The organism is Micromonospora vulcania, assembly GCF_042658605.1.
Taxonomy (GTDB): domain Bacteria; phylum Actinomycetota; class Actinomycetes; order Mycobacteriales; family Micromonosporaceae; genus Micromonospora; species Micromonospora vulcania.
In genome coordinates this window covers 113,689-228,289 of sequence record NZ_JBHSQS010000005.1, presented here as the reverse complement: position 1 = coordinate 228,289, position 114,601 = coordinate 113,689, and the positions used below count along the sequence as shown (strand labels likewise).

Sequence of the window (114,601 nt, the reverse complement as noted above, 5' to 3'; positions counted from 1 at the left end):
CCGGTGGCCGCGCCGGGCCCCGTCCCACGCGCGTCGGTGCAAAATCAGGCACGGGTACGAAATGCGGCGACTGGGCCAGTGTGGACGGTGGTCGCCCGGGGTGTCATCGATGTGGCAGCACGGCGGCGGTGCGTACCAGCCCGTCGGTGATCGCGAACCGGCCCTCGATGGTGGTCGGCGCGTCGTCGACCGTCGCCGCGTCCACCCGGGCCGACGCGATCCGGGCGGTGAACGTGCCGGCCTCCGGGTCCAGCTCCAGGTGCGCGTCGTGGAAGTCCAGCCAGCTCCCGACGATCGGGTACCAGACCTTGTAGACGGTCTCCTTGGCGCTGAAGAGCACCACCGGCCAGGAGGTGCCGACCGGCAGCCTTGCGCAGCTCTCCTCCTCCTCGGGCAGCAGCACGAGTCTGCGTACTCCCGCATTCAGCTCGCGGTGCTGCTCGGCGTCGATCCCGACGGACCGGACCTCGTCGCTGCGCGCGGCGGCCGCGGCGCAGTAGCCGGTGGTGTGGGTGATGGCGCCGACGACCCCGGCCGGCCAGACCGGCGCGCGGTCGGCGGCGGCCGGTACGGCGGACGCCGGGAGACCGAGGTCGGCCATCGCCCGGCGGGCGCAGACCCGGCCGGCGGTGAAGTCTCGCCGCCGGCTCTCCACGGCCCGTTCGCCGAGGCACGCCTGCTCGGCGGCGAGCAGCTCACCGGCCCAGTCGTCCGGGCCCGCGACGGCCACCGCGACCGTCGCCGGCAGTAGGTCACGCATGGCCGCCTCCCGGGCAATACCACCGATTCTGGTGCGCCGACACTCGGTCGAGCGTCGCATTTCCGACTGCCACGATGGGACAACGTACCGCAAGGATGTAACTCCGGAGGGCCACGATTAGCTCTCCTGATGGCTCCGGGGGGACCACCATCATTCGCTGGCCGGGCAGTCTAGCCGGCCAGTCCCGCAGACATCTGGAGAGGACGTGCGATGACCGATGGCGCGGAACGGCCGGCGCGGCGGGCCGACGACCATGCCCCGAGGACCCCTGGCTGGAGCTGCGGTTCCTGCGGGGACGAGTGGCCGTGCCCGACGAAGCGCAGCCGGCTGCTGGCGGAGTACGGGGGTGATCGGGCGATGCTCAGCGTCTACCTGGGCTCCTGTCTCGCCGCTGCCACCGAGGACCTGCGCGCCGCGCCGGTGATGTCGCTCCAGGACCGGTTCATCGGCTGGCTGCCGCGTGGGTCGCGCCGCCGCTGAGCCCGCTGGTGGCCGCCGCCGGGCGGCGGCCACCGAGGGTCGGGCGGTTCAGGGGCGCCGGGGCCGCCGGGTCAGGGCGAAGCCGAACACGCCGGCCACCGCGGCGAGCACGCCGCCGACGCCGGTCCAGATCCAGCGCGAGCCGAGGTCCGGCAGCCAGTCCGTGGGCGAGTCGCCCTCGTCGTCGGCCTCCGGGTCCACCGTCGGTACGGCGTTGAGCACCGTGCCCGCCTTGGTGTTCGGCACCAGCGGCGCGGCCAACTCACCGTCGTCGGCCGAGGCGCCCCGGTCGGAGACGGTGCCGACCAGCAGGTCCACGTCGATCGGCGCGCCCAGGTCCGGCTCCGGCAGGTCCACCACGGAGAGCCGGATGGTGTACGTGCCGGGCAGCGGGTCGCCGGACCACGGCTCCGCCCACGGTCGTACCTCGCGCAGCGTGCAGCCCAGCGCCACGGTCGACGTCTGCGCGTCCACCGTCGGGGTCTGCGCCCCGGCCGTGCACGCCTGCCGTCGGCGCAGCCCGTCGAAGACGTCGACGGTCCAGGTGGAGGCACCACTGCGCGCCTTCGGGAAGGTGACGGTGGCGTTGATCTCGTGCACCTGGCCGGCCGTCGCCGGGAAGGACCAGTACAGGTGGTCGCCGATCGAGGCGTCCACCCGCACCGGTTGCCCGGCGGTGATCGGGGTGGCGCTCAGGAACGACGTACCGGCCCGGTTGACGGGCGTGGCACCCGGCGAAGGGGTGGGCGCGGCGAGTGCCGCCGCGGGCAGTAGGGCCGACCCGCCGGCGGCGAGCAGCGCCGCGAGCGACCGGAACAGTGCGGTACGCATCGTCAGTTCTCCCTCCAGGTGGCGACCCACCAGCGGGTGAGCAGGCCGGCGAGCAGACCGGTGAGCAGACCGGCCACGGTGAGCAGGGCGAGCAGCACCCAGCCCCGCCCGAGGTCCGGCCCGTCCGGCGCGGGAGCGGCGTCGACCACGTCGATGGTCAACTCCACCGGCATGCCGGGATTTGCCGCGGTGCCCGGGCGCGGGGCGAACGAATTGCTCACCACCAGGCAGATGGTGGTGGGCTCGACGGTCGTCGCCTCCGTCTCCGCCGCCTCCTCCGCCTCCTTCACGGCGTCCTCGTCGTCGGCGCTGGCCGACCAACGCAGCCCGGCGGAGAGCACGTCGGCCCGTCCGCTGCCGGCGTCGGCGCCACGGACCAGTTCCCGGCCGTCGGCCGCGGTGGCCCGCAGCAGCACCCCGTAGTCCCGGTTCACCGGTCGGTCCAGCGCCATGCTCACCGACGCGCGTAGCTCCTGCCCAGGGCGGACCGGCACCCGGTAGTACCGGTGCTCGGAGAACGCCTCGCGGTCGGCGTACACGCCGGGGGCCAGCAGCGGGGCCTTGTCGCAGGCGTTCGTACCGCCGACCACGGTCGGGGCCCGGGTGTGGGTGTCGCCGGCCCGTTCGACGAGCTGCTTGATACGGCCGGTCAGCTCCTCGGCGCTCTGCGCCGCGGTGTAGGTGCCACCGGTCGCGCTGGCGATGCAGAGCAGCTGCCGGCGGACCTTCTCGTCCGGTGCGAGTCCGAGCGTGTCGACCACCAGGCTGGTGCCCTGGGCGGCCAACTCCCGAGCCACCTCGCACGGGTCCGGCGGGGCGCAGGTGTCCTCCCCGTCGGTGATCAGCACGATCCGTCGCGTGGTGGCTCCGGTGCCCAGATCCTGTGCGGCGGAGCGCAGCGCGAGCCCGACCGGCGTGAACCCGGTCGGCCGCAGCGTGGCCACCGCGGCCTTGGCCCGGCCCCGGTCCACCGGCCCGACCGCGACAATCTGCTGGGTGTCCTGGCAGCCGACCTTCTTGTCCTTGCCCCGGTAGCTCGCACCGAGCACCCGGATGCCGAGCTGGGTCTCCGCCGGCAGTGCGTCCACGACCTCGTTGAACGCCTGCTGGGCGACCGAGATCCGGCTACGTCCGTCGATGTCGGCGGCACGCATCGAGCCGCTGACGTCGAGCACCAGCTCGACCCGGGGCGGCTCGCCCACCGGCTCCTCGTCGGCCGCCGCCGGGACCGGCCCGGTCAGCGCGGTGGTCGCCAGCAGTCCGAGGAGGACGGCCGCCGATCGTTTGAAGTTGATCACGGCCCGCAGTGTATAGAGATCCACTTTGGATGATCACTGGGGTGGCGGGTGAGTGACCGCCGCGTCCGGTCGTCGGGTGGCCGTACGCGGGTCAGGCCGGTGCGTCGGGAGCGGCGTCGAGCGACGCGACCAGCCGCTTCGGCGCGATCTCCCGATAGGCGTCGCGGCACAACTCGTCGATCTCGGACCAGTCGACCGTGCCGTCGAGGCGTACGCCCAGCCAGCCCCGGCCGCCGACGTAGGGCGGGCGGAAGAAGCGACCCGGGTCGGCCGCGATGAGCTCTCCCTGGGCCCCCGGCGGGGCGGCGCACCAGAGGTGGGCGAAGTCGTTGTCGTGGTGCCCGTCGGCGTGCAGGGTCACGAAGACGCTCTTGCCCCGGACGAACCACGTGGGAGACCCGTGACTGGGCCGCTCGGTCACCTCGGGCAGGGCGAGACAGATCGCCCGGAGTCGATCCAGCAACCGCATGGCACCCCCGTCCCGCCCGGACACCCGATCACGGTGAGCCTAGTGCCCCGGGCGGGGTCGACGGCAGCCCCGGACCAGCCGTTTCGGGGCGCTGGGTCCACGTCAGGTCACCCACGGTCAACGGTCGGAGGGGAGGTGTCGACCCGGCCCACATCCGTCGGAAATCTGACCCAAGTCGACCCGTTGTGCCGGTGGTGCGCGGTGGCTAAGCTCTTCTTGCGCGCCCCAATCGCCCGCTTCCCCCGTGGCAGGCGATCGGGGCGCGCTTCTATGTCGAACGGGCCCGCACGCTTCACGCGTGCGGGCCCGTCTCCGTCGCGCTGAGCGGCGCGTCGCTGGCCGATGCTTATATCCAGCGACCGTCCAGCCACATTCGGGACAGCCAGTCCGAGTACGGGATCGACCGGCCGACGAAGATCGGATAGAAGTACGCGAAGCAGAGCGCTACCAGCAGCACGTACGCGCCGGCCGCCACGCTGCCGACCAGCCGGCGTTCGTAGCCCGGGTCGCCGGGGACCAGCCGCGCCACCGCTCCGACGTCCGCTCCGGCCGGGGCGATCAGCGCACCCAGCACGTACACCACGGCCAGCACGAGGAAGGGCAGCGCCGGCGCCGCGTAGAACGAGAACATCGTCCGGCCGTCGAGTGCGAACCAGAACCAGGGCAATATCCCGGCCGCCACGGTGAGCAGGATCGCGCCGGCCCGCCAGTCCCGGCGGGCCGCACCCAGCCAGGCCAGCGCCACCAGGGCGGGCAGGAACGACCACCACAGCAGCGGCGTGCCGAGCAGCAGGATCTCGCCCGCGCAGCTCGACGCGCCGCAGCCGGCGTCGGAGGACCAGTAGAACGCCACCGGACGGCCGAGCAGCAACCACTGCCAGGGCCACGACTGGTATTTGTGCCCCTCGTCCAGGGTCCGGTGGAAATGGAGCGCCGCCTGGTGGTACTCGAACAGGTTGATCAGGGGGCCGATCACCGGGGCGTCGCTGAGCGGGGCGTTCGGGTAGGTCGACGCGAGCCGGTAGTAGCCGTCGTCGCTGAGGAACCAGCCGGACCAGGTGGCCAGGTAGGTGACCGCCAACAGCACACCGGCCAGCACCAGCCAGGGCAGCTCGTCGAGCAGCGTGTCCCGCCAGGGCCGGCGGACCCCGGCCGAGCGGCGGACGCCGACCTCCCAGAGGAGCACGAGCAGCGCGAAGACCGGCACGAAGTACAGCGCGCTCCACTTCACCGCGAACGCGCAGCCGAGCAGCACCCCGGCCGCCAGTCGCCACCAGGGCCAGGTGCGCCAGCCGGTCGGCGGTCGGCCGGCGCGGCCCGGCCGGCTCGGGTCGAGCCCGTCGTCCAGCGCCCGGGCCCAGCGCCGACGGCGGGCGTCCCGGTCCAGAACGAGCGCGCCGAACGCGGCCAGCACGAAGAAGAGCAGGAAGATGTCGAGCAGTGCGGCGCGGGACAGCACCAGGTGGAAACCGTCCAGAGCGAGCAGCAGGCCCGCCGCGCAACCCAGCACCGTGGAGCGGAACAGCCGCCGGCCGATGCGGACCAGCAGCAGCACCGAGAGAGTGCCGACCACGGCCGACGCGAACCGCCAGCCGAACTCCGGCGCGGTGGTGATCAGGTGCCCGGGTACCGAGACCCGCGACTCGGTGTCCTGGTAGCCGAAGGCCCACTCGCCGAGCCCGATCAGCCACTTGCCCAGCGGCGGATGCACCACGTACGACGGGGCGTTGTCCTTGTAGTTCCACTCGACGCCGCGGCTGATCAGCCCGTAGGCGTCCTTGGCGTAGTAGGTCTCGTCGAAGATCTTGCTCTTCGGGCTGGACAGGCCGACGAAACGCACGATCGCCGCGATGGCCACCACCACCGCGGTGGCCAACCACGAGGACCGGTCCAACCGGGCATCGACGGTGGCGAACCGGCGACGTACGACGCCGGCCACCCCGCCCCCGCCGGTGCTGGGTGCCGCCGATTGCTGGTCGGGGCCGCGGTCGCTCGCGCCGTCGACCGTTTCCGACTGGTCGGCGCTCGGGCTCTGTGCTGTCGACGCACTCGTCACCCGGCGATCGTAGGCTGCCAAGGTGTCTGGTGGCGTACGTCGTCCCCGATACCGGTATCCGCCGCCAGTGAAGGAGACGATCTCGTGGGTGAAATGTCCGAAGCTGGGCGCCTGATCCTGCTCGGCGCTCCGCTCGGCAACCCCGCCGACGCCTCGGCCCGGTTCCGGGAGGTGCTGGCCAGCGCCGACGTGGTGGCCGCCGAGGACACTCGCCGGCTCACCCGGCTGGCGCGCGACCTCGACATCACCGTCGGCGGTCGGATCGTCTCCTACTTCGAGGGCAACGAGGAGCGACGGACCCCCGAGTTGGCCGAGGCGATCCTCGCCGGATACGTGGTGGCACTGGTCACCGACGGCGGGATGCCGAGCGTGTCCGATCCCGGCTACCGCCTGGTCCGCGCCGCGCTGGACGTCGGGGCACCGGTCACCGTCGCCCCCGGGCCGAGCGCCGTGACCACCGCGCTGGCGGTCTCCGGTCTGCCCTGTGACCGGTTCTGCTTCGAGGGCTTCCTGCCCCGGACCCCCGGGGCCCGCCGGTCCCGGCTGCGCGCGCTCGCCGCCGAGGAACGGACCCTGGTCTTCTTCGAGGCGCCGCACCGGATCGGCGCGGCGCTCACCGACCTGGCCGAGACGTTCGGCGCGGACCGGCCGGCCGCGCTCTGCCGGGAACTCACCAAGACCTACGAGGAGGTCATCCGTCGCCCGCTCGGCGAGCTGGCCCGCTGGGCCGCCGACGGCGATCCGCGTGGGGAGATCACGCTGGTGGTGGCCGGTGCGCCGGTGACGGCCGCGGAACGCCCCGACGACGACACCCTGCGCGCGGCGGTCGCCGAGCGGGAGGCCGCCGGCCGGTCCCGCCGCGACGCCATCACCGAGGTCGCCACCGAGTACGCCCTGCGCCGCCGGGAGGTCTACACCATCGTGCACAGCTGACCCGTCGTCACCAGGCGGCGGCCAGGAAGCCGAGGGTGATCAGCGCCGGGCCGGCGAGTGCGACGAACACCGCCCAGCGACGGTTCCGCCGCCCGGCCAGTCGGGTCGACCCGGTCCACCGGACGATGCCGGCCGCGCAACCGAGCACCACCAGCAGGCTGGGCAACCAGCGCAGGTGTCGGCTGGCACCGGTGTCGGCGTACGCGGTGCCGCCGTTCGGGCCGGTCATCCGCGCCGGCAACACCGTCCCGGGGGCGTCCTGCCCGGCCGGCACCCCGCTGACGCGCACCCCGTACGCCAGGAACCGCCCGTCGTTCGCGCTGAAGATCCCCCGGCAGCGCTGGGTGAGCCCGCCCCCGGTGCAGTCGTCGATCACCACGGTGCCGCCCCGGGAGTGTCCGACGGCGAGCCAGAACGGACCGGCGCTGACCCAGGCGAAGAAGGCCGCGACCAGGCTCAGCAGCACCAGCGCGGCGAGCCCGGGCAGCGGGTCCGGTGGTGGGGCCCGGCGGGTCGACGAGCGGCGTCCCGCCGGGCCGGAGCCGCGGGTCCGCGGCGGTGCGACGTCCTTGCGGACCGGGGTGCCGTCCCAGTGCACCTGCTCGATCGGTGCCCAGAAGAAGTCGTCGTCATCCGGGGGCGCACCACCGTCCGGCGGTCGGGCGCCCCGGTGCCAGCGGTTCTGCTGTCGGACCGGCACCCGGCGCGGCACCGCGTCCACCGGCGCCCCGGTGGTCGGCTCCACCTCGACGACCGCCCCGTCGTGCTCCCCACCCTTTGGCGCGGGCGTGACCGTCGGGCGCGGCCGGGCCGGCGTGGGTGCGGGCAGCGGCGAGGTGGGCCGGGCGGAGTTGGGTGCCGGTACGACCGGAGTGGGCTGGGTCGGAGCGACGGCACGGCCGGCCGTGCCGTCCCGCCTCGGCACGGCCGCCCGCCCGGTCGGCGTGGGCCGCTGAGCTCCCGGCCGGTCCGCTCCGGAGCCGCTGGCCGGTCTCGGGGCGCTGGCCGGCCGTGGGACGGGATCGTTCGGGGCAGAGGTCGGGTCGTCGCCGGCCGCCGGCCCGGTGGGACGGTCGTCGCGGTCCCAGGGCGCTCGTCTGCCAGTCACGAGGTTCATTGCACACCGGCTCGGGAGGCGGATCGGGCAGCTCGGGGGCGTGTCGGCGACAAATCGGACCATCGGTCGGGCCGGTTGGGCCGGTCCGTCGGCCCGGCACCCCCTATTGGTTCGCGGGCCCCCCAGCTCGGTCACTAGGCTTGCTGCTCATGAGTCACGTTCTCGCGGCAGTGGCCTGGCCGTACGCCAACGGCCCACGCCACATCGGCCACGTCTCCGGTTTCGGCGTACCCTCCGACGTCTTCGCCCGGTACATGCGGATGGCCGGCCACGACGTGCTCATGGTCTCCGGCACCGATGAGCACGGCACCCCGATCCAGGTGCAGGCCGACGCCGACGGAGTCACCCCGCGCGAGCTGGCCGACCGGTACAACAGGGTGATCGTCGAGGACCTGCACGGCCTGGGGCTCACCTACGACCTGTTCACCCGCACCACCACCCGCAACCACTACGCGGTGGTGCAGGAGCTGTTCGAGGGGATGTACCGCAACGGCTACATCGTGCCCAAGACCACGATGGGCGCGATCTCCCCGTCCACCGGGCGCACGCTGCCCGACCGCTACATCGAGGGCACCTGCCCGATCTGCGGGTACGACAGCGCCCGTGGCGACCAGTGCGACAACTGCGGCAACCAGCTCGATCCGATCGACCTGATCGACCCGAAGTCGCGGATCAACGGGGAGACCCCGAAGTTCGTCGAGACCGAGCACTTCTTCCTGGACCTGCCGGCCCTGGCCGAGGTGCTGCGGCAGTGGCTGGACACCCGGGAGGGGTGGCGGCCCAACGTGCTGCGGTTCTCCCGCAACCTGCTGGACGACCTCCAGCCCCGGGCGATCACCCGCGACCTGGAGTGGGGCGTACCGATCCCGCTCGACGGCTGGCGGGACCGGCCGGACAAGCGGATCTACGTCTGGTTCGACGCGGTGATCGGCTACCTGTCCGCCTCGATCGAGTGGGCCCGCCGTTCCGGCGACCCCGAGGCGTGGCGCAAGTGGTGGTCCACCGACGGCGAGGGCAAGGACGCCCGGTCCTACTACTTCATGGGCAAGGACAACATCGTCTTCCACTCGGTGATCTGGCCGGCGCTGCTCTCCGGATATTCCGGTGAGGGCTCCCGCGACGGCGAGCCGGGCGACCTGGGCCGGCTCAACCTGCCCACCGAGGTGGTCTCGAGTGAATACCTGACGATGGAGGGGCGCAAGTTCTCCTCGTCCCGCCGGGTGGTCATCTACGTCCGCGACTTCCTGGAGCGCTACGACGCCGACGCGCTGCGCTACTTCATCGCCGCGGCCGGTCCGGAGAGCAACGACACCGACTTCACCTGGGCCGAGTTCCTGCGCCGCAACAACGACGAGCTGGTCGCCGGGTGGGGCAACCTGGTCAACCGGTCCATCTCGTTGACGGCGAAGAACTTCGGCGCGATCCCGCCGGTCGACCCGGCCGGGCTCACCGAGGCCGACGAGGCGCTGCTCGCGGTGGCCCGGGCCGGCTTCACGACGGTGGGTGACCTGATCGGCCGGCACCGGCAGAAGCAGGCGATCGGCGAGGCCATGAAGGTGGTCGCCGAGGCCAACAAATACCTGTCCGAGCAGGCGCCGTGGAAGCTCAAGGACGAGGCGGACAAGCCCCGGATGGGCACCATCCTGCACGTCGCCCTCCAGGTGGTCAGCGACGCCAACACGCTGCTCACCCCGTTCCTGCCGCACTCCGCCCAGCAGGTGCACGAGCTGCTCGGCGGCACCGGCGTACACGCGCCGATGCCGGTCATCGAGCAGGTCGAGGACCTGGACGGCGGGCCGGCGTACCCGGTGTTGACCGGGGACTACACGGTCGGGGCGCGCTGGGAGTCGGTGCCGGTGCAGTCGGGTCGGCCGTTGGCCGCGCCGAAGCCGGTGTTCCGCAAGCTCGACCCGTCGATCGTCGACGAGGAGCTGGCCCGGCTGGCCGGCTGAGCACGGCACCGTCCTACGACTGAGCGCGGCCCCGGGGGACCACCCCGGGGCCGCGCCTCACATCGCGTATCGGGTGTCCATCACCTGGTCGTCGGTCACCTCGGCGCCCGGCGCCCACGCCTCGTAGACGCCGCGATCATGGCACTGGGCTCCGGTGGTGGTCACCGAGTCCGGGTTCGGGAAACGCAGCCGCAGCCGCAGCCAGCCGGCCTCCTCGCGCAGTACGAGGCAGGGCACGCCCCGCCACAGCGCGAACCGGAGTCGGCGGGCCACCGCATCCACCGGGTAACGGGCCGCCCTGGTCATCGCCAGCACCCGGAACCCGCCGGGCAGGTCGGCCACCGCCTCGTACTCGGTGTCGCCGTGCATGCCGACCAGCTGCGTGGAGCGCGGCGCGTCGCCGGTCGGCACGTACTCCTGGTCCGGGGAGAGACCCGGCACGGCGGCCAACAGATGCCGCCACTGCGGGCCCACCATCCGCAGCCACCCGCGTTGCTCGGCCTGGAAGGTGTAGAGCACCACCTCCACCCCCTCCGCCGGATAGGCGAGCAGGGTGGCGTTCGCCGGCATCGGCAGGTCGGCGAAGTCCCGGGTGATGAACTCCGGAATGAGCTGGCCGTTGCTCGGCACGAAACCGGTGCCCAGCACCGCCGGACCCAGACTCTCGCGCGGGGACAGCGCGGACAGGCCACGGTGCGCCTCACCCACCGGTACGTCGTAGTCGCCCGGATCGGCGGCGCGCCAACGCAGCGCGTACGCCACGTCCGAGCCGTCCCGGCCGACGTCCCCGTCGGTGCGCAGCACCATCGTCGCGGCCGGCGTACGCAGGTGTGCCACGTCGTGCTCGCGGTAGCAGAAGCCGTGCGGCAGCCACCCCCGGACGTACCCGGCGAGCTGCCGGGCCGACAGCACCTTCACCATCCGGGTGCCCCGCCGGAGCACGGCTGACGCGCGTACCGCGGTCAGCATCGGATCACCGGCGGCGGAGGGTTGCTGGCTGAGGTGGTGCAGCCGCGCCCAACCCTGCTCGCGGTGCGCCGGCATCATCAGCGGCGCCTCCGGCTCCTCGGCCGGTTCCACCGCCCCGTGCACGGCCAGCACCTCGGTGACGTGCACGAAGCGGCGCCACGGCAGGGCGCTGCCCGGTCGGGGCGCCCACTCGAAGCCGGGCACCTCGTCGGCGCTGAACAACTCGTACGCGGCGCCCCGGGCGATCTCCTCGGCGGGGTACACACCGCCGCCGAACGCCACGCGCAGACCGGTACGTTCGCTGGCGGCGCCGCTGGCCTGGGGGGTGATGCTCACGCCGTCATCTCCCTTTCACTGCGCGGTATGCGGCCGTGACGCTGACGCGTCGGCTCGGTGGCGCACTGCGCTCGCTCACGCGGCGACGGTAGAGTCACGCGGCGGAGTTGAGGTGAACGTCGGGTGGCGGGCGGATGGACAGCCTCGGTGTGTGATGCTGTCGCTGATGACCGAGCCCACTGAAACCCGCCGCGAGCGTGCCGCCCGGCGGGCCGGAGAGTTCCCGCCCGCCCCCGAGCCGCTGCCCCGGCCGGTGTTGGACAGCCACACCCACCTGGACATCACGGTCAGCGAGGCCGGTGTGCCCGGCGGTGGACCGGCCGACGACCCGGTCGCCGCGGCGATCGCACTGGCCACCGGTGTCGGCGTGGACCGGCTGGTGCAGGTGGGCGTCGACGTCGCCTCCTCACGTTGGGGCGCGGACACCGCCGACCAATATCCCGCCGTGCTGGCCACGGTGGCGTTGCACCCGAACGAGGCGCCGCGGCTGGCCGACCTCGACGAGGCACTGCGGGAGATCGAGACGCTCGCGGCCCGCGACCGGGTACGGGGGATCGGCGAGACCGGGATGGACTTCTTCCGTACCGGCGACGAGGGACGTGCCGCGCAGGAGGCGAGCTTCCGAGCGCACATCGCGATCGCCAAGCGGTACGGCCGGGCGCTGGTCATCCACGACCGGGACGCACACGCCGACGTGCTGCGCATCCTCGACGACGAGGGCGCCCCGGACACCGTGGTGCTGCACTGCTTCTCCGGCGACGCCGACTTCGCCCGCGAGTGCGTCCGCCGTGGCTACCTGCTCAGCTTCGCCGGCACCGTCACCTTCGCCAGCGCCACCGCGCTGCGTGCGGCAGCCGCGCTCACCCCGGTGGACCAGATCCTGGTGGAGACCGACGCCCCCTACCTCACGCCAACGCCGCACCGGGGACGGCCGAACGCCTCGTACCTGATCCCGCTCACCGTCCGCTCGCTCGCCGCGACCACCGGCACTGACCTGGACGAGCTGTGCGCGGCCATCTCGGCCAACGGCGACCGGGTCTTCGGCCCATGGTGAGCCCGTCCCGCCGGCCGGTCCACACCCCGCCGATACGCTCCCACGCATGAGTGGTCTCCTCGGCCCGGCGGAGATCCGGGAACTGGCCGCCCGGCTGGGCGTCGCGCCCACCAAGAAGCTGGGCCAGAACTTCGTGCACGATCCGAACACCGTGCGCCGGATCGTCACCGCCGCCGGCCTGACCCCGGACGACGTGGCCCTGGAGGTCGGCCCCGGGCTGGGCTCACTCACCCTGGGACTGCTGCCGGTCGCCGGGCATGTGCACGCCGTCGAGATCGACCCGGTGCTCGCCGGCGCGCTGCCGGAGACCGCCGCCCGGCACGCCGGGGCAGACGCCGGCCGGCTCACCGTGCACCGCGCCGACGCGCTGCGCATCGACGCCGCCGAGCTGGCCGACCCGCCGCCGACCGCGCTGGTGGCGAACCTGCCCTACAACGTGGCCGTGCCGGTGGTGCTGCACCTGCTCGCCGAGCTGCCCAGCCTGCGACACGGCCTCGTCATGGTGCAGAAGGAGGTCGCCGACCGGCTGGTCGCCGGTCCCGGCTCCAAGGTGTACGGCATCCCGTCGGTCAAACTCGCCTGGTACGCCCAGGCCCGGGGCGCCGGACGGGTGCCGCCCAACGTGTTCTGGCCGGTGCCCAACGTCGACTCCGGCCTGGTCGCCTTCACCTGCCGGGAACCACCCCGTGCCGACGTACCCCGGGAACGGGTCTTCGCCGTGGTGGACGCGGCGTTCGCGCAGCGTCGCAAGACCCTGCGCGCCGCGTTGGCCGGCTGGGCCGGCGGCGCGGACCGGGCCGCCGCCGCGCTCACCGCGGCCGGCGTCGACCCCGGCGCCCGGGGGGAGTCGCTCACCGTCGAGCAGTTCGCCGCCATCGCCGCGTCGGCTCCGGTCGGTACGTCGGCCGCGAAGTAGGCTGACGCCGTGCCCGCCGAGGAGGTCGGCATACCGCCGCACCGGCGGATCGAGCAGAATCCGTTGCACGTGTACGCGTACGACCTGGTCGACGGCCGGTACGAGCTGGCCGCCGACTCCGCCGAGGAGCTGATCGTGGCAAAGCCGTTCGACATCCGCCTGCGCGTGCGGGACATCACCCCGTGACCGAGGCCTGGCGTCCGGACGACGAGGACGAGCGGCGCGGTGCGATCGGGCCGGTGAAGGTCCGGGTGCCCGCGAAGGTCAACCTGCACCTCGGGGTGGGCCCGCTGCGCCGCGACGGCTATCACGAGCTGAACACCGTCTACCACGCCATCTCCATCTACGACGAGCTGACCGCCCGTCGGGGTGACACCCTCGCCCTGACCATGGAGGGCGAGGGCACCGGCGAGCTGGCGCTGGACGACACCAACCTGGTGATCCGGGCTGCGCACGCCCTCGCCGGGTACGCCGGGGTGTTGCCGCACGCCCGGCTGCACCTGCGCAAGCAGATCCCGCTCGCCGGCGGGCTGGCCGGTGGCAGCGCCGACGCGGCCGCCGCCCTGGTGGCCTGCGACGCGCTCTGGGGCACCGGGCTGTCCCGCGACGAGCTGGCCGGGATCGCCGCCGACCTCGGTTCGGACGTGCCGTTCCTGATCTACGGAGGCACCGCGCTGGGCACCGGCCGGGGTGAGGCCGTCAGCCCGGTACTGGCCCGCCCCACGTCCTGGCACTGGGTCGTGGCCGTCGCCGACGGTGGTCTGTCCACCCCGGCCGCCTATCGCGAACTGGACCGGCTCCGCGACGCCGGCACCGCCGGCACACCGCTGGGCAGCACCGACGCGCTGCTGGGCGCGCTGCGCCAGCGCGACCCCCGGGTGCTCGCCGACACGCTCGGCAACGACCTCCAGGACGCCGCGCTGGCCATGCGCCCGGCCTTGGCCGACACCCTCAAGGCCGGCGAGGCGGCCGGCGCGCTCGCCGGCATCGTCTCCGGCTCCGGTCCGACCTGCGTCTTCCTCGCCGCCGATGCCGCCGATGCCGAGCGGATCGCCGGCGAGCTGACCGTGGCGGGCGTGTGCCGGGAGGCGCGGGTCGCGCACGGGCCGGTGGCCGGCGCCCGCGTGGGCTGACTCCGCACACCCCGCGCCGCTCGCCGGGCGCGCGGCGCGGGCGGCCGGGGCGTCCGCGTACCCTTGGGTCAGGCGTCCCCAGGTGCCCGCCGGCACCGGGACGCCTTGATCATGAAGGGTGGAACGTGGCCAACATCGTCAATCTGGACCGGGTGTCCAAGGGGTACGGCGCAGCCGGGCCGCTGCTCACGGACGTCTCGCTCGGGCTGGACGACGCCGACCGGATCGGCGTGGTCGGCCTCAACGGCGCCGGCAAGTCCACCCTGCTGCGACTGCTCACCAAGCAGGAGGAGCCCGACGACGGCCGGGTCACCCACCGCCGTGACCTGCGGGTGCTCTGGCTGCCGCAGCAGCTCACGCTCGCACCCGACGCCACCGTCCGGGACGTGGTGCTCGGCACCGCGTGGCTCGGCCAGAGCATGGGCGCCGAGCACGAGTGGGCCGGCGACGCCGGGGTGCGCGCCATCCTCGACGGCCTCGGTATGCCGCACCTCGGCCTCGACCAGCCGGTCGGCCCGATGTCCGGTGGTGAACGACGTCGGGTGGCGCTCGCCGCGCTGCTCGTCCGCGACTCCGACCTGCTCATCCTCGACGAGCCCACCAACCACCTCGACGTCGGCGGCGTCGACTGGCTGGCCCGGCACCTGGTCGGTCGCAAGGGCGCACTGGTCGTGGTCACCCACGATCGGTGGTTCCTGGACGCGGTCTGCACCACCACCTGGGAGGTCGCCGACCAGACCGTCCGCGCCTACGAGGGCGGCTTCGCCGCCTGGACCCTGGCCCGCGTCGAGCGCGAGCGGGTCGCCGCCGCGACCGAGGCCCGCCGGCAGAACCTGCTCCGCAAGGAGATCGCCTGGCTGCGTCGCGGCCCGCCGGCCCGCACCTCCAAGCCCCGCTTCCGCATCGACGCCGCGAACGCGCTGATCGCCGACGTGCCGCCGGCCCGCGACACCATGTCGCTGCAGCGGATGGCCACCGCCCGGCTCGGCAAGCAGGTGTACGACCTGGAGAACGTCGAGCTGCACGCCGGCCCCAAGGAGATCCTGCGCGACGTCACCTGGCTGGTCGGCCCCGGCGACCGGATCGCCATCCTGGGTGCCAACGGCGCCGGCAAGACCACGCTGCTGCGGATGCTCGCCGGCATCACCCGCCCCGACGGTGGTCGCTTCGGCACCGGCTCCACCGTGCGGCCGGCGTTCCTCTCCCAGGAGCTGGCCGAACTTCCCGGGCACCTGCGGGTGCTCGAAGCGGTCGAGGAGGTCGCCCGCCGGGTTCAGCTCGGCGACCGGGAGGTCTCCGCCGCCCAGCTCGCCGAGGTCTTCGGCTTCGACGACCGCCGGCTCTGGACCCCGGTCAGCGACCTCTCCGGCGGGGAACGCCGGCGGCTGCAGATGCTGCGCCTGCTCGCCGGCGAGCCCAACGTGCTGCTCTTCGACGAGCCCACCAACGACCTGGACACCGATACCCTGGCCGCGCTGGAGGACCTGCTCGACTCCTGGCCCGGCACGATCATCGTGGCCAGCCACGACCGCTACCTGATCGAACGGGTCACCGACTCGGCGTACGGGATGTTCGGCGACGGTCGCCTGGTGCACCTGCCCGGGGGCGTCGACGAGTACCTCGCCCGGACCGCCGAGCGGGCCGGCGTCACCCGCGCCGGGGCCAGCCCGGCCGCCGCGCCCACCGGCTCCGCCGGGAGCGGCATGTCCGCCGCCGAGGTCCGTCAGGCCCGCAAGGAGCTGGCCCGACTGGAACGCCAGCTCGGCAAGCTCGACCAGCGCGAGGTTGCGCTGCTCGACCAGCTCGCGGCAGACGCCACCGACTACGCCCGGGTCGCCGAGTTGGACACCCAGCTCAAGGATCTGCGCGCCGAGCGGGAGCGGACCGAGGAGACCTGGATGACCCTCGCCGAGGACCTGCCCGAGAACTGACCGGCCGGGGCCGTGTGCGGCGTCACACGGCCGCATGCGGGACAATCGTCCGCGACACCTCACCCCACGGCGTTGGAGACCCAGACATGTCCCACACCCCCGTCAACCACCCCGCGCGGCCGATCTACCGGGCTATCGGCGGGCTGACCGGTCTGTACCTGGTGGTCTTCGGTGTGCTCGGCATCATCGCGAGCACCGGCAACGAGATCCTCGCCCAGGACGACACCAAGATCCTCGGCCAGGGCACCAATCTCGGCTTCTCGCTGCTCAGCGTGCTGGTCGGCGCCATCGTGCTGGTCGGCACCGCGCTCGGTCGCAACATCGACGTCGTGATCAACCAGTGGCTGGCGTACGCCCTGATGGTGGTCAGCCTGGCCGGTCTGGCGTTCATCCGGACCGACGCCAACATCTTCAACTTCAGCATCATCACCGTGATGGTGGTGATGACGGCCGCCCTGGTGCTGCTGATGGCCGGCATGTACGGCAAGGTCGGCACGGACGAGGAGTCGGAGGCGTGGCAGAAGGCGCGCCTGGTGCTCTGATCCATCCTCGGGCTGGTGGGTTTTCGCCGGAGCCTGAGCTGCTCCGGGGCGTTCACGCTTGATCCCCGCGCAGCTCGGGCTCCGGCGAAAACCTGACTCGGTCCCGCCTTTGGCGGACCCTTTCGGCATTGGTGGTTCTCCGGACAGTCGGCTCTGCCCTGGGTGACAATCCTCCTGGAAGGGTCTTGCTCAGGTGGAGGGGGTCAGGGGTATGCCGCACTTTCCGGTGAACCATCCGGCACGGCCGCTCTACCGGGTCCTGTCCGGCCTGATCGGCGTCTACATCCTGGTCTTCGGAGTCTGGGGCGTCGCCGAGACGATCGGCGACCCGCTCTTCGACCGTGGCAGCCACTGGGCTCTCGGGCTGCGTACCAACCTGGCCTTCTCGCTCGCCTCGGTGGTCTTCGGCGTCGTGCTGATCATCGGGGCGTCCCGGCGCAGCAACCTCGGCCACTACATGAACCTCACCGCCGGTGTGGTCTTCATGGTGACCAGCATCCTGATGATGTCCGTGCTGCAGACCGAGGCGAACTTCCTCAACTTCTCGATGTCGACCGTGATCGTGTCGATGCTGTTCGGTCTGATCCTGTTGGGCACCGGCCTGTACGACAAGGTCGGCCCCCAGGAACACGCCGAGGCCGAGCTGCGCAACCGCAAACACCCGGTGGCCGACGTACACATGCGCTGACCGGGTCAGCGGCGCCGGGCCGTGATCAGGGTCGGCTTCGCCTCCAGGTGGGACAGCCCGTTCCAGGCCAGGTTGACCAGGTGCGCCGCCACCACCTCCTTGCGCGGCTTACGCACCTCCAGCCACCAGCGGCCGGTCAGCGCCACCATTCCCACCAGCGCCTGCGAATACAGCTCGGCCAGCTTCGGGTCGTACCCCCGGCTCTTGAACTCGGCGCCCAGGATGTGCTCGACCTGGTGCGCCACGTCGTTCATCACGCTGCTGAAGTTGCCGGTCGCGGACATCAGCGGCGACTCGCGGACCAGCACGCGGAACCCGCTGGTCTCCTCCTCGATGTAGCCCAGCAGTGCCATCGCCGCCTGCTCCAGCAGCTCCCGTGGATGCCCGGCGGTCAACGCCGTGGTGATCCGGTCCAGCAGTGCGCGGACCTCCCGGTCCACCACCACCGCGTAGAGCCCTTCCTTGCCGCCGAAGTGCTCGTAGACCACCGGCTTGGAAACCTTGGCGCGGGCCGCCACCTCCTCGATGGAGGTGGCGTCGAAACCGCGCTCGGCGAAGATCTGCCGGCCGATGGCGATCAACTGCTCCCGCCGCTGGGCGGCCGACATGCGTACCCGGGAGGCCGGCTTGGGCTTGGGTGCCGGCACGGGAGTTGCGCGCCGACTGGCGGCACCGTCGTTGACCTCGGCCATGTCGCCGCCTCGCTGGCGCTCGGTGACGCCCTGCCGTGGGATGGTGCCTCCGCTGTGCCCGTTCACGTCGTCGCCTCACTGGCGGGCGGTCCGATCGCCCAGCCGCGCCGTCCGACCGTACCCGGATCGGGCCCGGCTCCCCGTCTGCCGAGCCGTCCGCTGGTCGTCCCGCTTCGCTCGGTCACCCGGCCATCCTGCCAGGCAGCCCCGCGCCGCACCGCCCGGTTTACCGGGGTGCGACCGGCTTCACCAGCTTGGCCGCGAGGCGCTCCGGCTTCGGCCAGCGCACCTGCGACGCCGCGCCGAACTTCTCGAAAAGCCAGATCACCCGGGCGGAGATGTCCACCTGGCCGCGCAGCACGCCGTGACGGGCGCTGGTCGGATCGGCGTGGTGCAGGTTGTGCCAGCTCTCGCCGAACGACAGGATCGCCAGCGGCCAGAAGTTCGACGCCCGGTCGCCCTGGCGCATCGCGAAGGGACGCTCACCGTAGACGTGGCAGACCGAGTTGATCGCCCAGGTGACGTGGTGCAGCAGGCCGATCCGGACCAGCCCGGCCCAGAAGAACGCGGTCAGCGCGCCCTGCCAGGACCAGGTCAGCAGGCCACCCATCAGTGCCGGGCCGAGCAGCGAGATGGCGACCAGCACCGGGAACAAGCGGTCCACCCGGTTGATGTCGCGGTCGGCGAGCAGATCCGGGGCGAAACGCTCCCGGTTGGACAGCTCCCGACGGAACAGCCAGCCCACGTGGGCGTGGAACAGGCCTCGGGTCAGCGCCCAGAGGCTGGTGCCGAAGCGCCACGGCGAGTGCGGGTCGCCCTCCAGGTCGGAGAAGGCGTGGTGCCGCCGGTGGTCGGCCACCCACTGGATGATCTCGCCCTGTACCGCCAGAGATCCGGCGACCGCCAGCGTCACCCGCAGCCACCGCTTGGCCTTGAACGAGCCGTGCGTGAAGTAGCGGTGGAAGCCGACCGTGATGCCCAGCCCGGAGACCACGTACCAGACCGCGCCGATGGCGACGTCGGTCCAGCCCAGCCAGCCGCCCCAGGCCACCGGCACGGCGACCAGCAGGGCCACGAAGGGGATCACCACGAAAGCCCACAGGGCGACCAGGATCCCGGGGGACTGGCTGCCGTCGGTGAGCGGTTTCGGGCCGGGGCCGGCGGTGTTGGGTTCCAGCACAGCGGTCGACATGGCACCTCGCAGAGGGGACGGGAACGATCACAAAGCTACGCCTACGTCACCGTAACTTACGGCACCGTAGATCGCACGAGGAAGTTTCCGGAATCCCTCGTACGCCCGTGCTTAAACGCAGGTCAGGGCGCTGATTCGAGGTGCGGGACCGATGGCCCGGTCGGAGGTCAGGGCAGGCTCGGGGCTGCGCCGCGGATCGCACCGGGCAGCCGGGCGGCATCGAGGCTGGGCGGTGCCCCGAACTGACGGCGGTACTCCCGGCTGAACTGTGACGGGCTGTCGTAGCCGACCCGTTGGCCGACGCCGGTGACGTCGGTGGGATGGGTGGCGAGCAGCAGCCGCGCCTCCTGCAGCCGGATCTGCTTCTGGAACTGGATCGGGCTCATCGCGGTGACGGCCTGGAAGTGGCGGTAGAAGGCCGACACGCTCATGCCGGACAGCTGGGCCACGTCCTCCACCCGGAACGACTGCCGGTAGTTGCCGCGGATCCAGCGGACCGCGCGGGCGATGTGGGCGAGGTTGCTGTCGGCGAGGCCGAGTTGGCGGACGATCGCGCCCTGTTCACCGGTGATCAGTCGCCAGAGGATCTCCCGGATGGTGAGGGGGGCGAGCACCGCGAGGTCGCGTGGCCGCTCCAGCAGGCGCAGCAGGCGGACCACGGCGTCGATCAGCTCGTCGGGAGCGTCGCTGACCGCGATGCCGGGCAGCGCGCCGCCGCTGCGCGGGAGGTCGGCGGCCTGTAGCAGCAGTTCGGCGATGGCGGCCGGTTGCAGCGTGAGTCCGAAGCCGAGCGCCGGCAGGTCGGGGCTGGCCTCGGTGAAGTGGCCGGTGACCGGGAGGTCGACCGATGCGACCAGGTACTGCCCGGCGCGGTACTCGTACACCCGGTCGCCCAACGCGAGCCGCTTCGCGCCCTGGGCGATGAGTGCCAGCACGGTGCCGGACATCGACGCGGACGGCACGTTCGACCGCTCGACCTTCGAGATCAGTACGCCGTCGACGGCGGTGCTGCCGTCCGGGCGCGCGTGGCGGGCCAGCAGGGCGCGCAGTTCGTCGAGCTGCATGACCTCGATTGAAGCACCGGACGGAAGTCGCCGCAAAGAGAGGATCAGGCAAGAGGTCGAGAGCATCTTTCTATCGATCCTCCTGTCGAAACTGGTTCTCTGGGGTTAGTCCAAATCCCACGGAGCAGGCAGATGCTCCACGAATGAACAGGTGGGCCAGCCATGCGGGTCGCAATCGTCACCGGAGCCAGCTCGGGTATCGGGCAGAGCGCAGCCATCCAACTCGCCAAGCGGGGGTCCGGGGTGATCCTGACCTACAGCAACAACCAGTCCGGAGCAATGGAGACCGTGGCGAGTATCGAGAAGGAGGGCGGCGCTGCCGTCGCGCTGCCGCTGGACGTCGGCCGGAGTGAGACCTTCCCGGCCTTCCGCGACTCGGTCGTCGCCGCGCTCCGCGAGACCTGGCACCAGGACACGTTCGACTCCCTGGTCAACAACGCGGGCTTCGCGCAGATGGCGATGTTCGAGGACACCTCCGAGGAACTGTTCGACACCTTCATGCGGGTGCTGCTCAAGGGACCGTTCTTCCTGACCCAGGCCCTGCTGCCGCTACTGGCCGACGGCGGTGCCATCGTCAACACGACCAGCAACTCCGCGCTGCCGTCCGGGCTGGAGCCCGGCTACTCCGGGTACGCCTCGATGAAGGGCGGCCTCATGGTGCTGACCCGGTACATGGCCAAGGAGTTCAGCAACCGCGGCATCCGGGTCAACTCCGTCGCCCCGGGTTCCACCCGGACCCGGCTCGCCGACAACGCCTTCGAGCGGTTCCCCGAGGTGATCCCGCTCCTCGCCGCGAAGACCGCGCTCGGCCGGGTGGGCGAGCCCGACGACATCGGCATGGTGATCGCCACGCTGCTCAGCGACGAAGGTCGCTGGATCACCGCGCAGAACATCGAGGTCGCTGGCGGGTACGGCCTCTAGTCGGCCGGTGACTGACGTCCGGGCGGCGGTCCGCGGGTTCGCCGCCCGCCGCCCGGGTGGGCCGCCGACGATCCGGCGTGTCGGAACGAGCGGTGGCGTCGGGCGGCCGGGGCGCTAAGGTGTAGCGGCGGGATGCCCCATCCCTGATGTGACGCGTACGCGTCACTGATCGGCCGTGGTGTAATTGGCAACACCCGGGTCTTTGGTACCCGTATTTCAGGTTCGAACCCTGGCGGCCGAGCTGCCCACCTAAGTCCGATTTAGGATCGAGTGGGGGTAAGAGGGGACCGTGCCGGGCCTCGCGGTTAGCATGACCGCGGAAGTGTCCGCCGTCCCGACGGGAGCCACGTCGTGCCCCAGCCCCACCTTCGTACCGTCGTCGTGCTCGCCGCCGGTGAGGGCAAGCGGATGAAATCGGCGTTGCCCAAGGTGCTGCACCCCCTGCTCGGCCGGACCCTGCTCGGCCACGTACTGGGCGCGGCGGCGCCGCTGGGCGCGGACCGCACCGTCGTGGTGGTGGGGCACGGTGCCGACCAGGTTCGGGACCACCTGACCGAGATCGCGCCGGACGCCACGCCGGTCCTCCAGGCCGAGCAGCTCGGCACCGGCCACGCCGTCCGGATCGCGTTGGAGGCCGTCCCGGAGACCGCCGGCACCGTCGTGGTGATCAACGGGGACGTGCCGCTGCTGCGGCCGGAGACGGTCGGTGCGCTGGTGACGGCGCACGAGGAGGCCAACGCGGCGGCCACCGTGCTGGCCGCCGAGGTGCCCGACCCGACCGGTCTCGGCCGGATCGTCCGGGACGCCGACGGCCGGCTGAAGCAGATCGTCGAGGAGCGCGACGCCGACGCGACGCAGCGCGCGATCCGGGAGATCAACGCGGGCATCTACGCGTTCGACGCGGTACGGCTGCGCGACGCGCTGGGCAAGCTCTCCACGGACAACGACCAGGGCGAGGAGTACCTGACCGACGTCTTCGCCCTGCTGCGCTCGGCCGGTGAGCCGGTGGCGGTGCACGTGGCCGTCGACCACGTCGAGACGCTGGGCTGCAACGACCGGGTGGAGCTGGCGGCGCTGCGCCGGCTGCTGCGCGACCGGGTCAACGAGGTGTGGATGCGCACCGGCGTCAGCCTGCTGGACCCGGAGACCACCTGGATCGACGTGACGGTGACCCTCGACCGGGACGCGGTGGTCGACCAGAACACCCAACTGCGCGGCGGCACGGTGGTCGGCGCGGGTGCGCTGATCGGCCCGGACGTCACGCTCGTCGACACGATCGTCGGCCCCGGCGCGTCGGTGGTACGCAGCCACGCGGTGGGCGCGGAGGTGGGCGCGGGCGCCAGCGTCGGGCCGTACGCGTACCTGCGGCCGGCCGCGCGACTCGCCGAAAAGGCCAAGATCGGCACGTTCGTCGAGGTGAAGAACTCGCAGATCGGCGCCGGTGCCAAGGTGCCGCACCTCACGTACGTCGGTGACGCGACGATCGGCGAGCAGACCAACATCGGTGCGGCGTCGGTCTTCGTGAACTACGACGGGGTCAACAAGCACCGCACGGTCATCGGCAGCCACGCCAGGACCGGGGCGGACAACATGTTCGTCGCGCCCGTCGAGGTGGGCGACGGCGCGTACACGGCGGCCGGCTCGGTGATCGTGGACAACGTGCCGCCGGGCGCGATGGGGGTGGCCCGGGCGCGCCAGCGCAACATCGAGGGCTGGGTGCAGAAGCGCCGGGCCGGCACGGCGGCGGCGGAGGCGGCTCAGCGGGCCGCCGAGGGTGCGTCGGGCACGGCCGGTGCCGCAAGCCACAGTGAGGCAATGCACGGGCAGGCCGAGACGGTGGGCGGCGCTGCCGGCCCGGGAGATACTGCAACCGAATAGTCCTCGGTCCGCCACCACCGGGCCGGGTACCACCGACAAACGGGAGCAGACGGGCCCATGGGCAGCATCGTCGCTGAAAACCGCAAGAGCCTGATGCTCTTTTCCGGGCGTGCCTTTCCGGAGTTGGCCAAGGAGATCGGCGAGGTGCTCGGCGTCGCGCCGACGCCCGCCGACGCGTACGAGTTCGCCAACGGCGAGATCTTCGTACGCTTCAAGGACTCGGTGCGTGGTTCGGACGCCTTCGTGGTCCAGTCCATGACGCACGGGATCAACACCTGGGTCATGGAGACCCTGATCATGGTGGACGCGCTGAAGCGGGGTTCGGCCAAGCGGATCACCGTGGTGCTGCCGTTCTACCCGTACGCGCGGCAGGACAAGAAGCACCGTGGTCGGGAGCCGATCTCGGCCCGGCTGGTGGCGGACCTGTTGAAGACGGCCGGCGCCAACCGGATCCTCACCGTCGACCTGCACACCGCGCAGATCCAGGGCTTCTTCGACGGCCCGGTGGACCACCTCTTCGCGATGGACATCCTGGCCGAGTACGTGGAGCACAAGTACGCCGGCCGGCCGATGACCGTGGTGGCACCGGATTCGGGCCGGGTACGGGTGGCCGAGCGGTGGACCGACCGGCTGGGCGGCTGCCCGCTGGCGTTCATCCACAAGACCCGCGACCCGATGAAGCCGAACCAGGTGGTCGCGAACCGGGTGGTCGGCGAGGTTGAGGGTCGGGTCTGCCTGATCGTCGACGACATGATCGACACCGGTGGCACGATCACCAAGGCCGCCGACATCCTCAAGGAGTCCGGGGCGGCCGAGATCGTCGTCGCGTCCACCCACGCCCTGCTGTCCGATCCGGCGACCGAGCGGCTGAAGAACAGCCCGATCAGCGAGGTCGTGGTGACCAACACGCTGCCGTTGCCGGCGGAGAAGCAGCTCGACAAGCTGACCGTGCTGTCGATCGCGCCGCTGCTGGCGCGGGCGATCCGCGAGGTCTTCGACGACGGCTCGGTGACCACCCTGTTCGGCGGCCTGAGCTGAGCCTCGCGCCGCGGTGAGCCGCGTTCCCGCCGGTGGGAACGCGCTCGCCGCGCCCGGCCCGGAATCCTGACCCGGGGACTGCCGGAAACCGTGGAATCACCTCGGGTAGACTGGTGCGGTTGCCACGGCGAGGGTGCCCGGCGGGTCGCTGAAGAGCGCCGCACGGAGGCGCCGTCATCGACGCGGTGCTCCGGGCAGTCGTTCCTGACGCATGAGCCCCAGCGAGCCCCTCGCCCCAGCACCGCCAGTCGACAAGCCGCCGCAGCGAAATTATCAGGAGTTTTCCCGTGTCCGAGGTAAAGATCAGCGCCGAGCCCCGCACCGAGTTCGGCAAGGGTGGTGCCCGTCGTACCCGCCGGGCCGGCAAGGTGCCTGCCGTGCTGTACGGCCACGGCGAGAAGCCCAAGCACATCGCGCTGCCGTCCCGGGAGTTCGCCGCGGCGATCCGTAAGGGTGGCGCCAACCAGCTCTTCGCGATCGACATCACCGACGGCACGCAGGTGCTGGCGCTGCCGAAGGCGATCCAGCGTGACCCGATCCGGGACACCTTCGAGCACGTGGACCTCATCCTGGTCCGCCGGGGCGAGAAGGTCACCGTCGAGGTCCCGGTCCAGCTGACCGGCGAGGCCGCCCGGGACACCCTGATCGTGCACGACCACGACACCCTCTCGGTGACCGCCGACGCCACCAAGGTGCCGGACCACCTGGAGGCGTCGATCGAGGGCCTGGAGGCGGGCTCCCAGGTGACCGCCGGTGACGTGCAGCTGCCGTCCGGCGTCGAGCTGGTGGCCGACTCGGAGCTGACGGTCGCCTCGGTGACCGCCGCCCCGACCGCCGAGCAGCTCGAGGCGACGCTGCCCGAGATCGAGGTCGCCACCGACGAGGCCGAGGCCGAGACCGGCGAGGTCACCGAGGGCTCCGAGGGCGCGGACGCCGCTCCGGCCGAGGGCGACGAGAACACCGAGGCGCGCACCGAGGCCTGATCGGTTCGTATCGTGCGACAGGCGTCCCCGAGCGTTCGGGGGCGCCTGTCGGCGTATCGGGAGTTGGCGGAACGGACGACGGCGTAAGGGGCGGGTCGTGACGGACGAGACGGGGCCGTGGCTGGTGGTCGGCCTGGGTAACCCGGGTCGGGAGTACGCCGGAAACCGGCACAACGTCGGGTTCATGGTGGCCGACCTGCTGGCCGGGCGGGTGGGCGCACGGTTCGGTCGGCACAAGCGGGCGGTGGCCGAGGTGGCCGAGGGGCGGCTGGGGTTCGGCGGCCCGAAGCTGGTGCTGGCGAAGCCGTTGACGTACATGAACCTCTCCGGCGCGCCGGTGGCGGCGCTGGCGCAGTTCTACAAGGTGCCGCCGGGGCAGGTGATCGCCGTCCACGACGAGCTGGACATCGGGTACGGCCAGCTCCGGGTCAAGTGTGGTGGCGGCGAGGGTGGCCACAACGGCCTGCGCTCGATGACGAAGTCGTTGGGCACCAAGGAGTACGTCCGGGTGCGGTTCGGCATCGGCCGGCCGCCGGGGCGGCAGGACCCGGCGGACTACGTGCTGTCGGATTTCGGCGCGGTGGAACGCAAGGAGCTGGATTTCCTGGTGGACCGGGCGGCCGACGTGGTGGAGTCGGTGGTCGTCAAGGGCGTCGAGCCGACCCAGAACGTCTACCACGCGGGCTGACCGGGCGAGGCGTACCGGATTGCTGCTGGTGGGCCGGTAGTCTGCGCCTTTCGGCGTGCCGCGACCGACGACGCGGGTCGTGGTGGGGTGGCCGCCCGGGCACGGGTCGCGGGCGAGGCGACGGGAGCGGGCAGATGAGCAGTCCTCCGATGATCGACGGCGCGTTCGCCCGGTGGCTGGCGGCCCGGGCTGGTCAGGCGCTGCTCGGCCTGCGCGCGGAGATGGGTTTCGCGGACACCGGCGCGCTCAAGTCGGCCGGGGACAAGGTGTCGCACGACCTGATCCGCACCGAGTTGGCGAAGTGGCGCCCCGGGGACGCGGTGCTCTCCGAGGAGGACGAGGGGTCTCGGCTGGCGTGGGCGGCCGAGGTGAACACCGGGGCGGTGGCCCGTCTGGCCGCGGACCGGGTGTGGATCATCGACCCGCTGGACGGCACCCGGGAGTTCAGCGAGGAGGGCCGCTCGGACTGGGCGGTGCACGTGGCGCTCTGGGCGCGTACCGCGCCGAGCCCGCACGGCCTGGTCGCCGGGGCGGTCGGGCTGCCGGCGCAGCACCGGGTGCTCGGCACGGACTATCCGCCGGCGTACCCGCCGATGACGGTGGAGGCCGCGACGGCCGGCAAGCGGGTGATCCGGTTGGCGGCGAGCCGGAGCCGGCCGCCGGTGTTCCTCACCGACCTGGCCGAGGACGTGGACGCGCACCTGGTGCCGATGGGCTCGGCCGGCGCGAAGATCGCCGCGGTGATCACCGGTGAGGTGGACGCCTACATTCACGCCGGTGGGCAGTACGAGTGGGATTCGGCCGCTCCGGTGGCTGTGGCGACGGCCACCGGACTACACGCTTCCCGGATCGACGGTTCTGCGCTGAAATACAACGAGGCGGATCCGCGCCTGCCTGACCTGCTGGTCTGCCGCAAGGATCTCGCCACTCGGTTGCTTGCAGCGCTGCAGAGGCATTCCGGGTAGCCTGAGCGCACTTCTTGACATGTCCGACCGGAAAGGTCTGGAAATCGGATGAGCGAGCGAACCGAGCCGGTGTCATGACCGCGCCCGCGGCCTATCGGGTCTCCCACCTGGACGCCCTGGAGGCGGAGAGCATCTTCGTGATGCGCGAGGTGGTCGCCGAGATGGAGCGCCCGGTGCTGCTCTTCTCCGGCGGCAAGGATTCGATCGTCATGCTGCGGCTGGCGCAGAAGGCCTTCGCCCCGGCCAACATCCCCTTCCCGGTCATGCACGTCGACACCGGGCACAACTTTCCCGAGGTGCTCGAATACCGCGATCAGCGGGTCGCCGAGCTGGGTCTGCAGCTGGTGGTGGCGAGCGTGCCGGAGGCCCTCATCAGTGGGCTGGTCCGGGAGTCCGGCGATGGGATGCGCAACCGGATCCAGACGCCGGTGCTGCTGGACGCGGTCGAGAAGCACCGCTTCGACGCGCTGTTCGGGGGTGCCCGCCGGGACGAGGAGAAGGCGCGGGCCAAGGAGCGGATGTTCAGCTTCCGCGACGAGTTCGGCCAGTGGGACCCGAAGAACCAGCGGCCGGAGCTCTGGTCGCTGTACAACGGCCGGCACCACCAGGGTGAGTCGATCCGGGTCTTCCCGCTGTCCAACTGGACCGAGCTGGACGTCTGGCACTACGTCGCCCGGGAACGGATCCCGCTGCCGTCGATCTACTACGCGCACGAGCGTGAGGTGATCGAGCGGGACGGGATGCTCTACGCGGTCAACGAGTTCTTCCGCCCCCGAGCGGGTGAGGAGCGGTTCAAGGCGCAGGTGCGCTACCGCACCGTGGGCGACGCCTCCTGCACCGCGGCGGTCCGCTCGGACGCCGACACCGTGGAGAAGGTCATCGAGGAGGTGGCGGCCACCCGGATCACCGAGCGTGGCGCGACCCGTGGTGACGACCGGGTCAGCGAGGCCGCCATGGAGGACCGCAAGCGGGAGGGCTACTTCTGATGACCACCGAGATCGTGGCCCCGGTTGCCGAAGCGCGCCCGATGGACCTGCTGCGGTTCGCCACCGCCGGCAGCGTCGACGACGGTAAGTCGACCCTGATCGGCCGGCTGCTCTACGACACCAAGTCGCTCTTCACCGACCAGTTGGCCGCGGTCGAGGCGGTCAGTGCCGCCCGCGGCGACGAGTACACCAACCTGGCGCTGCTCACCGACGGCCTGCGCGCCGAGCGGGAGCAGGGCATCACCATCGACGTGGCGTACCGGTACTTCGCCACGCCTCGGCGCAAGTTCATCATCGCCGACACCCCGGGGCACATCCAGTACACCCGGAACATGGTCACCGGGGCATCCACCGCGGACCTGGCGCTGATCCTCGTGGACGCGCGCAAGGGCCTGGTCGAGCAGTCCCGTCGGCACGCGTTCCTCTGCTCCCTGCTGCGGGTGCCGCACCTGGTCCTCTGCGTCAACAAGATGGACCTGGTGGACTGGTCGCAGGAGGTCTACGAGCGGATCGCCGACGAGTTCACCGCGTTCGCCGCGAAGCTCGACGTGCCGGACCTGACCGTGGTGCCGATCTCCGCGCTGCGCGGCGACAACATCGTCACCCGGTCCGAGAACATGCCGTGGTACGAGGGCCCGTCGCTGCTGCACCACCTGGAGCGGGTGCACATCGCCAGCGACCGCAACCTGGTCGACGTCCGGTTCCCGGTGCAGTACGTGATCCGCCCGCAGTCCACCACGGTCACCGACTACCGCGGTTACGCCGGTCAGGTTGCCTCCGGCGTGCTCAAGCCGGGTGACGAGGTGATGGTGCTGCCCTCCGGCTTCACCAGCCGGATCGCCGCGGTGGAGACCGCCGACGGGCCGGTCGCGGAGGCGTTCCCACCGATGTCGGTGACGGTACGGCTGACCGACGAGATCGACATCTCCCGGGGCGACCTGATCTGCCGGCCGAACAACGCGCCGGCGGTCGCCCAGGACATCGAGGCGATGGTCTGCTGGATGGACGAGACCCGCCCGTTGCAGGTCGGCGGCCGGTACGCGATCAAGCACACCACCCGGTCGGCCCGCGCGATCGTGCGCGGCCTGCACTACCGGCTGGACGTCAACTCGCTGCACCGCGACGAGTCGGCCGACGAGCTGCGGCTCAACGAGATCGGCCGGGTGCGGCTGCGTACCACCGTGCCGCTGCTGGCCGACGAATATCGGCGCAACCGGACCACCGGCGGCTTCGTCATCATCGACGAGGCCACCAACCGCACGGTAGGTGCCGGCATGATCGTCGAAGCGTCCTAACCCGCACCCTCCCACTCCCCACTCCCCACCCCCCGCCCTCAGCGTTGATCAAGAGCTTTGCGTCAGTTTCCGGGCTGGGAATGACGCAAAGCTCTCGATCAACGCGTCGAGGTGGGGTGGGGTGGGGGTGGGTTAGTTCAGGCGGGTTGCGCCGGGGGCGGGGAGGACTGTCACGGTGCCGGGGGCGGTGAAGTTGCGGTTGGCGTAGGCGGCGGTGACGGCGGCGGCCACCGCATCGGCCTGATCGGCCTCGACCAGGGCGAGCACGCAACCACCGAAGCCGCCGCCGGTCATCCGGGCACCCAGCGCGCCGGCCGCGAGTGCCGCCTCGACGGCGGTGTCGACCTCCGGCACGGTGATCTCGAAGTCGTCGCGCATCGAGACGTGCGAGGCGGTGAGCAGCGGGCCGATGTCCCGGACCCGGCCTGCTCGCAGCAGCGCCACCGTGTCCAGCACCCGCTGGTCCTCGGTGACCACGTGCCGGACCCGCCGACGGGTCTCCGCGTCGTCGAGCTTGGCCAACGCGGCGTCGAGCTGGTCGACGGTCACGTCCCGCAGCGCGGTGACGCCGAGTGCCGCAGCCCCCGCCTCGCAGGAGCGGCGGCGGGCCGCGTACTCGCCGTCGGCGTGCCGGTGCGGCGCCCGGCTGTCGATGACCAGCACGGCCAGGCCGGCGGCGTCCAGGTCGAACGGGATCTGCTCGACCGACTCGTCGCGACAGTCGAGGAAGAGGGCGTGCCCGGCACGGCAGCGGATCACCGCGGACTGGTCCATGATCCCGGTCGGCGCACCGACGTAGACGTTCTCCGCCCGCTGCGCCAGCCGGGGCTGCCGCTCGGCGGGCAGCTCCAACCCACCGAGGTCGAGCAGGGCGGCGAGCACGGCCGACTCCAGCGCCGCCGAGGAGGAGAGCCCGGAGCCCAGCGGGACGTCGGAGGCGATCGCCAACCGGGCGCCGGGTACCGGGTGCCCGGCCTCGCGCAACGCCCACACCACCCCGGCCACGTACGCGCCCCAGCCGGTGACCCGGCCCGGCTCGGCGACGTCGTCCGCGTCGAAGGTGATCGTCTCGCCGGAGAGCTCGGACCAGACCGTCCAGCGTTCGCCGTCCTGCCGGTCGGCGGCGACGACGGTACGCAGCGGCAGCGCGAAGGGCAGCACGAACCCGTCGTTGTAGTCGGTGTGCTCGCCGATCAGGTTGACCCGACCGGGAGCCGCCCAGCGGCCGGCGGCGGCCGAACCGCCGTACTGATCGGTGAAGCCGGCGGCGGCCCGCTCGGCGACGTCACCGGTGGGGTGGGTCACGACTGCTCCAGGATGTGGGTGCGGTAGAAGGCCCAGGCGTCGCCGACCATGTCGTGCAGGGTCGGCTTCCGGGGTACCCAGCCCAGCTCGGTGCGGGCCAGCGCGGACGACGCGACCAGCTCGGCCGGGTCACCCTCGCGGCGGGGCGCAACCTCGACCGGCAGCGGCTGCCCGGTGACCTCGCGGACCACGTCGACGACCTGCCGGTTGGTGAAGCCGTTGCCGTTGCCCAGGTTGTAGATCCGGTGCTGGCCGGCGGTCGCCGCGTCGAGCGCCAGCAGGTGGGCCCGGGCCAGGTCGGCGACGTGGATGTAGTCGCGGACGCAGGTGCCGTCCACGGTGGGGTAGTCGTCGCCGAAGAGCTGGAGCTTCTCCCGCCGACCGGCGGCGACCTCCAACGCGATCGGGATCAGGTGCGTCTCGGGGTCGTGCCGCTCGCCGAGCGCGACGTCGCCGTCCAGGTGTGCGCCGGCCACGTTGAAGTAGCGCAGCGACACCGCGGCCAGCCCGTGCGCGATCGCCTCGGAGGTGAGCGCCATGTCGACGGCGAGCTTGGTCGCGCCGTACGTGTTGGTGGGCGCCTTCACCGCGGTCTCTTCGATGGGCAACTGGGTGGGGTTGCCGTAGACCGCGGCGGTGGAGGAGAAGACCATCCGGGGTACGCCGGCGGCTCGGACCGCATCGATCAGGGCGAGCGTGCCGACGGTGTTGGTCTGCCAGTACAGCTCGGGCTTGATCATCGACTCGCCGGCGGCGATCAGGGCGGCGAAGTGCAGCACCCCGTCGAAGCCGGCGTCGGGGGTGACGATACGGGCGGCGTCGTGGATGGAGGCCTCGATGTGGGTCGCGTCCGGAGCGAGCGCCTCGCGGTGGCCGGTGCGCAGGTCGTCCAGGACGACCACCTGGTGGCCCGCGTCGAGCAGCATCCGGGTCACCACGCTGCCGATGAAGCCGGCGCCCCCGGTGACGAGCAGTTTCACGTTGTTGCCTCCTGCCTGGGCCCGCCCGGGACGTGGCCTTTCGGTGATCACCCTACGGCGGCGGGCGGTACCCCGGCCGAACGCGCCGCGAACCCCATTCCATCATAATCTCTCACGATTAAACAGAGCCGAACATGACGGTCCCTGCGCGTGATCCCCGGTGCGGCGGGCTCGCGGTGTCTACCATCTCTGTCATGCGGGAAGCGGCCCGTAACGGGCTCCGGCGACGCGCGCGGGAGCAGCCGCGCCGTGACCCTGGCCCGCTCGCTCGGGCCGTCGCCCGGGTGGTGGTCCGCGCCGCCGACGGTGCCACCCGCCTCGTCACCGCCCTGCTGGGGGCCGACCCGGCGGCCGGCCGGGAACGGATCTCCGAGGCCGAGCTGCGGGACCTGGTCGCGGTGAACACGGTGCTCGACCCGGACGAGCGGCGGATCATCGACGAGGTTCTGGTGGCCGGCGCCAGCCTCATCCGCGAGGTGATGATGCCCCGCACCGAGGTGGTCTTCCTACCCGCCCGGCTGACCATCGCCGAGGCCGCTCGGCTGGTGCGCACCGCGACGCACACCCGCTACCCGGTCACCGACGGCACCCACGACGACGTGGTCGGCTTCGTGCACCTGCGCGACGTGCTGCTGCGCCCCGACACCGACCAGTGCGCCACCATCGGCGAGCTGGCCAGGGAGGTCAAGCGGCTGCCCGGCAGCAAGCGGGTGCTGTCCGCGCTGACCGAGATGCGCCGGGAGGGTCAGCACCTGGCCGTCGTGGTGGACGAGTACGGCGGCACCGCCGGGATAGTCACCCTGGAAGACCTGATCGAGGAGCTGATCGGCGAGATCCACGACGAGTACGACGCCGAGCCCGACCCGGTGTACGCGGGCCTGCCCGCCGTGGTGGACGGTCGGCTCAACCTGGCCGACTTCGCCGAGCGGACCGGGGTGGTGCTGCCCGACGGGCCGTACGAGACGGTCGGCGGGTTCGTGATGGCCGCGCTGGGCCGGCTGCCGGTGATCGGCGACGAGGTGCCGGTGCCCGGTGAACAGGTCGACACCGGGCTGCCCGGTCCGGCCGATCCGGCGGCCGGCTGGCTGCTGCGGGTGCTGACGCTGGACGGACGTCGAGTGGCCCGGCTCGCCGTCTCCGTCGTACGGGTGCCGGAGCAGCGCGGGGGTGGAGTCGGGTCGGTCCGCTGGGTCGGGGCGGGTGAGCCGCGCGAGGTCAGCGCCCCCGCACCGGCGGGCCGCGGCCGACCCGCCGGCCCGTCATGACGGACCCCGACGCTTGCTGACAGAATTATCGCCATGTCCGACGTTCCCGCCCGCCCCCGCGTCTTCTCCGGCATCCAGCCGACGGCCGACTCGTTCCACCTCGGCAACTACCTCGGCGCGGTGCGGCACTGGGTGGCTCTGCAGGAGACCCACGACGCGTTCTACTGCGTGGTGGACCTGCACGCCATCACGGCGGGGCACGACCCGGCGTTGCTGCGCCAGCGGACCCGGGTGGCCGCCGCCCAGCTCTTCGCGGTCGGTCTGGACCCGGAGCGCAGCACCCTGTTCGTGCAGTCCCAGGTGCCCGAGCACCCGCAGCTCGCCTGGGTGCTGGGCTGCATCACCGGCTTCGGCGAGGCCAGCCGGATGACGCAGTTCAAGGACAAGTCGCAGAAGCAGGGCAACGAGCGGGCCAGCGTCGGCCTGTTCACCTACCCGATCCTGCAGGCCGCCGACATCCTGCTCTACCAGGCCAACGCGGTGCCGGTCGGTGAGGACCAGCGCCAGCACCTGGAGCTCTCCCGGGACCTTGCCCAGCGGTTCAACTCGCTGTTCGGCCAGACGTTCACGGTGCCCGCGCCGCACATCGTCAAGGACACTGCCAAGATCACCGACCTTCAGGACCCGACCGCGAAGATGTCCAAGTCGTCGTCCTCGCCGGCCGGCATCATCGACCTGCTGGAGGACCCGGCTCGTTCGGCCAAGAAGATCCGCTCGGCGGTGACCGACACCGGCCGGGAGATCGTGTTCGACGCCGAGACCAAGCCGGGCGTGTCCAATCTGTTGACCATCCACTCGGCGCTCAGCGGGCGCGGCATCGACGAGCTGGTGGCGGCGTACGCGGGCCGCGGCTACGGCGACCTGAAGAAGGACCTGGCCGAGGTGGTGGCCGAGTTCGTCCGCCCGATCCAGGAGCGCACCCGCACCTACCTCGACGACCCCGCACAGTTGGACAAGCTCCTCGCCACCGGCGCGGAGAAGGCCCGCGCGGTGGCCGGGGCGACGTTGCGGTCCGCGTACGAGCGGGTCGGCTTCTTCCCGCCGGTGCGCGGCGAGTAGCGCTGCGGGACGGGTGGTCGGGTCGGTGGCCGAAGGGGCGGCGCGAAGCGTGGATCGCAGTGGCGGGGTGCTGCCGGCCGGTGACACCATCCAGGTCGGCATCGCGGTGGACATCCCGGAGCCGTGGGGCACCCAGCTCACCCGGCGGCGGGTCGAAGCCGGCGACCCGCTGGCGGTGCCCGCGCACGTGACGTTGCTCGGGCCGACCGAGATCCCGACGGCGGCCCTGCCGGCGGTCGAGGGGCACCTGGCCGCCGTCGCCGCCGCGCACCTGCCGTTCACGCTGCACCTGCGGGGCACCGGCACGTTCCGCCCGGTGACCCAGGTGGTGTTCGTCGCGGTGGCCGCCGGGATCAGTGAGTGCGAGTTGCTGGCCGCCGCCATCACCGCGGCGCCGGCGCTGCACCGGAAGGCCCGCTTCCCGTACCATCCGCACGTCACCGTGGCGCAGGACGTGGCACCGGAGGCGTTGGACAAGGCGTACGAGGATCTTGCCGACTTCTCCGCGATGTTCGAGGTCGACGCGTTCACCCTGTTCTCGCACTCCGGGCAGGCGCGGTGGCAGCCGCGTCGGGACTTCCGCCTCGGCAGCTGACCGGCCGCGACGCGCCGGTCGGCGAGCACCGGGAGCTGGTTGCCCCTACGGTGGCCGGAGATCGGCGAAGATGACCGCGTGAACGTGATCGGCCGGATCGAGGCGGGCATCGACCGCTGGGTGACCGCGGCGCGCCATCGGTCGGGGCTCTTCGACCATGTGTGGCGGGCCGGCGCGCTCTACGCCGACGTGCTGGCCGGTCGGCTGGCGGCGGCGATCGCGTACTACGGCTTCTTCGCGGTCTTCGCCCTCGCCCTGGTCGCGTACGCCATCTTCGGCGCGATCCTGGAGGACAACGACGAGGTCAGCGCGGCGGCAGCCGACTTCCTCGGGGACAACCTGCCGTTCCTGGACCCGGAGCAGATCGCCAACTCCAGTGGCACGGTCGGCGTCGTCGGCCTGATCATCCTGGTCTTCACCGGGATCGGCTGGGTGGAGGCGATCCGTTCCTCGCAGCGGTTGATGTACGGGCTCAACCAGCAGCCCGGCAACCTGGTGATCCGGCGGCTGGTCGACCTGGGCGTGATGATCGGCGTCTTCGTGCTGCTCGGCGTCTCGGTGGCGGCGGTCGACGCGCTGGAGTCGCTGCTGCGTTTCCTGCTGCGCAGCACCGGCTCGTTCGGCCTGACCACGGTCAGCGCGGTGCTCAGCGTGCTGATCAACACGGTGCTCGCCACCGCGCTGCTGGTCGCGGTGCCCCGGCTGCGGATGAGTCGGTCCCGGCTGCGCCCGGTGGCGGTGGCGGTGGCGGTCGGCATCACGCTGCTGAACACGGTCGGCCGGTACTACGTGGTGCGTACCGAGCGGAACCCGGCGTACACCGTGGTGGCCGGCGCGGTCGGGCTGCTGCTCTATCTCTACCTGCTCAACCAGCTGGTGCTGTTCGGGGCGGCCCTGCTCGCGACCAGCTCGAACGGGCGGGTGGTGGACCTGGCCGAGGGTGCCCCGCCGGCGGACCTCGACGAGAGCACCGAGCCCGGCACACCGGGCGGTGCCGGCTGATGACGGAAGGCGCACAGGTGCTGATCTCGGTTGACCTGGACTCCCCGGTGCCCCCGTACGAGCAGGTGCGCGGGCAGCTCGCCGAGCTGATCGGCGACGGCCGGCTGCCGGTCGGAAGCCGCCTGCCCACCGTGCGGCAGCTCGCCGCTGACCTGCGGCTGGCCGCGAACACGGTGGCCCGGGCCTATCGCGAGCTGGAGACGGCGGGGTTGCTGGAGACCCGGGGGCGCAACGGCACCTTCGTCGCCCCCGGCCGGGACGACGCCGTCGACCGGTTGCACCGGGCCGCCGTCGAGTACGCCGCCGAGGCGCGGCGGCTCGGCGTCTCCCCGGACCGCGCGGTCGCCCTCGTCCGCGCCGCCGTCGACGCCACCCGGCACGACTGAGCCGGTTGCACGGGGCGTTCCGGCGGTCCGCGGGTGGTGAGCTGCCGAGCGCCGGACGGGCGGTAACTGAGCGAACGGGGTTGAACGTTCGCGTTCGGGGACCATGATGAGCCGGTGGGCGCACTCATGACACTGGACCTGCCGGACGACTCGCCGATGCTCGGCCTGCCGTGGATCATCACCTTCGGTCCGCTCGGTGACCTCGACGACTGGGAACCGGTGGTCTGCGGGCCGTACGAGCGGCCGCACGCGTTGGCGCTGGCCGAGGCGGTGGTGGCCGAGGAGCAGCTGATGGCCGTGGTGGAACCGCTGCTGCCGGCGTTGTCGGCCGACGAGATCCGCAGCGAGATCGCCGCCGCCCAGGTGGCCGCCGAGGACGACACCAGCCGGGTCGAGGGCGCCGACCTGTACGGCGACTTCGAGGACGTGATCGACGAGGAGTTGGACGCCGCGGCCGACGCGGCGGGCCACGGCGAGCCCTCCGACCCGCCGGACGAGGTCGAGGTACGCGCCGGCTTCGCCCGGATCGCGGCGCTGCTCACCGCGAAGTAGGCGGTTCCGGTCGGGGACGTCGCACGCAGACGAACACCGGCGCCGCGCGGAGCGAGCTCCGCGAAGCGCCGGTGCCACCTCACCCCCCACCACAAGGGGCCGGTAGCCCAGTCGCCCGTCGGCGCGGGGCACGACGGACGACCAGGTCGATGAGGGCTTACCCGTTCAGCGCCGTTCCAACCAGGCGGAGGCGTCGATCGGCAGCAGCCGGGTGGAGCCCGACCCGGTGAGCGCCGCGCTGGCGACGACGGGCTCGCCGTACCCGTCGATCGCGACCGGTGCGCCACTGAGGTTGACCACGCAGGTCAGTACGGTCGTGCCGGCGGTGCGGCTGAAGGCCAGCACGCCCGGCTCGCTCTCCAGCCAGGTCACCCCGTCGGCGTCGACGGCCAGCGCCGGGTGCTCGTGCCGGATCCGCAGCGCGGCCCGGTACAGCTCCAGCGTCGAGCCCGGCACGTCGGTCTGCGCGCCGACCGACAGGGCCTGCCAGGTCGCCGGGGTGGGCAGCCAGCTCAGCTCGCTGCCGGCCGGCCCGAAGCCGTACGGGGCCAGCTCGCCACTCCACGGGATGGGCACCCGGCAGCCGTCCCGGCTCTCCCCGGTACGCAGGAACGCCGGGTCCTGGCGCAGCTCGTCGGGGAGGTCGAGCACCTCGGGCAGGCCCAGTTCCTCGCCCTGGTAGAGGTAGGCACAGCCGGGCAGGGCGAGCATCAACAGGCTGGCCGCGCGGGCCCGGCGCAGCCCCTGGTCACCGTCGCCGTAGCGGGTGACGTGCCGCTGCTTGTCGTGGTTGGACAGCACCCAGGTGGTCGGCGCACCGACCACGGTGGACTCGGCCAGCGCGGTGTCGATCACCTTGCGGAACGAGTCGGCCGACCAGGTGGCGTCGAGGAAGTCGAAGCTGAACGCCTGGTGCAGCTCGTCCGGGCCGATGTAGCGGGCCAGCCGCTGCGGGGTCTCGGCCCACGCCTCGGCGACCGCCATCCGGCCGCCCGGGTAGCTGTCCAGGATGGGTCGCCAGGCGCGGTAGATCTCGTGCACCTCGTCCTGGTCGAAGTAGGGCAGCCGGCCCTTGCCGAGCAGCTCCACCTGACGCTGGCCGGTGGTCATCGTGCTGAAGCCGACGTCCGGCAGCCCTTCGGCCTTGATCATGCCGTGCGCCACGTCGACCCGGAAGCCGTCCACGCCCCGGTCCAGCCAGAACCGCAGCACGTCCTCGAATTCGGTGCGGACCTCCCGGTGGCGCCAGTTCAGGTCCGGCTGGGCCGGGTCGAACAGGTGCAGGTACCACTCGCCGTCCGCGACCCGGGTCCAGGCCGGACCGCCGAAGATGCTCTCCCAGTCGTTCGGCGGCAGCTCGCCGTGCGCGCCCCGCCCCTCGGCGAAGAGGTAGCGGGCCCGCTCCGGCGAGCCGGGACCGGCGGCGAGGGCGGCGGTGAACCAGCGGTGTGCGCTGGAGGTGTGGTTGGGCACCAGGTCGACGATGATGCGCAGGCCGAGGGCGTGCGCATCGGTGATCATCTCGTCGAAATCGGCGAGGGTGCCGAACATCGGGTCGACGTCCCGGTAGTCGGCGACGTCGTATCCGCCGTCGATCATGGGGGAGGTGTAGAAGGGGGTCAGCCAGAGCGCGTCCACCCCGAGGTCACGCAGGTACGGCAGACGTTGCCGGATGCCCTGGAGGTCACCGATACCGTCGCCGTCGCTGTCGGCGAAGCTGCGCACGTACACCTGGTAGACGACCGCGGAGCGCCACCAGTCGTCGTCGGTGGTGATGGGCGGAGCGGTGGTGCTGGCGGTCATCGGTGGGGTTCCCGTCTGTCTCGGGCAACGGTACGGCGGCGGCGCCCGGCGCGATGCGGCCGATGCCGACGCGGGCGTCCCAGCAATATGCCGGCCAGGCGCTGCAAGAGTCAAGCAGTCCTTGCGCAAGGCTTGCTGCCCGGCGAGCGGGCTCCGCCGCTCAGGCGGGGATGGCCAGCGCGGACGAGCCGGGCCGGTGCCGGTTCGACCCGCGGGCGCCGGCCGGGGCGACCGCGGTGGAGCCGCGTACCACCAGCTCCGGGCGGAACAGGTATTCCGAGTGCGGAGCGCCGTGCCCGTTGATCTCGTCGACCAGTGCTCGGACGGCGGCCACCGCCATCGCGATGACCGGCTGCCGCATGGTGGTCAGCGGCGGGTCGGTGAAGGCCATCAGCGGCGAGTCGTCGTAGCCGACCACGGAGAGTTCGCCCGGAACGCTCAGGCCACGCTGCCGGGCCGCGCGGACGGCGCCGAGCGCCATCAGGTCGGAGCCGCACACCACGCCGGTCACGCCACGGTCCAGCAGTCGACCGGCGGCGGCCTCGCCACCCTCCACACCGAACAGCGACAACTCGGCCAGCGCGTCCAGGTCGGTCTCGGCGACGCCGGCCAGCCGGGTCATCGCGGACCGCCAGCCGGCCACCTTGCGCTGCACCGGAACGAACCGGTCCGGGCCGGTGATCAGCCCGATCCGCCGGTGCCCGAGCGCGACCAGGTGGGCCACCGCCAGCTCGGCGGCCTCCCGGTCGTCGCAGGAGACGAAGGGCGCGCCGATGCCGGGGACGTACCCGTTGATCATCACGACCGGCAGCGGCCGGGCGATCAGCGCGCGGTAGCGGTCGTGGTTGGCGGCGGTGTCGGCGTGCAGGCCGGAGACGAAGACGATCCCGGAGACCTGCCGGTCCAGCAGCATCTCCACGTACTCGTCCTCGGTGACGCCGCCGGCGGTCTGCGTGCAGAGCACCGGCGTGAACCCGCTCTGCGCGAGGGTCGACTCGATGACCTGGGCGAAGGCGGGGAAGATCGGATTGTCCAGCTCCGGCACCACCAGGCCGACCAGCCCGGCGCTGCGCTTGCGCAGCCGGGCCGGGCGTTCGTAGCCGAGCACGTCGAGGGCGGTGAGGACGGCCTGGCGGGTCTCCGGTGCCACGCCGGGGCGGTCGTTGAGCACCCGCGACACCGTGGCCTCGCTGACTTCGGCCTGCTGGGCGATGTCGGACAGTCGAGCGCGCATGGCGGCACTTTAGCCCACCGGCAAGTTCTTGCGGGCGCCTCTGCAAGCCCTTCCATTGTCTGCAACGTCTTGCTAACGTCCCCGCAACATGCGAGAGCAGCGGCGCACCATCGATGCGCCGGATGGCAAGAACTTCCAGAGGTTCCCACTGGCGGGCCGCCCTTCCCCCGGCGGACCCGCCATGACGACAGGAGTACCGATGCGCATCCGTACCGCGGGTGTGGTCGCCCTCTTCGCCCTGGCGCTCGCCGCCTCCGGCTGTGGCGACAGCGACGAGCCGGCCGCGAAGGAGTCCCCCAAGGCCGCCGGCGGCAAACTGATGATCTGGGCCGACGACAAGCGGACCGCCGCACTCAAGCCGTTCGCCGAGAAGTTCGGCAAGGAGAACGGCGTCACCGTCGAGGTCCAGGCCGTGAGCAAGGACCTGCAGACCAACTTCGTCACCGCGTCCCAGCAGGGCAGCGGCCCGGACGTGGTGGTCGGCGCGCACGACTGGATCGGCAATCTGGTGCAGAACGGCGCCATCGACCCGGTGCAGCTGGCCGCTGACCAGAAGAGCGCGTTCAACCCGACCGCGGTCAAGGCGGTCACCTTCAACGGCCAGGTCTACGGCGTGCCGTACGCGCAGGAGAACCTGGCGCTGATCCGCAACACCGAGCTGGCCCCCGAGGCGCCGAAGACCATTGAGGACCTGGTCGCCACCGGCAAGCAGCTCAAGGCGGCGAAGAAGGCCACCGAGACGCTCTGCCTCCAGGTCGGTCAGAACGGCGACGCGTACCACATCTACCCGCTCTACACCTCGGCCGGCGGCTACCTCTTCGGCACCGGCGCCAACGGCGACTACGACCCGAAGGACCTGGGCGTGGGCAAGCCCGCGTCGATCGACGCGTTCAAGAAGATCGGCGCACTGGGCGAGAAGGGCGAGGGCGTCCTCAAGCGCTCCATCTCGGACACCAACTCGATCGCCACCTTCACCAGCAAGAAGTGCGCGTACCTGGTGTCCGGCCCGTGGGCGGTGGCCGACGTCAAGAAGGCCAACATCAAGTACGACATCTCCGCCGTCCCCGGCTTCGCGGGCGGCAAGGAGGCCCAGCCGTTCGTGGGCGTGCAGGCGTTCTACGTCGCCTCGAAGGGCAAGAACAAGGCGCTGGCCCAGGAGTTCGTGGCCAACTACACCACCACGCCGGAGCTGGCCGTCGCGCTGTACAACGCCGAGCCCCGGCCGCCGGCGCTGACCGCCGCCCTCGACCAGGTCAAGGGCACCGACCCGGACCTGGCCAAGTTCCAGGAGGCCGGCAAGAACGGCCAGGTGCTTCCGGCGATCCCCGCGATGGCCGCGATCTGGGACCCGTTCGGCAAGGCCGAGGCTGCCGTGATCGGTGGGGCCGACCCGACCAGCACCATCACCGCGGCCGGCAAGACCATCTCCGGCTCGATCAAGTAATGAGTACGCCGCTGTCCGGCCCGGGGTCTGTCACGCAGACCCCGGGCCGGGGGCCGGTCGGCTCCCGACCCCCGCGCTCCCGTCCCACGCGTGACCACACGCCGATCACCCTGACCGGTGTCGCCGGCAAGGTGCTCCTGCTCGGTCTGACCGCCGGTATCGCCCTCTGGGCGGCCTTCCCGCTCATCGACGGCGAGGAGTGGGCCGGCCTGGCCCTGCTGGCGGCGACCACCGCCGGACTCTTCTACCTGTACCTCACCCGCCGGCACATCCCGGCCAAGTACCTGGTCCCGGGCACCCTGTTCCTGATCGCCTTCCAGGTCTTCCCGGTGCTCTACACGGCCAGCACCGCGTTCACCAACTTCGGTGACGGACACCGGGGCAGCAAGGACGAGGCGATCGTCGCGATCCAGTCCTCCTCGGTCACCCAGGTGCCCGGCTCGGCCGAGTACGCCCTGTCGATCGCCACCACGGGCGACCCGGCCACCGGGCCACTGGTCTTCCTGGTCACCGATCCGGCGACCGGCACGGTGTCCGCCGGCGACGCCGGTGGGCTGCGCCAACTCGCCGCCTCCGACGTCACGGTCACCCCGGGCGGCAGGGTCACCGCCGCCGACGGCTACACCGTGTTGAACGTCGGCCAGGCCAGCGCCCGCAGCAAGGAGATCACCGACCTGGTGGTCCCCACCCCCGGCGGCGCGGTGCGCTCCAGCGGTCTGTCCCGCGCGTACGAGGGCAAGGCGGTGCGGGCGTACGAGGCTGGATGCGACTGCATCCGGGACAACGAGACCGGGCAGACCTGGACCGCCGACGACGAGGTCGGCGCATTCGTGGCCGCCGACGGCGAGCGGCTGGCCCAGGGCTGGAAGATCAACGTCGGGCTGCGCAACTTCACCCGGGTGCTCACCGACGAGACCATCTCCGGCCCGTTCCTCGGCACCCTGATCTGGAACTTCGCCTTCGCGGTCGCCTCCACCGGTGGGACGTTCCTGCTCGGCATGATGATCGCGCTCGGGCTGCACTCGCCCCGGATGCGTGGCACCAACATCTACCGGGTGCTGCTCGTCCTGCCGTACGCCATGCCGTCGTTCGCGATGTTGCTGGCCTGGCGCGACATGTTCAACGCCGACTTCGGCCTGATCAACAATTTGTTCGGGCTGAACGTGGACTGGTTCGGCCAGCCGTGGACGGCTCGCTTCGCGGTGATCCTGGTGCAGCTCTGGCTCGGCTACCCGTACATGTTCCTGGTGGCCACCGGCGCGTTGCAGGCCATCCCCGCAGAGCTGACCGAGGCGACCGCGGTGGACGGGGCCTCGCCCTGGCAGTCCTTCCGTGCCGTCACGCTGCCGTTGCTGCTGGTCGCGCTCTCGCCGTTGCTGATCTCGTCGTTCGCGTTCAACTTCAACAACTTCAACGCGATCTACCTGACCACCGAGGGCGCGCCCTTCCCGGCCGACAATCCCACCAACGGCGCGACCGACCTGCTGATCACGTACACCTACCGGCTCGCCTTCGGCGGGCAGGGCGCGCAGTTCGGCTTCGCCGCCGCGATCTCGCTGTTCATCTTCGCCATCGTCGCGGTGGTCTCGGCGGTCAGCTTCCGGCGGACCCGTAAGCAGGAGGAGGTGTACTCGTGACCACGCGTACCGTCACCGCCCGACGACGCAACCGGTGGTTGGCGCAGGTCGGCTGGCGACACCTGGTCGCCGTGCTCGGCGTGCTGTTCAGCCTCTTCCCGATCGTGTTCGTGCTCTCCGCCGCGCTCAACCCGCTCGGCACGCTCTCGTCGACCCAGTTGGTGCCGACCGACGGGATGTCACTGGGCAACTTCGGCGCGCTGTTCGAACGGACCGCCTTCGAGCGGTGGTTCCTCAACTCGCTGCTGATCGCCGGGGTGGCCGCGTTCGCCTCGGTGTTCGTCTCCGCGCTCGCCGCGTACGCCTTCTCCCGGATGCGGTTCCGCGGTCGCCGGGTGGGGCTGCTCGCGCTGCTGTTGATCCAGATGTTCCCGCAGTTCCTGGCGATCGTGGCGATCTATCTGATCTTCGGCACGATCACCGACCTGTGGCCGTCGATCGGCTTCAACACCCCCTGGGGTCTGTTGCTGCTCTACATGGGCGGTGCGCTCGGGGTGAACACCTGGCTGATGAAGGGCTTCTTCGACACCCTGCCCCGGGAGTTGGACGAGTCGGCCACCATGGACGGCGCGTCGCACGCCCAGGTCTACTTCAAGATCATGCTGCCGCTGGTGGCGCCGATCCTGGCGGTGACCGGGCTGCTGGCCTTCATCGGCACCATCAACGAGTTCCTGATGGCGAACGTGTTCCTGACCAGCACCGAGTCCAAGACGCTGGCCGTCGGCATGTACGGCATGTTGCAGGGCAACGAGCGCAACAACAACTTCGGCATCTTCGCGGCCGGCACCCTGCTCACCGCGATCCCCACCGTGCTGGTCTTCCAACTCCTACAGCGCTACATCGTCTCCGGACTGACCGCCGGCGCGGTCAAGGGATGAGTCGACCGCAGCCGCACCACGACGGATCCACGCTGTACGTCCCCGAGCAGGAGCCGACCCTGGGGGAGACGGTCGACGTCTTCCTCCGGGTTCCGGCCGGTGCCGACGTCGGTCAGGTGCACGTACGCACCACCGGCGACGGCGAGCCCCGCTTCCGCGCGGCCGTCGTGGACCGCGCCGACGGCGGCGAGGTCTGGTGGCGGGCCGAGGTCGAGGTACGCAACCCGGTGAGCAACTACCGCTTCCTGCTCGCCGGCCGAAGTGGCCCCCGATGGCTGACCGCCGCCGGGGTGGTCGACCACGACGTGCCCGACCACGGCGACTTCAAGCTGGTCAGCCATGCCCCGCCGCCAGCGTGGGCGCGGGACGCGGTGATCTACCAGATCTTCCCGGACCGGTTCGCCCGCTCCACCACCGCCGCCGGTCGGCCGCTGCCGGACTGGGCGATCCCCTGCGACTGGGAAACCCCGGTGATTGGGCGTGGCCCGGAGACCCCGCACCAGTTCTACGGCGGCGACCTGGACGGGATCGCCGAGCGGCTGGACCACCTGGACCGTCTCGGGGTGAACACGGTCTACCTGACCCCGATCTTCCCGGCCCGGTCCAACCACCGCTACGACGCGGCCAGCTTCGACCGGGTCGACCCGCTGCTCGGCGGGGACGCCGCGCTGGCCCGGCTCGCCCACGCGGTACGGGCGCGGGGCTGGCGGCTGCTCGGCGACGTCACCAGCAACCACACCGGCGACGCGCACGACTGGTTCACCGCCGCCTCCGCCGACGTGCACGCGTCCGAGCGCGGGCTGTACTACTTCGACGGGACCACCGGGGACTACGAGTCCTGGAACGGGGTGAAGTCGCTGCCGAAGCTGAACTGGGGCAGCGCCGAGCTGCGCCGCCGGTTCGCCACCGCCGACGACTCGGTGCTGCGCCGCTGGCTGCGCCCGCCGTACGCGCTGGACGGGTGGCGGGTGGACGTGGCGAACATGACCGGTCGGCGGGGCGCCGACGCGTACACCCACGAGGTGGCGGCGCTGCTGCGCTCGGTGGTCGCGCGGGACCGGCCGGACGGCCTGCTGATGGCCGAGCACGGCCACGACCACACCGGCGACCTGGACCGCGACGGCTGGCACGGCACCATGAACTACGTCGGCTTCACCGATCCGGTCTGGTCCTGGCTGCGGCACGGAGACCAGCCGGTGCCGAACTTCCTCGGCACGCCGGGCGGGGTGCCACGGCGGGACGCCGGCCGGATGCTGGCGACCATGGATGCCTACCGGTCGCTGGTCTCCTGGCGCTCGTACGTCCACTCCTGGCAACTGCTCGGCTCGCACGACTCAGCCCGGGTCCGGAGCGTGGTCGGCGACGCCGCTCGGCAGGAGGTGGCCGCCGGCCTGCTCGCCACCATGCCCGGCATTCCGATGATCTTCGCGGGCGACGAGCTCGGCCTGACCGGCACCAACGGCGAATCCTCGCGTACCCCGATGCCGTGGCACCGGCCGGAGAGCTGGGACGCCCGAACGTTCGCCGCGTACCGGGCGTTGATCGCGCTGCGCCGCGGTGAGCCGGCGCTGCGCCACGGCGGCCTGCGCCGGCTGCACCACGACCCGGACGCGCTCGCCTTCCTGCGCGAGGCGCCGACCGGGGCGGTGCTGGTGCTGGCCCGCCGGGCGGCCGGAGCGCCGATCCGGCTGGCCGGGCTGCCGGCCGCCGAGAACGTGTACGGCGGCGCGCCGGCACTACGGCCCGACGCGGACGGCACGCTGACCCTGCCCGCCGACGGGCCCACCTTCCAGGTCTGGCGGCTGTGCTGAGCGCCGCCCGGGTGGGCCCGACGCGCCGACCGCCGGACCCCCTACTACAAACTGTCGTTGATGGGAGAGGATGTGCGGCGTGGAAGCACTGCGGCTGATTCTCCTCTATGTCCATCTGATCGGCTTCGCCCTGCTGCTCGGCGGCTCGATCGCCCAACTCGTCAGCGGCCGGCTCCGGATCAACCCGGCCATGCTCTGGGGGGCCGTGATCCAGTTGCTGACCGGCCTCGGCCTCTCCGCGCCGCTGCGCGGCGACGGCGACGAGCCGGCACCGGCGAAACTTGTGACGAAGCTGGTGATCGCACTGCTGATCTTCGTCATGGTCTTCTTCTCCCGGAAGCGGGACGTGGTCAACCGTGGCCACTTCCTCGCAATCGTCGGTCTGACCCTGGTCAACGCGGCGGTGGCGGTCTTTTGGCGGTAACGTCCGGGGAGGGGGCCGCCCCTGGAAACCGGACGTTCGCCACGCCTCGGCGCTCGGTTAGCAGCACAAAGAGTGACTTGCCCCACCCAAGGGTTACACCCGGGTAACAGGCGCTCAACAGTCGTGCACGATTGTCGGCCGGTGGGTGGGCGCGGGCGTACGCTCCCGTCCGTAACGTGGGACAGCCGGCGGCACACCGCAAGTCGGCTGATGGGCTGCCACCGCACTAGGCGCGGTGTGCAATGGGAAGGAGACGTCTTGCGCTCGGTGCGTGGGATGCGGATCGCCTCGATCTTCGCGGTGGGTGGGCTCGCGCTCACCGCCGCCGCTTGTGGCGAGGCGCCCAAGGATGACAACAACGCTGGCAGCGGTGCCAAGAAGTACAGCGCCTGCATGGTGACCGACGTCGGCGGCATCGACGACAAGTCGTTCAACGCCTCGGCCTGGAAGGGCCTGGAGGAGGCCAAGGCCGCCAACGGCAACATCGACATCAAGTTCGTCGCGTCGAAGGCCGAGGCCGACTACGAGCCGAACCTGACGCAGTTCGTCAACCAGAAGTGCGACTTCATCCTGGCGGTCGGCGGCCTGATGGCCAACGCCACCTCGAAGATCGCCAAGGCGAACCCGAACCAGACGTTCGGCATCGTCGACGCCAACCCGGGTGACGCCAACGTCTACCCGATGCAGTTCGACACCGCGCAGGCCGCGTTCCAGGCCGGCTACCTGGCCGCCGGGCTGACCAAGACCGGCAAGGTGGGCACGTACGGCGCTGTGCCGATCCCGCCGGTGACCATCTTCATGGACGGCTTCGTCGACGGTGTGAAGTACTTCAACACCACCAAGGGCAAGAACGTCCAGGCGCTGGGCTGGAACAAGGACACCCAGAAGGGTTCCTTCACCAACGACTTCGCCAAGCAGGACGAGGGCAAGAAGGTCTCCGACGCGCTGGTCGCCCAGGGTGCGGACATCATCATGCCGGTCGCCGGCGGCTCTGGCCTCGGCACCACGGCCGCGGCCAAGGCCTCGGGCGGCAAGTACAACACCATCTGGGTGGACGTTGACGGCTGCGAGAGCACCCCGGACTGCTCCGCGATCGTGACCACCGTGGTCAAGAACATCCCGGAGGCCGTCAAGGAGGCCGTGATCAAGGCCGCCGGTGGCGAGAAGCTGCAGGCCAAGCCGGGCTTCGTCGGCACGCTGGCCAACACCGGCGTCTCGATCGCCCCGTACCACGACTTCGACGGCAAGGTTCCGGCCGAGCTGAAGACCGAGGTCGAGAAGATCAAGGCGGACATCGCCGCCGGCACGATCACCGTCACCTCGAAGGCCCAGCCGACCAAGTGACGACCGGTCGGCCCTTCCGGTGAGATCATCGGGGGGTCGGCGGGGGACAGGTACGACCGATCCGGCCGCTCCGGCACCGCGGGTGAGCACCCGTGGTGCCGGAGCGGCCGATCGCGCGCCACGGTGACCGGCCCGTTCCGGGCGGGTCGACCGGCAGCTACGCTGCACCATCGCTCGCACTCCAGGAGGTTGCGCTGAGACTCGAACTGCGCGGCATCACCAAGCGGTTCGGTGATCTGGTCGCCAACGACCACATCGACCTGACGGTGGAGCCTGGAGAGATTCACGCCCTGCTCGGCGAGAACGGCGCGGGCAAGTCGACCCTGATGAACGTGCTCTACGGGCTCTACCAGCCCGACGAGGGCGAGATCCTCATCGACGGTCAGCCGCTGAAGCTGAAGGGCCCGTCCGACGCGATCGGGGCCGGGATCGGCATGGTGCACCAGCACTTCATGCTGGTGCCGGTCTTCACCGTGGCCGAGAACATCATGCTCGGCGCCGAGCAGACCCGGGGCGGCATCGCCGGCTTCCTGGACCGGCGGCGAGCCCGGCGCGAGGTCACCGAGGTGTCCGAGCGGTACAACCTGCGGGTCGACCCGGACGCGGTGATCGAGGACCTGCCGGTCGGCGTCCAGCAGCGGGTCGAGATCGTCAAGGCGCTCACCCGGGACGTCGACCTGCTCATCCTGGACGAGCCCACCGCGGTGCTCACCCCGCAGGAGACCGAGGAACTGTTGACGGTCATGCGGTCGCTCAAGGCCGCCGGCAAGTCGATCGTCTTCATCACCCACAAGCTCGGCGAGGTCAAGGCGATCGCCGACCGGATCACCGTGATCCGGCGCGGCAAGACCGTCGGCACCGCTTCGCCGGGGGCCAGCCGGGACGAGTTGGCCGCGCTGATGGTGGGGCGCAGCGTCCGGCTCACCGTGGAAAAGGCCCCGGCGACGCCGGGCGAGCCGGTGCTGGAGGTGGCCGGGCTGGTCGTCGACGACGACCGGCAGGTGCGGGCCGTCGACGGTATCGACCTGACCGTACGCGCGGGCGAGGTGCTCGGCGTGGCGGGCGTACAGGGCAACGGTCAGACCGAGCTGATCGAGGCGATCATGGGCCTGCGCCCGGTGCTCGCCGGTACGGTCAGCCTGGTCGGCGACCGGATCGACGGCTGGACGACCAAGAAGGTGCTCCGTGCGGGCGTCGGCTACGTGCCCGAGGACCGCAGCGTGGACGGCGTGGTCAAGGAGTTCAGCGTCGCGGAGAACCTGGTGCTGGACATCTACGACCGGCCGCCGTTCGGCGCCGGGCTCGCGCTCAAGCCGGACGCGATCGCGACCTCGGCGAGGGAGCGGATCGAGCAGTTCGACGTGCGTACCCCGTCGGCGGACGCGCCGGTGGGCACCCTCTCCGGCGGCAACCAGCAGAAGGTGATCGTGGCCCGGGAGCTGTCCCGGCCGCTGAAGCTCTTCATCGCCGCCCAGCCGACCCGCGGCGTCGACGTCGGGTCCATCGAGTTCATCCACAGCCGGGTCATCCACGAGCGGGACATCGGCACCGCCGTCCTGGTGGTCTCCAGCGAACTCGACGAGGTGATCGGGCTCGCCGACCGGATCGCGGTCATGTACCGCGGGCGGATCATCGGCATCGTCGGCCCAGACACCCCGCGCGAGGAGATCGGCCTGCTGATGGCCGGTATCAGCCCGGACACGGCCCCCGAGACCGTCGCGGCACCCGCCGACGTCGAGCCCGACGAGGGCGCGGCGAGCGACGCAGGCTCCGCGAGCGAGGACGAGGAATGACCAACCCCAACCCGCAGTCGGGCTCGCCAGACAAGGAGCCGGCGAGCGAGGCGCAGGCCGCGCAGACCGCCCTCGGCAATACCGAACGGGCCGAGACAGCCACCACGCCGGCCACCGGGCCGGGCGGCTCGACGCCGGAGCCCGGCCTGGGGCGGCTGTTCCTGAACAACCTCTGGGCGGCCAACACCTTCACGGTGACCCTGCTGTCGCTGGTGCTGGCGATCGTGGTCGGCGCGGTGCTGATGATCATTTCTGATCCCGACGTGCTCTCCACCTATTCGTACATCACCTCCCGCCCGTCCGACGCGCTCAATTCCAGTTGGACGCTGGTGAGTGAGGCGTACGCGAACCTGTTCAAGGGCTCGATCTTCGACCCGGAGGCGTTCTCCGGCTGGCTGCACGGCAGCAACGGCTGGGAGGCCGTGCTCGCGCCGATCTCCGAGACGCTCACCTACACCGCGCCGCTGGTCTTCACCGGCCTGTCGGTGGCGCTGGCCTTCCGTGGCGGTCTGTTCAACATCGGTGCCCAGGGCCAGGCCACCATCGGTGTGATCCTGGCCGCGCTGGCCGGCTTCCTGCTGCCGCTGCCGCCCGGCCTGCACCTGCTGGTGGCGGTGCTGGCCGGCGCTCTGGGCGGGGCGCTCTGGGGCTTCATTCCGGGCATCCTCAAGGCCCGTGCCGGTGCCCACGAGGTGATCAACACGATCATGCTCAATTACGTCGGCACCTACTTCCTGACCTGGCTGATCGTGCAGAACGGTGTGCAGGACCCGAATCGCACCGACGCGATCAGCAGGCCGGTGGACACCTCCGCGCAGCTGCCCCGACTGCTCGGCGACAACCTGCGGGTGCACGCCGGCATCCTGCTCGCCGTGCTGGTCACCTGGGCGGTCGCCTGGCTGCTGAACCGCTCCACGCTCGGCTTCGAGCTGCGCGCGGTCGGCGCCAACCCGGACGCGGCCCGAACCGCCGGCATCAGCGTCACCCGGACGTACATTCTGATCATGGTTTTCGCCGGGATCCTGGCTGGCCTGGGCGGCTCGAACATGGTGCTCGGTTCCACCGCGAGCGCGCTGACGCCGCTGGTGGTGGCGCAGATCGGCTTCGACGGCATCCTGGTGGCGCTGCTCGGCCGGGTGAAGCCCTGGGGGGTCCTGCTGGCCGCGCTGCTGTTCGGCGCGCTGCAGGCCGGCGGCAACCGGATGCAGTCGTACTCGGGGATCTCGCTGGAGCTGGTCACCGTGCTCCAGGCGCTGATCGTCATCTTCATCGCCGCGCCGGCCCTGGTGAAGGCGATCTTCCAGCTCCGGGCCGCGCGGGCCGCCCGGTTGCAGACGAGCCTGGCGAAGGGCTGGTAACTCATGTCCACCATGGCTGTCCCGGATGTGGCGGTCGCCCCGGTCGACGAGGGCTTCTGGACCCGTAACCGCAAGGTCGGTCTGATGTTGCTGGCGCTCGGCCTGCTGGCGGCGGCCTTCTTCGGCGCGCTCGCCACCGATCAGCAGGCCCGGTTCACGCTCAGCGACGACGCGGCCGGTGCCGCGTTGGAGATCAACGGCACGATCGGTGCGATCCTGTTCGGGATCATCGCGATCGCCGCCGGCGCGGCGCTGCTCGCCGGTGTGCCGAAGCGGTGGTTCGTTCCCGTGCTCGGCGTCGGGCTGATCGCCTTCGTGCTCTCCTTCCTCTGCTGGCAGGTCTCCGCCGCGCCGACCGGGCAGAACTTCATGCCCCTGGTCAACATCATCCGGGGCACGTTCATCCTGGCGCTGCCACTGATCTTCGGTGCGCTGGCCGGGGTGCTCTGTGAGCGCTCCGGCGTGGTCAACGTGGCCATCGAGGGCCAGTTGTTGATGGGCGCGTTCAGCGGCGCGCTGTTCGGCAGCATCTCCGGCAACGTCTGGGTGGGCCTGGTCGCCGCCGCCATCGGTGGTGCGTTGATCTCGCTGCTGCTGGCCGTCTTCGCCATCCGCTACCTGGTCGACCAGGTCGTCATCGGCATCGTGCTGAACCTGCTCGCGGTCGGTGTCACCGGCTTCCTCTACGAGCGGCTGATGCAGACCGACGCGGCGAAATACAACAGCGCACCCCGCTTCGGCAACTGGGAGATTCCGCTGCTCCGGGACATCCCGGTGCTCGGGCCGGCGCTGTTCCGCGGCAACATCTTCCTCTACCTCGGCCTGCTCCTGGTGCTGGTGATCCACGTCGCGCTGTTCCGCACCCGGTGGGGACTGCGTACGCGGTCGGTCGGCGAGCACCCGACCGCCGCCGACACGCTCGGCGTGAAGGTGCTGCGGGTGCGCTACCGCAACGTGCTGCTGGCCGGTGTGGTCGCCGGCATCGGCGGCGCGTCGTACACCCTGGCGCTCTACTCGTTCACCAAGAACATGATCGGCGGCAAGGGCTTCATCGCGCTGGCCGCACTGATCTTCGGCCGGTGGAACCCGACCGGAGCGCTGCTCGCCGCGCTCTTCTTCGGCTTCGCCGACCAGCTCGCCACCTACCTGGGCGCGATCAACAGTGTGATCCCCAGCCAGTTCCTGGCCATGCTGCCCTACCTGGCGACGATCCTCGCGGTCGCCGGGCTGGTCGGTCGGGTCCGCGCACCGGCCGCCGACGGCAAGCCGTACATCAAGGGCTGACCGGAGATGGCTGGACACTCGCAGCCGACCGCCGCCCGGCCGACCGGCCGGGCGGCGTGTCAACCAACACCGCCGATGTTCGTGGTCGCGATTCCTAACGGCCGTCGTTGAGCAACAGGTAGACCGCGCGAATGTGGGAGATCGCCTCATCGAGGTGGCGTTGTAGCTCCGAGTCCTGCCTCGTCGCGACGGTGACGCTTCCTCGCATGCCCGCGAACGCCGACAGGTCGCTGTCGGTTCGTGCGTGCGCAGAAGGCGTACCGGCTGCCGGCTCGGTTCCTTGCAGCGCCAGCTGGATCCGCCGCTCCACGGCATGGGCGCTGGGCCCCGGTTGGCTGCCGAGATCGTCCGCCAGGCGTCTGGCGAAAGCACGGTAGCTGGCCAGTGCCTCTGGGGGGCGGCGGCCGAGCAGGAGTGCGTCGACCAGCAGAAGCATGTACCGCTCGTCGGTGGGGTGCAGTCCGGTCAGCCGCCGGAGATCGGCCACGGCGTCGTCGAGACGCCCAAGTCTGATCTTCGTTTGGATCAGCCGTTCGGTCGCCGTCGCCCGTAGCTCGTCGAGCCGGAGGGCGTGGGCTCGGAGTTCGACCGCGTCCAAGCCGTCGAGTGCCGGGCCCGTCCAGAGGGCGAGAGCACCGTGCAGAACTGCTGCCGCCGCCTCTGGCCTGTTCTCATCGAGATGTTCGGCGGCCGAGTGTAGATCCCGCTCGAAGCAGTGCGCGTCGATCTCGTACGGGTCGGCGTCGAGTTGGTAGCCCCGCCCACTCCGGTTGATGGTGGCGTCGTTCGCGCCGTTGTCGAGTGACCGGCGGAGCATCGAAACGCAGTTCTGCACCTGCTCCCGAGCGGTAGCGGGAGGATCGGCCTCCCAGACGGCGTCGACTAGTCGGTCGACGGAGACACCCCTGTTGACGTTGGCCACCAGCATCGCCGCCACCACTGTGGCGCGGCGTCCAGTGGCCTTGGGCGCGTCCCCAATACAGGGCGGGCCCAAGATCCTGAAACGCATGGTCGTTCCCCCGTTCGATGTACCAACCCGGCTGCAGCTGGGTTGGTGACATCCTGCGGATGGGCCTACAGGCTGTCAAGATCTGCTCTCGGGCATGAAACTGACACTCGGAGACCTGCGTTCTGAGGCGGGCTGAGCAGGAGAGAGGCGTGGCCGAGGTCGATCCGGCCACGCCCCACGCATCGACATCTGACGCTCGTAGCCGTAGACCTATGCCGATGCCCGCTGCCGATCCGCGAGGGTTGAAGCCGCCCGGCGGCGCGCCGGCGAGTAGACGTCGCCCGGCGTGCCCGCACCCTGCCCGGAAACGGCCTCCCAGGCTTGCAGCTTTCCGGACACATGGTTCAGGCGGCCGTCGCCGGGACGTACATCGATCTGGAAGTGCCCCTCCTGCGGCTGCGTCCGCTGGTCGCCACCCCAGCGGACGACACCCTCGCAGTCGGCGAGGATGTCTCGAACGATCGCCACCTCGTGCGCGAAGAGCCCATCCCGAGCTCCCGCCGGATAGCGGTCCGGCCAGAGGGCAACTGCGGTGCCGGAAAGGTAATTCGATTCGTACGGCGAGGAGATCCGACGATCCGTGCGGTGGCCGACGATCGCCTCCCTGGTCACCTCGCCGATCTCGTAGTGGAACCTGCGGACGACGTGCAGTAGAACCGTCCCGACCATGCCGGCCAACAGCGTGACCGACGCGTTCGAACCCTCCACCCGGTAGCGGCGGGTATCGGTCGAGCCGACCACCGGCCAACCATTCTGGGAGGTGGCGCGGCGCCAGGGCTGACCCGGGGACGCCGCGTCCGCCGGTGCGGCCAGTGCCGCGGTTGCGGGCAGGCCGGTGAGGGCGAGGGCACCCGTACCGGCCATTCCGGCGACGAGCAGGTGACGGCGGCGCCACCGGTTACCGAGAGTCTCAGGTTGGGTCATCTGTTCGTACTCCTGGTCTGGATGTCGGCGAGCGGGTGTCATGACCGAGGGGCGAAGCCCACACGGCGATGCCGCACAAGCTGGACCACCGCGATGAGCGCGCAGGTGAGCGCCCCGGTCAGGAGGATGACGATGAGGGGATTGACATAGCCGGGGACCATGTCGATGTCATCGGCACACTTGCGTTCGAGCGGCCAGTAGCTGGCGTGTCCGTACCTGCCGTCCCAGGTGCCGTAGCGCACGATGCAGGTCTCTCGGGGAGTGGCCCAATAGGTCAGGTGGACGAACCCGAACACGTACATCGCCGCGGCTGCGAGTGTCAGATAACCCGCCAGCCGCGTCGGCACGGGGGAGCGCGGCGTCAACCGCCGGGTCCACCGGTTCAGGTGACGCACGGCCAACACCCCGATGGGTGCGATGAGCAGGACGACCGCAATCGCGAGCACGCCGTTCCTTTCGGTCCTACCGCCGTGCCGCTCGTTCCCGAGCGGTCCTGGCGTCCTGGTTCACGAGGTTTTGAAGGGTATCCACGTAGCCCTGGAGGAAGGGGTTGAGCTTGCTCGCGGGCATGAGGTGTGGAGGCAGAGCGCCAGCGGTGGTCAGCTGTATGGCGGCGGTCCGGAGGCCGTCGGTCACGAGGTCGCCGGTGCCACACAGGAGCGTCCTGGCAGCGGTGGTCGCATCGGCGTTGGAGCCGTTGTAGCGCCTGGTGTGGAACTGTCGGAACCGGGTGAGATAGCCGGTGCCGCCCAGGTGACCGCGGAGCACAGCCTTCACGGTTGAACCTCCGCGCAGTGCCATCCCCAGAAGGTAGCCGTCGACATCTTCGATGAAGTCGCCGAAGCTGAAGGACGACTGGACGTTGATCTTCGCGAGCCGGTCCATACAGAAGGCGTAGCCGGAGGCGTACTCGTCCTCGTTGCGCCACCACTCGGCGTAGAACGTGGTCAGATCACCACCCCAGCCGCCGAAGTCGCCGCGCCACCCTGCGGAGCCGTTCGGGTTCAACCCGCCGCTGCCCTTCGCGTAGACCGCGCAGGCCGTCGCCGCCAGGTGATCAACGTTGATCTCGATCCCGTAGCCGGGGTCGATGAAGATCGGCTGACGCGGGGGAGTGTTCGCCTGCGCATAGGAGACCCAGTTCCGGTCCACGCCGGTGGTGTCGAGCAACGTGTTCCAGCCGCTCGTCTCACCGTCGTAGACGGGGTAGCGGAGGTAGTCGAGAACAAGACGGTTCGCATTGCCCCCTCCGTACGACGTCGCAACCGCCTGAAGCTGGTCGATGTAGGTGAGGAACTGTTCGATCGGTGTGCCCGTGGCGCCGACGTTCTCGGCGCCCACACCCGGGTCGCCGAACGGGCGGTGTACGTTGCGATCGAGGTCGAACGAGTCGCTACCCGTGGTGTAACGGAATTCCTTGATCTGGTTGAAGGACCAGTTGCCCGGCATCGAGAAGCCCAGGTTGCCGGAGAAGCCCCACGACATTCCCGAGACGAAGGAGTAACGGGCGTACGTCTCGTCGCTGACCCGCGAGCACACGTTACGTGATCCGTAGACGCCGGCGAGGTAGCGCTTGCCCTGGCTGGAGAGCGCCGCCTGCACTCCACGGAAATAGGGGATGATATTGCTCGTGATCTCCTCATCCGTGGCGTCGTAGTCCACCGCGAAGTAGATGACCGTGCCTCGGTTGAATCCATACCCGAGGGCTCGTGCGTGGGCCCGCTGGGCGTGATTGTAGCCCTGCGAGTAGGTGAAGTCCTCGATGCCTCGGCCGTCGTACTGGGAGATCGGGAACATGCGCATCCCGCCCCTGAATATCGCGTTCAGTTCGCCGGGCTGAATCTCCTTCTGAAGATCCTTCGGCTCGTCCTCGTCCAGATAGCGGCCCACCACGTAGTAGCCGGAACCCACAAGCGCGCGGGCCCGGGCCTCGCTGATGTGATAGCGCGTGTCGCAGGCACTCGCCGGCCGGTCCGGGTCACCGGTGGACACCAGCAGTTGGGCCCACGTCTGGTAATCACCACGGCCAGAGACGGTCAGCGCCGAGAATCGCTGGAACTCGTTGACGTAGGTGGTGAGTGCCGCGTCGAAGACGCTCTTGAAGCTGGTGTTGTACGAGCCGGTGCCGCTCACGACCACGCCGTTGAAGACGCATGCGGCGCTGAACAGTTGGACGAAGATCCCGGACGAACCCTGTGCGACGGGGTGATCCCGGAGCCCTTGCTGCGTGGCCGGCCCGAAATTACCGTTGGCCTGGTCCGGAGGGATGCCGACCTCGTACTGGATCGCTTTCATCAGGGCCTGTTGCACGTCCCGGGAGTAGTGCCCATCGCACGGTCCGATGAAGAACGTCGACTTGTTGAGGTAGCGGCCGTTCAGCCAGCGTTGGATATTGCGTACCTCGTCCCGGCCACCCGAGAGCAGCACGTAGGCGTCCATGGTGAGCAGTGACTTGAAGACCTTCGGCTGCACGTCCGTGTTGGAGGCGTCGAGACCAGCATGTGCCTTGAGTTGGGCGATCGCAGAGGCCGTCTCGACGCCGTACACCCCGTCGCCGTCACCGCCCCAGTAGCCCTTGCAGAAGAGCGCATGCTGCACGATGTTGACGATATTGCCATTGCTCGTGTCCGGGCCGATGTCCCCGAGGGCGGTGAGCCGCGACATCGTCGTGGGCCCGAAGGCATCCGAAAGCGCGGTGATGCCGAGTTCGTGCTGCAGCGCTCGGGTTAACGAGTACATGGTGGACCAGCCGGTCTGGCCGTTCTCCGGGCAGGGGTTGTAGTTCGGCACGGACCGGTAAGTCGAGTTAACCCATCTTTGGGCTTCTAGTACCTTGGCGTCTGCCATTGCCACCTGATTCCGGTCGCTGGAGTGAATGGTGGTCGCTGAGACAGTCCCGAAGGCTCACGGACGGAAGCGACTGCGCGGAACGTACGGAGCAGGCCCATCACCTGGCCATCGCTTTCCTATCGGCACGCCACGGTCACTGAGTGAGGGATCAGATGATCGAATGAGGGCCTTCTGATGGACGCTCTTCATAGCCTTCCGTCGACGTCAGGTCGATGTCAGCGGTATTTGGGAAGGATGTGAATTCCGATGCGTAATCGGCGTGTAGCCAGCGCGCTCGTTGGAATCGGGGCGCTGGTGGGCCTCGCCACGGTGGTGCTGCCGGCCAGCCCTGCCTCGGCGTCCTGCTCGACGGTTCAGTACGCCCACTACGAGGAATCCTCGACAAAGGGCTGGAAGTTGATGGGTGACGGTGCCTGCAGCGAGCGATGGGGGCGGCTGGTAGTCGACAGCACCTACCCGACCGCGCCCGGCTACGCCGTCATGGTGGAGCGTCAGATCAGGTCTCCGTACGGCTACTACACGCAGGCGACGTACACGGCGACCATGGGTAGCGGCGCCACCGGGACCAAGAACACGACTCACACCGCGAACAGCGCAGGCGAACTGGACCGCCACCGCGTCTGCTGGGACTACGCGCACTACAACGGGTCGGCATGGGTGCCGGACGGCAGTTGGGCCTGTTCCGGTTGGTACTACTGACAGTCACGACGTCGAGCGGCCGGCAGGAGCATTCCTGTCGGCCGCTCGACGTTGGTCGTGCCGGCAAAGTCGTCGCCTCGTCGCAGTTCACCTGACAGATGAGGCAAGATTGGGGCCATGGAGATCGACTGGGCGCGGTTGCGCGCCGCCGCCACCGACGCGATGCGGCACGCGTACGCGCCGTACTCGACGTTCCCGGTCGGCGCGGCCGCACTGGTCGACGACGGCCGCGTGGTGGTCGGCTGCAACGTGGAGAACGCCGCGTACGGGGTGACCCTCTGCGCCGAGTGCGGAGTGGTCTCCAGCCTGCACGCCACCGGCGGTGGCCGGCTCGTCGCACTCTCCTGCGTCGACGCCACGGGTGAGCCGCTGATGCCGTGCGGCCGGTGCCGGCAACTGCTCTGGGAGCACGGCGGGCCGGAGTGCCTGATCGAGACCCGGACCCAACCGCTGCGGATGGCCGAGCTGCTGCCGCACGCCTTCGGCGTGGAGGACCTGGAGGCGGTGACCGGCGAGACACCGGTCCCGGTGGTCCCGGAACGGCTGGCCGCGTGGCGCGGGCGGGGCACGGTCTTCGTGCACCCGGACATGTCCGACGGGCAGCAGGTCTGGACGGCGTACTGGGAGCGGTCGGCCGGGGACGACGCGGGCGCCGAGACCGGCGTGCTGGAGGAGGGCCCGAGCTGGGACGACCCGGCGGAGGCGATCACCTGGGGCCTGGCCCGTACGCCGCGTGTGGTGGTGGTCGACGCGACCGGCACCATCTTCTGGGCTGGCGAGGGTGAGCCGCCGTTGGAGATCCCGGTCCGCTGGGGTTGAGTGGTTGCGCTCTGGGGCCGGGGACGACCGTGCCCGGCTCCGGGCGGTCGGTCACGGCGGCGGGTCGGATCTGCAGATGACTAGGAAGATCTTTCTTGATGAGTGCTTTTGCTGCTGTTGACGTGATTCGGGTCAAGCGCGACGGGGGTGTGCTGTCGGACGCGCAGATCGACTGGGTGGTGGACGCGTACACCCGGGGGGTGGTCGCCGACGAGCAGATGTCCGCGCTGGCCATGGCGATCCTGCTGAACGGCATGACCGGGCCGGAGATCGCCCGGTGGACCGCCGCGATGATCGCCAGCGGTGAGCGGCTGGACCTCTCGGCGGTACGCCGGCCGACGGTCGACAAGCATTCCACCGGCGGTGTCGGCGACAAGATCACTCTGCCGCTCACCCCGCTGGTGGCGGCCTGCGGCGCGGCCGTACCGCAGCTGAGCGGACGCGGTCTCGGGCACACCGGCGGCACTTTGGACAAGTTGGAGTCGGTCCCGGGCTGGCGGGCCACGGTGAGCAACGACGAGTTCATCGCCCAGCTCGACGACGTCGGCGCGGTGATCTGCGCCGCCGGAGCGGGGCTCGCACCAGCCGACCGCAAGCTGTACGCGCTGCGCGACGTGACCGGCACCGTGGAGGCGATCCCGCTGATCGCCAGCTCGATCATGAGCAAGAAGATCGCCGAGGGCACCGGGGCGCTGGTCCTCGACGTCAAGGTCGGCTCGGGCGCCTTCATGAAGTCCGTCGACCAGGCCCGCGAGCTGGCCCGCACCATGGTCGAGCTGGGCGGCGCGCACGGCGTACGGACGGTCGCTCTGCTCACCGACATGTCCACCCCGCTCGGCCTGGCGATCGGCAACGCGGTCGAGGTGACCGAGTCGGTCGAGGTGCTGGCCGGTGGTGGGCCGGCCGACGTGGTGGAGCTGACGCTGGCCCTGGCCCGGGAGATGCTCGACGCCGCCGGTCTGCCGGACGCCGACCCGGCGGCCGCGCTGCGCGACGGCCGGGCGATGGACTCCTGGCGGGCGATGATCAGGGCGCAGGGCGGCGATCCGGACGCGCCGATGCCGACCGCGGGTGAGGTGGAGGTGGTCCGGGCCGAGCAGGACGGGTACGTGGCGGCCGTCGACGCGTACGCCATGGGGGTTGCGGCCTGGCGGCTCGGCGCGGGTCGGGCCCGCAAGGAGGACCCGGTCAGCGTGCCGGCCGGGGTGCTCCTGCACAAGCGGCCGGGCGATGCGGTGCGTGCCGGCGACGCCCTCTACGAGCTGCGTGCCGAGGACCCGGCGCGGATTCCGGCTGCGCTGGCGGAGGCCGCCCGTGCGGTGCGGATCGCGCCGACCGCGCCGGCGGCGACGCCGCTGGTCATCGAGCGGATCGGCTGACCCGGCGGGGGCATCGGGGTGGCATGGTGCTGCTCACCTGAGACCGCTATTCTCCCAGGCCAAGGGGGGACAGCCGGCCTTGAGCCGTCGCGAGCAGACAGGAAGACCCGCCGTGACCGTACCTGCACCGAACCCCCGTGAGGTGCGCGAGGCGAGCCTGGACGAGCTGTCCCGGCTGGGCCTGCCGTTGCCTCCGGCGCAGTTTCCGCTCGTCTGGGAGCCGGGTGATGTGATCGACCTGCGCCCCACGGCGGAGATCGAGGCACGGATCGCCGTGTTGCACCTGATCCTGGCCCGCTGCTTCGGAATGCCCCCACAGGCGGCGATGAGCTGGCTGCTCGGGTCGCACCTGGTCGAGATGGTCACCCCGCCGGAGTGGCAGTTCGTGATGGGCGGCAAGGGCGACCACCGGTCGTTCGTGCTGCACCACGACGCGCTCTTCGCGCTGGCCTGGGTGCTCGGGCTGAGCAAGCAGCTCGACCCGACCCTCGCCGTGGACGAGCGGCTGGTCGAGCGGCTGCCGCACATCGCCGAGGGGGAGACGTTTCCGCGTTGGCGGTCGCGGATCCTCGCCGCGCCGCAGCACCCCGCCGACGCGGCGGCCATGCTCGACCTGCACTACTGCCTGGACTGGGCCTACCTGGAGACCGAGCGGGGCGGGCGTTCGCTGCCGGGGCTCATCGACGCGAACGCGATCGGTCAGCGGCGTTGGGCGCTGGAGTGGGCGGTGATCCTGCGCGGGCCGTACCACGACGAGCCGCCGGGCTGGGAAGAGGTCGACCTCTCCACCTGACCTCAGCGGGGTCGGTAGGAGTCCAGTCGTATCGCCGCGGTCACCCGGACCGGCTCCGGCAACGCGGCCAGCCGGGCGCCGAGTGCGGCCGGCTCGGTGTGCCAGGCGCTGGGGCCCATCCCGACCAGGGTGGCCGCCTCCGTCCGGGTCAGCGTCAACTCCGTGCGGTGTTCCGCCGAGCTGATCGGGGTGAAGTGCCCGCCCAGGCTGCCGGACACCCGGTCGGCCTTGTCCGGGGCCACCCGCAGCAGGTCGAGGGCGCCCACCAGTTCGCCGAGATGGTCGACGGCGGGAGTGACGACCAGCAGCGTCCCGGCCGGGTCGAGGACCCGGTGGAACTCCGGGCCGTTGCGCGGGGCGAACACGTTCAGCAGCACGGCGGTCGAGGCGTCGGCGAGCGGCAGCTGCTGCCAGGTGTCGGCGAGCGCGGCGGCCGCCCGGGGATGCGCCCGGGCCGCGCGGCGCAGCGCCGGCTTGGACACGTCCAGGGCCAGACCCACCGCGTCCGGCAGCGCCGCCAGCACCGCGCCGAGGTACCGGCCGGTGCCGGCGCCGGCATCCACCACCAGGGGGTACGCGTCGACGGATGTGGCAGGTCCCCGGGTTGTCGTACGGATCCGGGCGATGGCCTCGGTCGCGGCTTCAACGAGGGCGGTCGACACGAGATCGTAGTGCCCGGCGGCGAGGAAGTCCGCCCGCGCGGCCACCATCTCGGCGCTGTCGCCGACGTGCGGGGCGCGCCCGGCGAGCAGGTTGACGTACCCCTGCCGGGCGATGTCGAAGCTGTGCCGGCGGGGGCAGCGCAGCGCGCGGGCGGTGTCGGCGTTGGTCTCGGCCAGCGGCTCGCCGCAGACCGGGCAGCGCAGCCGGTCGACGACGTGCGAATCCACGTCCCGAGCCTAGCCGGGTCCCAGTACCGATCCTGAGGCCGCTGACTAGGGTCTGAGCATGGCCGCAACTATCCGGTACGAGGACATCGTCAAGGTCCCGAAGGCGCTGCTGCACGACCACCTCGACGGCGGGCTGCGGCCGGCGACGATCGTCGAGCTGGCCGCGGAGGTGGGTCACGAACTGCCGACCACCGACCCGGACGCGCTCGGGCGCTGGTTCGTGGACGCGGCCGACTCCGGCTCGCTGGAGCGCTACCTGGAGACCTTCGCGCACACCGTGGCGGTCATGCAGACCGGGCCGGCGCTGCGCCGGGTCGCCCGCGAGTGCGCACTGGACCTGGCCGCCGACGGGGTGGTCTACGCCGAGGTGCGCTTCGCCCCGGAACAGCACCTGGAACGGGACCTGAGCCTGGACGAGGTGGTCGAGGCGGTGCTGGCCGGGTTCGCCGAGGGCACCGCCCAGGCCGTCGAGGCGGGTCTCAGCATTCGGGTGGGCACCCTGCTCACCGCGATGCGGCACGCGGCCCGCTCGCAGGAGATCGCCGAGCTGGCGGTGCGGCACCGGGACGCGGGGGTGGTCGGTTTCGACATCGCCGGCGCCGAGGCGGGCTTCCCGCCCACCCGGCACCTGGACGCCTTCGAATACCTCCAGCGGGAGAACTTCCACTTCACCATCCACGCGGGCGAGGCGTTCGGTCTGCCGTCGATCTGGCAGGCGATCCAGTGGTGCGGCGCGGACCGGCTCGGCCACGGCGTACGGATTGTGGACGACATCACTCCCGGCGGGACGCCGGTGCTCGGCCGGTTGGCCGCGTACGTCCGGGACAAGCGGATCCCACTGGAGCTGTGCCCGTCCTCGAACGTGCAGACCGGCGCGGTCGACTCGATCGCGGACCACCCGATCGGCCTGCTGCGGGACCTGCGCTTCCGGGTCACCGTCAACACGGACAACCGGCTGATGAGCGGCACGTCGATGTCCCGGGAGATGGCCCTGCTGGTGGAGACGTTTGGCTACGGCTGGCGGGAGTTGCAGTGGTTCACCATCAACGCGATGAAGAGCGCCTTCATCCCGTTCGACGAGCGGCTGCGGATCATCGACGAGGTGATCAAGCCGGCGTACGCCAAGCTGCTGACCTGAGGTCAGCCGTGCGGGTGGCCGGCGAGCAGGCCGGCCACCCGGCGCAGCACCTCCCGGGCACGGGCCGCCTCGGCGCCCAGCCCGGTCTGCCGGCGCAGCACCGCGGGCTCGGCCCGTAGCAGCGCCACCCCGCGCTGGACCAGCACCCGGGGCGCCTTGCGCTGCTCGGCCAGATCGCGGGCCAGCCGGCGCAGGAAGGTCGCTCCGCGCGGCCGACGCAGCGCGTACGCCCCGGCGAGCAGCCCCCGCCGACGGCACTCCTCGACGATCTCGGCGGCGAAGATCCCTTCGGCCACGAAAAGTGGCGATCCGGTGAGATCAAATGGCCGGGTGGCCACCCGTCGATCTGCGCCGATCGCATAAACCGGCACTTCGGCTCGACCTTCACGAGCCAGTTGGGCAATCGTTTCCACCGCAGTCAGTGCGTCCCACGACTCGGGCGATTCCCAGTCCACCTGGCCGTTTCGTAGCGGCAACGTAGGGTCATCACCGTCTTTGTAGAAGTCGTCCAGGCAGAGCACCGGCAAGCCGGTTTGCTGTGCTATGTACGACTTTCCGGAGCCAGAAGGGCCAGCGAGCAGGACAACGCGGTGCGGATGTTTCATTACCTTCAGTTACTCCGGCCAGACGGACTGCTATCAAATCGCATTAACATCTCATCACACCTTCGGTCGGTGACAACCTGGGCTTTCTTCTTGCCGGGCGGCGTGATGGAATCTCGGGGGTCCGACCCGCCGGGTCGGTCGCTGGGCGTTGCCCGGGGCAACGCGTTCAAGCTGTAATCGCGAGGGCGGTGACGTGAGCAAACGGCCAAAGACGGCGGGCTCCTTCCTGTCGCGGCTGCGCCGGCCGGCCAGCCGGCTCGGGGACATGCCGATCTGGTCCAAGCTCGGTCTCATCATGATCGTGCCGACCATCGCCACGATCGTGGTGGGCACAAGTGGTCTGATCGATCACCTGGAGACACTCAACAATGCCAACCGGGCCGGCGACCTGGCCAACCTGTCGAGCTACTCGGGTGACCTGGTCGACACGCTGCAGGACGAGCGGACCACCGCCGTGCTGCTGCTGGGTGCCAGCGGGACGCAGCCGACGGCGCAGTACCAGGAGGCCTACAGCCGGGTCAACTCCCGGGTCGACCAGGCGAAGGCTCCCTACCTGGAGCAGCGGGCCGAGATCGAGGACCTGCCGGGCAGCCTGAGGGGCATGCTCGACGGGATCGACCAGAACCTGAAGGATCTGCCGGGCATCCGCAGCCAGGTCTACAACGGCAAGCTCGCGCTCACCGAGACCATCCAGGCGTACGAGGGTCTGATCAGCGACCTGCTCGCCATCCGTGACTCCGCCACCCAGCTCGCCGGTGACAACGACCTGAGCGACCGGATGCGCGCCGCCGCGGCGGTCGCCCGGGAGAAGGAGTTCCTCTCCGCACGCCGGGTCGTCGTGCACCGTGCGCTGGGTGTGAAGGGCGGTCAGCGGCTGACTCCGGCGCTGCGCACCGACTACATCGCCAGCGGCACCGGCCAGCAGCAGGCGCTGCAGAGCTTCAAGGCCGTCGCGAGCCCGGACGAGGCGAAGTTCCACGACCAGACGGTCGCCGGCGGTGACCGCCGGGAGGCGCAGAACTACACCGGCTGGATCGACGGCAACACCACCGGCGACATGCGTGGCGCACCGTTCGGCCCGGACCAGTGGGAAAGCGCCATGACGGCCAACGCCAAGCTGATCCGCAACGTCGAGACGAAGCTCGACGGCGATGTGGTCGCCGAGGCCGACAACCTGCGCTCGGACGTGCAGCGACAGGTCTTCCTGGAGACCGGCCTGCTGCTCAGCATGCTGCTGCTGTCCATCCTCTTCGCGTACCTGGTCGCCCGCTCGATGGCCCGCTCGCTGCGTGAGCTTCGGCAGGGTGCCCTCTCCGTCGCCCAGTACGGCCTGCCGCAGGCGGTTGCCCGACTTCGGGACCCGCAGGTCGTCGGGCAGCTCTCCCCGGTGCAGCTGGCCAACCAGATCGCCGAGCCGCTGCCGGTCCGCAGCAAGGACGAGTTCGGTCAGGTGACCGAGGCGTTCAACGCCGTCCACCTGGAAGCCGTCCGCACGGCGGCCGAGCAGGCGGCACTGCGTGCCTCCGTCGCGACCATGTTCGTCAACCTGGCCCGCCGTTCGCAGATCCTGGTCGACCGCCTCATCGGGCACCTCGACCGGTTGGAACGCGGCGAGGAGGACCCGGACCGCCTGGCCGAGCTGTTCCAGCTCGACCACCTGGCCACCCGAATGCGCCGCAACGACGAGAACCTGCTGGTGCTCGCCGGCGCCGACTCGACCCGCGTGCAGCGCGAGCCGGCCGCTCTCATCGACGTGCTGCGTGCCGCGCAGTCCGAGGTCGAGCACTACACCCGGATCGAGTTCGGGGTCATCGACCGCGACATCGAGGTCGCCGCGCACGCGGTCAACGACCTGGTGCACCTCGTCGCCGAGCTGTTCGACAACGCGACCGCGTTCTCGCCGCCGGATTCGCAGGTGATGGTCGAGGCCCGCCGGGTCGGCGACCGCGCCTCGCTCTACGTCGAGGACCGCGGCATCGGCATCAGCGGTGAGCAGCTGCACGAGCTCAACGAGAAGCTGGCCACGCCGCCGCAGGTGGACGTGGCGGTGTCCCGGATGATGGGCCTGGTCGTGGTCGCCCGTCTGGCGTCCCGGCACGGGGTCCGCGTCGAGCTTCGCCCCGGCGGTGACCGTGGCACGGTCGCCGACGTGACGCTGCCGACCGCGGTGCTGGTGCCCCGGGCGCTCTCCGGCCGGGTGCAGCAGCCGCCGGCTCTGCCGGCCGCCAGCGGCCCGCAGCAGGGTGGCCCCGCGCCGGCCTTCGGTGCGCTGCCCGCCCTCGGCAACGTTCCCCGCCCGAGCGAGTCCGGCAACCAGGTCACCCTGGGCGGTCGCCCGTTCGATCCGGCGAGCCGCAACGGCTCCGGCACCCCCGCCACCGCTGGCGGATACCGCTCGATGCCGGCCTGGTCCGACCTCACCGGCGCGGCCCCGACGAACGGGGTCAACGGCGGCGACGGGTTCACCCCGCGGTCGGCCAACGGTCAGCAGATCGACCCGCTGCCGCAGCGCCGGTCCGGTGACGATCCGGGTGCCACCGGTCAGCAGCCGACCATCCCGCGCCAGCTGCCCAGCAGCCCGGAGACGCGCCCGTACTCGGCGCCCCCGATCTCCGCGCAGCCCTACTCCGGTGCGCCGGTCTCCGCCTCGCCGGCCTCCGGCCAGCCGTACTCGGGGCAGCCCTACTCGGGTGTGCCGTACGCCGGTCCGCCGGTCTCGGCGGCCCCGGCCTCGGGTCAGCCGTACGGCGTTCCGCCGGTCTCGGCCGCTCCGGCCTCGGGTCAGCCGTACTCGGCGCCGCCGGCCTCCGGGCAGCCATACTCGGCCCCGCCCGCGACCGGCTCGTTCAGCGGCTTCGCGCCCCGGTCCGCCCCGCCCGCGTCGACGTCCGGCGCTGGCGCACCGCCGGCCTGGCCGCCGGTGCCCGGCGGTGAGCGGGAGACGGCGACTCCGCCGGTGCCCGAGCGGCTCGCTGCCGCCCTGGACATGACGACGGAGCTGCCGCGGGTGCCACGACCCGGCGAGCAGCCGGCCGCGGTACCCCAGCCGCCGGCACCGACCCCGGCACCCGCGCCCCAGGCGCAGAGCCGGCCGGCGCCGCAGCAGCCGCAGCCCCAGAACCGGCAGCGGTACGCGGACGAGACCATGGAGCTGCCGATCTTCCGGGAGCTCGAGTCGGCCTGGTTCCGTACCCGGCGGCCGGGTTCCGAGGAGACCGCAGCCAACGCCCAGCCGGCGACGAACGGCGGCAGCGCGACCCAGCAATTCGCCACGGTCGACGCGAGCGGTCGGGCGGGCCAGAAGACACCACCCGGGACGACAGGTAACACACCGATGGCAGACACTCCGACGGCCGGAGGAGCGCCGCGGGACAACGGGTCGACAGCGAACGCGGGCGCTCGCCCGAGCCTCGCTGAGAGCCTGCCGAACCGCCGGCCCCAACCGCAGACCAACGGCTGGGAGACCGCTGCCGACGACGGCTGGCGGGCTGCCTCGGCGGCGGCCAGCGCGGCACCGGTGAACGAGACCACCACGACCGGTCTGCCGAAGCGCAAGCCGATGGCGCAGCTGGTGCCGGGCGCGGTGGAGAAGCCCACCATCTCGTCCCAGCGCCGCACCCCGGAGGCGGTCCGTGGCCTGCTCTCGGCCTACCACCGGGGCGTGCAGCGGGGGCGTAACACCTCGGACAACCCGACCAGCCCGGAGGCGACTCCGGGAGGGCAGCAATCCTCGCAGTCTGGCTCAGGCCCGGTGGCCGGGAGCGGGCAGAAGGAGCAAGAAGGATGACAACTACGCAGGATCTTGGTTGGCTGCTGGCCAACTTCGCCGACCGGGTGCCCGGTGTCGCGCATGCGGTCGCCGTCTCGGCGGACGGCCTGCTCCTCGCGTCGTCACGGGATCTGCCACGGGACCGCGCTGACCAGCTCGCCGCGATCGCGTCGGGTCTGGTCAGCCTGACCCAGGGTGCGGCCCGCTGCTTCGAGGGAGGCGCGGTGTTGCAGACCGTCGTGGAGATGGACAATGGCTTCCTGTTCCTGATGTCCATCTCGGACGGCTCGTCCTTTGCCGTGCTGGCCGCCCGCAGCTCCGACGTCGGGCAGGTTGGTTACGAGATGGCACTACTGGTCGACCGGGTGGGCGACGCGTTGACCCCGCAGCCGCGTGCGGCTGCGGGAATGCTGGGCTGACGCCTCGCCGATCTTGAGGTCGGCGCAACTGCAACAACGACAACAACGACGGGCTTCACCGGTGGGAGCCGGTAACGGGTGCGAAGGAGGTGAGCGGCGACATGGCCGATCGTGACGAACCGACCGGAGCGTTGGTCCGTCCATACGCCGTGACCCGCGGTCGTACCCGTCCCCGGCTCGACATCGCGCTGGAGGCGCTCGTCGAGACGACGGTGCGCGGCCGGGCCGTTGCCAATGGCAACAGCGGCCAGGGTCGTGAACACCAGTACATCGCCGCGCTGTGTGACGGACGTGTGCAGTCGCTCGCCGAGATCGCGGCGCGGATGCAGCTCCCACTTGGTGTGGCCCGGGTGCTCATCGCCGACATGGCGACGGACGGCCTGGTCGCGGTCCACGAGCCGACCATTTTGGACGACTCCGATGACGCGGTGGGCACTGAACTGCTGGAGAGGGTGCTGAGTGGACTTCGCAGGCTCTGACATGTCGCACCGCCCGCCGAACCCGAGCGGCCGCGTGACGTCGGCGAAGATCGTTATCGCCGGTGGATTCGGCGTCGGTAAGACGACGCTGGTCGGCTCGGTATCGGAGATCACGCCGCTGACCACCGAGGCCATCATGACCTCCGCTGGCGTGGGCGTCGACGACACCCGGCAGGTGCCGGGCAAGACGACGACCACGGTGGCCATGGACTTCGGCCGGATCTCAATCGACCGTGATCTGATCCTGTACCTGTTCGGTACGCCGGGTCAGACCCGATTCTGGTTCATGTGGGACGAACTGGTGCGGGGTGCCATCGGCGCCGTCGTGCTGGTGGACACCCGCCGGCTGGCCGACTGCTTCGCGGCGATCGACTTCTTCGAGCACCGGCGGCTGCCGTACCTGGTGGCCATCAACTGCTTCGACGGGATGCAGTACCACGACCCGCAGGACGTCCGGGACGCGTTGGCGATCTCGAGCGACGTGCCGGTGGTGGCCTGCGACGCCCGTAACCGGGAGTCGACGAAGCACGTGCTGATCTCGCTGGTCGAGTACGTGCTCACCATGCGCCGTACGCGCGCCGTCGCCCCGGCCTGACCGGGCGATAACGCCCGGTGGTGGCCCTGGCCGCCACCGGGCGTTGAATGCTGTCCGGGTTCGCCCGTCCCCGAGCTGAGATCTTGGCAGGACTTGGCACGAGGCGGCCTTCCTCCAAGATCTTTTTTGTGGGGTGTCGAGGGGCCGGCAGCCCCCGCCGCAGCCGCTGCGAGGCTGTCAGCCGGGCCAGCGGAGCATCTCAGGTGGACGGAGTCCGGGGCCGATCGGCAGAACAGCCGGCGACGGGCGTCGCCGGCTGTCCTCGTGCCGATCTGTGGGCCAAACCGCAGCGCTCCCGGCGTCAGTCAGCCGACTGTGCCGGGAACACGTGCGTACGGGACGTCTCGCTGGTGGTCAGGACTGGTAGCCGGCGGACCGGTACTCGTATTCGCGATCGTCGTCGCGGTCTCCGTGGTCGCGGCTGAAGTCCCAGCCACCGGCGGCCTCGCGACCCGGTCGACCACCCACCGCGAACCCGCCGATCTCCTGCCCACGGCGCCAGCCGCGGAAGTAACCGGTGGTGTTCTCCGCGAGACTGGCCGCATCACGCACTATCCTCAGCGGACGCTCCTCGCGCAGCGGGGAACCCGGGACCAGGTTGGCCTGCGGCACCCGCTTCGGCAGCCCGGCCGTCGTCTCGGCGCCCACCGAGGGCCGCGCGGCCTGCTCGGCTGCCTGCCACCCGGTGTCGGCCATGGTCGACCAGTCCAGGTCGGTCTCCTCGGCCTGCCCGACGAACCAGGCCGACTTGGCCTGCGCGAAGATCAGCAGGTCGCCGTCGCCCTCGTCGGCAACCGGCGGTGGCCGGTGCTCGACCGGTGCCGGCCGGCGCTCCAGCGGAGGCAGCGGACGGTGCTCGGTGCGGGCTGCGGGACGGCCATTGCGGGCGGCCTGCTCACGCTCCCGGTCGACCAGCCGCAGCGGCGGCGTCTCCAGGCGGGGGTCGCTGGGCGGGTTGAGCCCCTCGCGCAGCGCCCGGTCGGCCAGCGGCGGGGGCTCCACCAGCCGCAGCATGGGGGGCTCCTGCGGCAGGTCGTCCGCCAGCCACGGCGGGGTGACCCGGTCGCTCCGGCCCGGGTCGGTCGGCGCGTCGATGCCGCGGCCGCCGCCATAGGGATAAGCGACCGGGTTGTTCGCCGAGCTGTCGGCCGGATCCTCCGGGTTGTTGACCAGCGGCCAGTTGGCCCGGGAGCCCGGCGGCGCGGATTCCTGGCCGGGGCGGGGCGTGGGCACCGGAATGCTGAGATCGGTGGCGCTGAACCCGCCGGTGGGCGGCTCCTCGACCGGGCGCTGCAGGTGGCTTGACCGCTCGCCGTTGGTCTTGGGACGGGGCGGGATGACCGTGCGCTGCCGCTCGGCCCGCGCGTTGTTGATCGCGGCGGTGGTCAGCGTCGGACGGAACGGCTCGCCGGCCTCGGCCGGCGGCACGGTGCCGCGCTGCGCCGGTGCGATCGGGGTGATCCCGGGGGGCGGAGGCGGTGGCGACGAGACCGGTCGGTTGGTCGGACCGTCGATCCGGCTCGGGGCGGGCTCGCCGCGCATCGGTGGTGCGGACACCGGCGGGCCGGCGACCGCGGCCGGAGCCATCGGTGCGGGTGCGACCGGCGGCGGCGTGACCGGGGCCGGGGCGACCGGTGGCGGCCCGAGCGGACGGGGCGAGGCCAGCGGGGTGCCGCCGGGCATCGGCTCGGGACGGCTGCGGCGGCCGACGGTGGGCAGGGGCTCGGCGGCGGCCGGGGTCGGCCGGACCGAGCGCAAGCCGTTGGTGCCGGCCAGGCCGGTCAGCTCACCGACCGACTCGCCACGACGGGCGGCGGCCCGTCGGCCAGGGGCCGGGGCGGGCGTGCTGACCCGCGCGCCGAGCGCGCTGACCAGCGCCTCGCATCCGGCGTCACAGGCCCGTACGGAGGCGACGGCCTGTCGGACCGTCTCGGCCACCGCGGAGGTGAGCGCCCGGTTCACCGCGGCGCGGCGGGGGGTCTCGGAGATGGCGACCCGCAGCGCGGTGACCGCCTCGTTGATCTCGTCGGCGTCGGCGACCCCGTCGGCGGCGAGGTGCGCGGCGATGGCGTCCGCAGCGACCGAGACCTCACGGCCCCGGGCGACGGTGCCGCCGAGCATGCCCGGCTCGGGCAGGGCGTCCAGCACCGCCAGGGAGACCGGCTCGGCCGGATCGGGGTACGCGCGCAGCGCCGCCGGGTAGAGCTCGCGCAGCACCTCGCGCAGCGCCACGGCGGCGGAGTGCCGACCGCTGGCCAGCGCGGCGTGCGCGGCGAGCACCTGCTTGAAGCCGGCGAGGTCCCGGGGTGCCGGCAGGGTGACCGCGGAGAGCGCACCCGCCTGAAGCGCGCGGGCCAGGCCGACGGCCCGTCGTTCGGCCGGCGGGGACTGCATCTCCTCCAGGGAGTCGTCGTCGGCGAACCGCTCGGCGAAGTCGTCCACCGAGTCGTCGTCGGCGATGGCCAGGGGCCGACCCGCCGCGCTCAGCAGCGAGGTGACCGTGTGGTCGTCGCTGTCGGCGGCGATGGCCGCGCCGCTCGGCCCGCCCGACCGCTCCACGAGCAGCGCGACGAGCTGGGCGTAACCAGCCGCGTCGTCGCCGATCTCGCAGACATGAAGCAGACGGCCTGCGTCGTCGACCACCGCGGACGTCAGCGTCGAACCGGCCGAGGCCGGCCGGTCAGCCGGATCCGCCGAGGCCAGACCGCAGTACACGCGCACGAGCGCCAAGGCGTCGTCCTCCTCCCGGGACAGGTCTTTCCACTGCCAGCAACTGATGCTCCCCGGTACGGGTCAGTCGCGCCAGTCCACCACCGCAGAGATCTTGCCGACAATGGTGCGCCAACCCAAACTTGCGGTTTGTGCCCCGATTTTCTTGAGCCGTCGCCGACCCATGAATCCGCCGATCCCGCCGTTGACGCTGGCCCGCAGTGCCTCGTCCAGGTCGTCGAGACTGGAACCGGCGGAGAGCATGTCGAGCACCGCAGGCAGCCGCAACGCGTACGAGATGTCGCGCGCGACCTCGCCGGCCTCGATCAGCAGGGTCGAATCCCAGGTGTCGTGCCCGCCGCGCAGGTTCTCCACGACGAGGTCGAGTTCGTAGGTGTCCTCGTCGAGCGGAGCGATGTCGGCCGGCTCTACCCGTTCGGACAATTCATTCCAGCTGTCCAGTTGGGACAGATCGTTGGGCGCGCCGGAACGGATGAAACTGACCAGCGATTCGGGGGTCTTGAACAGCAGCAGCTTGCCCCGGTGGCTGAGGAAGGCCGGCACCTCATCGTCGTCCGCCTCGTCCGCGGCTTCCTCGTCGTCGGCCTCGGCCTCGTCGGTCGCGTCGGCGTCCCGGCCGCGGCGCGAGCGCGACTCCTCGTCGTCGCTGTCGGCGAACTCCTCGGCCAACTCCTCGTCGAGGATGACGACGGTCTCGTCGTCCTCCTCGTCGGTCACCTGGCGGCGAGCGAGGAACGGGTCGTCCTGGTCCCGCTCGGTCACGTCGGTCGGGGTGAGCTCCCCGGCCGGCCGGTACGCGCGCAGCGTGAAGCCGGTGCCGGCGGGCAGGGCGATCTCGACCGGGTCGATCCGCAACTCGTCCCAGAGTGACCGGTCGACGGACGCCGACACTGCGTCGGTGTCCTCGGCCTCGTCGGCCTCATCTGGCTCGGCCGCGCCGGTGGTGTCGTCGAGCTCGGGCTCGTCGGCGTCGGGCCGTTGGGGCGACTGGCGGGCCACGCTGACCTCCGTGTGCTTCGGTTTGCCCACCCGTCGGCGTCTCCGACCGACGAGTGACTCGTGGCACATACCCTAGTCGGCAGCCGGGAACGGTCGGTGCCCGCACCCCGTGGGGGCGTGCCGAGGCAGGTCGGCCTGCCGGTGGCGGACCGGCCGTCCGACAAGTAGCGTAGCTACGTATGAAGGCCCAGGCGCTGCACGGCCACCTCGACGCCCTCCTGCTCGCCGTGCTCGAACAGGGCGCGCTGCACGGGTACGCCATCATCGAGGCACTGCGGGCGCGTAGCGACGGCAGCCTCGATCTGCCCACCGGCACCATCTATCCGGCGCTGCGCCGACTGGAGCGCGCCGGGCACGTGGCGAGCACCTGGAGCACGGTCAACGGACGCGAGCGGCGGACCTACCAGCTCACCGACTCCGGCCGGCGGGCGCTGGCCGGGGAGCGCGACGGTTGGCACGAGTTCCGTACGACGGTCGGTCGGTTCCTCGACCCCGGCAGCCCACCCGCCACCTCGGCCTGAGCGGCACACCGGCCCGGCCCCGGCCCATCGGGGCGGGCGTGGCTCAACGGGCGGTGGCCAGCAGCCAGCCGCGCGCCGCACGGGCCAGCGAGAAGGAGGCGCCGCCGACCAGCACCGCGCCGATGATCATCGGTGGCCAGGTCAGCGCCGCGTCCCAGAGCCCGACCGACCAGCCGAAGAGGAGGCACCCGGCCAGCATGCCGAGGGCCAACAGACCGGTCAGGCCGGCGCCCACGGCGCGCTGCGCGGCGGCCAGGCCCGGCCGGGTGGAACGGGCGCTCGCCGCCACCACCAGCAGACCGACCACCGCGAGCAGCAGCGCGCCGATCCAGATCCAGTCGACCGAGGCGGAGAGCAGCCGGTAGAGGACCGGCGGAGGTGGGCCGGCGCTCCAGCTCGCGCCACGCCAGGTCAGGTCGCCGGCCACCACCAGCACACCGGCCACCGCCAGCATCCGCAGCGAGAGCCCGCGCAGCGCGCCCACCGCCAGCTCGGCCTGCCAGGAGGGGAGGAGCTGCGCCAGCGAGCCGAACTCGGCCACCGCACGACGCTGCGCCTCGGTGGCCGGCACCCCACGCTCGCGGTACGCCTCGACGGTGTCCAGCAGCCCGTGCCGGGCCTCGGTCAGCAGGTCGGACTTGAGCCGCGTCGGCCCCTGCAAACGGGCGGCCAACTCCCGCAGGTGGTCCTCCACCAACACGTCCTCACAGCGCGGCATGGCACCACCCTGCCACGAGTCGAGCGCCCCGACGTCCGGGAGAACCCTGGTCGGTCCCCGAGACCGGTCAGGGGGTGAGCGCCAGGTATCCGCGTTCGGCGGCCGCCTGGAGCAGCCACTGGTCCCGGTACCAGCCGGGGGTGGCGACCAGCTCGGCGTGCCGACCACGCTGGATCACCCGGCCGCCGTCGAGGACGACGATCTCGTCCAGGCCGGCGAGCCCGCTGAGCCGGTGGCTGATCAGCAGCACCGAGTGCCCGGCCGGGGTGGCGGCGAGGGCGGTGGCGAGCACCGCGTCGGCGGCGGCCGGGTCCAGCCCCTCGGTGGGCTCGTCGAGCACCAGCACCGCCGGCGCGGCGAGCAACGCGCGGGCGAGCGCGAGCCGCTGCCGCTGGCCGCCGGAGAGCTGGCCGCCCTCCTCGCCGACCACGGTGTCCCAGCCCGCCGGCTGGGCGCGTACCCAGTCCAGCAGGCCCGCTGCCGCGGTCGCCGCGGTCAGCGCGGCCTCGTCCGCCCCGGCCCGGCCGAGCAGCAGGTTCTCCCGCACCGTGGCGTGGAAGACGTACGCCTCGGCGAGCAGCCCGCCGACCGCGCGGGGCAGCTCCTCCTCGGCGTACGCCGACAGGTCGCGGTCGTTCAGGGTGACCTGGCCGGACTCGGGTTGGACGGTGCCGGTCAGCACGGCGGCCAGCGTGCTCTTGCCGGCACCGCTCGGACCGACCACCGCGATCCGACGTCCCGCCGGCAGGTCGAGGCTCACCTCGTCCAGGGCGGGTGCCGCGCCGGCTCGGTACCGCACGGTCACCCGGGCGAAGCGCAGGTCGTACGGGCCGTCCGGAGTCAGGTTCCCGATGGCGGCCGACGGAGTCGGTGTGCCCACGTCGAGCAGGGCGGCCACCCGGGCCAGGCCGGGCCGCAGCTGGGTCCACTGCCGGGCCGCCGCGACCAGGGCCAGCGTCACCTCGACGGCGGCCAGCGAGCCGACGGCCAGTACGCCGACCAGCACCCCCGGTACGTCGGCGGCCAACGCGGCCAGCACCACCGCGCCGGCGGTCAGCCCGGCGACCAGCACTCCGGCCGCGTCGACCGCGAACCCGGTGGCGGCCAGCCGGCGTTCCAGCCGGGCCAGTCGGCGGGCCCGGTGCTCGGCGACGCGCAGCGCATTGTCGGTCGCGCCGAACGCGGCCAGGTCGGCGGCACCGTGGGTGAGGTCGATCGCGTCGGCGGCAAGTTCTCCGCGCAGCGGGGCCACCTGCGCCGCGCTGCGCCGGGTGACGGCCGTGGCCAGGACGGGCAGCGCCACCCCGGCGATCACCAGCCCGACGGCGAGCGCGCCGGCGGCCGGCAGCGAGATCAGGGCCGCCCCGGTCACCGCCAGCACACCGACCAGGGCCGCCGCCGAGCCCGGCACCAGTACCCGGAGCAGCAGGTCCTGGACGGCCTCCACGTCGGAGACCAGCCGGCTCAGGACGTCCCCCGAGCGGTGCCCGGTCGTGCGACGGGCGGTGAGGGTGGCGAAGACCCGGGCCCGGACGTCAGTGATCATGCGGAGTACCGCGTCGTGCCCGGCGAGCCGTTCGGTGTAGCGGAACACCCCCCGGCTGATCGCCAGCGCGCGCACCGCGACGATCGCCACGGTGAGCCGGTCCAGTGGCGGCCGGCCGGCGGCGCTCATCAACAGCCAGGTCGCGGTGGCCATCAGCGCGAGCCCGGCGAACTCGGTGGCGGTGGCGAGCAGCCCCGCGCCGACCAGCCGGCCCAGGTATGGCCGGGCCAGCCGCAGCACGGCCCGTTCGGCAGTGGGCCGTCCGGCCGAGGGCGGGGTGGTCGCCGGCTCGGGTGCCGCGCCCAGCGCGCCCGGACCGGTGGCCAACGGATCGGGTACCGCGCTCATCGGGTCGCCCTCCCGGTCGGCTCGGGCGTGAGTTCGGTGACCCGGCCGTCCTCGATCCGCAGGATCCGGTCGGCGTCGGCCAGCAGCGCCGGCCGATGCGCGACCAGCAGTGCGGTCCGGCCGGCGACCAGGCGGCGGGTCGCGTCGAGGACGACGGCCTCGGCCGCGGTGTCCAGCCGGGCGGTGGGCTCGTCGAGCAGCACCAGCGGCGCGTCCCGGAGGAACGCCCGAGCCAGCGCCACCCGTTGCCGCTGGCCACTGGAGAGCCCGTGCCCGCGCTCGCCGAGCACCGTCTCCAGCCCGTCCGGCAGCCCGGCCGCCACGTCGGTCAGAGCCGCGGCACGTACCGCGTCGGCGAGCGCGTCAGGTGGGGTGTCCGGCGTACCGAGTCGGATGTTGTCGGCCAGCGAGGTGGCGAAGAGGTGGGCGCGCTGCGGCACCCAGGCGACCTGCCGCCGCCACGCGTCCGGATCGGCGGTGGCGAGGTCGATCCCGTCCACGGTGACCCGGCCGCTGGTCGGGGTGACGAAGCCGAGCAGCAGGCCGAGCAGGGTGCTCTTGCCCGCGCCGCTGGGCCCGATGATCGCGATCCGCTCGCCGGGGCGAATGGTCAGCGTCACGTCGCGAAGCGCGGTGGTCCGCTCGTACGTCACGGTCACCGACTCGAACCGGATCTCCGCCCGCCCGGACGGGGTGGTCGCGCCCTCGGTGACCCGGGGTGCGGCGGGCACCGCCGAGACGGTGAGCGCCTCGTCCAGCGCGGTGAGCCCCTCCATGCTGGCGTGGAAGCGGCTGCCGGCGGCCCGCAGCGGCAGGTACGCCTCCGGGGTGAGCAGGAGCACCAGCAGCGCGGTCTGCAGGGCCAGGCCGCCGCCGAGCAGTCGGATGCCGACCGGCACCGCGACCAGGGCCACCGAGAGGGTGGCGACCAGCTCCAGCACCAGCGCGGAGAGGAACGCGATGCGCAGCGTCTTCATGGTGGCGACCCGGTGCCCGTCGGCCATCCGGCGGACCACCTCGGTCTGTGCCCGGGCCCGGCCGAACGCGCGCAGCGTGGGCAGCCCGGCGACCATGTCGAGGAAGTGCCCGCCCAGCAGGGCGAGCCGGCGCCACTGTCGCTCGGTGGCGGCCTGCGCCTGCCAGCCGAGCAGCGCGCCGAAGACCGGGATCAGCGGCAGGGTCACCGCGATGATCACCGCCGAGCTCCAGTCGGCGAGGACGATCCGGGCCAGCACCGCCAGTGGGACGGTCACGCTGAGCACCAGCTGCGGCAGATAACCCGTGAAGTACGCGTCCAGCGCGTCCAGCCCGCGCCCGGCCAGGGTCGCCAGCTGACCGGCCCGTTGCCCGGCGACCCAGCCCGGCCCGTGCCGGCCCACCGCGCCGAGCAGGTCGGCCCGCAGGGTGGCCTTGACCGTGGCGGCGACCCGCGCCGAGACCGTGCCCTGCGCCCAGACCAGCAGCGAGCGGGCGGCGACGCTGACCACGAGACCGGCCAGCGCCGGTCGGTCCAGCCGGCCGTCCACGGCGGTGGCCAGCACCGCCGCCAGCGCGGTTGCCTGCGCGACGATCAGCCCGGCGGCGAGCACTCCGAGCAGGGCGAGCACGGCAAGATCGCGCCGGGCCGCGGGGACCCGGCGCAGCAGACGCGGGTCGAAGGGACGGCGGTTCACCAGTACACCGGTGCCCTGCCGTCGGTCCGTCCCCGGAAAACCCACCAGCACATCGCCTGGAAGCCTAGTAGGGCCGGAAGCAGCGGCAGCGCCACCCAGCCCAGCAGCCGCAGCGTCGGCGCGCTGGCGGCGGCGTCGGTCACTGTCAGCGAGGCGCTCGCGTCGGTCGTGGACACCAGCACGTAGGGCCACAGGGCCGCGCCGACCAGCACCACCGGCAGCGCCAGGGTCGCGCCGGTGGCGAGCAGAGCCCACCCCGGCCGTCGCCGGACCAGCGCCGCGCGGGCCGCCAGCAGCGCCGCCACCAGCAACACCGGCAGGAGTACGGCCACCGCCGGCCGCTGCACGGCGTCGCGTACCCGGGAGGAGAGCAGGCCCACGACGGTGGCCGCCGCGACGGCGGTGAGCGCCACCGGCACCAACCGGCGGGCGGTCCGCCCGACCACGGCGGCGTCGGCGGCCGGCAGGCGCAGGGTGAGGAACGTCGCACCGTGCACCGCGACCAGGGTGACCATGGCCAGCCCGGCGGCGGCCGCGAACGGGGTGGCCAGGTGCGACACCCCGTCGACGTGCCCGTCGGCCTGCCGGGGTACGCCCTGTAGCAGCGCGGCCAGCAGGACGCCCCAGCCCAGCGCCGCGAGCGCGCTGCCGATGACCACCACCCGGTCCCAGCGGGCGCGGATCCGCTCGTCGGTCGGACGGCTGCGCAGCTGCACTCCCGCGGTAACCAGGATCACCCCGGTCAGCGCGCCGGCGACCGCCGGATAGCAGCCGGAGAGCAGCTCGCCCTCCAGCATCGGGAAGGCGCCGAAGAGGATGCCCATGGCGGCGACCAGCCAGACCTCGTTACCCAGGAAGAACGGGCCGAGCGCGGTGAGCGTGGCCCGCCGCGCGGCCGGTGCGCCGCCCCGGGCGAGCAGCAGCCCGACGCCGTAGTCGTAGCCGGCGAGCACCAGGTAACCGCCGAAGAACAGGCCGAGCAGGGCGTACCAGGCGAGGTCCACGGTGATCTCCTCAGGCGAGAGCGGGTTCGGGGTGTGCCGGCTCGTTCGGCGGTGCCGGCGGCCGACCGAGCGCCGGATCGCCCGCGCCGCGTGCCGCGTGCCGGACGAGCAGCACCCAGTTGGTGACGGCGAGAGTGCCCAGCAGCAGGCTGAAGCCGATCAGCGAGGTGAGCATCAGCGGGGCGCTGACCGGGGAGACCGCCTGCTCGGTGGGGAGCAGCCCGTACGCCACCCAGGGTTGGCGGCCGACCTCCCGGGCGATCCAGCCGAGGATCACCGCGATGAAGGGCAGCGGCAGGGCGAGCAGGACCAGCCAGAGCGGGAAGCGCAGCCGGATGATCCAGTCCCGGAAGAGCAGCGGGAGCAGGAGCCAGACGCAGCCGAGGGTGAAGCCGATCAGGATCATGAAGCCCAGCCCGACGTTGGCCAGCACCGGCGGGGTGTAGTCGCCGGGGCCGAACCGGGCCGTCCACTCGGTGATCAGTGCCTGGGCCTCGGGACCCTGGCCGAACTTGGTCGGCTGCACCGCGCCGACCGGGCCGAACTGGGCGAAGCCGAAGCCCTGCACCAGGGTGATCGCCAGGGCCGAGGTGACCAGCCCGACCCGCAGTGAGGTGCGGAAGAGCGCGTGGTCCGGGGTACGCCGGAGCAGGTGCGCGGCGCTGACGGCCGCCATCAGCATCCCGCCGACCAGCAGGCCGGCCGAGACCACGTGCCCGAACGCCATGCCCAGGCTCGGGTTGGTGAGCAGCGCGCCGAAGTCGGTGAGGTGGGCGATCCCGTCACGCACCTCGTATCCGACCGGGTGTTGCAGCCAGGAGTTGGCCACCATGATCCAGAACGCCGACGCGTACGCGGTGAGCGCCACGCCCCAGAGCAGCGCGAGGTGGACGCCCTTGCGGAGTCGGTGCCAGCCGAAGATCCACATTCCGAGGAAGGTGGATTCCAGGAAGAACGCCACCAGCGTCTCGATGGCCAGCGGTGCGCCGAAGACGTTGCCGACGTAGCGCGACAGGCCACTCCAGTTCAGCCCGAACTGGAACTCCATGACGATGCCGGTGGCGATGCCGAGCACATAGTTGATCACGTAGAGCTGGCCCCAAAACCGGGTCAGGCGCTCCCAGGCCGGGTTGCCGGTGAGCACCCAGGCGGTCTGCATTCCGACCAGCAGGGTGACCAGCCCGAGCGTGACGACCACGAACAGGAAGTGGATCGAGGTCGTGGTGGCGAACTGCAGGCGGGCGAGGAGCAGGGTGTCCATGGCCAGCTCTCCGTAGGTTGGCTCCCTTGTCGTAGCCATCCTACACGTAGCTTGGCTACACGTCGGCTACTACGTGCCGTCGTAGATAAGTCTACGACGGCACGTAGTAGCCGAGGGGTGGGGGTTGGTTCGCGCGCTCGACCCTGGATGTAGTGGCCTCGCGGGCGGAGGGATGCCACTCGAACCAGGATCGAGTGCCTGCGACGCGCGGCACGATGCGTGCGGCACGGTGTGCGCCGTGCGGGAGAGGTTGGGGCGGAGGTCAGCTCAGGAAGAGGGTGACCGGGAGGGCGACCAGGGTGGCGGCGACCGCGAGGGCGGCGGCGCCGAGCATCCGGGGCGGTCGGTCGCTGACCAGTAGGCGCTGTACCCGTACGTCCAGGTCCCGGTCGCCCATGCCCAGCGCGCCGGCCGGCGTGATCCGGTGGCCGGCGGCGGCGAATCGGCGCAGCGCGCCCGCCAGCGGCGCCTCGGCGTGCAGCTCGCGCGCCTTGTCGTCGGCGCGCATCTCGACCAGCAGGGCGACCCGCTCGTGCGCGTCGCGGACCCAACCGAACCAGGGCAACGCTCGGCAGAGCGCGGTGAACGGCAGCAGTACGAGGTCGTGCCGCTCCTCGGCGTGCGCCCGTTCGTGGGTGAGTACGGCGGCCAACTCGGCCCGGTCCAGCAGGCTCAACGTGCCGGCGCTGACCACCACCCGCGGCTTCACCCCCGGCAGGCAGTACGCGGCCGCACTCGGGTGGTCCAGCACCAGCGCGCCGGGCGCGGCCGGATCGTCCCGGGCGACCAGGGTGAGCAGGTCCCGGTGTCGACGCTGTGCGCGTACGGTGCCGTGGATGCTGCGTACGGTCGTGGTGACCAGCACCGCCCCGATGCCGAAGCCCACCCCGACTCCGGCCAGGTGGAAGGCGCCCACGCCGACCGGCAGGGTGCCGTGGCCGAGGTCGGTGGTCAGGGCGAGCAGTGCGCTCCCGGTCGGCAGGTCGTACGCGGTCAACCCGAGCGCCATCGGCAGGCCCATCGCGGAGAGGCCGAGCGCCAGACCGACGGCCTGCCAGCAGATGATCGCCACCCGCGGGCTGCGCCAGGTCCAGGTGGAGCTGGCCAGCACCTGGGCGGTCAGATAGCAGGCCAGCATGGTGGCGGCGAAGTGCACGGCGTATGCCATGGCGCTCGCCCTACCGCTCCGCTGCCTCGCCGGCCGGCCGGCGGCCCGTCGGCCCGTCCACCCGGTCGGTCAGCTCACTCTCGCCCGGCCCGGTCAGCCCGGCCTCGGCGCCCAGGGCGGCACGCAGCACCTCGGCCTCGGTGCCGGTCACCGAATGGGCGAAGCGCACCAGCGCGGCGTCCCGGCTGCCACCCAGGTCGAGCGCGTCGAGCATGAGCTGGGCGATGTGCGCCTCGCGGCTGGCCGCGGGCCGGTACCGCCAGGCCCGACCCTCGCGCTCGCGCTGCACCATGCCCTTGCCGGCGAGCCGGTCCAGCACGGTCATCACCGTGGTGTACGCCAGCTCGCGGCCGTCGAGTGCGTCGGCCACCTCGCGCACGGTCACGCCGTCCGACGTGCCCGGAACCACGTCCCACAGCACGTCCATCACCGCACGCTCAAGATCGCCCAACCGAGTCACCCTGCAATCCTACCCCCGGTAGTAGACCTGCCCGGCCCCACCAGGTCGATCATGAGGTTGACCCGCCCCATGGAGATCGATTCACCCGCCAACTCCATGATCACCGGCGGGGCCGAGGGGGGACCGGGGCGACAGCCGCCGCCGAGATCCGCGCGACGGACCGTCGAGATCTGGCACTGGAACAAGGATGTAGTGGCCTCCGGCGTACCGACGGGCACTACTTCCTTGAAATTGCGCGATCTTGACAGACCCGCGCGGGCCTGGCGTCCGTCCGGGAAACCCCCACAGCCGGCGGGGCTCGAAGCTCACACCCCCTTGGGGTGCCAGACCGTCTTCGTCTCCAGCAGCGCGGTCATCGCCGTGAGGCCCGGGTCGGCGGACCAGTCGTGGTCGGCCGGCAGCGGCCGGAGCACCCGCTTGAGGTTCTCCGCCGCCTTGACCTCCAGGTCGGTGGCGAGCGCGGCGTCGCGTACCCCGCTCAGGTCGATCGCGTTGACGTCCATGTGCGCGGCCAACGTCGGCGCGGTCTCGGTGATCGCGCCGGTGAGGATGTTGACCACACCACCCGGAAGGTCGGACGTCGCCAGCACCTCGGCCAACGTCACCGCCGCCAGCGGCTCGGAGGGGGAGGCCGCCACCACGACCGTGTTGCCGGTGACGATCGCCGGGGCGATCACGCTGACCAGGCCGAGCAGCGCCGGGCGCTCCGGCGCGACCACCGCGACCACGCCGGTCGGCTCGGGCGCGGACAGATTGAAGTACGGGCCGGCGACGGGGTTGGCGCCGCCGTACACCTGGGGGAGCTTGTCGGACCAGCCGGCGTACCAGACCCAGCGGTCCACCGCGGCGTCCACCTCGTCGCCCGGCACGCCGAGGGCGACGAACTGCTCGCGGCGGCCCTCCAGCATCTCGGCGGCCCGGTAGAGGATCTGACCCCGGTTGTACGCGGTCGCCCCGGCCCAGCCCTTCACGGCGGCGCGGGCGGCGACCACCGCGTCCCGGGCGTCCTTGCGGGAGGCCAGTGACACATTCGAGGACTGCACGAGATACGACCGTCCCGACTCGCTGCGCGGGAACTTTCCGCCGATGAAGAGCTTGTACGTCTTGCGTACCGCGACCCGCTCAGACATTGAGGTAGCCCTCCAGCCCGTGCCGGCCGCCCTCGCGACCGTAGCCCGACTCCTTGTAGCCGCCGAACGGCGAGGTGGGGTCGAACTTGTTGAACGTGTTGGCCCAGACCACCCCGGCGCGCAGCCGGTCGGCCATCCAGAGGATCCGGGAACCCTTGTCGGTCCAGATCCCGGCCGACAACCCGTACGGTGTGTTGTTGGCCTTCTCCACGGCCTCGGCCGGGGTACGGAAGGTGAGCACCGACAGCACCGGACCGAAGATCTCCTCGCGGGCGATCCGGTGTGCCTGGGTGACCCCGGTGAAGATGGTCGGCGCGAACCAGAAGCCCCGCTCGGGCAGCTCGCAGGGCGGCGACCAGCGCTCGGCGCCCTCGGCGGCACCGGCGTCGGACAGCTCGCGGATCCGGTCCAGTTGGGCGGACGAGTTGATCGCGCCGATGTCGGTGTTCTTGTCCAGCGGGTCGCCGAGGCGGAGCTGGGCCATCCGGCGCTTCAGCGACTCCAACACCCGGTCGGCGACGTTCTCCTGAACGAGCAGCCGGGAGCCGGCGCAGCACACGTGGCCCTGGTTGAAGAAGATGCCGTTGACGATGCCCTCGACCGCCTGGTCGATCGGCGCGTCGTCGAAGACGATGTTGGCGGCCTTGCCGCCCAGCTCCAGGGTGAGCTTCTTGCGGGTGCCGGCGACGGAGCGGGCGATGGCCCGGCCGACCTCGGTGGAACCGGTGAAGGCGACCTTGTCCACGCCGGGGTGCTCGACCAGCGCGCGGCCGGTGTCGCCGGCGCCGGTGACGATGTTGACCACGCCGGCCGGCAACTCGGCCTGCTGGCAGATCTCGGCGAAGAGCAGCGCGGTCAGCGGAGTGGTCTCGGCCGGCTTCAGCACCACGGTGTTGCCGGCGGCGAGGGCCGGGGCGATCTTCCACGCCAGCATGAGCAGCGGGAAGTTCCAGGGGATGACCTGCGCGGCGACCCCGATCGGCTGCGGGTTCGCACCGAACCCGGCGTGGCCCAGCTTGTCGGCCCAACCGGCGTAGTAGAAGAAGTGCGCGGCGACCAGCGGCAGGTCGACGTCCCGGGATTCCTTGATCGGCTTGCCGTTGTCCAGCGACTCCAGCACGGCCAGCTCGCGGGAACGCTCCTGGATCAGCCGCGCGATCCGGAACAGGTACTTGGCCCGGTCGCGGCCCGGCATCGGACCCCAGACCTTGTCGTACGCCTTGCGGGCCGCGCGTACCGCGCGCTCCACGTCCTCGGCGCCGGCCTCGGCGATCTCGGCCAGCACCTCCTCGGAGGCGGGGTTGATCGACTTGAAGCTGCCGCCGTCGACGGGGTCGACGAACTCCCCACCGATATACAGCCCAAAGGCGCTTTTGATGTCCACCACCGAGCGGGACTCGGGGGCGGGTGCGTATTCGAACATCGGCTATCAGTCCAGGGTGAAGTAGTCGGGACCGGAGTAGACGCCGGTCGTCAGCTTGGTGCGCTGCATCAGCAGGTCGTTGAGCAGGCTGGACGCGCCGAAGCGGAACCAGTCCGGGTCGAGCCAGTCCGCGCCGACGGTCTCGTTGACCATCACCAGGTACTTGATCGCGTCCTTGGTGGTCTTGATGCCGCCGGCCGGCTTCACGCCCACCTGCCGCCCGGTGGCGGCGCGGAAGTCGCGGACCGCCTCCAGCATCACCAGGGTCACCGGCAGCGTCGCGGCGACCGGGACCTTCCCGGTGGAGGTCTTGATGAAGTCACCGCCGGCCAGCATGGCCAGCCAGGACGCTCGGCGCACGTTGTCGTAGGTGGCCAGCTCGCCGGTCTCCAGGATGACCTTCAGGTGGGCGTCGCCGCAGGCCTGCTTGGTGGCCACGATCTCGTCGTAGACCTCCTTGTAACGGCCGGCCAGGAAGGCACCCCGGTTGATCACCATGTCGATCTCGTCGGCGCCGGCCGCGACGGCGGCCCGGGTGTCGGCGAGCTTGATCTCCAGCGGCGCCTGACCCGACGGGAAGGCCGTCGCCACGCTGGCCAGGTGTACGCCGCTTCCGCGCAGCACCTCGGCGACGTACGGAACCATCGCCGGGTAGACGCAGACCGCGCCGACGTGCGGGCAGGACAGGTCGGCCGGATCCGGGCGCAGCGCCTTCGCGGCCAGCGCGCGGACCTTGCCCGGGGTGTCCGCCCCCTCCAGGGTGGTCAGGTCGACCATCCGGATCGCCAGGTCGATCGCCTGGGCCTTGGCAGTGGTCTTGATGGAGCGGGTGCCGAGCTGTGCCGCCCGCTGCTCCGCGCCGACCTGGTCCACGCCCGGTAGGCCGTGCAGGAAGGTCCGCAGAGCGGTCTCGGATCGTCCCAGCTCGGAGAGCTCCGACCGGGCCGACGTCGCTGTCGCCGTCATGCCCCGAAGTCTACGCACCGGCAAGCTGAGTGATCTTGCTCACGTGACCCCGAACGGCGACTCCACGTGAGCGGCGTCGCTGGTCCGGCCGCACCCGCACCGCCGCGCCGGACGGACCGGTAGGTTGAGCGATCGTGGACGTACACGTCATTGACCACCCGCTGGCCCAGTCCCGGCTGACCGCCATGCGGGACGCGCGCACCGATTCCTCGACGTTTCGGGCCGCGCTGCACGAACTGACCACCATGCTGGTGTACGAGGCGGCGCGCTCCTTCCCCGTCGAGCGGTACCCGGTGCAGACGCCGGTCACCGGCACCGAGGGCACCCGGCTGGCCAACCCGCCGCTGCTGGTGCCGGTGCTGCGGGCCGGCCTGGGCATGGCGGACGCCGCGCTCGGCCTGCTGCCCGAGTCCTCGATGGGCTTCGTCGGCCTGGCCCGCGACGAGGAGACCTACGAGCCGCGCGCGTACATGGAGTCGCTGCCCCGGGAGCTGTCCGGCCTGCCGGTGCTGGTGCTCGACCCGATGCTCGCCACCGGCGGCTCGTTGGAGCACTGCTGCCGCTTGCTGGCCGACCGGGGCTGCACCGACATCACCGTGCTCTGCGTGCTCGCCGCGCCGGTCGGCATCGAGCGGCTGGAACGCTCCGGCCTGCCGTTGCGACTGGTCACCGCCGCGATCGACGAGGGTCTGAACGACCGGATGTTCATCGTCCCCGGGCTCGGCGACGCCGGCGACCGCCAGTTCGGCGGCATGCCCCGGTTCTGAGTCAGCACCGGAGTCGACGTCGAGTCCGGGCGGGTCCGCGCACGAGGGTGCGTGGACCCGCTACCGTCTCCGGCCATGACTGGTGTTGCGCTCGCCGAAGAGCTGCTCCTGCTCGCGTACGACGACACGACCGGCAAGGCGACCATGCCGCGGATCAGCCTGGACCTGGGCATGGCCGCGGCGGTGCTGGTCGAGCTGGCCCTGGCCGGCCGGCTCGCGTACACCGACGGGTCCTTGACGGTGGTCGACCCGACGCCCACCGGCGAGCCGGTCACCGACGAGGTGCTCGGCCGGATCGCCGCCGACACCCCGCACACGCCGGCGTCCTGGGTGCAGCGGCTGCGGCACGGCCTACGCGACCGGATCCTCGGTGACCTGTGCCGGCAGGGTGTGGTCCAGGACGTGGACGAGACCGAGCTGGGCTTCATCCACGTCCACCGCTACCCGGTGGTGGACGCCTCCGTCGAGGCGGACACCCGGCAGCGACTGGCCGAGGCGCTGACCGGCGCGGCGGCACCGGACGAGCGGACCGCCGCGCTGGCCACCCTGGTCGCGGTGCTGCGGATGGAGTCCGCGCTCGGCGTCAGCGGCGAGGCCGCCGCCGACGCCCGCCGCAGCCTGGAGGAGATCGCCACCGGCGCCGGGTTCTCCGGCCAGGTGAGCACCGACGACTCGGTGGTCCGCCCCTCGGTCGGCCTGGTGGTCGCCGCCCTTGGCCGGGCCGTCGACCAAGCTCTCGGCCCCCGCCGCTGAAGTGCAAGGAAGGGTCCCTTGTTATGCACCAGGCGGTAACAAGGGACCCTTCCTTTCACTAAAGCCCGAGGGCGGCGGCGATCTCGGTGCGGAGCTGCGCGATCGCCGCCGCGGCGCGGGCGCGGGCGGCGGCGACATCGCCGTCGGGCACCGGCTCGACCACCTCCAGGTACGCCTTGAGCTTCGGCTCGGTGCCGGAGGGGCGGATCACCACCCGGCTGGACGCGGTACGCAGGATCACCACGTCCGACTCGGGAAGCAGGTCCTGGGTGCTGTCGACCGGCTGACCCAGCAGCGTGGTCGGAGTGGCCGCCCGGATCCGGGCCATCGCGTCGGCGATCACCCGTAGGTCGTCGACCCGGGCGGAGAGCTGGTCGGTGTGGTGTACGCCGAACTCGGCGGCCAGTTCGTCCAGCCGATCGGTCAGCGTGCGCCCCTGCGCCTTGAGGCCGGCGGCCAGCTCGGCCACGGTCAACGCGGCGGTGATCCCGTCCTTGTCCCGCACGTGCTCCGGCGCGACGCAGTACCCCAGCGCCTCCTCGTAGCCGAAGACCAGCGGGGCGCTTCCGCCGCCGGCCCGGACGATCCACTTGAACCCGGTCAGCGTCTCGTCGTAGGGCAGGCCCCGGGCCGCGCACATCGCCCGCAGCAGCGACGACGAGACGATGGTGGTGGCGTAGAGGCCGGTCACGCCGCGACGCATCAGGTGGTCGGCGAGCAGCGCGCCGACCTCGTCGCCCCGCAGCATCCGCCAACCCGTCGTGTCGTCGCGGACCACGACAGCACAGCGGTCCGCGTCCGGGTCGTTGGCGATGGCCAGGTCCGCGCCGGTGGAGTCGGCCAGCGCGATCAGCCGGTCCACCGCCCCCGGCTCCTCCGGGTTGGGGAACGAGACGGTGGGGAACGCCGGGTCCGGCTCGGCCTGCTCGGGCACCACGCCGGGGACGGGGAAGCCGGCCCGGGCGAAGGCGGCGGTGAGCACCGCGGCACCCACACCGTGCAGTGGGGTGTACGCCACGGTCAGGTCCCGGGACCCCTCCGGCGCGATCACGGCGGTGGCCCGCTCGACGTACGAGGCGACCAGGTCCTCACCGAGCACCTGACCGGGCTGGCCCAGCGGCACCTGAGCCAACGGACCGACCGCCCGGATGGCGGCCTCGATGCCGGCGTCAGCCGGCGGCACGATCTGCGCGCCCGCGCCCAGCTCGCCACCCAGCTCGGCGCCCAGGTAGACCTTGTAGCCGTTGTCCTGTGGCGGGTTGTGGCTGGCCGTGACCATCACTCCGGCCACCGCGCCGAGCTGGCGCACCGCGTACGCCAGCACCGGAGTGGGCAGCGGGTGGGGCAACAGCAGCGCCGGCCGACCGGCCCCGGTGGCCACCTGGGCGGTCCGCTCGGCGAACTGGCGGGAGCCGTGCCGGGCGTCGTACCCGATCACCAGCGGGCCGGTGCCGCCCTGAGCGGCGAGCCAGCCGACCAGACCGGCGGCGGCCTGGGTGACCACGGCGAGGTTCATTCCGTTCGGGCCAGCGCGCAGCGGGCCGCGCAGGCCCGCGGTGCCGAAGGTCAATGGCCCGGCGAACCGGTCGGCCAGCTCGGCGGCGGTCGCCGGCAGCCCGTCGAGCACCGCCGTCAGCTCGTCGCGGCTGGCCGGGTCGGGGTCGTCCGCCAGCCAACGCCGGGCTTGCTCGCGAATGTCGTCGATCTCAGTGGTGTCCGCCGCCATGCCTCTTGATAGCACGGCGGCGGATCACCCCTGTCGGTTCCCTCCGGCTCAGCCGTTCCCGGTGAGCTGGAACGTCTTCACCATCTCGTCGAAGATCGGCTTGCTCTCGCCGAACTTGGCCTCGGTGGCGGAGAGGTAGAACGAGTACGACTTGCCGTCCTTGACCACCGCACGCCACACCCCGTGCCGCATGTCGCCACCGGTGCCGCAGGTGTACTCGAACTCGATGCCCGGGCTGCCCGCCGACTCCTGCTCGGCGATGGCCACCTGCTCGTACGGCTTCTTGCAGGTCGTGCTCTTGGTACGGAGGAAGTTCTGCGCGCTCTCCGCCCAGCGGGTGGGCGTCCCGGTCCACTTCTCGGTGAGGATGCGGATCTTGCGGCCGTCGTCCTCGGGGTCGATGTAGTCGATGTAGCTGGTGCCGGTGGCCTTCTTCCAGCCCTTCGGCACCATCACCTGCACGCCCCGGGCGGAGTGTTCCTGCATCTCCAGGGCCGGGCCGGCCGGGGCGGACGGGCTGGTTTGGGCCTGCGGAGCGTTCGAGGCGGGGTCGTCACCGCCGCTGGACAGCGCCACGATGCTGAGCAGCAGCACCAGCGCCAGCCCTCCGGCCGCGGCGAGCTGCACCTTGCGCGGCCACCCCTTGACCGTGGTGACCAGTTGGCCCCCGGTGGCGCGGACCTTGTCCAGGGCGCTGCCGCCCGACCTGGCGGGCGGTGTGGCCCAAGGCTGGCCGGTGCCCGGCACCGACCACTGGTTGCCGCCGCCGTAGGTGCCGCCGATGCGTTGGGTGGCCTCCGGCGCACCGCCGTAGCCGACCTGCTGGGTGGCCTCGGGCCGGTTGCCGTAGCTGACCCGCTGGGTGGCGTCCGGGTGCCCGCCGACGTCCACCCGCTGGGTGGCGTCCGCGTTGCCGTAGGTGCGTCCGCCGGCGGGTCGGCCGGTCGCGGTCATCGCGCCGGTGGGCGTGTGCAGCGGGCCGGCGAGCGCGTCCGCGCTGGTGACGTCGAGCCCGGCACCGGCCCCGGCGGGCGGCGGCGGGCGTTCGCCCCGGCGCAGTGCGGCCAACCGGTCGGTCAGCGACTCACCCGGGGCCAGCATCGCCCGGCCGCCGATCTGGTTGTCGGCCTTCGGCTCCGGCTGGGCCGGCGGGGGTACGGGTGCCGGGCGCTGCTGCACCGGCACCACGGCGTACGGGTCGGTGACCGAGTGCACGGCCGTGGCGGTGCTGCCCAGCGGGCCGGCGAGCAGCTCGCGCAGCATGGCCCGGGAGGTGTGCACGTCCAGCCGGCGGGCCGGGTCCTTCTCCAGCAGACCCATCAGCACCCGGGTGAGCGGGCCACTGCGCTGCGGCGGGGCCGGCGGGTCCTCCACGACGGCGTGCATGGTCTCGATCGGGTCGCCCTTGTCGAACGGCGGGCGCCCCTCCACCGCCGTGTAGAGCGTCACGCCCAGCGAGAAGAGGTCGCTCGGCGGGCCGAACTCCTGCCCCATGGCCCGTTCCGGCGAGATGAAGTGCGGCGAGCCCAGCACCATGCCGGGCGTGGTGAGCTGCACGTCGGTCGGCATCCGGGCGACACCGAAGTCGGTCAGCACGCAGCGGCCGTCACTGCAGATGAGCACGTTGGCGGGCTTGACGTCGCGGTGCAGCACGCCGATCGCGTGCGCCACCTCGAGAGCGCCGAGCAGCGCGATGCCGATCTTGGCCACCGCGCGCGGGGCCACCGGCCCGTCCTCGATCACCATGTCGGCGAGGCTGCGGGCGTCCAGCAGCTCCATGACGATCCACGGCCGGCCGGCCTCGGTGACCACGTCGTACACCTGCACCACGGCGGGGTGCTGGATCGCGGCCGCGGCGCGGGCCTCACGCAGGGTGCGTTCGTACATGGCGTCGCGGTCGCTGGGGGCCAGCCCCGGGGGCAGGACGACCTCCTTCACCGCCACGTCCCGGCGAAGCAGGGTGTCGGTGGCGCGCCACACCGTACCCATTCCGCCGTTGCCCACCGCGGACCGCAGCGAGTACCGGTCACCGATGGTGGTGCCGGGTGCCGCGCGTCCGTTGGCGGGACTGACTGGTCCGCCGCTCCACGTCGGGATCTGAGTCACAGAAAAGCCACCGGGGGAAATCGAGGGGGGCTGGGACACAACCCCCCTATCTTGCTGGTTCCGACGCCCGATGCGAAAGCCGACGCGACGGACGTTTATCGAAGTCGACAGAACGTGGTCGATCGTTCACCTCTTGTCGACCGGTCGGGACGCACTGTGCGGTATCCCTCACCCGACGGAACGCCCGAGCGTCCTACCATCCGGGGATGAACGAACGGCGGTCAAGCGAGTCCGGTTTCCCGATCAAGGGCGTCTACACGGCGGCCGACCTTCCGGAGGACCTGGACTCCCGGCTGGGCGGCCCCGGCGAGTTCCCGTACACCCGGGGGGTCTACCCCACGATGTACACCTCCCGCCCGTGGACCATGCGCCAGTACGCCGGCTTCGGCACCGCCGTCGAGTCCAACGCCCGCTACCACCAGCTCCTGCGGGCGGGCACGATGGGCCTCTCGGTCGCCTTCGACCTGCCGACCCAGATGGGCTACGACTCGGACGACCCGATCGCGCACGGCGAGGTCGGCAAGGTCGGCGTGGCCATCGACTCCATCGAGGACATGCGGCTGCTCTTCGCCGACATTCCGCTGGACAAGGTCTCCACCTCGATGACCATCAACGCGCCCGGGTCGGTGCTGCTGCTGCTCTACCAGCTCGTCGCCGAGGAGAACGGCGTCCCGGGCTCGGCGCTGAACGGCACCATCCAGAACGACATCCTCAAGGAGTACATCGCTCGCGGGACGTACATCTACCCGCCGAAGCCGTCGCTGCGCCTGGTGGCCGACACGTTCGCGTACTGCCGCAAGGAGGTGCCGAAGTGGAACACCATCTCCATCTCCGGCTACCACATGGCCGAGGCCGGCGCGACGCCCGCGCAGGAGGTCGCGTTCACCCTGGCCAACGGTGTGGAGTACGTCCGAGCCGCGCTGGCCGCCGGGCTCGCGGTGGACGATTTCGCGCCTCGGCTGTCGTTCTTCTTCGTGGCCCGCACGACGCTGCTGGAGGAAGTGGCGAAGTTCCGTGCCGCCCGGCGGATCTGGGCCCGGCTGATGCGCGACGACTTCGGGGCCAAGGACCCGAAGTCGCTGATGCTGCGCTTCCACACCCAGACCGCCGGCGTGCAGCTCACCGCCCAGCAGCCGGAGGTGAACCTGGTCCGGGTGGCGGTGCAGGGGCTCGGCGCGGTGCTCGGCGGTACGCAGTCGCTGCACACCAACAGCTTCGACGAGGCGATCGCACTGCCCACCGAGAAGGCGGCCCGGCTCGCGCTGCGTACGCAGCAGGTGCTGGCGTACGAGACCGACCTCACCGCCACCGTCGACCCGTTCGCCGGCTCGTACGTGGTGGAGGCGATGACCGATGAACTCGAGGCCGCCGCCGTCGAGCTGATGGAGCGGGTGGCCGACCACGGCTCGGCGGTGGACGCGATCGAGGCCGGGTTCCAGAAGCGGGAGATCGAGCAGTCCGCGTACCGGATCGCCCAGGAGATCGACTCGGGCGAGCGGGTGGTGGTCGGGCTCAACCGGTTCGCCGTGGACGAGGAGGAGCCGTACGAGCCGCTGCGGGTCGACCCGACGATCGAGGCGGCCCAGGCCGAGCGGCTGGCCCGGCTGCGCGCCGAGCGGGACGCCGACGCGGTGTCGCGAGCCCTCACCGCGCTGCGGTCCGCCGCCGACGGTTCGGAGAACGTGCTGTACCCGATGAAGGAGGCGCTGCGGGCCCGGGCCACGGTCGGCGAGGTCTGCGGGACGCTGCGCGAGGCGTGGGGGCTGTACCGGCCCACCGACCGGTTCTGAGTGCCGCCGGGGTATGCCGAACAGGTTTGGGGGTACCCCGACCGGGTGACCGGGAACGCACACCGTGTGCGGTCGCGGGAGGCGGGCGCGTGTGAGCGTCTTTATCCGGCTCGTTGCGGAGCGTGGTCGGCTTATTGTCGGACTGTTAGTTCACCACCCCGACTAATGCGACAATTCGCAACAGGGCCCCGCGACCGGGCGCCGGGACTCGCGACCGCCATGATCGGTTACGCGTTGTAGGAGGTGAGGGGCAGTTGACGGCGTTCGACCGCGATCTACCTGCTGTCCCGCAGATCTCCGAGCGCTCCCAGCAGGGCATACGTGACGCTACGCGCTCTGATCATCACCGTAACGAGGTTGCGCAGCGTCACCGCCGGAGGTCTAGGCTGTCTGCTGTCCCCGATGATCCATCCATCTCTAGTGATCGAGAATTCGACGTGACGAGTGCGTTGACGCTGCCCACCGGCGGCCAGCTGGGGTCGTCCTGGCTGGAGACGCCGCCCGGGTCCGAGCCCCTGCCCAGCGACCTGGACCATGTTCTCGCGCTCCGCGTACCCGGGCTGATCGCCACGCGCCGTCACCTCCACTCGCACCCCGAGCTGTCCGGCACGGAGTTCGAGACGGCCGCCCTGATCGCCCGGGAACTCTCGCTGGCCGGGTTGCACCCACGGCTGCTGCCCAAGGGCAACGGCGTGATCTGCGACATCAACGGCCGTCCCGACGGCCCGGTCGTGGCGCTGCGCGCCGACATCGACGCGCTGCCGCTCGACGACCCCAAGGACGTGCCCTACCGGTCCACGGTGGAGGGCGTCTGCCACGCCTGCGGCCACGACGTGCACACCTCGATCCTGCTCGGCGTCGGCATGCTGCTGGCCCAGCTCGCCGACCTCGGCGAGCTGGACGGCCGGGTCCGGCTCATCTTCCAGCCGGCCGAGGAGATCCTGCCCTGCGGCTCGCTGGAGGTCATCGAGGCTGGCGGCCTGGAGGACGTGGTGCAGATCTTCGCGCTGCACTGCGACCCGAACCTGCCGGTCGGCCAGGTCGGCCTACGGGTGGGCCCGATCACCGCCGCCGCGGACAACGTCACCGTCCGGCTCTCCGGGCCGGGCGGGCACACCGCACGTCCGCACCTGACCGTCGACCTGGTCGATGCGCTCGGCCGACTGATCACCGAGGTGCCCGCACTGGTCAGCCGCCGGGTGCCGGCCAACAGCGGGCTGCTGCTGGTCTTCGGCCACGCCGCGGCCGGCACCCGTTACAACGTCATCCCCTCCGAGGCGTGCGCGTCCGGCACGCTGCGGGTGATGGACCGGGACACCTGGGAGCAGGCTCCCAAGATCGTGGCTCAGGTGGTCCGGGACGTGATCGCCCCGACCGGCGCCACCGTCGACCTGGAATACCTGCGCGGCCGGCCGCCAGTGTGCAACGACTCCCGGGCCATCCAGGTGCTGACCGCCGCCACCGCCGCCGCGCTCGGCCCGGACGGAATCGCCGAGACGCCGCAGAGCATGGGCGGCGAGGACTTCTCCTGGTACCTGGAGTACGTCCCCGGCGCCCTCGCCCGGCTCGGCGTGGGCCGTTCCGGGCCCAACGTCGACCTGCACCGCGCGTCCTTCGACGTGGACGAGCGGGCCATCCCGGCCGGCGTACGCGTCATGGTGCAGACCGCGCTGCGGGCACTGGCTGCGGTGCGCTGACCGGAGCGACCAACGCCGGGGCCTTCCGCCGGCGGCGCAGCACCAGCAGCAACACCGCCAGCGGTACGCCGAGCGCCACCATCCAGGGCAGCAGCGCCCCCAGCACGGTGAGCAGGACGCCCAGCGAGACGACGAACGCCTTCCAGCCGCCCTTCAGCCCGACCAGGAAGCCGGTCTCGGTCTCCTCCTCGACGGTCTTCGCCGCCGGCCCGACCAGTGACACGGTGATCGTGGAGAGGGCGGTCAGGTCGGCCAGCCGCCGCTTCTTGGCCTCCAACGAGGCCAGATCGGCCTCCCGGCGACCCAGCTCGTTCTCCAACGACACCAGGTCGGTGATCGTGCTGGCTCGGGCGAGCAGTCGGCGGGCGCTGTCCACCCGGGCCCGCTGGGTGGTGATCCGGGCGTCCAGGTCGACGGTCTCCTCGGTGACGTCCTGGGTGTTGATCTCCCGGCTCTGCTGTTTGCCGAGTTTCGCGATCTCCTCCACCACCCCGGCGAACTTCGCCGCCGGCACCCGCAACTGCAACTCCGCCACCGCGTCGGCCTCGGCGTTGCGCCGCTGGTCGCCACCGATGAAACCACCGGCCCGGGTGACCGCGGCGGTGGCGTCGCGCGCGGCATTGTCCACATTCGCCACCTGCACCCGCATCGCTCCGGTGTAGATGATCGCCCGCTGGTCGACCCGCAAATCCGGTGCGCCGGCACCGGCCGCCCCCGCCGCGTCCGGGCGACCCTCCTTGGCCGCGCCGAGGTCTGTGTCGGCCGCGCCACCGTTCGCGGCCGGTGCCTCGGCCGCCGAGCCAGCCGTGTCCTTCGCGCCGCTGTCGCCCGCCCCGCACCCCGTCAACACCAGCGACGCGGTCAGTGCCGTTGCCGCCAGCAGTGTGCCGTGCCGTCGTCCCGCCGGTCCGTCCATCCCCGCTCCCATCGTCGTCAGCCGGTGTGGCGATACCTGGGACGCGACGCGCCCGTCGGCTGGTTCCGGCAGACTGCGCTGGGGACGTCACGATTCGATATTCGAGGAGTCACGATGCGGCTCACCAAATACGCCCACTCCTGCCTCCGGGTGGAGCACGACGGGGGAGTGCTCGTCGTCGACCCCGGCGTGTTCAGCGACCCGGCGGCGCTGGACAGTGCGGACGCGGTGCTGGTCACCCATGAACATCCCGACCACCTCAACATCGCGGCGGTACGCCGCCAGCTCGACCAGCGTCCGTTCCCGATCCACGGGCCCGCCTCGCTCACCAAGACCCTGGGCGACGCCGCCGAGACGCTGAGCCCCGTTACGCCGGGCGAGTCGTTCACCGCCGCAGGAGTGGCGGTACGCGCCTACGGGGGACGGCACGCGGTGATCCATCCGGACATCCCGGTGGTGGAGAATCTCGGCTTCCTGATCAACGACGTGGTCTACCACCCCGGTGACTCCCTGGTGGTACCGGAGGACACGCCGGTCGACACCCTCTTCGCCCCGATCCACGCCCCCTGGTCGAAGTTCTCCGAGGTGGTCGACTTCATCCGGGCGGTCGCCCCGCGCCGCGCGTACGCGCTGCACGACGGGCTGCTCAACGACAACGGGCTGGGCGTGCTCAACCGGCAGTACACCGCGCTGTCCGGCACCGAATACCGGCGTCTGGAGCCCGGTAGCCGGGTGGACGTCTGAGGCCATGCCCGGCCCCTTGACGGAGCTGGTGCAGCAGCTCTACCGCAACCCACCGGACCGGTTCGTGGCCGCCCGGGACGCCGCCGTGGCCGAGGCCCGCCGTGCCGGCGACCCGACCACCGCCCGGCAGTTGGCCCGGCTACGCCGTCCCACGGTGGCCGCCTGGCTGGTGAATCTGCTCGCCATCCAGCGTCCCGAGCTGGTCGCCGACCTGGTGCAGCTCGCCGACGCGCTCCGGGCCGCCCAACGGGAGCTACGCGGGCCCCGGCTCCGGGAGCTGTCCGCGCAGCGCCGGGCGGTGGTCGGTGCCCTGGTCGCCGAGGTCCGCAAACTCGCCGCCGCGGAGCCGGACGCGCCGTCGGCCGGCAAACTGCCGCTGGCCGAGGTGGAGGCGACCCTGAACGCGGCGCTCTCCGACGTCGAGGTCGCCGAGCAGGTCCGGGCCGGCCGCCTGCTCCGAGCGGCCAGCTACGCCGGGTTCGGCGAGGTTCCCCGACCGCAGTTGCGGCTGGTCACCGACGATGACGAGGAGCCGGCCGCGGAACTGCCGGCCCATCGGCCCGGGGCGCAGCGGACGCGCCCCGAGGCGACCCCTCGTGCCGACCGGGCCACCGAGCGCGCCGAGCAGGCCGAACGGGCGGCGCAACGGGCGGCTCGGGCCGAGCGGGCCCGACAGCGCCGGGCACTCGACCGGGAACTGGCCAGAGCGCGGACCGACCAGGAGCGGGCCGAGGCCGAGTTGTCCGAGGCCACCGGGCAGGAGCGCGACGGCGCCGAGGTGCTCGACCGCATCGAGACGGAGCTGGCCGAGCTGGAACGGCGGCGGGCGGTCGCCGAGCAGGACCTGAGCCGGGCCAAGCTCGCCCGGCGAGCGGCCGAGCGGGCGGTCACCGTGGCCCGGCGGCGCGCGGGCGAGGTCGAGGCTGCGGTCGAGGCGTTGGAGGCCGAAGAGGGGAATGCGGACTCCGGCGGCGGCCCGGCAGACTGACCATCGATGGACGACGACGAGCGGGCGAGCCTCTGCGGGCCGGTGGTTCCGGTTCGGCCGGCTGGACGAGGCGACGGGCCGAGGTGCCCCGGGGTGGCGCTCGGATGACGCCGGAGCAGGTCGCCGCCGCCAGCAAACCCGTCGTGCTCGACCTGGGCGACGCGTTCAGCCGGGACCCGACCACGCTGCGCCGGGCCCGACTGCTCGGGATCTCCGGATGGGCCTTCTACATCAGCGGCCGGGCCGGCGCGCTCGGCGACGTACGGGCCGAGACGGCGGCGGCCGCCCTCGGCTTCATCGCCCCGGAAGCGGTCGCCGATGGCTGGGACGCCACCACCCGGACTCTCCGGCCGGCGGAGGTGGCTGCCGCGAGCCTCGACGAGTGCTGCCGGTGGGGTGCGCAGCGACTCGGGCCGCTGCCCGGGACCGAGCGCCTGGCCGGGCTGGTCGACCGGGCGGTGGCGGCGGCGGACGCCAGCGCCATGCCGCTCTTCGCCGCCTGGCGGGCGATGCCGCTGCCGGACCTTCCCCCGGGTGCCCGGTGCGCCGCCGGGCTGCGACTGCTGCGGGAACATTTCACCGGCGCCTACCTGCTGGCGGTACGCGCCGCCGGAATGACCCCGCTGGAGGCCGTACTGGCCGGGCCGGAGGGGGAGGCTGGAGCGGTGGCCTGCGGCTGGCCGCCGCCGTACCCGCCGGTCGGCCCGCTGGTACGTCGGCGGCTCTGGGCCGAGGCGGTGACCGACCGGCTGGCCGCACCGGCGTTCGCGGCGCTCGGGCCCGCCAACGGCGCCGAACTGGTGGAGTTGCTGCACCGCACCCGGACCGACCTCGCCGCCGCAAACCCGTCCAGCCGGTGACGTACGCCCCGCCGGTGTGTGATTGACGACCCCTGCCGGGCCCGCCGGGCGGTTCGGCCGGCGGCGGTTGCAAACTGGGGGCGTGCGATACGCGCTAGGCCGACGCGGTGCCGGTGGGGCGGGACCGCAGCTCGGTGACGTAGTCGTCCGGCGCGCCCGCCTTCTCGGCGGCGTTCGCGATCTCCGAGAGGTACCACGAGGTCGGCAGGCCGCCCTCGTACCCGTCGAAGACGTAGATCCACGCGGTCACGTCGCCGTCGAGGGTGGAGACCCGGACGTGCAGCTTGCGGTACGTGCCGGCGGTCACACCCTCGAGTTCGTCGAGCTGTGCCGCGTCGTACGGGTGGATGTCGTAGATCGCCACGAAGACCCGGTCACCGGGAGACTCGACCAGGGTGCTCACCGCACCCTCCCAGCCGATCACGTCCGCTCCGGCGAAGGTGAGCCGCCACCCCTCCAGCCACCCGGTGCCCACCATCGGCGAATGCGGGCAGTAGGCGCGCATCCGGGCGGGGTCCAGGTTTGAGCCGTAGGCGGCGTGATGACGCACGGCGATGACGATAGCCCGGCGGGCGGGTGGGGGAGAATACGACGGTGCGTGTCGGGTGCGGTCGGGAGAAGAAAGTCACTGTGAGCATCAACGAAGGGCGAACGCTGTGAGCCGGATCGTGATCATCGGCGGGGGGCCGGCCGGGTACGAGGCGGCGCTGGTCGCCGCCCAGCTGGACGCCGATGTCACCGTGGTGGAGGCCGACGGTGCGGGCGGGGCCTGCGTGCTCTCCGACTGCGTACCGTCGAAGACCTTCATCGCCAGCTCGGGGGTGGTCACCGGCTACCGGGACACCGAGGAGTTCGGGGTGCACTCGGACGGCCTGGAGGCGGTCACCGTCGACGCCCGGGCCGTGCACGAGCGGGTCAAGCGGCTGGCGTTGGCGCAGTCCGCGGACATCCACGCCAAGCTGCTCAAGGCGGGTGTCACCGTCGTGGCGGGCACCGCCCGGCTGGGTGAGGACGCTCTCGGGCACACCCACCGGGTCATCGTCACCCCGGCCGACGGCGGGGAGGAATACTCGATCGCCGCGTCCACCGTGCTGGTGGCCACCGGTTCGACGCCGCGCCAGCTGCCGACCGCCGTACCGGACGGCGAGCGCATCCTGACCTGGCGCCAGGTGTACGACCTGCCCGAGCTGCCCGAGCACCTGATCGTGGTCGGTTCCGGCGTGACCGGCGCCGAGTTCGCCAGCGCATATTTGGCGATGGGGGTCGAGGTCACCCTGGTCTCCAGCCGCGACCGGGTGATGCCGCACGAGGACGCCGACGCGGCGTCGGCCATCGAGCGGGTCTTCCGCAACCGGGGCATGAGCATCCTCAACAACTCGCGGGCCGACGCGGTCCGGCGTACCGCCGACGGCGTCGAGGTCGTGCTCTCCGATGGTCGCAAGGTCACCGGCTCACACGCGCTGATCGCGGTCGGCTCGATTCCGAACACCGCTGACCTGGGTCTGGCCGAGTACGGCGTGGAGCTGGGCCGGGGCGGCTATGTGACGGTCGACCGGGTGTCCCGCACCAACGTGCCGGGCATCTACGCCGCCGGTGACTGCACCGGGGTGCTGCTGCTGGCCAGCGTGGCCGCCATGCAGGGCCGGATCGCGATGTGGCACGCCCTCGGCGAGGCGGTCCGCCCGCTGCGGCTGCGGACCGTCGCGGCGAACGTCTTCACCGACCCGGAGCTGGCCACCGTGGGCGTCTCCCAGGACGAGGTGGACGCCGGCAAGGTGCCCGCCCGGCAGGTGATGCTGCCGTTGTCCGGCAACGCCCGCGCGAAGATGGACGATCTCTCCGACGGCTTCGTGAAGCTGTTCTGCCGGCCGGCCAGCGGGCAGGTGATCGGCGGCGTGGTGGTCGCACCGAAGGCCAGCGAACTGATCCTGCCGATCACCATGGCGGTGGAGAACAACCTGACGGTCAACGAGCTGGCACAGACGATCACCATCTACCCGTCGCTGTCCGGCTCGATCACCGAAGCAGCCCGCCAACTGATGCTGCACGAGCTGGAGTAGCCCGCCGGGCGAGAGTCACCGCGACCGTGGCGAGGACCGTGACCTCGGTGAGGATGAGCAGGCGCTCGGCCAGGCCGATCAGTACGCGGTCACCGGGGTAGGCGGACCAGACCATCGCCGCCGCCAGCGCCAGGCTGAGCAGGACCAGGGTGCGCAGTGCGCGGGCCACGCCCGCCAGGTCGGGCCGGCGGGCGAGCAGCCAGCCGGCCACCGGCAGGGCCAGGAACGCGATGACCGAGGCGTACCGGTGCAGGTAGGCGGCGGTGGTCATGGCCGTGCCGGGGTCGTTCGTCGGCACCACCGCGGCCAGCAGCAGCCCGGCCACCCACGCGCCGAGCAGCAGTTCCGCCGGCCGGCCGAAGCCCGGCCGGTGCGGGCTGGTGCGGCGCAGCCCGTGCAGCAGCGCCACGGTGACGAGCGCCAGCACCACCATGGCGACGTCGATGACGCCGCCCCGGTCGGAGACCGCGAAGTCGCTGACGGTCAGCGCCAGCGGGTTGAGGTCGTCGTTGACTTCGAGGTGGCCGATCACGGTCAGCAGCGCCGCCAGGGCGATCCCGCCGAGGGCCAGTAGGCCGGTGCTCCGGGTTCCAGGCATGCCTCAGCCTGTCGCCGCGAGGACCCGAGCCGGATCCGGGACGGCCACCGAATTCGGTCCCCGGGACCACCCCTAGAGGCATCGTCGAGACGGCTGCGCGAGTGCCGCGGGCGACGCTCAGTCGAGGGGGATGTCGGGGCCGGCGGCGGTGCGGGCGTGCCGGGCGCTGACCAGGGTCATGGCCCACCCGGCTGCGGCGAACCCGCCCGCCGCGGCGGTGGCGATGATGGCCAGCCGCCACGCCGACTCGGTCAGCGCCGTGCCGCCCAGGTGCCCGACCAGTGCGCCGTAGGTGGCCCAGCCGAGTGCCGCGACCGTCTCGTAGAGCACGAACAGCCGGTACGGGTAGCGGCTGCGTCCGGCCGAGAAGCAGGCCGCCATTCGGCCGCCGGGCACGAAACGGCAGAGCAGGATGACCAGTGGCCCGGGTTGGCGTAGCCCCTGGGTGACGCGGCTGGCCATCCGCCGGGCCCTGCTCTGTTCGGCGTGCCGGGGTGCCCGACGGTCTGGCGCACCCCGACCGAGCAGGTAGCAGGCCAGGTCGCCGGCGAACACGCCGAGCGCTCCGACGGCGATGGTGACCGGCAGGCTGAGCCCGCCGTAGACGGTGAGAGCGCCGCTGGTGATCATGACGACCTGGGTGGGGATCACCGGAACGAAGGCGTCCGCGATCAGCAGGCCGAGCAGCGCGAGGTACGCCCACGTCGGCGACGCGACGTCAGTCAGTAGTTCGGGCACGCCTGCCACCTCGCCGGATGCGGCCGATTGGGTGTACCGAGCCTGACGGCGTGTCCGGCGTCACCGTGGACAGCCCCGTCCAGTCGTGACCGTCGACACCACTGGCCACCCAGTGACAACGAGGCGAACCGGCTTCGGGTGACGGCTCGACGGTCGGTCGACCGAACCGTGGCGGTCGCCGGATCGGCGTCCGTCGGCGTACCGTTGTGCGCGCGGCCCCAGCACCGTCGGGTCCCCCGTTCCTGACGAAGTGGGCCGCCCCAGGGCCGCCGGCGGGTCCCGCGCCGGCGGCCCGCCCCTCCCTTCGCCGCGACAAATGTGGGTGCGTCCGCGACCACCCGCCGGGTACGGTCGCCGCATGCGCAGAGCGGTAGTGGTGACGACGACGCCGGGTGTCCCCGGCGCGCCGCTCTGACGTAACCACCGTCGACCAGGCCCCGGGGCGATCCGCCCCCGAGGGCCGCGCGCCGTTCGGAGTCCAGGTCGCCTCCGGGTCGTACCCGATCCAGGAGCACGACATGATCGATCACCGCAGGCTCGGCCGGGAGCTGGACCTGTTCGTCTCCGACCCACTGGCCGGCGCCGGCCTGCCGATCTGGCTGCCGGCGGGCGCCGCCGCCCGGCATGCCGTCGAGGAGTACGTCCGGGAGCTGGAACGCCGATCCGGCCACCAGCACGTCTATTCCCCGCCGTTGGGCAAGCGCGAACTCTTCGAACTCTCCGGCCATCTCGGCTACTTCGCCGACGACATGTTCCCGCCGATGCGGGTCAGCGCCGATGACGAGTTCGTGCTCCGGCCGGCACTCTGCCCGCACCACGCGCTGGTGTTCCGGGCCCGGGGCCGCTCCTACCGGGAGTTGCCGCTGCGGATCGCGGAGCTGGGCGGGATGTACCGCTCGGAGCGCTCCGGGGTGCTCGGGGGACTGTCCCGGGTACGCGCCATCTCGCTCAACGACGCGCACACCTTCTGCGCCCCGGAGCAGGTGGGCGAGGAGGTCGCGGAGATCCTCGGGCTGATCCGCGCCGCGCACGCCGCGCTCGGCGTCCGCCCGGCGGGCTTCCGGTTGTCGCTGCGCGGGCCGGGCGAGAAGTACGTCGGCGACGACGCGCAGTGGGCCCGTGCCGAGGAGCTGCTCCGGGACGCGCTGGCCGGCGTGGCGTACGTCGAGGCGCCGGGGGAGGCCGCGTTCTACGGCCCGAAGATCGACATTCAGATCGTGGACGCGGCCGGCCGGGAGTCGACCCTCTCCACCATCCAGTTGGACTTCGACAAGCCGGAGCGGTTCGACCTGTCGTACACCGCCTCCGACGGGAGCCGCCGTCGGCCGGTGATGGTGCACCGCAGCCTGGTCGGCAGCATGGAGCGGCTGTTCGCGTACCTCATCGAGGTGCACGAGGGTGCCTTCCCGACCTGGTACGCGCCGGTCCAACTGGTGCTGCTGCCGGTGGACGACGGGCAGGCCGACGCCGCGGCCGACCTGGCCCGGCGGGCCGTCGACGCGGGGCTGCGGGTCGAGGTCGACGCCGCCGGTTCGCTGGGCGCCCGGATCCGGGATGCGGCCCGCCGCCGCGTCCCGTACCTCGGAGTCCTGGGCCCCCGCGAGGCCGCCGCCGGAACCCTCGCCCTGCGCCCCCGCAACAGCCACCCCCTGCCCCCCATGCCCGCCGCCGAGGCCCTCGCCCAAATCACCCACCAAGCCCAGCTCCCCCTCCCCCTCCCTTTCCCCCTCCCGTCCCCGTCCCCGCCCCCGTCCCCGCCCCCGCCGGCCTGACCCGCCCGTCGATCTAGGGCGAATCGTTGTCAGAGGATCTCCATCCACAGCGATTTGCCCTAGATCGACGCGGGCTGGAGAGGGGCGGCAGACAACTCGTCGACGGCCGCACCGGTGAACTGGGAACGGTAGAGGCGGTGGTACGCGCCTTGGGCGGCCAGCAGCTGTTCGTGGGTGCCCTGCTCGACGATCTGGCCGTTCTCCATCATCAGGATCAGGTCGGCGTCCCGGATGGTGGAGAGCCGGTGCGCGATGACGAAGCTGGTCCGGTCCGAGCGCAGTGCGGCCATCGCCCGCTGGAGCAGCACCTCGGTGCGGGTGTCCACCGAGCTGGTCGCCTCGTCCAGGATCAGCAGGGACGGCTCGGCGAGGAACGCCCGGGCGATGGTGATGAGCTGCTTCTCACCGGCGCTGACGTTGCTGCCCTCCTCGTCGATGACCGTGTCGTAGCCGTCCGGCAGGCTGCGTACGAACCGGTCCACGAAGGTGGCCTGTGCCGCCGCCAGGATCTCGTCCTCGGTCGCGTCCGGTCGGCCGTAGGCGATGTTGTCCCGGATCGTGCCGCCGAACAGCCAGGTGTCCTGGAGCACCATGCCGATCCGGCCGCGCAGGTCGTCCCTGCGCATGCTGGTGATGTCGACCCCGTCCAGGGTGATCCGGCCGGCGTCCAGCTCGTAGAACCGCATGACCAGGTTGACCAGGGTGGTCTTGCCGGCGCCGGTCGGGCCGACGATGGCGACCGTGTGCCCCGGCTCGGCGACCAGTGACAGGTCGTCGATCAGCGGCTTGTCCGGCTCGTACCGGAACGAGACGTGCTCGAACTCGACCCGACCGTGCGGGTCGGTGACCCGGGCCGGCTCGACCGGGTCGGTGCTCTGCTCGTCGGCGTCGAGCACCGCGAACACCCGCTCGGCCGAGGCGACCCCGGACTGGAGCAGGTTGGCCATCGCGGCGACCTGGGTGAGCGGCTGGGTGAACTGGCGGGAGTACTGGATGAACGCCTGCACGTCGCCGAGGCTCATCGTCCCGGAGGCCACCCGCAGACCGCCGACCACGGCGATCGCCACGTAGCTGAGGTTTCCGATGAACATCATCGACGGCATGATGATTCCGGAGATGAACTGGGCGCCGAAGCTGGCCTTGAACAGCTCCTCGTTCTTCGCCGCGAACGCGGCCTCCACCTCGCGCTGCCGGCCGAAGACCTTCACCAGCTCGTGACCGGTGTACGCCTCCTCGATCTGGCCGTTCAGCTCGCCGGTGTGCTTCCACTGGGCGATGAACTGCTGCTGTGAGCGCTTGGCGATGCGCTGGGTGACCAGCACCGACAGCGGCACGGCGACCAGGGCCACCACGGCCAGCAGCGGCGAGATCCAGAACATCGCGGCCAGCACGCCGACCACGGTCAGCAGCGAGGTGAGCAGCTGGCTGAGGGTCTGCTGGAGGCTGGTGGAGATGTTGTCGATGTCGTTGGTGACCCGGCTGAGCAGCTCACCGCGGGGCTGCCGGTCGAAGTAGGGCAGCGGCAGCCGGTTGAGCTTCTCCTCCACCTCGGCGCGCAGTCGCAGAACGGTGCGCTGGACCACCCCGTTGAGCAGCCAGCCCTGCCACCACATCAGCAGGCTCGCCGCCAGGAACAGCCCGAGCGCCAACAGCAGCACCCGGCCCAGTGCGGAGAAGTCGATGCCCACGCCGGGCACCACGTCCATCCGCGCCAGCAGGTCGGCGAATTTGTCGTTTCCATTGGCCCGAGCCGCGGCGACAGCCTGCTCGGTGGTGGTGCCCGCCGGGTGTTGCCGGCCGAGTTGCCGACCGAGCACCCCCTTGAAGATCAGGTCGGTGGCGTGGCCGAGGATCTTCGGCCCGGCCACGCTGAACCCGACGCTCACCACGGCCAGCGTGATGATCGCGGCCAGGTGCAGGCGATGCGGGCGCAGCCGGCCGAGCAGCCGCCGGGCGGACGGCACGAAGGTCATCGACCGCTCGGCGGGCATCCCGGCGCCCATCCACGGCGGCCCGCCGCGCTGGCCGCCGGGTGGCAGCCGCTTGGGCGTCGGGCCGTCGCCGGCGGGCGTCCGCGCGTCGCCGGCCGGCTTCTGCGTGGGTACGGCCGCGGTCCGCGGCTCCTCGGGCTCGCTCATGCCGGCACCTCCGTCGTCTGCTGGGAGGCCACGATCTCGGCGTACGTCGGGCAGGTGTCGAGCAGTTCCTCGTGTCGTCCCACTCCGACGACACCTCCGTTCTCAAGCACGATGATCTGGTCGGCGCCGACGATCGTGGAGACCCGCTGGGCCACGATCACCACCGCGGCGTCCTCGGTGACCGGGCGAAGCGCTGCCCGCAGCCGCGCGTCGGTGCCCAGGTCGAGCGCCGAGAACGAGTCGTCGAAGAGGTAGATCTCCGGCTTTCGGACTAGGGCCCGGGCGATTGCCAGGCGTTGCCGCTGTCCACCGGAGACGGTGCTCCCGCCCTGTGCGATCGGGGCGTCCAGCGCGCCGGGCATCTGGGCCACGAAGTCCCGGGCCTGGGCGATCTCCAACGCCGCCCACAGCTCCTCGTCGGTGGCGTCCGGGTTGCCGTAGCGCAGGTTGCTGGCGACCGTGCCACTGAACAGGTACGGCCGCTGCGGCACCAGGCCGATCCGACGCCACAGCTCGTCGGATTCCAACTCCCGTACGTCCACCCCGTCGACCAGCACCGCGCCGGCCGTGACGTCGACCAGCCGGGGGATGAGCGACAGCAGGGTGGTCTTGCCGGCGCCGGTGCTGCCGATGATCGCCGTGGTGGTGCCCGGCGTGGCCCGGAAGGAGATGTCCCGCAGCACCGCGTCGACCGCGCCCGGGTACTGGAAGCGCACCCCGCGCAGCTCCAGTTCGGCCCGTGCGACCGGCTCGGTGACCGGGTCGGAGGCGGGGACCACCGAGGAGTCGGTGTCCAGCACCTCGCCGATCCGCTCGGAACAGACCGCGGCGCGGGGCACCATCATCAGCATGAAGGTGGCCATCATGACGGCCATCAGGATCTGCATCAGGTACTGCAGGAAGGCGGTCAGCGCGCCGACCTGGATCGCGCCGGCGTCCACCCGCTGGGCACCGAACCAGAGCACCGCCACGCTGGAGACGTTCAGCACCAGCATGACGACCGGGAAGATCAGCGCCAGCAGCCGGCCGGTCCGCAGTGCGGTGGCGGTCAGATCGGCGTTCGCGACGGCGAAGCGATCGGTCTCGTACGGCTCGCGGACGAAGGCGCGGACCACCCGGATCCCGGTGATCTGCTCGCGCAGCACCCGGTTGACCGTGTCGATCCGGGTCTGCATCAGCCGGAAGCCCGGCACCATGCGACTGATGATCAGGCTGAGCACGATGGCCAGCACCGGCACGCTGACCAGCATCAGCCAGGAGAGCCCGAGATCCTCGCGCAGCGCCATCACCACGCCGCCGACGCTCATGATCGGCGCGGCGACCAGCATCGTGCAGCTCATCAGCACGAGCATCTGCACCTGCTGCACGTCGTTGGTGTTGCGGGTGATCAGCGACGGCGCTCCGAACCGGGCGACCTCGCGGGCGGAGAAACGGTTGATGTGGCTGAACAGCCTTGCCCGGACGTCCCGACCGAAGCCCATCGCGACGCGCGCGCCCAGGTAGACCGCGGCGATCGAGCAGATGATCTGGACCAGGCTGACCAGCAGCATCCAGCCACCGGTACGCACGATGTAGTCGGTGTCGCCCCGCGCCACGCCCTGGTCGATGATGTCGGCGTTCAGGCTGGGCAGGTAGAGCGAGGCCATGGTGCCCACGAACTGGAGCAGCACCACCGCCAGCAACGGTCGTTGGTAGGGGCGCAGTTGATTGCGCAGGAGTCGGATCAGCACGCCGGATTCCTCGGTTCAGTGGGGCGTCCGATCATCCGCGGGTCGTCCCCGCTGCCGATGACCTCGAGCAGGAACTCCCGGATCACCTGGGCCTTCGCCGGATCGGCGTCGACCGAGGTGAGCGGGCGTCCCGAGTGGATCAGTGCGCTGAGTGCGGCCACCCGCTCCCGCCCTGCGGGGGTGATGGCGAGTCGGACGCTGCGTCGGTCGTTGTCGTCGCGCTGGCGCTCGACCAACCCCTCGCGGGCCAGAGTGTCAACGATGCCGGTCAGCGTCGCCGGGCGGACGAAGCACCGCTCGGCGACCTCCCGATGGGGCAACTCGCCGTCCCGGGCGAGCGTCATCAGGGTGACCATGCCGGCCTGGGTGAGGCCGTGCTCCTCAGCGAGGTAGCGGTTCCACCGCTGCCCGACGAGGTGCCCGGCCACACCCAGCAGTCGGCCGAGCGGCACGTCCTGGAGGGTAACGAGATCCACGGGAAGCAGATTAGCCCCCTGATCGTCAGGGGCCAAACGAAATAGCCACCGCGGTGGCCACGAACGCGATCTGCAGAGCGGCGCGTCGCCCGAGCGGGGGCACCGGGCTGCCGCCCAGGGTCAGCTTTCGCCGAGCGGCCGAGATGTTGGCCGGGAACATCGCGAGCATGAGCAGGCCCAGCCCCGCCGCGGCCAGGCGGGCCGTCGCCGGTACGAGCAGGCCGACCGCGCCGACCAGTTCCAGCACGCCGGTCAGGGTGACCAGCAGGTCCGGGCGGGGCAGGCCGGGCGGGACCATGGCGATCAGGCCGGCGCGGCGCTGGCCGACGAAGTGCGCGACGCCGGTCAGCACGAACATCAGGGCCAGCCCGACCCGCAGTGCGGGGTGCCAGCCGTCCAGGGCGGAGACGCCGGCCAGGCCGGCCAGTCGGGCCAGCGTCGTACCGACCAGCAGGGCGATCAGGGGTGCCATCGGAATCCTCCTCGGGGGAAACTTGTCAGTGGCAAGATTGCCGCTCCGGGTGGCATCTTGTCAATGGCAAGATAGGATTCCAGGCATGACCGAGGCGCGTACGTACCACCACGGCGATCTGCGGCGAACCCTGCTCGCCGCCGCGCTGGAAGCGATCGAGGAGGTCGGGCCGACCGCACTGAGCCTGCGCGACCTGGCCCGCCGAGCCGGCGTGTCGCACGCCGCGCCCGCCCACCACTTCGGCGACAAGGCGGGGTTGCTCACCGCGTTGGCCGCTGAGGGCTTCGACCTCCTGGCGCAGACGCTGGCCGGGGCGGGCGACGACCTGCTGGCCTCCGGCGTCGCGTACGTCGACTTCGCCGTCCGGCGGCGCGCGCACTTCGAGGTGATGTTCCGGCCCGAGCTCTACCGGCCCGACGACGCCGCGCTGGTCGCCGCGCGGGGCCGGGCCCGGGCCGCTCTGCAGGCGGGCGTGGCGGCCCTCCCCGACCGGGGTACGCCCGCCGACGCCGACCGGAACGCGCTCGCGGCCTGGTCGATCGCGCACGGCTTCGCGACCCTGTGGCTGGCCGGCGCGCTGCCGCCCCGGGTCGGCGACGACCCACGCGAGGCGGCCCGAGCGGTGGTGAGCCGCCTCTTCGACTGACCGGGCCTCACCAACTGGTGGGCAGCGGCATCCCCTCGGTGAAGCCGGCGGCGCTCTGCACGCCGACGATGGCCCGCTCGTGGAACTGCGTGAGGTTCCGTGCCCCCGCGTAGGTGAAGGCGCTGCGTACGCCGGCGATGATCTCGTCGATCAGGTCCTCGACGCCAGGTCGGGCCGGGTCCAGGTACATCCGGGCCGAGGAGATGCCCTCCTCGAACACCGCCTTGCGGGCCCGGTCGTACGGGCTGTCATCGGCGGTACGGGCGCTGACCGCCCGCGCGGAGGCCATCCCGAAGCTCTCCTTGTATCGCCGGTCGTCCGCGTCGGTGTACAGGTCGCCGGGCGACTCGTAGGTGCCGGCGAACCAGGATCCGATCATGACGTTCGACGCGCCGGCGGCCAGCGCGAGCGCCACGTCACGCGGGTGCCGGACGCCGCCATCGGCCCACACGTGCCGGCCGAGCTGCCGAGCCGCCGCCGAGCAGTCGAGCACCGCGGAGAACTGCGGTCGACCCACGCCGGTCATCATCCGGGTGGTGCACATCGCGCCCGGGCCGACGCCGACCTTGATGATGTCGGCGCCCGCCTCCACCAGGTCGCGTACGCCCTCGGCGGTGACCACGTTGCCGGCCGCCACCGGGACCCCCGGGTCCAGCTTGCGAACCGCCCGCAGCGCGGACATCATCCGCTCCTGGTGCCCGTGCGCGGTGTCCACGACCAGCGTGTCCACCCCGGCCTCGAGCAGCGCGGCGGCCTTGCCGGTGACATCCCCGTTGATTCCGACGGCGGCCGCGATGCGCAGCCGGCCCCGGTCGTCCACCGCTGGCGTGTAGAGGGTGGCCCGCAGCGCCCCCTGCCGGGTCAGCACCCCGACCAGCCGACCCTCGGCGTCCACTACCGGGGCGAGTCGACGCCGGCCAGCGGAGAGCAGGTCGAAGCCGGTACGCGGGTCCGCGTCGGCCGGGACGGTGTGCAGCTCGGTGGACATCACGTGTCGCAGCTGGGCGAACCGGTCCACGCCTGCGGTGTCGGCTTCGGTGACCACGCCCACCGGGCGACCGGCCTCGTCGACCACGATCACCGCACCGTGCGAACGCTTGGGCAGCAGGTGGATGGCGTCACCGACGGTGTCGGTCGGCCCGAGGGTGATCGGTGTGTCGTAGACCAGGTGCCGTTGCTTGACCCAGGCGACGACCGTCGCCACCACCTCGATCGGAATGTCCTGCGGGATCACGGTGATCGCGCCCCGCCGGGCGACCGTCTCGGCCATCCGTCGGCCGGCGACGGCGGTCATGTTCGAGACCACCAGCGGGATGGTGGTGCCGGTGCCGTCGCCGGTAGACAGGTCGACGTCGAGTCGGGAACCCAGGTCGGAGCGGGCCGGCGCCATGAAGACGTCGGTATAGGTCAGGTCGTGCGCGGGGACCGCGCCGTGAAGGAACCGCACTCGGCCCATCATTCCCGCCCTGGGCGCTCTTCGCCCAGGTCGGTGCCGCAAACCACTCCCGGCGGGGCGCGCACACCCATTGCCCGTTAGGAAGGGCCCCTTCCTATGCACCAGGCGTTATTAAGGTGCCCTTCCTTAAGCGATGGTGCAGATGGGGGCACCAGACGTGATCACGGCACCGACCTCGGCGGTGAGTCCGCTGACCGTGCCCGCCTTGTGGGCGTGCAACGGCTGCTCCATCTTCATCGCCTCCAGCACCACCACCAGGTCGCCCTCGGCCACGGTGTCGCCGTCCGCAACCGCGATCTTGACGATGGTGCCCTGCATCGGCGAGGTGAGCGTGTCACCGCCGACCGGGGCGCCGGCCTTGGCGCCACCACCACGCCGGGCCGGCTTACGGGAGGCTGGCGCTGCGGTGGTCGTACCCCCGCCGAAGCCGGCGGGGAGGCTGACCTCCAGCCGCTTGCCACCCACCTCGACCACCACGGTCTCGCGCTCGGCCGGCGCCTCGGCGGCGCCGGCGGCGGCGACGAACGCCGGCACGGTGTTGTCGAACTCGGTCTCGATCCACCGGGTGTGCACCGAGAACGGCTCGGCGGTGAACGCCTCGTCCCGCACCACCAGCCGGTGGAACGGCAGCGCGGTGGCCATCCCGTCGACGACCATCTCGTCCAGAGCGCGGCGGGCCCGCTCCAGCGCCTCGGCGCGCGTCTCACCGGTGATGATCACCTTGGCCAGCAGCGAGTCGAAGTTGCCGCCGATCACGTCGCCGGCCGAGATACCGGTGTCCACCCGCACGCCCGGGCCGGTGGGCAGCCGCAGAGCGGTGACCGTGCCCGGGGCCGGCAGGAAGTTGCGGCCCGGGTCCTCGCCGTTGATCCGGAACTCGATCGAGTGCCCGCGCGGCGTCGGGTCCTCGGTGATCCGCAGCTTCTCGCCGTCGGCGATCCGGAACTGCTCGCGGACCAGGTCGATGCCGGCGGTCTCTTCGGTGACCGGGTGCTCGACCTGGAGCCGCGTGTTGACCTCCAGGAAGGAGATGGTGCCGTCCGCGCCGACCAGGTATTCGACGGTGCCGGCACCGTGATAGCCCGCTTCGCGGCAGATCGCCTTGGCGCTGTCGTGGATCTGCGCCCGCTGGGCCTCGGTGAGGAACGGGGCGGGTGCCTCCTCGACCAGCTTCTGGTGCCGCCGCTGCAGAGAGCAGTCCCGGGTGCCCACCACGATCACGTTTCCGTGCTGGTCGGCGAGGACCTGCGCCTCGACGTGCCGCGGCTGGTCCAGATAACGCTCGACGAAGCACTCGCCCCGGCCGAACGCGGCGACGGCCTCCCGGGTGGCCGACTCGAACAGTTGGGGGATCTCCTCCATCGTGCGGGCCACCTTGAGCCCACGGCCGCCGCCACCGAACGCGGCCTTGATGGCGACCGGCAGGCCGTGGTCGACGGCGAAGGCCATCACCTCGTCCGGGCCGGCCACCGGATCGGGGGTGCCAGGGACCAGCGGAGCGCCGGCGCGCTGGGCGATGTGCCGGGCGGTGACCTTGTCGCCCAGGTCGCGGATCGCCTGCGGAGTGGGGCCGATCCAGGTCAGCCCGGCGTCGATGACAGCCTGGGCGAAGTCGGCGTTCTCGGACAGGAAGCCGTAGCCGGGGTGCACGGCGTCGGCACCGGCACGGGCGGCCACGTCGAGCAGCTTGTCGATGCGTAGGTACGTCTCGGCCGCGCTGTCCCCGTCGAGCGCGTACGCCTCGTCCGCGAGCGTGACGTGCAGGGCGTCGCGGTCGGAGTCCGCGTAGACCGCGACGGAGCCCAGGCCAGCGTCGAGGCAGGCGCGGATCACCCGGACGGCGATCTCGCCGCGGTTGGCGATGAGTACCTTGCGCACCTTCGTGGCTCCTCCCGGCAGGTTACTGACCGGGAGTGTATCGGCCACCCTGGTGACCCTAACGATCGCTCAGTGTGGGATGCCGCACTGTGCCGGCGCGCTTTAGTCAAACTTGTTTATTACGCTTGTCCGGTGTCTGCGACTCGGATGATGATCCTCGGACTGGTGCGGTGGATGCAGCCCGTACACGGCTACGACGTGCGCCGCGAGCTGCTGAGTTGGAACGCCGACCGGTGGGCGAACGTGCAGCCCGGCTCGATTTATCACGCGTTGCGCAAACTCACCGAGGAGGGCCTGCTCCGCGCCGTCGCCACCGAGCAGGTCGGCGCCCGCCCGGCGCGTACCACCTACGAGGTCACCGCCACCGGGGAGGACGAGTTCCAGACGCTACTGCGCGGCTTTTGGTGGGGCCTGTCCGAGCCGCTGGACCCGTTCGCGGCGGCGTTCTCCTTCCTGCCGGCGCTGCCGCGCTCGGAGGCGGCGGCGGCCCTGCGGAACCGGGCCAACCTGCTGCGCGCCAGCGTCGAGTCGATGCGTGCCTCCCTCGATTCGGACTGGATGCGCACCACCAAGCCGGTGCACGTCAGTTGGTTGTTCGAGCTCTGGGCGGCGCGGGCCGAGGCCGAGTCGGGTTGGTGTGAGCGGATCGCGGAACGGATCGACTCCGGAGTGTCGTACCTGCCTGCTGAGCTGGACGGGGCTGAGCTCTGGCCGCATTGGACCGACAGCGGGGACCGGCCGACCGCCTCTGACGCGAAATAATCAACGTTGACTAAAAACGCTATATCGCGTTAGCCTGCTGTCGGCACAGCGGGGGAGTGCGCCATCTGGCGGCGTCCCACTCGACCGCCGGCACTGGCCGGCCCGAAACGACCAGGAGCAGAGATGATCGAGACCAGGGGGCTGCGGAAGTCGTTCCGCTCCCGCGCGGGTCGAGAGACGAAGACGGTGGACGCCGTGCGGGGCGTCAACCTGGAGGTCGCCGAGGGCGAGATCTTCGGCTTCCTCGGCCCGAACGGTGCCGGCAAGACCACCACGCTGCGGATGCTCGCCACGCTGATCGAGCCGGACGGCGGCGACGCCACCATCGCCGGCGCCGACCTGCGCAAGGACCCCGCCGAGGTGCGCCGCCGAATCGGGTACGTGCCGCAGGGCGGCAGCACCTGGGACGAGTCCACCGCCCGCGAGGAGCTGGTCCTGCACGCCCGGATGTACGGCATCGGCAAGGCCGACGCCCAACGTCGCGCGGCCCGCGCGCTGGACGCCTTCCAGCTCACCGAGTACGCCGACCGCAAGTGCAAGACCTACTCCGGCGGTCAACGCCGACGGGTGGAGATCGCGCTCGGCATCATCCACGAGCCGAAAATCGTCTTCCTGGACGAGCCGACCACCGGCCTCGATCCGCAGAGCCGCGCGCACATGTGGGACGAGATCCGACGGCTGCGCAGCGACGGGATGACCGTCTTCATCACCACGCACTACCTGGACGAGGCCGACGCGCTCTGCGACCGGATCGCGATCATGGACAACGGCGAGGTGGTGGCCGAGGGAACTCCGGCCGAGTTGAAGCGCGAGATCTCCGGCGACGTGGTGCTGGTCGGGCTGGACCTGGCCGCCACCCCGCAGGCCGCCGAGGTGCTCGACAGCGAGCCGTACGTCAACAAGCTGGAGACCGCCGACGAGGGCGGCCTGCGCCTCTATGTCGACGAGGGCGCCACCGCCATCCCGCAGGTGCTGCGCAGACTCGACCACGCCGGGCTGGAGCTGCGCTCGATCGAGCTGCACCGCCCCAGCCTGGACGACGTCTTCCTGACCAAGACCGGCCGCTCGCTGCGCGAGTCCTGAGCACCCATCACAGGAGAATCGTCATGAAACTCGCCCGCGACACCTGGCTCATCTTCCAGCGCCAGATCCAGCTGCTGCTGCGCAACCCGGTCTGGGTCTTCGTCGGCGTCTTCCAGCCGGTGATGTACCTGCTGCTCTTCGCCCCGCTGCTCAAGCCGGCGCTGAACGCGCCCACCCAGGCCGCCGCCTACAAGATCTTCGTACCCGGACTGCTGGTGCTGCTGGCCATCTTCGGCGGCCTGTTCCAAGGGTTCGGCCTGATCGCCGAACTCCGCGCCGGCGTCATCGAACGCTCCCGGGTCACGCCGGTCAGCCGGCTCGCCCTGCTGCTCGGCCGCTCGCTACGCGACGTGGTCTCGCTCATCGTCCAGGCGGTCATCATCACCCTCCTGGCGCTCCTGTTCGACCTGCGGGTGTTCATCGGGGACCTGCTGCTGGCGTACCTGATGCTCGCCTTGATCGCGCTGATGACCTCGGCCGTCTCGTACGGCGTCGCGCTCAAGGTCAAGAGCGAGGACGCGCTGGCCCCGCTGATGAACACGGTGGCTCAGCCGGTGCTGCTGCTCTCCGGCATCCTGCTGCCGCTCACCTTCGCGCCCGGCTGGCTCCAGGGCATCGCCGACTGGAACCCGTTCTCCTGGGCCGTCGACGGCACCCGGGCGCTGTTCGCCGGGGACCTGGGCAGCGACAAGGTCTGGCAGGGACTGACCATCACCGCGGTGCTCGCGGCGGCGGGGGTCTTCTGGGCCGCCCGCCAGTTCGCCCGTAGCGTCCGCTGACCTGGCACGCGATGTCGGGGTGTCCCCGGGCAGGGGACACCCCGACATCCGCGCCTGCGGCGCTCAGCCTTTGATTTGGCTTGCGATCGTCAGCGCACCCGGGCCAGGGTCAGGCCGTCCGCGACCGGCAGCATCACCGGGTCGACCCGCACGTCGGCCAGCACCTCGTCGTTGAAGGCGGCGATCGCCCGGTCACCTTCGTTCTCCGGCGCGATCACCCGCCCGCCGCGCAGCACGTTGTCAACGGCGATCACCCCGCCCGGACGCATCCGGGGCACCAGCTCCGCCCAGTAGACCGGGTAGCCGGTCTTGTCCGCGTCGATGAACGCGAAGTCCAGGTACCGCTCGTGCGGCAGCTCCCGCAGCCCGTCCGCGGCCGGGCCGATGCGCAGCTCGATCCGGTCCTGCACACCGGCCCGCGCCCAGTAGCGTCGCGCGATGCCGGTGAAGTCCTCGGAGATGTCGAAGCAGGTGAGCCGCCCGCCCTCGGGCAGCCCGCGCGCGATCGCCAGCGACGAGAGCCCGGTGAACGTGCCGACCTCCACGGCCTGCCGCACGTCGAGGAGCCGGGTGAGGAACGTCAGGAACGCCGCCTGCTCCGGGGCCACCTGCATCGTGGCGTGCTCCGGCAGCACCGACCGGGTCTCCTCGGCCAGATCCCGAATGATCTCGTCCGGCGGGGTGCCGTGCGCAATCAGGTACGCGTGCAGTTCGTCAGTGAGAGGGATCGACTTTGTGGTCATGACCGGACGCTACCGAGCGGCTCGACCGACTGTCCGCCCGGCGCGATCTTCGTCCACAGATCGGTGATGTTCAGACCCAACTCCGCCAGCAGACGGCGCAGCAGCGGCATCGAAAGCCCGACGACCGTACCCGGGTCACCCTCGATCCGCTCCACGAACGGTCCGCCGAGCCCGTCGATGGTGAACGCGCCAGCCACCGCCAGCGGCTCCCCACTGGCCACGTACGCAGCGATCTCGTCGTCACTGATGTCAGCGAAGTGGACGGTGGTCGACGCCACCGCCTCTGCCCGCCGCCCAGCGGTAACGTCGATCAGGCAGTGCCCACTGTGCAGAACACCACTGCGCCCCCGCATCCGCTGCCAACGCCGGGTGGCGTCCGCCGGATCCGCAGGCTTGCCGAGAATCTCCCCGTCGAACGCGAGCACCGAGTCGCAGCCGATCACCAGGGTCCGCTGATCGGCGGCGGGACTCAGCCGGGTCAGCACAGCCTGCGCCTTGAGCCGAGCCAACTCCAGGCACAGATCCTCGGCCCGCTCGGTCACCACCAGGGACTCGTCCACCCCACTGACCAGCACGTCCGGCTCGATCCCAGCGGCCTGAAGAGACTTACGACGGGCAGGGCTCGCCGAGGCGAGCACGAGGCGGAGCGGCAGGGAAACAGACACCCGACCGACGTTACCGGCTCGGCACCCCCCACCACGACCGCACGCGCCGCTACCCGGCCCAGCGCCCATGGCTGGTAGGCGCCTCGGCCCCGGACGGGCATTACGGGCGTGGCGTGCGTTGTCGTCCCGGCGCTCGTCAACGGGCCGGCGCTCCGCGGCGATCTACGGTGCTGTCGACCCGTCAGCGGCTAACCCGCGGCGGTGGATCATCGCTGCGCCGGCGCCGTCGTACCACCAGCGCCCATCCGACACCGGCTGCCACGATCACCCCGAGCGTGGCCAGGCCGCGGGCAGTCGCGCCGCCGCCGCCGTCGTCCGGCTGGGCGACGGCGGTCGTGCTCGGCGCGCTCACCGATTCGAACCCCAACGGGGGTACGTCTGCCGTCAGCGCCGCCACGAGGTCGATCACGCCATAGCCGTACTCGTCGTCGCGCCCGGGCGGACCCTTGTCAACGGCCGTGGCCGTGAGTCGATGCGCCACCTCCGAAGCGGGAAGGTGGGGGTACTTGGACCGGATCAGCGCCGCCGCCCCCGCCACGATGGCCGTCGCATCGGAAGTACCAGTGCCCCTGCGGTACTTGCCGTCGATGCTGGTGCTGTAGATATCGACGGCGGGCGCAAC

Annotated in this window: 103 protein-coding genes and 1 tRNA gene (1 of these 104 cut by a window edge); 57 read left to right on the top strand and 47 right to left on the bottom strand. The window is 71.6% G+C overall.

Translation table 11 applies throughout. The annotated features are described in order from the left end of the window. Window positions 1-103: 103 nt before the first annotated feature. Entirely contained in the window at window positions 104-760 is a 657-nt protein-coding gene (locus tag ACFQGL_RS10225; protein ID WP_377508955.1) for a 4'-phosphopantetheinyl transferase family protein, read from the bottom strand. 210 nt (window positions 761-970) lie between these two features. On the opposite strand from ACFQGL_RS10225, the gene ACFQGL_RS10220 reads away from it, so the two are divergent. After that, window positions 971-1,240, top strand: coding sequence for a hypothetical protein (locus ACFQGL_RS10220; RefSeq protein ID WP_377508952.1), 270 nt, complete (start codon window positions 971-973; stop codon window positions 1,238-1,240). 48 nt (window positions 1,241-1,288) lie between these two features. Here the strand turns inward: ACFQGL_RS10220 and ACFQGL_RS10215 are convergent, their stop codons facing one another. The 4 genes from ACFQGL_RS10215 to ACFQGL_RS10200 all read right to left on the bottom strand — a co-directional run bounded on the left by ACFQGL_RS10215 (window position 1,289) and on the right by ACFQGL_RS10200 (window position 5,894). Continuing rightward, window positions 1,289-2,071, bottom strand: a complete 783-nt coding sequence (locus ACFQGL_RS10215; RefSeq protein WP_377508949.1) for a peptidase — start codon at window positions 2,069-2,071, stop codon at window positions 1,289-1,291. A gap of 2 nt (window positions 2,072-2,073) precedes the next feature. Continuing rightward, entirely contained in the window at window positions 2,074-3,369 is a 1,296-nt protein-coding gene (locus ACFQGL_RS10210) for a VWA domain-containing protein (protein ID WP_377508947.1), read from the bottom strand. Window positions 3,370-3,460: 91 nt separating this feature from the next. Next, complete coding sequence (locus tag ACFQGL_RS10205; protein ID WP_377508944.1) at window positions 3,461-3,862, bottom strand: MmcQ/YjbR family DNA-binding protein; 402 nt, start codon at window positions 3,860-3,862, stop codon at window positions 3,461-3,463. 322 nt (window positions 3,863-4,184) lie between these two features. Further along, complete coding sequence (locus tag ACFQGL_RS10200; protein ID WP_377508941.1) at window positions 4,185-5,894, bottom strand: dolichyl-phosphate-mannose--protein mannosyltransferase; 1,710 nt, start codon at window positions 5,892-5,894, stop codon at window positions 4,185-4,187. A 93-nt stretch (window positions 5,895-5,987) separates the two neighbouring features. Between ACFQGL_RS10200 and rsmI the strand changes: the two genes are divergently transcribed. Further along, window positions 5,988-6,827: a 16S rRNA (cytidine(1402)-2'-O)-methyltransferase gene (rsmI, locus tag ACFQGL_RS10195; RefSeq protein ID WP_377508939.1), complete on the top strand. Its 840-nt coding sequence runs from the start codon at window positions 5,988-5,990 to the stop codon at window positions 6,825-6,827. Between the two features lie 7 nt (window positions 6,828-6,834). On the opposite strand, the gene ACFQGL_RS10190 is transcribed toward rsmI, so the two are convergent. After that, window positions 6,835-7,935: a hypothetical protein gene (locus ACFQGL_RS10190; protein WP_377508936.1), complete on the bottom strand. Its 1,101-nt coding sequence runs from the start codon at window positions 7,933-7,935 to the stop codon at window positions 6,835-6,837. A gap of 158 nt (window positions 7,936-8,093) precedes the next feature. Here ACFQGL_RS10190 and metG point away from each other — a divergent pair, with 158 nt between their 5' ends. Then, on the top strand, window positions 8,094-9,896 hold the full coding sequence (gene metG, locus ACFQGL_RS10185; RefSeq protein ID WP_377508933.1) for a methionine--tRNA ligase: 1,803 nt from the start codon (window positions 8,094-8,096) through the stop codon (window positions 9,894-9,896). A 57-nt stretch (window positions 9,897-9,953) separates the two neighbouring features. Here metG and ACFQGL_RS10180 read toward each other — a convergent pair whose 3' ends face one another. Then, entirely contained in the window at window positions 9,954-11,201 is a 1,248-nt protein-coding gene (locus tag ACFQGL_RS10180) for a hypothetical protein (RefSeq protein ID WP_377508930.1), read from the bottom strand. A 154-nt stretch (window positions 11,202-11,355) separates the two neighbouring features. Here ACFQGL_RS10180 and ACFQGL_RS10175 point away from each other — a divergent pair, with 154 nt between their 5' ends. From ACFQGL_RS10175 to ACFQGL_RS10145, 7 genes are all read left to right on the top strand, one after another. After that, on the top strand, window positions 11,356-12,255 hold the full coding sequence (locus tag ACFQGL_RS10175) for a TatD family hydrolase (RefSeq protein ID WP_377509566.1): 900 nt from the start codon (window positions 11,356-11,358) through the stop codon (window positions 12,253-12,255). A 46-nt stretch (window positions 12,256-12,301) separates the two neighbouring features. Then, window positions 12,302-13,171 (top strand): 16S rRNA (adenine(1518)-N(6)/adenine(1519)-N(6))-dimethyltransferase RsmA, encoded by an 870-nt coding sequence (gene rsmA, locus ACFQGL_RS10170; protein WP_377508927.1) that lies wholly within the window; start codon window positions 12,302-12,304, stop codon window positions 13,169-13,171. Window positions 13,172-13,180: 9 nt separating this feature from the next. Beyond that, the gene (locus tag ACFQGL_RS10165) at window positions 13,181-13,357 is read left to right on the top strand and encodes a Uma2 family endonuclease (RefSeq protein ID WP_377508924.1); all 177 of its coding nucleotides are present in this window, start codon (window positions 13,181-13,183) and stop codon (window positions 13,355-13,357) included. Continuing rightward, window positions 13,354-14,304 (top strand): 4-(cytidine 5'-diphospho)-2-C-methyl-D-erythritol kinase, encoded by a 951-nt coding sequence (locus ACFQGL_RS10160; RefSeq protein ID WP_377508921.1) that lies wholly within the window; start codon window positions 13,354-13,356, stop codon window positions 14,302-14,304. The genes ACFQGL_RS10165 and ACFQGL_RS10160 overlap by 4 nt, the downstream gene beginning before the upstream one ends. 125 nt (window positions 14,305-14,429) lie before the next feature. Beyond that, window positions 14,430-16,235 carry an ABC-F family ATP-binding cassette domain-containing protein gene (locus tag ACFQGL_RS10155; RefSeq protein WP_377508918.1) on the top strand — a complete coding sequence of 602 codons (1,806 nt, stop codon included), beginning with the start codon at window positions 14,430-14,432 and terminating at the stop codon, window positions 16,233-16,235. Between the two features lie 86 nt (window positions 16,236-16,321). After that, window positions 16,322-16,777: a DUF4383 domain-containing protein gene (locus ACFQGL_RS10150; RefSeq protein ID WP_377508915.1), complete on the top strand. Its 456-nt coding sequence runs from the start codon at window positions 16,322-16,324 to the stop codon at window positions 16,775-16,777. A 211-nt stretch (window positions 16,778-16,988) separates the two neighbouring features. Further along, on the top strand, window positions 16,989-17,465 hold the full coding sequence (locus tag ACFQGL_RS10145; RefSeq protein WP_377508912.1) for a DUF4383 domain-containing protein: 477 nt from the start codon (window positions 16,989-16,991) through the stop codon (window positions 17,463-17,465). A 5-nt stretch (window positions 17,466-17,470) separates the two neighbouring features. On the opposite strand, the gene ACFQGL_RS10140 is transcribed toward ACFQGL_RS10145, so the two are convergent. The 3 genes from ACFQGL_RS10140 to ACFQGL_RS10130 form a co-directional block, all read right to left on the bottom strand. Next, the gene (locus tag ACFQGL_RS10140; RefSeq protein ID WP_377509563.1) at window positions 17,471-18,157 is read right to left on the bottom strand and encodes a TetR family transcriptional regulator; all 687 of its coding nucleotides are present in this window, start codon (window positions 18,155-18,157) and stop codon (window positions 17,471-17,473) included. Between the two features lie 226 nt (window positions 18,158-18,383). Beyond that, window positions 18,384-19,349 (bottom strand): acyl-CoA desaturase, encoded by a 966-nt coding sequence (locus tag ACFQGL_RS10135; RefSeq protein ID WP_377508909.1) that lies wholly within the window; start codon window positions 19,347-19,349, stop codon window positions 18,384-18,386. A 167-nt stretch (window positions 19,350-19,516) separates the two neighbouring features. Further along, entirely contained in the window at window positions 19,517-20,413 is an 897-nt protein-coding gene (locus ACFQGL_RS10130) for an AraC family transcriptional regulator (RefSeq protein WP_377508905.1), read from the bottom strand. 162 nt (window positions 20,414-20,575) lie between these two features. Between ACFQGL_RS10130 and ACFQGL_RS10125 the strand changes: the two genes are divergently transcribed. The 9 genes from ACFQGL_RS10125 to ACFQGL_RS10085 all read left to right on the top strand — a co-directional run bounded on the left by ACFQGL_RS10125 (window position 20,576) and on the right by ACFQGL_RS10085 (window position 29,167). Then, entirely contained in the window at window positions 20,576-21,334 is a 759-nt protein-coding gene (locus ACFQGL_RS10125) for an SDR family NAD(P)-dependent oxidoreductase (RefSeq protein WP_377508902.1), read from the top strand. A 169-nt stretch (window positions 21,335-21,503) separates the two neighbouring features. Further along, window positions 21,504-21,575: transfer RNA gene (locus ACFQGL_RS10120), tRNA-Gln, on the top strand. Window positions 21,576-21,685: 110 nt separating this feature from the next. Continuing rightward, window positions 21,686-23,212, top strand: coding sequence for a bifunctional UDP-N-acetylglucosamine diphosphorylase/glucosamine-1-phosphate N-acetyltransferase GlmU (gene glmU, locus ACFQGL_RS10115; protein ID WP_377508899.1), 1,527 nt, complete (start codon window positions 21,686-21,688; stop codon window positions 23,210-23,212). Window positions 23,213-23,269: 57 nt separating this feature from the next. Beyond that, window positions 23,270-24,250: a ribose-phosphate diphosphokinase gene (locus tag ACFQGL_RS10110; RefSeq protein WP_377508896.1), complete on the top strand. Its 981-nt coding sequence runs from the start codon at window positions 23,270-23,272 to the stop codon at window positions 24,248-24,250. 287 nt (window positions 24,251-24,537) lie between these two features. Further along, window positions 24,538-25,233 (top strand): 50S ribosomal protein L25/general stress protein Ctc, encoded by a 696-nt coding sequence (locus ACFQGL_RS10105; protein WP_377508893.1) that lies wholly within the window; start codon window positions 24,538-24,540, stop codon window positions 25,231-25,233. 97 nt (window positions 25,234-25,330) lie between these two features. Then, window positions 25,331-25,921 carry an aminoacyl-tRNA hydrolase gene (pth, locus tag ACFQGL_RS10100; protein ID WP_377508890.1) on the top strand — a complete coding sequence of 197 codons (591 nt, stop codon included), beginning with the start codon at window positions 25,331-25,333 and terminating at the stop codon, window positions 25,919-25,921. A gap of 134 nt (window positions 25,922-26,055) precedes the next feature. After that, window positions 26,056-26,886, top strand: coding sequence for an inositol monophosphatase family protein (locus ACFQGL_RS10095; RefSeq protein ID WP_377508887.1), 831 nt, complete (start codon window positions 26,056-26,058; stop codon window positions 26,884-26,886). A gap of 74 nt (window positions 26,887-26,960) precedes the next feature. Continuing rightward, window positions 26,961-27,872 carry a sulfate adenylyltransferase subunit CysD gene (gene cysD / locus ACFQGL_RS10090; RefSeq protein ID WP_377508884.1) on the top strand — a complete coding sequence of 304 codons (912 nt, stop codon included), beginning with the start codon at window positions 26,961-26,963 and terminating at the stop codon, window positions 27,870-27,872. Continuing rightward, window positions 27,872-29,167: a sulfate adenylyltransferase subunit 1 gene (locus ACFQGL_RS10085; protein WP_377508881.1), complete on the top strand. Its 1,296-nt coding sequence runs from the start codon at window positions 27,872-27,874 to the stop codon at window positions 29,165-29,167. The genes cysD and ACFQGL_RS10085 overlap by 1 nt, the downstream gene beginning before the upstream one ends. A 132-nt stretch (window positions 29,168-29,299) precedes the next feature. Here ACFQGL_RS10085 and galK read toward each other — a convergent pair whose 3' ends face one another. Both galK and galE read right to left on the bottom strand, forming a co-directional pair. Continuing rightward, the gene (gene galK / locus ACFQGL_RS10080; RefSeq protein WP_377508878.1) at window positions 29,300-30,472 is read right to left on the bottom strand and encodes a galactokinase; all 1,173 of its coding nucleotides are present in this window, start codon (window positions 30,470-30,472) and stop codon (window positions 29,300-29,302) included. After that, a complete protein-coding gene (galE, locus tag ACFQGL_RS10075) occupies window positions 30,469-31,398 on the bottom strand; it encodes a UDP-glucose 4-epimerase GalE (protein ID WP_377509560.1) in 930 nt (309 codons plus the stop codon). The genes galK and galE overlap by 4 nt, the downstream gene beginning before the upstream one ends. Before the next feature lie 248 nt (window positions 31,399-31,646). Here galE and ACFQGL_RS10070 point away from each other — a divergent pair, with 248 nt between their 5' ends. From ACFQGL_RS10070 to ACFQGL_RS10045, 6 genes are all read left to right on the top strand, one after another. Further along, entirely contained in the window at window positions 31,647-32,717 is a 1,071-nt protein-coding gene (locus ACFQGL_RS10070; RefSeq protein WP_377508875.1) for a hemolysin family protein, read from the top strand. Window positions 32,718-32,750: 33 nt separating this feature from the next. Beyond that, window positions 32,751-33,776, top strand: a complete 1,026-nt coding sequence (trpS, locus tag ACFQGL_RS10065; RefSeq protein WP_377508872.1) for a tryptophan--tRNA ligase — start codon at window positions 32,751-32,753, stop codon at window positions 33,774-33,776. 13 nt (window positions 33,777-33,789) lie between these two features. Next, window positions 33,790-34,371 (top strand): 2'-5' RNA ligase family protein, encoded by a 582-nt coding sequence (locus ACFQGL_RS10060; RefSeq protein WP_377508870.1) that lies wholly within the window; start codon window positions 33,790-33,792, stop codon window positions 34,369-34,371. Window positions 34,372-34,449: 78 nt separating this feature from the next. Further along, a complete protein-coding gene (locus ACFQGL_RS10055) occupies window positions 34,450-35,373 on the top strand; it encodes a YihY/virulence factor BrkB family protein (RefSeq protein ID WP_377508867.1) in 924 nt (307 codons plus the stop codon). Then, window positions 35,373-35,759, top strand: a complete 387-nt coding sequence (locus tag ACFQGL_RS10050) for a GntR family transcriptional regulator (RefSeq protein ID WP_377508864.1) — start codon at window positions 35,373-35,375, stop codon at window positions 35,757-35,759. Before ACFQGL_RS10055 ends, ACFQGL_RS10050 begins: the two co-directional genes overlap by 1 nt. Before the next feature lie 114 nt (window positions 35,760-35,873). Further along, complete coding sequence (locus ACFQGL_RS10045; RefSeq protein WP_377508862.1) at window positions 35,874-36,311, top strand: hypothetical protein; 438 nt, start codon at window positions 35,874-35,876, stop codon at window positions 36,309-36,311. Between the two features lie 165 nt (window positions 36,312-36,476). On the opposite strand, the gene ACFQGL_RS10040 is transcribed toward ACFQGL_RS10045, so the two are convergent. Further along, complete coding sequence (locus ACFQGL_RS10040; protein WP_377508859.1) at window positions 36,477-38,114, bottom strand: glycoside hydrolase family 13 protein; 1,638 nt, start codon at window positions 38,112-38,114, stop codon at window positions 36,477-36,479. A gap of 160 nt (window positions 38,115-38,274) precedes the next feature. Further along, window positions 38,275-39,348, bottom strand: coding sequence for a LacI family DNA-binding transcriptional regulator (locus ACFQGL_RS10035; RefSeq protein ID WP_377508856.1), 1,074 nt, complete (start codon window positions 39,346-39,348; stop codon window positions 38,275-38,277). A 199-nt stretch (window positions 39,349-39,547) separates the two neighbouring features. Here ACFQGL_RS10035 and ACFQGL_RS10030 point away from each other — a divergent pair, with 199 nt between their 5' ends. The 9 genes from ACFQGL_RS10030 (at window position 39,548) to ACFQGL_RS09990 (ending at window position 51,321) form a co-directional block, all read left to right on the top strand. After that, window positions 39,548-40,792 carry a sugar ABC transporter substrate-binding protein gene (locus ACFQGL_RS10030; RefSeq protein ID WP_377508853.1) on the top strand — a complete coding sequence of 415 codons (1,245 nt, stop codon included), beginning with the start codon at window positions 39,548-39,550 and terminating at the stop codon, window positions 40,790-40,792. Then, window positions 40,792-42,429 (top strand): ABC transporter permease subunit, encoded by a 1,638-nt coding sequence (locus ACFQGL_RS10025; protein ID WP_377508851.1) that lies wholly within the window; start codon window positions 40,792-40,794, stop codon window positions 42,427-42,429. The genes ACFQGL_RS10030 and ACFQGL_RS10025 overlap by 1 nt, the downstream gene beginning before the upstream one ends. Continuing rightward, window positions 42,426-43,307: a sugar ABC transporter permease gene (locus ACFQGL_RS10020; RefSeq protein WP_377508849.1), complete on the top strand. Its 882-nt coding sequence runs from the start codon at window positions 42,426-42,428 to the stop codon at window positions 43,305-43,307. The genes ACFQGL_RS10025 and ACFQGL_RS10020 overlap by 4 nt, the downstream gene beginning before the upstream one ends. Beyond that, window positions 43,304-45,118, top strand: a complete 1,815-nt coding sequence (locus ACFQGL_RS10015; RefSeq protein ID WP_377508845.1) for a glycoside hydrolase family 13 protein — start codon at window positions 43,304-43,306, stop codon at window positions 45,116-45,118. Before ACFQGL_RS10020 ends, ACFQGL_RS10015 begins: the two co-directional genes overlap by 4 nt. 79 nt (window positions 45,119-45,197) lie before the next feature. Continuing rightward, window positions 45,198-45,542, top strand: coding sequence for a hypothetical protein (locus ACFQGL_RS10010; RefSeq protein ID WP_377508842.1), 345 nt, complete (start codon window positions 45,198-45,200; stop codon window positions 45,540-45,542). Window positions 45,543-45,818: 276 nt separating this feature from the next. Next, window positions 45,819-46,886 carry a BMP family lipoprotein gene (locus ACFQGL_RS10005; RefSeq protein WP_377509557.1) on the top strand — a complete coding sequence of 356 codons (1,068 nt, stop codon included), beginning with the start codon at window positions 45,819-45,821 and terminating at the stop codon, window positions 46,884-46,886. A 95-nt stretch (window positions 46,887-46,981) separates the two neighbouring features. Next, window positions 46,982-48,679: an ABC transporter ATP-binding protein gene (locus ACFQGL_RS10000; RefSeq protein ID WP_377508839.1), complete on the top strand. Its 1,698-nt coding sequence runs from the start codon at window positions 46,982-46,984 to the stop codon at window positions 48,677-48,679. Then, window positions 48,676-50,037 carry an ABC transporter permease gene (locus ACFQGL_RS09995; protein WP_377508836.1) on the top strand — a complete coding sequence of 454 codons (1,362 nt, stop codon included), beginning with the start codon at window positions 48,676-48,678 and terminating at the stop codon, window positions 50,035-50,037. Before ACFQGL_RS10000 ends, ACFQGL_RS09995 begins: the two co-directional genes overlap by 4 nt. 3 nt (window positions 50,038-50,040) lie before the next feature. After that, window positions 50,041-51,321: an ABC transporter permease gene (locus tag ACFQGL_RS09990; RefSeq protein ID WP_377508833.1), complete on the top strand. Its 1,281-nt coding sequence runs from the start codon at window positions 50,041-50,043 to the stop codon at window positions 51,319-51,321. A 94-nt stretch (window positions 51,322-51,415) separates the two neighbouring features. Here the strand turns inward: ACFQGL_RS09990 and ACFQGL_RS09985 are convergent, their stop codons facing one another. From ACFQGL_RS09985 to ACFQGL_RS09970, 4 genes are all read right to left on the bottom strand, one after another. Further along, window positions 51,416-52,249 (bottom strand): AfsR/SARP family transcriptional regulator, encoded by an 834-nt coding sequence (locus tag ACFQGL_RS09985; RefSeq protein WP_377508830.1) that lies wholly within the window; start codon window positions 52,247-52,249, stop codon window positions 51,416-51,418. Between the two features lie 291 nt (window positions 52,250-52,540). Next, window positions 52,541-53,254, bottom strand: coding sequence for a hypothetical protein (locus ACFQGL_RS09980; RefSeq protein WP_377508827.1), 714 nt, complete (start codon window positions 53,252-53,254; stop codon window positions 52,541-52,543). Window positions 53,255-53,292: 38 nt separating this feature from the next. Then, window positions 53,293-53,700: a hypothetical protein gene (locus ACFQGL_RS09975; RefSeq protein WP_377508824.1), complete on the bottom strand. Its 408-nt coding sequence runs from the start codon at window positions 53,698-53,700 to the stop codon at window positions 53,293-53,295. Window positions 53,701-53,716: 16 nt separating this feature from the next. Continuing rightward, complete coding sequence (locus ACFQGL_RS09970; protein ID WP_377508822.1) at window positions 53,717-56,044, bottom strand: glycoside hydrolase domain-containing protein; 2,328 nt, start codon at window positions 56,042-56,044, stop codon at window positions 53,717-53,719. A 306-nt stretch (window positions 56,045-56,350) separates the two neighbouring features. Here ACFQGL_RS09970 and ACFQGL_RS09965 point away from each other — a divergent pair, with 306 nt between their 5' ends. The 4 genes from ACFQGL_RS09965 to ACFQGL_RS09950 all read left to right on the top strand — a co-directional run bounded on the left by ACFQGL_RS09965 (window position 56,351) and on the right by ACFQGL_RS09950 (window position 59,794). Further along, window positions 56,351-56,803, top strand: coding sequence for a hypothetical protein (locus ACFQGL_RS09965; protein ID WP_377508819.1), 453 nt, complete (start codon window positions 56,351-56,353; stop codon window positions 56,801-56,803). Window positions 56,804-56,920: 117 nt separating this feature from the next. Then, the gene (locus tag ACFQGL_RS09960; protein ID WP_377508816.1) at window positions 56,921-57,622 is read left to right on the top strand and encodes a cytidine deaminase; all 702 of its coding nucleotides are present in this window, start codon (window positions 56,921-56,923) and stop codon (window positions 57,620-57,622) included. 98 nt (window positions 57,623-57,720) lie between these two features. Then, a complete protein-coding gene (locus ACFQGL_RS09955) occupies window positions 57,721-59,001 on the top strand; it encodes a thymidine phosphorylase (protein ID WP_377508813.1) in 1,281 nt (426 codons plus the stop codon). 112 nt (window positions 59,002-59,113) lie between these two features. Then, window positions 59,114-59,794 (top strand): DUF4272 domain-containing protein, encoded by a 681-nt coding sequence (locus ACFQGL_RS09950; RefSeq protein ID WP_377508811.1) that lies wholly within the window; start codon window positions 59,114-59,116, stop codon window positions 59,792-59,794. 2 nt (window positions 59,795-59,796) lie between these two features. On the opposite strand, the gene ACFQGL_RS09945 is transcribed toward ACFQGL_RS09950, so the two are convergent. Then, complete coding sequence (locus tag ACFQGL_RS09945) at window positions 59,797-60,684, bottom strand: putative RNA methyltransferase (RefSeq protein WP_377508809.1); 888 nt, start codon at window positions 60,682-60,684, stop codon at window positions 59,797-59,799. A 58-nt stretch (window positions 60,685-60,742) separates the two neighbouring features. On the opposite strand from ACFQGL_RS09945, the gene ACFQGL_RS09940 reads away from it, so the two are divergent. Then, entirely contained in the window at window positions 60,743-61,822 is a 1,080-nt protein-coding gene (locus ACFQGL_RS09940; protein ID WP_377508806.1) for an adenosine deaminase, read from the top strand. A 2-nt stretch (window positions 61,823-61,824) separates the two neighbouring features. Here ACFQGL_RS09940 and ACFQGL_RS09935 read toward each other — a convergent pair whose 3' ends face one another. Continuing rightward, window positions 61,825-62,118, bottom strand: coding sequence for a hypothetical protein (locus tag ACFQGL_RS09935; RefSeq protein WP_354995475.1), 294 nt, complete (start codon window positions 62,116-62,118; stop codon window positions 61,825-61,827). 502 nt (window positions 62,119-62,620) lie between these two features. On the opposite strand from ACFQGL_RS09935, the gene ACFQGL_RS09930 reads away from it, so the two are divergent. From ACFQGL_RS09930 to ACFQGL_RS09915, 4 genes are all read left to right on the top strand, one after another. Then, window positions 62,621-66,214, top strand: coding sequence for a nitrate- and nitrite sensing domain-containing protein (locus ACFQGL_RS09930; protein WP_377508803.1), 3,594 nt, complete (start codon window positions 62,621-62,623; stop codon window positions 66,212-66,214). Continuing rightward, window positions 66,211-66,615 carry a roadblock/LC7 domain-containing protein gene (locus ACFQGL_RS09925; protein WP_007455462.1) on the top strand — a complete coding sequence of 135 codons (405 nt, stop codon included), beginning with the start codon at window positions 66,211-66,213 and terminating at the stop codon, window positions 66,613-66,615. The genes ACFQGL_RS09930 and ACFQGL_RS09925 overlap by 4 nt, the downstream gene beginning before the upstream one ends. Before the next feature lie 101 nt (window positions 66,616-66,716). Further along, the gene (locus ACFQGL_RS09920; RefSeq protein ID WP_334628721.1) at window positions 66,717-67,094 is read left to right on the top strand and encodes a DUF742 domain-containing protein; all 378 of its coding nucleotides are present in this window, start codon (window positions 66,717-66,719) and stop codon (window positions 67,092-67,094) included. Window position 67,095: 1 nt separating this feature from the next. Beyond that, a complete protein-coding gene (locus ACFQGL_RS09915; protein WP_007455465.1) occupies window positions 67,096-67,689 on the top strand; it encodes a GTP-binding protein in 594 nt (197 codons plus the stop codon). A gap of 354 nt (window positions 67,690-68,043) precedes the next feature. Here ACFQGL_RS09915 and ACFQGL_RS09910 read toward each other — a convergent pair whose 3' ends face one another. Next, complete coding sequence (locus ACFQGL_RS09910) at window positions 68,044-70,443, bottom strand: transposase (protein WP_377509554.1); 2,400 nt, start codon at window positions 70,441-70,443, stop codon at window positions 68,044-68,046. Window positions 70,444-70,482: 39 nt separating this feature from the next. Then, window positions 70,483-71,448, bottom strand: a complete 966-nt coding sequence (locus tag ACFQGL_RS09905) for a DNA primase (RefSeq protein WP_377508799.1) — start codon at window positions 71,446-71,448, stop codon at window positions 70,483-70,485. Between the two features lie 149 nt (window positions 71,449-71,597). On the opposite strand from ACFQGL_RS09905, the gene ACFQGL_RS09900 reads away from it, so the two are divergent. Next, window positions 71,598-71,939 (top strand): PadR family transcriptional regulator, encoded by a 342-nt coding sequence (locus tag ACFQGL_RS09900; protein ID WP_377508797.1) that lies wholly within the window; start codon window positions 71,598-71,600, stop codon window positions 71,937-71,939. 43 nt (window positions 71,940-71,982) lie between these two features. On the opposite strand, the gene ACFQGL_RS09895 is transcribed toward ACFQGL_RS09900, so the two are convergent. From ACFQGL_RS09895 to deoC, 10 genes are all read right to left on the bottom strand, one after another. Beyond that, complete coding sequence (locus ACFQGL_RS09895) at window positions 71,983-72,657, bottom strand: permease prefix domain 1-containing protein (protein WP_377508794.1); 675 nt, start codon at window positions 72,655-72,657, stop codon at window positions 71,983-71,985. Window positions 72,658-72,724: 67 nt separating this feature from the next. After that, window positions 72,725-74,551 (bottom strand): thiol reductant ABC exporter subunit CydC, encoded by a 1,827-nt coding sequence (gene cydC, locus ACFQGL_RS09890; RefSeq protein WP_377508791.1) that lies wholly within the window; start codon window positions 74,549-74,551, stop codon window positions 72,725-72,727. Further along, window positions 74,548-76,224 (bottom strand): thiol reductant ABC exporter subunit CydD, encoded by a 1,677-nt coding sequence (gene cydD, locus ACFQGL_RS09885; protein ID WP_377508788.1) that lies wholly within the window; start codon window positions 76,222-76,224, stop codon window positions 74,548-74,550. The genes cydC and cydD overlap by 4 nt, the downstream gene beginning before the upstream one ends. After that, window positions 76,221-77,228 carry a cytochrome d ubiquinol oxidase subunit II gene (locus ACFQGL_RS09880; protein WP_377508785.1) on the bottom strand — a complete coding sequence of 336 codons (1,008 nt, stop codon included), beginning with the start codon at window positions 77,226-77,228 and terminating at the stop codon, window positions 76,221-76,223. The genes cydD and ACFQGL_RS09880 overlap by 4 nt, the downstream gene beginning before the upstream one ends. Window positions 77,229-77,238: 10 nt before the next feature. Further along, a complete protein-coding gene (locus tag ACFQGL_RS09875) occupies window positions 77,239-78,489 on the bottom strand; it encodes a cytochrome ubiquinol oxidase subunit I (protein ID WP_377508782.1) in 1,251 nt (416 codons plus the stop codon). 262 nt (window positions 78,490-78,751) lie between these two features. Continuing rightward, complete coding sequence (locus ACFQGL_RS09870) at window positions 78,752-79,657, bottom strand: M56 family metallopeptidase (RefSeq protein WP_377508779.1); 906 nt, start codon at window positions 79,655-79,657, stop codon at window positions 78,752-78,754. A gap of 10 nt (window positions 79,658-79,667) precedes the next feature. Continuing rightward, the gene (locus ACFQGL_RS09865) at window positions 79,668-80,117 is read right to left on the bottom strand and encodes a BlaI/MecI/CopY family transcriptional regulator (RefSeq protein ID WP_377508776.1); all 450 of its coding nucleotides are present in this window, start codon (window positions 80,115-80,117) and stop codon (window positions 79,668-79,670) included. Window positions 80,118-80,422: 305 nt separating this feature from the next. Continuing rightward, window positions 80,423-81,247: an aldehyde dehydrogenase family protein gene (locus ACFQGL_RS09860; protein WP_377508773.1), complete on the bottom strand. Its 825-nt coding sequence runs from the start codon at window positions 81,245-81,247 to the stop codon at window positions 80,423-80,425. Next, window positions 81,240-82,670, bottom strand: a complete 1,431-nt coding sequence (locus ACFQGL_RS09855) for an aldehyde dehydrogenase family protein (protein WP_377508770.1) — start codon at window positions 82,668-82,670, stop codon at window positions 81,240-81,242. The genes ACFQGL_RS09860 and ACFQGL_RS09855 overlap by 8 nt, the downstream gene beginning before the upstream one ends. A 6-nt stretch (window positions 82,671-82,676) precedes the next feature. Next, window positions 82,677-83,636 carry a deoxyribose-phosphate aldolase gene (gene deoC / locus ACFQGL_RS09850; protein ID WP_377508767.1) on the bottom strand — a complete coding sequence of 320 codons (960 nt, stop codon included), beginning with the start codon at window positions 83,634-83,636 and terminating at the stop codon, window positions 82,677-82,679. A 134-nt stretch (window positions 83,637-83,770) separates the two neighbouring features. Here deoC and upp point away from each other — a divergent pair, with 134 nt between their 5' ends. Together upp and ACFQGL_RS09840 are read left to right on the top strand one after the other, a co-directional pair. Further along, window positions 83,771-84,403, top strand: a complete 633-nt coding sequence (gene upp, locus ACFQGL_RS09845) for a uracil phosphoribosyltransferase (protein WP_377508764.1) — start codon at window positions 83,771-83,773, stop codon at window positions 84,401-84,403. Between the two features lie 75 nt (window positions 84,404-84,478). Next, window positions 84,479-85,156, top strand: a complete 678-nt coding sequence (locus ACFQGL_RS09840; RefSeq protein WP_377508761.1) for a GOLPH3/VPS74 family protein — start codon at window positions 84,479-84,481, stop codon at window positions 85,154-85,156. A 58-nt stretch (window positions 85,157-85,214) separates the two neighbouring features. Here ACFQGL_RS09840 and ACFQGL_RS09835 read toward each other — a convergent pair whose 3' ends face one another. Next, the gene (locus tag ACFQGL_RS09835; RefSeq protein WP_377508758.1) at window positions 85,215-86,882 is read right to left on the bottom strand and encodes a phospho-sugar mutase; all 1,668 of its coding nucleotides are present in this window, start codon (window positions 86,880-86,882) and stop codon (window positions 85,215-85,217) included. A 48-nt stretch (window positions 86,883-86,930) separates the two neighbouring features. Continuing rightward, entirely contained in the window at window positions 86,931-88,988 is a 2,058-nt protein-coding gene (locus ACFQGL_RS09830) for a serine/threonine-protein kinase (RefSeq protein WP_377508755.1), read from the bottom strand. A gap of 206 nt (window positions 88,989-89,194) precedes the next feature. Between ACFQGL_RS09830 and ACFQGL_RS09825 the strand changes: the two genes are divergently transcribed. Continuing rightward, window positions 89,195-90,778: an acyl-CoA mutase large subunit family protein gene (locus ACFQGL_RS09825; protein ID WP_377508752.1), complete on the top strand. Its 1,584-nt coding sequence runs from the start codon at window positions 89,195-89,197 to the stop codon at window positions 90,776-90,778. A 437-nt stretch (window positions 90,779-91,215) separates the two neighbouring features. Beyond that, complete coding sequence (locus tag ACFQGL_RS09820) at window positions 91,216-92,475, top strand: amidohydrolase (RefSeq protein WP_377508750.1); 1,260 nt, start codon at window positions 91,216-91,218, stop codon at window positions 92,473-92,475. Here ACFQGL_RS09820 and ACFQGL_RS09815 read toward each other — a convergent pair. Next, window positions 92,432-93,412 (bottom strand): DUF4349 domain-containing protein, encoded by a 981-nt coding sequence (locus tag ACFQGL_RS09815; RefSeq protein ID WP_377509551.1) that lies wholly within the window; start codon window positions 93,410-93,412, stop codon window positions 92,432-92,434. The two genes, ACFQGL_RS09820 and ACFQGL_RS09815, sit on opposite strands and share 44 nt — an antisense overlap. A 93-nt stretch (window positions 93,413-93,505) precedes the next feature. Here ACFQGL_RS09815 and ACFQGL_RS09810 point away from each other — a divergent pair, with 93 nt between their 5' ends. From ACFQGL_RS09810 to ACFQGL_RS09800, 3 genes are all read left to right on the top strand, one after another. Continuing rightward, window positions 93,506-94,135, top strand: a complete 630-nt coding sequence (locus tag ACFQGL_RS09810) for an MBL fold metallo-hydrolase (RefSeq protein WP_377508747.1) — start codon at window positions 93,506-93,508, stop codon at window positions 94,133-94,135. 4 nt (window positions 94,136-94,139) lie between these two features. After that, the gene (locus ACFQGL_RS09805) at window positions 94,140-95,123 is read left to right on the top strand and encodes a hypothetical protein (RefSeq protein ID WP_377508744.1); all 984 of its coding nucleotides are present in this window, start codon (window positions 94,140-94,142) and stop codon (window positions 95,121-95,123) included. 104 nt (window positions 95,124-95,227) lie between these two features. Further along, a complete protein-coding gene (locus tag ACFQGL_RS09800; RefSeq protein WP_377508741.1) occupies window positions 95,228-95,983 on the top strand; it encodes an SCO6745 family protein in 756 nt (251 codons plus the stop codon). A gap of 94 nt (window positions 95,984-96,077) precedes the next feature. Here the strand turns inward: ACFQGL_RS09800 and ACFQGL_RS09795 are convergent, their stop codons facing one another. Continuing rightward, the gene (locus ACFQGL_RS09795) at window positions 96,078-96,533 is read right to left on the bottom strand and encodes a gamma-glutamylcyclotransferase family protein (RefSeq protein WP_377508739.1); all 456 of its coding nucleotides are present in this window, start codon (window positions 96,531-96,533) and stop codon (window positions 96,078-96,080) included. Window positions 96,534-96,639: 106 nt separating this feature from the next. Here ACFQGL_RS09795 and ACFQGL_RS09790 point away from each other — a divergent pair, with 106 nt between their 5' ends. Then, a complete protein-coding gene (locus ACFQGL_RS09790; RefSeq protein ID WP_377508735.1) occupies window positions 96,640-98,043 on the top strand; it encodes an NAD(P)H-quinone dehydrogenase in 1,404 nt (467 codons plus the stop codon). Here the strand turns inward: ACFQGL_RS09790 and ACFQGL_RS09785 are convergent. Both ACFQGL_RS09785 and ACFQGL_RS09780 read right to left on the bottom strand, forming a co-directional pair. Further along, a complete protein-coding gene (locus ACFQGL_RS09785; RefSeq protein ID WP_377508732.1) occupies window positions 98,000-98,641 on the bottom strand; it encodes a DUF998 domain-containing protein in 642 nt (213 codons plus the stop codon). The genes ACFQGL_RS09790 and ACFQGL_RS09785 overlap by 44 nt on opposite strands. A 117-nt stretch (window positions 98,642-98,758) precedes the next feature. Continuing rightward, on the bottom strand, window positions 98,759-99,379 hold the full coding sequence (locus tag ACFQGL_RS09780; RefSeq protein WP_377508729.1) for a DedA family protein: 621 nt from the start codon (window positions 99,377-99,379) through the stop codon (window positions 98,759-98,761). Window positions 99,380-99,897: 518 nt separating this feature from the next. On the opposite strand from ACFQGL_RS09780, the gene thrS reads away from it, so the two are divergent. Beyond that, complete coding sequence (gene thrS, locus ACFQGL_RS09775; protein WP_377508726.1) at window positions 99,898-101,151, top strand: threonine--tRNA ligase; 1,254 nt, start codon at window positions 99,898-99,900, stop codon at window positions 101,149-101,151. 59 nt (window positions 101,152-101,210) lie between these two features. On the opposite strand, the gene ACFQGL_RS09770 is transcribed toward thrS, so the two are convergent. From ACFQGL_RS09770 to ACFQGL_RS09755, 4 genes are read right to left on the bottom strand one after another with little or no spacing between them, the layout of a single operon-like run. Further along, window positions 101,211-103,289: an ABC transporter ATP-binding protein gene (locus ACFQGL_RS09770; RefSeq protein WP_377508723.1), complete on the bottom strand. Its 2,079-nt coding sequence runs from the start codon at window positions 103,287-103,289 to the stop codon at window positions 101,211-101,213. After that, window positions 103,286-105,019: an ABC transporter ATP-binding protein gene (locus ACFQGL_RS09765; protein WP_377508720.1), complete on the bottom strand. Its 1,734-nt coding sequence runs from the start codon at window positions 105,017-105,019 to the stop codon at window positions 103,286-103,288. Before ACFQGL_RS09765 ends, ACFQGL_RS09770 begins: the two co-directional genes overlap by 4 nt. Continuing rightward, window positions 105,013-105,495, bottom strand: coding sequence for a MarR family winged helix-turn-helix transcriptional regulator (locus ACFQGL_RS09760; protein ID WP_377508717.1), 483 nt, complete (start codon window positions 105,493-105,495; stop codon window positions 105,013-105,015). Before ACFQGL_RS09760 ends, ACFQGL_RS09765 begins: the two co-directional genes overlap by 7 nt. 25 nt (window positions 105,496-105,520) lie before the next feature. Continuing rightward, a complete protein-coding gene (locus tag ACFQGL_RS09755) occupies window positions 105,521-105,967 on the bottom strand; it encodes a DoxX family protein (protein ID WP_377508714.1) in 447 nt (148 codons plus the stop codon). Between the two features lie 85 nt (window positions 105,968-106,052). Between ACFQGL_RS09755 and ACFQGL_RS09750 the strand changes: the two genes are divergently transcribed. Next, a complete protein-coding gene (locus ACFQGL_RS09750; protein ID WP_377508711.1) occupies window positions 106,053-106,613 on the top strand; it encodes a TetR/AcrR family transcriptional regulator in 561 nt (186 codons plus the stop codon). A gap of 7 nt (window positions 106,614-106,620) precedes the next feature. Here ACFQGL_RS09750 and ACFQGL_RS09745 read toward each other — a convergent pair whose 3' ends face one another. Further along, window positions 106,621-108,060 carry a GuaB1 family IMP dehydrogenase-related protein gene (locus tag ACFQGL_RS09745; RefSeq protein ID WP_377508708.1) on the bottom strand — a complete coding sequence of 480 codons (1,440 nt, stop codon included), beginning with the start codon at window positions 108,058-108,060 and terminating at the stop codon, window positions 106,621-106,623. A 135-nt stretch (window positions 108,061-108,195) separates the two neighbouring features. Then, window positions 108,196-109,947: an acetyl/propionyl/methylcrotonyl-CoA carboxylase subunit alpha gene (locus tag ACFQGL_RS09740; RefSeq protein WP_377508705.1), complete on the bottom strand. Its 1,752-nt coding sequence runs from the start codon at window positions 109,945-109,947 to the stop codon at window positions 108,196-108,198. Between the two features lie 147 nt (window positions 109,948-110,094). Between ACFQGL_RS09740 and ACFQGL_RS09735 the strand changes: the two genes are divergently transcribed. The 3 genes from ACFQGL_RS09735 (at window position 110,095) to ACFQGL_RS09725 (ending at window position 112,571) form a co-directional block, all read left to right on the top strand. Beyond that, window positions 110,095-110,709 carry a PadR family transcriptional regulator gene (locus ACFQGL_RS09735; protein WP_377509548.1) on the top strand — a complete coding sequence of 205 codons (615 nt, stop codon included), beginning with the start codon at window positions 110,095-110,097 and terminating at the stop codon, window positions 110,707-110,709. Window positions 110,710-110,832: 123 nt separating this feature from the next. After that, on the top strand, window positions 110,833-111,792 hold the full coding sequence (locus ACFQGL_RS09730; RefSeq protein ID WP_377508702.1) for an ATP-binding cassette domain-containing protein: 960 nt from the start codon (window positions 110,833-110,835) through the stop codon (window positions 111,790-111,792). A gap of 23 nt (window positions 111,793-111,815) precedes the next feature. Next, entirely contained in the window at window positions 111,816-112,571 is a 756-nt protein-coding gene (locus ACFQGL_RS09725; protein ID WP_377508699.1) for an ABC transporter permease, read from the top strand. Between the two features lie 89 nt (window positions 112,572-112,660). On the opposite strand, the gene ACFQGL_RS09720 is transcribed toward ACFQGL_RS09725, so the two are convergent. From ACFQGL_RS09720 to ACFQGL_RS09710, 3 genes are all read right to left on the bottom strand, one after another. Continuing rightward, window positions 112,661-113,314: an O-methyltransferase gene (locus ACFQGL_RS09720; protein WP_377508696.1), complete on the bottom strand. Its 654-nt coding sequence runs from the start codon at window positions 113,312-113,314 to the stop codon at window positions 112,661-112,663. Continuing rightward, window positions 113,311-113,979, bottom strand: a complete 669-nt coding sequence (locus ACFQGL_RS09715; protein ID WP_377508694.1) for a Maf family protein — start codon at window positions 113,977-113,979, stop codon at window positions 113,311-113,313. Before ACFQGL_RS09715 ends, ACFQGL_RS09720 begins: the two co-directional genes overlap by 4 nt. 181 nt (window positions 113,980-114,160) lie before the next feature. Further along, window positions 114,161-114,601 carry the 3' portion of a S8 family serine peptidase gene (locus tag ACFQGL_RS09710; RefSeq protein ID WP_377508691.1) on the bottom strand. 606 nt of this gene lie beyond the right edge of the window, so 441 of the gene's 1,047 nt are visible here — the last part of the coding sequence; its start codon lies beyond the right edge, outside the window — the gene reads right to left on this strand; its stop codon occupies window positions 114,161-114,163.

Bases quoted from the DNA above. Each gene is read 5' to 3' on its own strand.
- ACFQGL_RS10225 (WP_377508955.1), bottom strand. From the start codon at position 760: ATGCGTGACCTACTGCCGGCGACGGTCGCGGTGGCCGTCGCGGGCCCG.
- ACFQGL_RS10220 (WP_377508952.1), top strand. From the start codon at position 971: ATGACCGATGGCGCGGAACGGCCGGCGCGGCGGGCCGACGACCATGCC.
- ACFQGL_RS10215 (WP_377508949.1), bottom strand. From the start codon at position 2,071: ATGCGTACCGCACTGTTCCGGTCGCTCGCGGCGCTGCTCGCCGCCGGC.
- rsmI (WP_377508939.1), top strand. From the start codon at position 5,988: ATGTCCGAAGCTGGGCGCCTGATCCTGCTCGGCGCTCCGCTCGGCAAC.
- metG (WP_377508933.1), top strand. From the start codon at position 8,094: ATGAGTCACGTTCTCGCGGCAGTGGCCTGGCCGTACGCCAACGGCCCA.
- ACFQGL_RS10175 (WP_377509566.1), top strand. From the start codon at position 11,356: ATGCTGTCGCTGATGACCGAGCCCACTGAAACCCGCCGCGAGCGTGCC.
- rsmA (WP_377508927.1), top strand. From the start codon at position 12,302: ATGAGTGGTCTCCTCGGCCCGGCGGAGATCCGGGAACTGGCCGCCCGG.
- ACFQGL_RS10150 (WP_377508915.1), top strand. From the start codon at position 16,322: ATGTCCCACACCCCCGTCAACCACCCCGCGCGGCCGATCTACCGGGCT.
- ACFQGL_RS10145 (WP_377508912.1), top strand. From the start codon at position 16,989: ATGCCGCACTTTCCGGTGAACCATCCGGCACGGCCGCTCTACCGGGTC.
- ACFQGL_RS10140 (WP_377509563.1), bottom strand. From the start codon at position 18,157: ATGGCCGAGGTCAACGACGGTGCCGCCAGTCGGCGCGCAACTCCCGTG.
- ACFQGL_RS10135 (WP_377508909.1), bottom strand. From the start codon at position 19,349: ATGTCGACCGCTGTGCTGGAACCCAACACCGCCGGCCCCGGCCCGAAA.
- ACFQGL_RS10130 (WP_377508905.1), bottom strand. From the start codon at position 20,413: ATGCAGCTCGACGAACTGCGCGCCCTGCTGGCCCGCCACGCGCGCCCG.
- ACFQGL_RS10125 (WP_377508902.1), top strand. From the start codon at position 20,576: ATGCGGGTCGCAATCGTCACCGGAGCCAGCTCGGGTATCGGGCAGAGC.
- ACFQGL_RS10110 (WP_377508896.1), top strand. From the start codon at position 23,270: ATGGGCAGCATCGTCGCTGAAAACCGCAAGAGCCTGATGCTCTTTTCC.
- ACFQGL_RS10095 (WP_377508887.1), top strand. From the start codon at position 26,056: ATGAGCAGTCCTCCGATGATCGACGGCGCGTTCGCCCGGTGGCTGGCG.
- cysD (WP_377508884.1), top strand. From the start codon at position 26,961: ATGACCGCGCCCGCGGCCTATCGGGTCTCCCACCTGGACGCCCTGGAG.
- ACFQGL_RS10085 (WP_377508881.1), top strand. From the start codon at position 27,872: ATGACCACCGAGATCGTGGCCCCGGTTGCCGAAGCGCGCCCGATGGAC.
- galE (WP_377509560.1), bottom strand. From the start codon at position 31,398: ATGCTGCTCGACGCGGGCCACCAGGTGGTCGTCCTGGACGACCTGCGC.
- ACFQGL_RS10070 (WP_377508875.1), top strand. From the start codon at position 31,647: ATGCGGGAAGCGGCCCGTAACGGGCTCCGGCGACGCGCGCGGGAGCAG.
- trpS (WP_377508872.1), top strand. From the start codon at position 32,751: ATGTCCGACGTTCCCGCCCGCCCCCGCGTCTTCTCCGGCATCCAGCCG.
- ACFQGL_RS10050 (WP_377508864.1), top strand. From the start codon at position 35,373: ATGACGGAAGGCGCACAGGTGCTGATCTCGGTTGACCTGGACTCCCCG.
- ACFQGL_RS10040 (WP_377508859.1), bottom strand. From the start codon at position 38,114: ATGACCGCCAGCACCACCGCTCCGCCCATCACCACCGACGACGACTGG.
- ACFQGL_RS10035 (WP_377508856.1), bottom strand. From the start codon at position 39,348: ATGCGCGCTCGACTGTCCGACATCGCCCAGCAGGCCGAAGTCAGCGAG.
- ACFQGL_RS10030 (WP_377508853.1), top strand. From the start codon at position 39,548: ATGCGCATCCGTACCGCGGGTGTGGTCGCCCTCTTCGCCCTGGCGCTC.
- ACFQGL_RS10025 (WP_377508851.1), top strand. From the start codon at position 40,792: ATGAGTACGCCGCTGTCCGGCCCGGGGTCTGTCACGCAGACCCCGGGC.
- ACFQGL_RS10015 (WP_377508845.1), top strand. From the start codon at position 43,304: ATGAGTCGACCGCAGCCGCACCACGACGGATCCACGCTGTACGTCCCC.
- ACFQGL_RS10005 (WP_377509557.1), top strand. From the start codon at position 45,819: ATGCGGATCGCCTCGATCTTCGCGGTGGGTGGGCTCGCGCTCACCGCC.
- ACFQGL_RS09995 (WP_377508836.1), top strand. From the start codon at position 48,676: ATGACCAACCCCAACCCGCAGTCGGGCTCGCCAGACAAGGAGCCGGCG.
- ACFQGL_RS09990 (WP_377508833.1), top strand. From the start codon at position 50,041: ATGTCCACCATGGCTGTCCCGGATGTGGCGGTCGCCCCGGTCGACGAG.
- ACFQGL_RS09985 (WP_377508830.1), bottom strand. From the start codon at position 52,249: ATGCTGGTGGCCAACGTCAACAGGGGTGTCTCCGTCGACCGACTAGTC.
- ACFQGL_RS09980 (WP_377508827.1), bottom strand. From the start codon at position 53,254: ATGACCCAACCTGAGACTCTCGGTAACCGGTGGCGCCGCCGTCACCTG.
- ACFQGL_RS09965 (WP_377508819.1), top strand. From the start codon at position 56,351: ATGCGTAATCGGCGTGTAGCCAGCGCGCTCGTTGGAATCGGGGCGCTG.
- ACFQGL_RS09960 (WP_377508816.1), top strand. From the start codon at position 56,921: ATGGAGATCGACTGGGCGCGGTTGCGCGCCGCCGCCACCGACGCGATG.
- ACFQGL_RS09955 (WP_377508813.1), top strand. From the start codon at position 57,721: ATGAGTGCTTTTGCTGCTGTTGACGTGATTCGGGTCAAGCGCGACGGG.
- ACFQGL_RS09940 (WP_377508806.1), top strand. From the start codon at position 60,743: ATGGCCGCAACTATCCGGTACGAGGACATCGTCAAGGTCCCGAAGGCG.
- ACFQGL_RS09925 (WP_007455462.1), top strand. From the start codon at position 66,211: ATGACAACTACGCAGGATCTTGGTTGGCTGCTGGCCAACTTCGCCGAC.
- ACFQGL_RS09920 (WP_334628721.1), top strand. From the start codon at position 66,717: ATGGCCGATCGTGACGAACCGACCGGAGCGTTGGTCCGTCCATACGCC.
- ACFQGL_RS09915 (WP_007455465.1), top strand. From the start codon at position 67,096: ATGTCGCACCGCCCGCCGAACCCGAGCGGCCGCGTGACGTCGGCGAAG.
- ACFQGL_RS09900 (WP_377508797.1), top strand. From the start codon at position 71,598: ATGAAGGCCCAGGCGCTGCACGGCCACCTCGACGCCCTCCTGCTCGCC.
- ACFQGL_RS09895 (WP_377508794.1), bottom strand. From the start codon at position 72,657: ATGCCGCGCTGTGAGGACGTGTTGGTGGAGGACCACCTGCGGGAGTTG.
- cydC (WP_377508791.1), bottom strand. From the start codon at position 74,551: ATGAGCGCGGTACCCGATCCGTTGGCCACCGGTCCGGGCGCGCTGGGC.
- ACFQGL_RS09875 (WP_377508782.1), bottom strand. From the start codon at position 78,489: ATGGACACCCTGCTCCTCGCCCGCCTGCAGTTCGCCACCACGACCTCG.
- ACFQGL_RS09870 (WP_377508779.1), bottom strand. From the start codon at position 79,657: ATGGCATACGCCGTGCACTTCGCCGCCACCATGCTGGCCTGCTATCTG.
- ACFQGL_RS09860 (WP_377508773.1), bottom strand. From the start codon at position 81,247: ATGTCTGAGCGGGTCGCGGTACGCAAGACGTACAAGCTCTTCATCGGC.
- ACFQGL_RS09855 (WP_377508770.1), bottom strand. From the start codon at position 82,670: ATGTTCGAATACGCACCCGCCCCCGAGTCCCGCTCGGTGGTGGACATC.
- deoC (WP_377508767.1), bottom strand. From the start codon at position 83,636: ATGACGGCGACAGCGACGTCGGCCCGGTCGGAGCTCTCCGAGCTGGGA.
- ACFQGL_RS09840 (WP_377508761.1), top strand. From the start codon at position 84,479: ATGACTGGTGTTGCGCTCGCCGAAGAGCTGCTCCTGCTCGCGTACGAC.
- ACFQGL_RS09835 (WP_377508758.1), bottom strand. From the start codon at position 86,882: ATGGCGGCGGACACCACTGAGATCGACGACATTCGCGAGCAAGCCCGG.
- ACFQGL_RS09825 (WP_377508752.1), top strand. From the start codon at position 89,195: ATGAACGAACGGCGGTCAAGCGAGTCCGGTTTCCCGATCAAGGGCGTC.
- ACFQGL_RS09810 (WP_377508747.1), top strand. From the start codon at position 93,506: ATGCGGCTCACCAAATACGCCCACTCCTGCCTCCGGGTGGAGCACGAC.
- ACFQGL_RS09805 (WP_377508744.1), top strand. From the start codon at position 94,140: ATGCCCGGCCCCTTGACGGAGCTGGTGCAGCAGCTCTACCGCAACCCA.
- ACFQGL_RS09800 (WP_377508741.1), top strand. From the start codon at position 95,228: ATGACGCCGGAGCAGGTCGCCGCCGCCAGCAAACCCGTCGTGCTCGAC.
- ACFQGL_RS09785 (WP_377508732.1), bottom strand. From the start codon at position 98,641: ATGCCTGGAACCCGGAGCACCGGCCTACTGGCCCTCGGCGGGATCGCC.
- thrS (WP_377508726.1), top strand. From the start codon at position 99,898: ATGATCGATCACCGCAGGCTCGGCCGGGAGCTGGACCTGTTCGTCTCC.
- ACFQGL_RS09770 (WP_377508723.1), bottom strand. From the start codon at position 103,289: ATGAGCGAGCCCGAGGAGCCGCGGACCGCGGCCGTACCCACGCAGAAG.
- ACFQGL_RS09755 (WP_377508714.1), bottom strand. From the start codon at position 105,967: ATGGCACCCCTGATCGCCCTGCTGGTCGGTACGACGCTGGCCCGACTG.
- ACFQGL_RS09750 (WP_377508711.1), top strand. From the start codon at position 106,053: ATGACCGAGGCGCGTACGTACCACCACGGCGATCTGCGGCGAACCCTG.
- ACFQGL_RS09735 (WP_377509548.1), top strand. From the start codon at position 110,095: ATGATGATCCTCGGACTGGTGCGGTGGATGCAGCCCGTACACGGCTAC.
- ACFQGL_RS09730 (WP_377508702.1), top strand. From the start codon at position 110,833: ATGATCGAGACCAGGGGGCTGCGGAAGTCGTTCCGCTCCCGCGCGGGT.
- ACFQGL_RS09725 (WP_377508699.1), top strand. From the start codon at position 111,816: ATGAAACTCGCCCGCGACACCTGGCTCATCTTCCAGCGCCAGATCCAG.
- ACFQGL_RS09720 (WP_377508696.1), bottom strand. From the start codon at position 113,314: ATGACCACAAAGTCGATCCCTCTCACTGACGAACTGCACGCGTACCTG.